The sequence below is a fragment of the Terrabacter terrae genome (assembly GCF_039529575.1).
GTDB lineage: Bacteria > Actinomycetota > Actinomycetes > Actinomycetales > Dermatophilaceae > Terrabacter > Terrabacter terrae.
The window spans coordinates 718,824-833,882 of record NZ_BAAANB010000001.1; the positions used below are offsets into that span (position 1 = coordinate 718,824).

The window sequence follows — 115,059 nt, forward strand, 5'->3', positions numbered from 1 at the left end:
CGCAGATCATGGCCAAGACCTGCTGACCACCGGCCGATTCGGGTTGTGAGCACTCTTGTGCCACAGTGGGATCCGTAACGCCTGACGAGGGTCTGGCCTCGGCATGACCCGTTTCTGCCGTTGCGCCACGAGACTTCCCACCTGCGGGGCATAGTGGACTGGCCAGGAGGTCTCGACCGATCTCGCCATGCAGTCACAGGGAAAGCACCGGGCCGGCATGTCATCAGCAAACGTCACAGGGCAGTGGGGATCTCGCGTTCGGGCGCGGGCGACGCGAGGACGTCACGCATCAACGGGGAAACCTGGGAAGTCGGTGCTCGGCGTCGCGCTCCAGGTGGCCCTCGTGGTCCTCGTGGCGGCAGGAGCGGTCGTCAGCGGCTTCAGCTTCGTCGACGGTGACAAGACGCTCGCAGTGCTTCCGGTGATCGCCATGGTGGCGGTCGGACTGGGTCTGCTGGCCCTGACCCCGTTCTCGGCCTTCGTCATCCTGCTCCTGGCGGTGCGGCCGGCCCTCGACCTGTTCAAGCTCAGCTCGAACGCGACAGGGACGACGGTCGGCAACACGGCTGCCCAGCGCGGCCTCGACCCCTCCAGCATCCTGGGAGTGCTCTTCCTGCTCGCGGCAGCGCTCTGGCTGGCAGGTCGGGCCCGGAGCGGACAGCTGGTCCCGGGCTCGCGGCTGCGCACGGCGATGTTCGCCTTCCTGGCGACCTGCGTCCTCAGCGTCTTCGGATCCGTCCAGCCCCAGGCGAGTGCGCTGGAGGTCCTGCGCATCGCCACCGTGGTGATGATGTTCGTCGTCCTGGAGCAGCTCATCACCTCCCGCACCATGATGGTCCGGGTCCTCGTCACCTGCTACGTCGCGCTGCTCGTCCCGTTGGGCTACACCGTGTTCGGCATGCTGACGGGATCGCCCAGCTCGGAGGTGAAGGGCAGCTTCACGCGGCTGACAGGGCCCTTCAACCAGTCGAACACCTTCGCCCGGTACCTCGCGTTCCTGCTGATCTTCGGCATCGCGGTGTATCCGTACGTCAAGCCCAGGCTTCGGCTGCTGTTCGCCGCCATGCTGGCACTCTCGTCGGTGTTCATGCTGCTCACGTTGACGCGTACGGCCATCCTCGGATCCGTCGCGGGGCTGGTGGTCGTCGCCGTGGTGCAGAAGCGCAAGGTCCTCATCGGAGGTCTCGTCGCGATGGCGCTGGCGGCTCTCATCGCCCTGCCCGGTGTCGCGGCCCGTTTCGGCACCCTGGACGCCGGGAGCACGCCGCAGGGGACCCCGACCGGCAACACCCTGGTGTGGCGTCTGCACTACTGGACCGAGGTGATCCCGCTGGCCAACTCCAACCCCGTCACCGGCATCGGCCTCGCCTCGACGCAGTACCAGACCGACGCGGCCAAGCAGCCGCACAACGACTTCATCCGCGCGTACGTCGAGACGGGCCTTCTCGGCCTGGCCTGCTACGTGAGCATGCTGGCCGCGCTCGTCGGCAGCGCCCGTCGTGCCGTCCAACGGGCGCCGAAGGGCAGCCTCGAGAGCGGGGTGGCCGCCGGCGCCCTGGGCTGTGCGGTGTGCTTCGTCCTCGGAAGCATGGCCGCCAACGTCATGTCCAACGTCGTGAGCCTGTGGTACCTCGTCGCCTTCGCCGCTGCGGCGGCCTACGTCTCGCGCACGTACGCCCCGGGACCTACGAACTCCCATGAGATGCAGCGCACGCCCGAGGCGGGCGTCGTGCCCGTGAAGAAGGCCTGACGCGCCTCTTCGTACCTGCGTCATGCGTATATCGGGGCGAAGAGGACGACTTCTGGCCAGATTCCCGGAATCGCGCGCCGCGGTCCTTTCGGCGGTCTTACGGTCGACCAATTCGAAGCGGTGCCCAGCGACGTCGGTCGAGGGGGATCGACGCACTGCTGCCGGGGGGTGGCACGTCGTGGGCGCCCGAACATGGGGGGAACGACATGGGGAGACGTATCCATCGCCGGGCGGTCGCCGCAGCGGGGGCAGGGCTCGTGGCCCTGGCACCGGCGGCCCACGCCGCGACGTCGGCGACCACGGCGACCGTCACCGCGACGGCCGAGACCATCGACCGGAAGCCGGCCGGCACGAACGACGCAGACGACCCGGCCTTCTGGGTGCATCCGAGCGACCCGTCGAAGAGCCTGGTCATCGGCACGGTCAAGGAGGCCGGTGTGGACGTGTACCGCACCGACGGCTCGCTGGTGCAGGCTGTGCCGATCCCGTCGGGCAGTCGCTACAACAACATCGAGGTCCTCTACGGGATCAGCCTCGGTGGGACGACTCGGGACCTCGCGGTGCTGAGTGACCGGGGGACCGACAAGCTGCACATCTTCGCCATCAACGGCGCCAGCGCGACGGCACCCCTGAGCGAGGTGACGGCGAGCTCGGCACCGCTCGTGTTCGGGGGTAGCAAGAAGATCAACTCCAAGACCACCTACGGCCTTGCCGGGTGGCGCAACCGCTCGACCGGCAAGGGCGAGGTCTTCGTCACCCAGGAGAACACGACCAACCTGGCCAAGCTCGTCCTGACCGATGCCGGTGGCGGGAAGGTGAGCTACCAGAAGGTGGCGTCCATGAGCCTTCCCGACCGCTTCACGCTGCCGAACGGTTCCACGTGGAAGCCCTGCTTCAACCCGAAGCACCCGGACTGGGTGGCGCACGCCGAGGGCATGGTCGTCGACCCGGACACGGGGACCCTCTGGGCCGACCAGGAGATCGTCGGCCTGTGGAAGATGACCACCGACCTGACCAACCCGGTGCTCGTGCACAAGCTCACCCGCTTCGGCCAGAAGTACTCCGTGGTCAGCGGCAAGTGCAAGATCGACACGAGCTCGCCCAGCTACGGGGAGTCCTACCTCCCGGGTGACCTCGAGGGCATCGGCCTCTACCGGGCCGGGACGACCTCGAACGGCTACCTGGTCATCTCGAACCAGCAGAAGTCGATCTTCACCGTCTTCAGCCGCAACGGCTCGAGCTACCTCGGAACCCTCACCATCGGCGGCGGCGCCTTCGACGCGGTGAACGCCACCGACGGCCTGGATGTCATCAACGTGGACATGGGCCCGAAGTACCCGCAGGGCATGCTCGTCACCCAGGACGGGAAGGACGCTCCGGAGGGCGGGACCAACTTCAAGTTCACGCCGTGGCCGAGCGTCGCCAAGGGCATGGGCCTGGTCGTCGACACGGCGGGCACACCGCGCAGCTGAGGACGCGGGCCCCGTGGCGAGCCGGGAGGTTCAGCCCCACGGGGCCCGGTGCAGTTCGGACCAGCCGCTCGGTCCTCGGGGGTCGGGAGCGGCACGCACGACAGTCATTCAATGGTGGCGCCGGGGCGGCTCCGCCCGATTCCTAGGAGACGGACATGCGCAGGGGAATGGCAAGAATGAGCATCGCGGCGGCAGCGGCGTCGGTCGCGTCACTCGCATCGGTCGTGGCAGTGGGGCCGGCGCTGCCGGCACAGGCGGCGACCGGCTACCGGGTCACGGTCACCTGTACCGTGCCGAAGTCGCAGCCGGAACGGCAGCTCGCACCGAACTCGTGCCTCAACTACGTCCCGGACGGGACGCAGACGTACACCGCGAAGGTGCGCAACAGCAGCGGCTCGCCGGTCGCGGGGGTGACGGTGTCCTGGAGCGACTCGGACGCCCAGGACGCCCTCTTCCGCATCAACCAGAACCCCTGCGTCACCGGCTCCTCCGGCTCGTGCTCTGCCGAGCTGGTCGACCGGCACCCCAAGGCGGGGGAGAAGATCACCGTCACCGCATCGGTGAAGGGCGCCTCCGGCACCGGTTACCTGACGTTCAAACGCTGACTGCGCGCGCGCGAGCGACACGGCTGCCGTATGCCGGGAGCCCGGCCTCGCGAACACGCCGGCCCGGACCGCCGGTCCCGCATCGCGGGGCCGGCGCTCCGGTGCGACGGGGTGGCGACAGCCGGTCCTGGTCATGTCACGGCAGGAGGACGGACGGACGTCCATCGCGAGCTCGGTTGGCGCAGAACAACGTTCGCCCCGGACGACTCGACGCTGGTCGAGAGGGTCCGGGGCGAACGGTTGTGTGGCTGACGTACGTGCCGGGTCGGGTCCTCCAGCCCCCTGCGGGACCGCAGGGCACCTCAGCGGGCGTTGAACCTCGCGAGGTGCGCCACCGCCTGTCCCGAGACGTGGGTGAAGTCGCCACCGACCCACAGGGCGTGGGTGCTCGGGTCGACGGTGGCCGCCAGGACGCCGAACGGGCTGTCCAGGACGGGCGCCCACGAGGTGACCGCCCCGCTCGACATCGAGACCTCGACCAGCTTGCGCCTCTGGAGGTTCTTGTCGCACTTGAACGGCGCGCCGGCGCCGGTGTTGCCGACGCAGTAGTTGGTGAAGTGGCCGCCCCCGAAGACCGAGTCGCCGTCGACGGCGACGGCCTGGACGTCACCGTCCAGCTGGTAGACCGACCGTTTCAGCGTGCCGTCCGTGTTGAAAAGGATCAGGTGGCCCCCTGAGCCGGCCTGGCCGACATACACACCGCGGGAGTCGGCGACCACGTCGAGGACCGGGAACAACGAGTGCGGGTTGAACCCGGCGTCGTTCTTTCCGGTGGCCGGGTCGACCGCGCCGAGGTAGGGGTAGGCGCTCTGGCCGTTGAGAGTGGTGAAGAGCCCACCGGCGTAGACCCTCCCACCGTCGGCGCTGAGCGCCAGCGTGTTCACCTTGCCGTTCGCCTTCGGCTGCCATCCGGAGCTCAGCGCACCGCCGGAGAGGGAGAAGGCCGCGAGCTTGGCGCGGCTCGCGCCACCGACCTTGGTGAAGTCGCCCCCGGCATACAAGGTGCTCGAGGACGCCGCGAGCGCACGCACCGGCTTGTTGATTCCCGGGTTGAAGGACTGCACCTGCGCCGAGGAGGCGCTCAGTGCGGCGATCGAGCTCCGGGCCGACCCGCCGACGGTCGTGAACGAGCCGCCCACGTAGACGGTGCCGCCGGAGACGGCCAGCGCCAGGACCTCGCCGTCGGCGGCCGCCGTCCACGACGTCAGGTCGCACGTGGCCACGTCGATCGCGGCCAGGCGAGTGCGTGCCCGGGCCTGCCCGGACCGGTCCTGCACCGAGGTGAAGGACCCCCCGATGAACAGGGTCCCTCCGCTGATCGCCATGGCGCTGACGCGCCCGTTCGGTTGGGCGCACGGCCGCGTCGCCGTCTGGTCGACGGCGGCCACGGCGGCCGATGCCCCCATGGCCACCAAGGCGGTTGTACAGAGCGCGGCAAGCGGAAGTCGAGTTCGCATTGTTTCCCCCATTGAGACTGTGGTCGGCGATGACCGCGAACGCGTGCGCAGCACGGCGCCGCGATCTCAGCAAACTAACAGGCTGGCTTATCGCATGTTCCCCTATCGCAAATCCGCAATTGTGCGCCGCTCCATTCTCGGGCAAGAATGTCGCGCGAAAAGCGCATAAGAGGCACTTGTCGGATTGGCGCCTTGTGCGCTTTCGCCCTTCTGTGACTTCGGCCAAAGCGCTTTTCGCCTTCTTCTGTGTTGCTAAGGTCCGTTTTATTGGTCCTGGGGGGGACCGGTGGGCACCAGTCGGTGCATCACCTGGGGGGAGGCGAGCCGGCGCTCGCTCGTTGCGTATGGAGCATTCATGAATGCATCTCGTGTGCGTGAATCCAGCCGACCGGCCCGAGGCCGTTGGGGAGCGCCCGGTCGGTCACGCAGGGGGTCGCACTGGGGCTCACACAGGGGCTCACACTGGGGCTCACAAAGAGGCTCACACAGAGGCCGGCTCGCCCTGGCGGGTGCAGCTGCGGCCACCCTGGTCGTGGCGGCGGCACTGGCCACCACGCCACCGACGGCGTCGGCCGCGGTGGTCCTGCCGCCCGGACCGGCGCTCTCGCCCAGTGCCGACAGCTCCTTCTGGGGCACCAACGGTCGGGTCGTCGACATCGTCTCGAACGGGACCAAGGCCTGGATCGCAGGCGGGTTCGACTACGTGGGTCCGAACACCGGTCGCGCGGTGACGGTCGACTCGAGCACGGGCACACGGATCCCGTCCTCCAACATCGTCGACGGAACCGTCAACGCCTCCGCGCCGGACGGCAAGGGCGGCTACTACCTGGCGGGCGACTTCTCCCGGGTCTCGGACCTGCGGCGGCAGGGACTGGCGCACATCAAGTCGGACGGGACCGTCGACCGGGGCTGGCCGGCCTCCGCGGTGACGACGACCGTGATCGTCGGGGGCGTCGCCAAGGCGCAGACGGGGTCGGTCAGGTCGATCGCCGTCGCAGGTGACCGCCTCATCATCGGAGGCGAGTTCGACGCGGTCAACGGCGTGCCGTCCGCACGCCTCGCCGCCATCGGGTTGGACGGCAACGTCATCTCGACGTGGCACGCATCGGCCAACGCCACGGTCAACGCCCTGGCCGTCGCCGGCGACAAGGTCTACGTGGGTGGCTCGTTCACGACCGTCAACGGCGCCGCCCGGACCTACCTGTCGCGTGTGCAGCTGCTCGACGGCGCGACCGACCCGACCTTCCCCGTGTCGACCAACGGTCCGGTCTACGCCCTGGACGTCCAGGGCGGCGCCACCAGCGCGCAGGACACGGTGAAGGTCGGTGGCGACTTCACGAGCGTGACGAGCTCCGGAGCCGTCACCACCCGAACCCGGCTCGCCGCAGTCGCGGGGAGCGGCGCGGTGCTGTCCTGGGCGCCCCCGGCGAACGGCACGGTGAGGGCGATCGCGAGCGACTCGGCCACGGGGACGACCTTCGTGGGCGGGACCTTCAGCCAGCTGGGCGGCCAGAACCGAACGCAGCTCGGTGCCCTGACTTCCAGCGGTGTCCCCACCGGCTTCGACGCCTCGCTGTCCGGGTGCCAGGCACCGCACACGCTCAAGTCGACGAACACGCTCCCGAGCTGCACCGTCGAGGTCCAGGCACTGCAGATCACGGCGGGCACCCTCTACGTCGGCGGTGTCTTCACCACCAGCCAGGGGAGCCTGCGTCACGACGCGGCCGCCTACTCCGTCGCCACCGGACGGCTGACGTCGTGGCTGCCGATGCCGGGTGCGCGGGTGCGCACCTTCACCAGCCTGGGTGCCACCACCGTGATGGGCGGTGACTTCGTCAGCACCGGGGGTCAGTACCGCCGCGGCGTTGCCAAGATCGACCTCGCCACCGGAACGCTGGACCCGACCTTCAGGGCCGACGCCGACAACATGGTGCTCGACCTCGAGCTGACTGCGGACCGGACCAGGCTCTACCTCGCCGGCACGTTCATGGCTGTCAACGGGGTGGTCCGCCAGCGCGTTGCTGCGGTCGATGCCACAACCGGGGCCCTGGTCACGAGCTTTGCACCGCAGGTGAACCAGGGCGTCTACACGATCGCGGTCCGGCAGAGCTACGTCTACCTCGGAGGTCAGTTCACTGCGATCGGCACCGTGGCTCGACAGCACGCCGCCCGCATCTCCGCCGTGAACGGCTCTGTCGACACCACGTGGACGGCCAACACGAACGGACCCAGCGGATCCCCCTACCAAGGGGGCATGGTGCTGTCCTTGGCCGTCGCTCCGGACAACTCGCGCGTCTTCCTCGCCGGGCCCTTCAAGACGGTCAACGGAGTCGCGCTGCCGGACGGCATCGCGGCCCTCAGCGGGACCAGCGGGGCGCTGCTGCCCAAGCAGCTCGGAGGGGTCCACAGCTGTTCGACGCAGCACTGGGTCGTCGCGCTCAAGATCAGTGACGACGGCAAGCGGCTCTACGGGGGCGACGTCTGCCCCGACTGGATCTACCAGTGGGACGCCGTGAACCTCTCGCAGACCAAGGCGTACGGGCTCAACTGGAGCACCGCCTGCAACGCCGGCATGCAGGGGACGCTCGAGGTGAACGGGACCTTCTACTACGGCAGCCACGGCGGCGACAAGGGCAGCGGTGGCTACTGCTGGCAGTCGCCCACCGTGCACACCAGGATCTCGCAGCAGCGGTTCTTCGCCTTCCGTGCCAGCGACGGGGCGCTCACCGCCTATGCGCCCCAGTTCGACTCGCCGATGGGCGTGTGGTCCTTCGCAGCGGTACCGCAGGGCCTGCTGGTCGGCGGAGACTTCACCATCGCCGGGAACCGGAACACCGTGGCCCAGGGCCTGACCCTGTTCCGCGGCACGCCCTGACCACCCGGGGGCGAAAAGGCCGGGACCGGCGGTGGCACCTGTGCCACCCGCCGGTCCCGGCCGGCACCCTGCTTCGTGCCTCAGCCGCGCAGGGAGTAGCCGAAGTGACGCAGGCCCGGCAGCGTGAACAGCGACACGACGACGCGGTGCAGCCTGGGCATGGCGCGACGCCACTCCTCGTCCGGTCGCAGCGTGACCAGGCCCCGATCGTGGCGGTTGGGGTTGCCGGCGACGGTGTGCGTCGGCTGCATGCTGACACTGCGCTCCCCGACGAACGGCGTGCGGCTCGCGTCGAGGTCGAGCAGCCGCGCGATGCGCTCGACCGCCTCGCGCGGACGGTCGACGAAGTCCTCGTAGCGGACCCGTACGGTGCGTCCTCGCTCGACGGGCCACCAGAACTCCACGAGGTAGTTCCACACGACCCACATCGCCGACGAACGCCACAGCTCCAGCCGTTCCATGGTGGCGTCGTCGTCGCGGTCGCCCGTCACCTTGACCCGACGCCACGAGAACGCGTTGGCCCGCGGGTCGCGGACGACGTGGACGACGTAGAGCTCGATGCCGGGCAGGCGCTCGAGGATCTTGCCGTACGGCGGCAGCTTGGAGGAGTCGACGATCACCGCGGGGTGCTCGAGCTCGGCCAGTGCCGTGTAGAGGGCAGCGATCCTCTCGTCGTGGGGGTGAGGCGGCACCACCGGCCGGCCCCTCAGCTGACGCAGCACCATCGAGGGGATCCGCAGGATCCGCAGCCGGGAGAGCAGGTCGCGGGAGACGGCGACCGGATCGGGCGGCCCTTCGCCTCGGTAGGCCCGGTCGACGACAGCCGTCCAGACGGGACACCGGCTGAACGGCATTCCGCACCCGCACCGGTGGTCCTCCAGGAAGCCGCGCTCCCAGACGTAGCGCAGCTCGCCGACGGCCATCGCGCCGGGGAGCTGCCCGAGGATCGTGCTGAGGATGGTCGTGCCGCTCCGACCGGTGCCGGCCACGAAGAGCACCTTGGCGGGCGCTGGTCCGGCAGTCACAACGAGCCCCGGGAGCCTTGCAGCACAGGGCGCTTCGCCGAGCGGGCGGCGGTGGTCCTCGCCTGCTCGTAGACGGCGCCCAATCGCGAGAGGTGGGTCGTCGCGGAGAAGTCCTGTTCCAGGCGGCGGCGGCCCGCCATTCCCATGGCCACCGCCTCGCCGGGGTCCGCCTCGAGGCGCGCAAGGGCTCGTGCGAGCAGCCTTTCGTCGTTCGCCCGCACGACGAGACCCTCCACTCCGGGGTCGACCAGCTCCGGCATGCCGCCCAGGTCGGTCACCACGACGGGCGTCGACGCCGCGAACGCCTCGAGGACGGTCATGGGCTGGTTCTCGTACCAGCGCGACGGCACGAGCAGTGCGCGGCTGTGGCGCACCAGGGCCGCGAGCTCGTCCGCGCCGATGCGGCCGTGGAACACCACTCGGCCCGGAGCCACCTGGTTCGCGAGATCCTCCAGGCCCGGTCGTTCCGGCCCGTCTCCCGCGACGTGGAGCACGCTGGCCCCGGAGAGCCGGCCGATCGCGCGGATGGCCGTGTCGACGCCCTTCTCGTGCGACAGCCGCCCGGCCACGACGAAACCCTCCCCGGCCTGCGCCCCGTCCGTGGCCTCGGGGATCCGGGTGAAGTTGTTGACCACGTGGATCCGGTCCCGCGCCATGCCTTGTCGGACCATCACCGAGGCCAGGAACCGGCTCGGGCTGATGAACGCGTCGACCGGGCCGTAGGCGTCCAGCGCGCGATGCACCCCCGACTCGACGGCGAGCAGGACGCTCCCCGGAAGGGACCCGTTCTTGCAGCGCTTCGCCGCCGCGTGCCAGGTGCCCCGGCCGACACAGGCGTCACACGGGCGCCCGTGGTCGAGCATCTGGTAGCTGGGGCACGCCAGCTTGTAGTCGTGCAGCGTCATGACGCACGGGATGCCGGCGCGGGCGACCGGCCGCAGCACCGACGGCGAGAGCTGGTGGTAGATGTTGTGGCAGTGCACCAGGTCGGGCCGGAACTCCCGGATCGCGCGCTCGATGCCCTTGGCGCTGGAGCCGGACCACACCATGCGCGCCGAGGCCCTGATCCCGGCGAGCCCGCTGGGGGCGGGCTCGAGCTCCACGAACGGCGGGAAGGTGTCGCGCAACGGCTGCGGCGCGTCGTTCTCCGGGTGGTCCATGCCGAACAGCCCGACCTCGTGGCCGGCGGCTCGCTGCAGGGCGGCGACGTCGAGCATGTATCCCTCTGCGCCCCCGCGCCGGTAGAGGAACTTGTTCACGTGGAGAATTCGCATCCTCGCCCCTTCCGAACCCGCACAGTTGACCACACGCCGACCCGAGATGTCCGCGAATCGTCCAGAACGCCGGGTCGTTTCGGCGCGCTTCGCACATTTCGCGGTTCGCCGGTGCGAGGTCCGGAGCCGATCAATAATGAGCCGGGACAGCATCGGCTCCCAAGGACTTCCAGAGAGTCCGTGGGAGCCCGGGGGACCGCGGGGGGCGCCCGGCTGTCGACGTCGGCGAGGGGGAGTGGCAGCGTGGCGCGATCCGTGGTGGCGACCGCACGACGAACCGTGCGTCGTGCAGCGACGTGGCGGCCGAAGCTCGACGGGACCGAGAGCCTCGACGTGGGTCGGCTCATCAGCCCGTTCCGCTACGACGTGGTGGTGCGCGCGCAGCTGTTCGACGCCGTGGCGGCGCGTCCGCCGGGGCAGCCGGTCGACGACTTCGTGGCGTCGGTGGCGCACCACCCTTACGCAGTCTGGTTCCGCGAGGTGGAGCTGCGCCGCTTCTTCCCATGGGTGCTCGAGAACCCGCGCGAGGTGGCGGAGGCGTACGCGGCCCGGGTGCGGCGCGCGATCGGCACCTTCGAGTCCTTCCGCGACCGTGGCTTCGACGCCGGTCAGCCCGTCATGCTGCGGCGCCTGACCCGGCCCGTGGCAAGTGACTCGGGCGTCCTCCTCCCGCGAGTGCTGCACCTCGGCGACGGCGGGCACCGTCTCGCCCTCCTCCATCGCACCGGGGGGCGCCTGGAACCGTGGATGCACCGGGTGGACCCTCGACCGAACAGGGTCATCGACAACACCGCCATCCTGGTGCCTGCGCTCGGACTGAGCGAGCAGGAGTACGCGTCGTTCCTCGCGTTGTCCTTCCTCGACGAGCCGGTCGACTCACTGGACGCGCTCGGGGCCCGCGTCGCACGCACCTGCCCGCAGCGACTGGCAGAGCTGGAGGCGCTGGTCAGCGCCCAGTGGCGGGACGCGGCGCAGCCATGAGCGCGTGGTGGGACAGGTACGTGAACCCGCCGGACGGTCCTCAGACCTCCAGGCAGCACCTGACCCGCAAGGTGGTCCGCCGCATCCACTGGGCCAGGACCGAGGGCCTGGGCCGGGTCATCGAGGAGGACCGGCTCGACCCGCGACCTCGGTTGCGTGCAGCCGTCCGGAAGCGTCGGTGGCGTCGCAGCCACCCGCTGGCGCCCGGAACGGCCGTGCCCGTCTACGTCGTCGGCCTCCAGCGTTCCGGGACCAACATGCTCATGCGCGGTCTCGACGAGGCCCCGGAGACCGAGGTGCGCAACGAGAACGACCGCGTGCTGTTCCACCGCTTCCGGGTCAGGTCCACCGACGTGCTGCGCCGCACCGTGCTGGCCAGCAAGCAGCAGTTCGTCTTCGTCAAGCCCATCTGTGACTCCCAGCACCTGGACACCTTCCTCGACCTCGACGGGCTGGCCCCCGGGCGCGGGGTGTGGGTGTACCGCGACCCGGACTCCCGAGCGCGTTCGGAGGTCTCCAAGTTCGGGCCGGCCAACCTGCTGGCCCTTCGTGACATCGCCGCGGGCAGGGGTGCGGCGCGATGGCAGGGGGAGCGGCTGCCGCAGGCGAGCGTCGACCTCATCGCCTCGTTCGACCTCGAGACGATGACCCCCTTGACGGCGGCCGTGCTGTTCTGGGCCGTGCGCAACCAGCTCCTCTTCGATCTGGGCCTCGACCAGCGCGACGACGTGCTTCTGGTGTCCTACGACGCGTTCGCCGCGCACCCGTCAACCGAGATGCAGCGGCTCTGCCGATTCGTCGGCGTGAGCTACCGACCCGAGCTGGACGAGCACGTCGACCGCCGGGTCTCGCACGGGACGCAGCCACTGGAGATCGACCCCCGCGTGCGCCTGCTCGCCACCGAGGTGCACCGGCGCCTCGAGGCCGCACGCGCGGCCCAGGACCGCCGGCTGGCGCAGGCCGGCTCGTCCGCCCCGGAGAGGAGCGCCTCATGAGGACAGGGAGCACGCGCGTACGCGCCGCCGTCACGGTCGCCGTCGTCGTCGTGGCTCTGCTGCTCGGGGCCTGCAACGGAGCCGCGAAGGGCAACCGCACCCGGCCCGGGCCCGGGTCGGCGTCGCAGCCGGTGGGCAGCACCGACGGGCCGAGCACACCCGGCAGCAGCACCCCCTCGGGGGCGGGCTCCGGCGTCCTCGACCCGTTGGGGGCGAAGTACGACTGGTCGCGGTTCGATCTCGTCTCGCCGTACCTGAAGAACCTGTCCGGGAGCGCCACGTTCTACGAGCTCGTCTGGTGCGACGTCGAACCCACCCAGGGCAACCAGAGCTGGAAGACCATGGACGCCGTCGCGCGGAAGGCGCAGGAGGTCGGTGCTCGGCTGATGATCAAGATCCGGGTCGGCTCCTGCTGGGCCACCACCCGGAGCGACCCGCAGCACGTGCGCGGCACGAAGAACAAGAGCGAGTCGTTCATGCCCAAGGACCTGGACGCGTACAAGGCGTTCGTCACCTCGGTGGTGAAGCGGTACTCCCCCCAGGGGGTGCACACCTACGCGGTCGAGAACGAGATCAACTCCGAGTCGTTCTGGGGCGGGACCACGGCGGAGCTCGCGACGCTGGTCAAGGCTGCCGCCGACTCGATCCGCGCTGCGGATCCCTCTGCGAAGGTGGCCGACCCCGGCATCAGCAGCACGGCATACGGGGCGGGGATCGCCAGGCGACTGCTCGACGAGGGCAGGGGCGACGACGCCGTCACGGCGTGGAACACCTACTACGCGCGCCGCATCGGGACGAGGGGCGACCAGATCGCCGCGGTCCACGACGTCGCCGGCCTTCGGGCTGCACTCGCCTCGCCCCAGGCCGCCCGGAACCTGCAGTACCTCGCGCTGGCCGAAAGCCTCCAGAAGGACAAGGTCGTCGACGTGAGGCAGGTGCACTTCTACGAGGGCTGGGATGCCGCGCCCGCCCTCGTCGACTACCTCCGGGCCACCACTCCTGCCGGGATGCCGATCGAGGCGTGGGAGGTGGGCCAGTTCCTCAAGGACTCGACGGTGAGCGACGAGGTCCGCGCGCAGGAGCTGGTCAAGACGGTCTCGATCCTGCTCGCCGGCGGCATCCGTCGGGTGCTGTGGCTCCCGCTCGTCATGAACCCCAAGGGGCGCAACAGTGACGAGCCCCGCTACGGCCTGCTCAACCCGGACGGTTCCGCACGACTGACGGGGACGGCATACGAGACGATGGCTCGGGCATCGGCCGGCGCGACCGCGAGCCCGATCTCGGGCAAGGGCCTGACCGGGGTGGCTCTCGAGAAGAACGGCCGGACCACGGCCTTCGTCTGGAGCACGGGGGGCGACGTGAGCATCAGCCTGCAGCAGGGAGAGTCCGTGAAACACGTTGCGGGGCAAGGGGCTGCAGCCCCCACCGGGTCGGCCGTCATCGGCTCTGCTCCGACGCAGATCGACTCGAACCGTCCCGCCTCCGAGCTGGTGGGTGCACTGTGAGCACGCTGAGCAGGGTGGGCCTCGACCCGGACCCGAAGCGACTCGTCTTCGTCGGTGGCCTGCACCGCAGCGGCACGACGCCCTTCGCGAAGGTCCTCGACGGCCACCCGCAGGTCAGTGGACTGGTGGGCACCGGCGTGCGCGAGGACGAGGGCCAGCACCTGCAGACCGTCTACCCCAAGGCCAAGGTCCACGGTGGCTCGGGCCGGTTCGCACACCGGCCGGAAGCGCACCTGACGGAGGCGTCGCCGCTGACGTCGCCGGCCAACGCCCAGTCGATGCTCGACGCCTGGGTTCCCTTCTGGGACACCAGCAGGAGGCTCCTCGTCGAGAAGTCGCCTCCGAACATCATCATGGGCCGCTTCCTGCAGGCGCAGTTCCCGGGGTCGGGACTCATCGTCGTGGTCCGGCACCCCGTCGCGGTGGCGCTGTCCAACAAGAAGTGGCGACGGCTCACCTCCACCAACCCGCGCAAGTTCCAGTCCCTGGCGCAGATGGTGGAGCACTGGCTGGCGGCCCACCGGGTCCTGGCGGCCGATGCGCGGCACCTCGACCGGTTGCTGGTCGTGCACTACGAACGGCTCATCGGCAGCCCCGAGGAAGAGCTGCGACGCGTCCAGGAGTTCCTGGGTCTGGAGCAGCCCATCGAGGCCTCGAGGCTGAGCGCCAGCCACGGTGACCCGTATGCCGATCGGTGGGCCTCCTACGAGAGCTGGTGGCGCCCGGGCGGTTGGCAGCGTCGGCTCATCGGCTCCCGCCACGCCGACGAGATCGCCGGCTTCGGTTACGACTGGGCCGACCTGGCTGGGTTCAGCCGACCGGCGGGTCCGCTCGGCCTGACGGCGACCGTCTGAGTGCTCCCTTCCCGCTCGATGCCCTGAACCTCCATGGCTGCACGGGATTTCCCGATCGCGCCCTCTGTGCCGTGACGCCGTGTCAGTCTGTTCCGGACAGCGACGACCGCTCGGCCAGGGGGAGGGCCGCCGGCCGTACCGGTGGATCGAAGGAGGCGTGCATGACCACGACGAGCCAGGTCCGACGTCCGACGCGTGGCGGCCACGAGATCGCCATGACCCAGCCGTGGTTCGACGAACGTGAGGTCGTCGCCGCCGCAGCCGCAGTCCAGTCCGGCTGGGTCAGCCAGGGCGCCCGGGTCATCGAGTTCGAGGCCGCCGTCGCGGCGCTCGTGCAGGTGCCGTATGCCGTCGCCGTCTCGAGCTGCACGGCCGCCCTCCACCTCGGGATGGTCGCCTACGGCATCGGCCCGGGTGACGACGTCGTCGTGCCGTCCCTGTCCTTCGTCGCGACGGCCAACGCCGTGCGCTACGCCGGGGCGCGGCCCGTCTTCGCAGACGTGGACCCCCGTCACCACAACATCACCGCCGCCACGATCGAACAGGCGCTCACGCCGGCCACGAAGGCCGTCATCGCGGTCGACCAGTACGGCACACCGGCGGACATGGAGCCGATTCGCGCACTGGCCCGTGAGCGCGGGCTGTCCGTGGTCGAGGACGCGGCGTGCGCCATCGGCAGCACCTACCGCGGCCGACCGGTGGGCACGGGCAGCGACTTCGCCGCCTTCTCCTTCCACCCGCGCAAGATCCTCGTCACCGGCGAGGGTGGCATGGTGACCACGAGCGACCCGGGCCTGGCCGAACGGGTGCGTCGGCTCCGGCAGCACGGCATGAGCGTGAGTACGTTCGACCGCCACCACGAGCAACGCCCCGTCCACGAGCAGTATCTCGAGACGGGCTACAACTACCGGCTCACCGACATCCAGGCGGCGATCGGCGTCGTCCAGGCCGGGAAGCTGCACAGCATGGTCAGCCGGCGTCGCGAGCTCGCCGCGGTCTACCAGGAGCTGCTCTCCGGTGTCCCCGGCCTGCGGACGGTGACCGACCCGGAGCACGGAGAGAGCAACTACCAGACGTTCTGGGTGATGCTGCCGGACGACTACCCGGTCTCGAGCGACGAGCTGCTGGCCATCCTCAAGCGCCACCGGATCAACGCGCGGCACGGCATCCCGTGCGCCCACCAGGAGCCGGCCTTCAGCGACCTCGACCCCGTGACGCTGCCGGTCTCCGAGCACATCGCCCGACAGTCCGTCCTCCTGCCGATGTTCCACACGATGACCCGCGAGGACCAGCAACGGGTGGCCGACGTCGTGTGCGGCACGTGGGCGGACCCGGACCACTTCCGCGAGTGAATCCCACTGGGCCTGAGTGAGTTCGAGTGAGCACGGTGCAGTCGTCCACGTCCACGAGGGTGTCGGGCTCGGCCTTCGTCGGGCCTGGTGTCGAGCTGGGTGTCGGCGTCTCGGTGGCGCCGTTCGCCGTGCTCGTCGGCCCCACACGCATCGGCGACCACGTCCGCATCGGGGCGGGGACGCACGTCGGTGGCGCCCCGGAGATCGCGACGGAGCGCCAGAACGACGCCTGGGACGGCGACCTCGACCACCATGAAGTGGTGATCGGTGACCACACCGTGCTTCGCGACCACGTCGTCATCCACCACGGCAGCGTCCGGCCGACCGTCGTCGGCGAGGGCTGCCACCTCTTCAGCCACGTCTACGTCGCCCACGACGTCCAGGTCGGGAACGGCGTCACGCTCTCCGCGGGGGTCAGCCTGGGCGGGCACGTCACCGTCCGCAGGGGCGCCAACCTCGGTCTCAACGTGTGCGTCCACCAGCGGCGGTACGTCGGTGCCCTGGCGATGGTCGGCATGGGCACCCCCGTCACGCGCGACGTGCCACCGTTCGCCACGGCATACGGCGTGCCCCCGAGGGTCCACGGCGCCAACCGCTTCGGCATGTCGCGCGCCGGCCTCGGTCCCGACGTGATCGAAGCCGTGACGGTGCTGCTCGCGTCTGGAAGGCTCCCGGCATCGCAGGCGGGGCTTCCTGCTGCGGTTCGCGACGAGCTCGACTGGTGGTCGGCCCTTCCCGACCGCGTCGCCATGGCGGCCACGCCATGAGCGCCGCAGACGGGCACGACCCCGCCACCGTCCTCCTCGTCGCGGCTGGTGGCCTGGCACGTGAGGCTGCGACCGCGGCGCAGGCAGCGGGCGTGCGGGTCCTCGGGTGCCTCGACGACGCGCCGGGCACCTGGGGACGTGAGGTGGCGACCGGACTGCCGGTGCTCGGGGGACTGGAGCTCGCCGCGGAGTACACCGCCGCCAGCCTCCTCGTGTGCGCCGGCAAGGGCTCGACACGCGAGCGCATCGTCGCGCGGTTGGGGGCGCTCGGCGTCAGCTCCGACCGCTACGCCACGCTGGTCCATCCGCGAGCATCGTTGGCCCCCGACACGGTGGTGCGACCTGGGACATTGGTCCTCGCCGGCGTCGTCGCCACCGCGAACGTGGTCATCGAGTCACACGTCGTCCTGATGCCGAACGTCGTCCTGACCCACGACGACCACCTCGAGTCGTACGTGACCCTCTGCGCCGGAGTAGTGCTCGGTGGCGGCGTGCGGGTGGGGCGGGCGGCATACGTCGGCATGGCTGCCTCTGTCCGGGAGGGACGAACCCTGGGCGCTCGGTCGCTCCTCGGCATGGGGGCCGTGTTGCTCCGCGACATCGGGGAGGGCGAGACGTGGGTCGGCGTACCCGCGGCCTCGCTGCAGCGTCCGGCACGCGTCCTCGGTTGAGATGTTCTCGAGCCGCGGAGGCAACGGTCGCGCGATATTGCCCGATTGAGCCGAAAAGAACGTTTCGCCTTCACGGAAAACACGGGAATACCTTGGCAAGGCCTGGCTGCAGTTTGATCGAAACGCACTGCCAAGCGCTTTCCCCGCGCTTAGCCTTCTTGCCATGACCGCACCCATAGGAATGGCGGTCGTGGGGGCTGGGTATTGGGGGCCGAACCTTGTTCGGAATTCGATGGCGACGCCATCGATACATCTTCGCTGGCTCTGCGACCTTGACGAAGAGCGCGCGCGGCGCGTCTTGGGACCCTATTCGACCGTCGCCACCACGGACTCCTACGACAGGATCCTGAGCGACCCAGAGGTGAAGGCCGTCGCCATCGCGACGCCGGCGGCCTCGCACTTCACGCTCGCGATGGCGGCTCTCGACGCCGGCAAGCACGTGCTGGTCGAGAAGCCGCTGACCTCGGCCCTGTCCGACGGTGAGAAGCTCGTCCACGCCGCGGAGGAACGCGGCCTGGTCCTCATGTGCGACCACACCTACTGCTACACACCGGCGGTGCAGGAGCTCAAGCGCATGGTCTGCGGCGGTGAGCTGGGGGAGGTCCAGTTCATCGACTCCGTGCGGATCAACCTCGGTCTGGTGCAGCCTGACGTCGACGTGCTGTGGGACCTCGCGCCGCACGACATCTCGATCCTCGACTACCTGCTGCCACCCGGTGTGTCGGTGACCGCGGTGGCCTGTCACGGGGCCGACCCCATCGGGCACGGGATGGCGTGCGTCGCCTACCTCACCCTGAAGCTCTCCTCGGGGGGGATGGCCCACGTCCACGTCAACTGGCTGAGCCCCGTGAAGATCCGCACCATGGTCGTCGGCGGAGCCCACCGGACCGTCGTCTGGGACGACCTGAACCCCAGCCAGCGGCTGTCGGTCTACGACCGGGGCGTCGAGCGCCAGGCGTCCGAGCGGCTCGCGGCCGGCGACCGCAAGCAGATCACCATCTCCTACCGCACCGGCGACATGGTCGCCCCCGCTCTTCGCGAGCAGGAGGCCTTGCGCTCCATGGTGGAAGAGTTCGCCTCCAGCATCAGCGAAGGCCGCTCCCCGGTCACCGACGGCTGGTCCGGGCTGCGCGTCATGCACGTGCTGGAGGCGGCAGCCCAGAGTCTCCGGCTCGACGGTGCCTTCGTGCCCGTGGGACAGACGGTGGCAGCGACGGTAGGAGACGACAGGTGATCGAAGGCAGCGTCTGTCTGGTGACCGGCGGCGCCGGCACCATCGGGTCGACGATCGTCGACCAGCTCGTGGCGGCGGAGGCTGCCGAGGTGCGGGTCCTGGACAACTTCGTCCGGGGTCGCAAGGAGAACCTCTCCGAGGCGATGGCTTCCGGGGTGGTGGGGATCATCGAAGGTGACATTCGCGACGTCGGGCTGGTGCACGATGCCACCGAGGGCGTCGACGTCGTCTTCCACCAGGCGGCCATCCGGATCACCCAGTGTGCCCAGGAGCCGCGCCTGGCCCTGGAGGTCCTCGCGGACGGCACCTTCAACGTGCTGGAGGCCGCGGCCGCCGCGGGGGTGCGCAAGGTGGTCGCGGCGTCGTCGGCGTCGGTCTACGGGCTGGCGACCGAGTTCCCGACCACCGAGGCGGCGGCGCCGTGGGCCAACGACACCTTCTACGGCTCGGCCAAGGTCTTCAACGAGGGGATGCTCCGCAGCTTTCACGCCATGTACGGGCTCGACTACGTGGCCCTGCGCTACTTCAACGTCTACGGGCCGAGGATGGACGTCCACGGGCTCTACACCGAGGTGCTGATCCGGTGGATGGAGCGCATCGAGGCGGGCGAGCCGCCGCTGATCCTCGGGGACGGCCGGCAGACCATGGACTTCGTCTTCACGACCGACATCGCACGGGCCAACCTGCTGGCCGCCGAGGCAGACGTCACCGACGCCGCGTTCAACATCGGCTGCAACGTCGAGACGAGCCTGCTCGGGCTGGCCGAGGCGCTGCTCGAGACCATGGGCTCCGACCTCTCGGTGGAGTTCGGTCCCGAGCGGGCGGTCAACGGGGTCACGCGCCGGCTCGCCTCCATCGAGGCGGCCCGGCGACAGCTCGGCTGGAGCCCCGAGGTCGCCCTGCCTGAGGGCCTGGCCCGACTCGTCGACTGGTGGCGCGCCGAGCGAGGGCGCTCATGATCCCGCTGGTCGACCTGGCCGTGCAGCACGCACGGATCGCCGAGGAGGTCGAGGAGGGCTTCGCCGACGTCCTCTCCACCGGTGACTTCGTCGGCGGCAAGGCGGTCGCGGTCTTCGAGCAGGAGTATGCCCAGTTCGTCGGCACGCGCTCGTGCATCGGCGTCGGCAACGGCACCGATGCCCTCGAGCTCGCCCTACGCGCGGTCGGCGTCACCGCGGGCGACGAGGTCGTCCTGCCTGCAAACACCTTCATCGCCACGGCGGAGGCGGTCGTCCGGGCCGGCGCGCGGCCGGTCTTCGTCGACGTCGACGACGAGGCGCTGCTCATCGACCCGACCGGCGTCGAGAGTGCCCTGACCGAGCGGACCCGGGCGGTCATCCCGGTCGACCTCTACGGCCAGGTGGCCCCGTTCGAGCAGCTCTCCTCCCCGCTGGCAGGTCGGGGGGTCGCCGTGATCGAGGACGCCGCCCAGTCCCAGGGGGCGACCCGGCACGGGCGGTGTGCCGGGTCGTTCGGTGCCGCAGCCGGCACGAGCTTCTACCCCGGCAAGAATCTCGGCGCCTACGGCGACGCGGGCGCCGTGACCACGGACGACGACGAGGTGGCCCGACGCGTACGCCTGCTCGGCGCACACGGCAGCTCCGTGAAGTACGAGCACACGCACGTCGGGTTCAACTCGCGGCTCGACACGCTGCAGGCGGTGGTGCTGCGCGCCAAGCTGCGCCATCTGCGCCGGTGGAACGACGAGCGCCGCGAGGCGGCAGCGTTGTACGGCGCGATGCTGGACGGCATACCCGGTCTGCGGCTGCCGGTGCTGCTCCCGGGCAACGAGCACGCCTGGCACCTCTACGTCGTGCGGGTCGAGGGGCGGGACGCCGTGCTCGACCGCCTGCGCGCGCACGGCGTCGGGGCCGGCGTGCACTACCCCGTTCCCGTCCACCTCACGCCCGCGATGGCGGAGTACGGGCACGGGCCCGGCAGCCTGCCCGTCTGCGAGCGGGCCGCAGGCCGGCTGCTCTCGCTGCCGATCTTCCCCGGCATCACCCAGGCGCAGCAGAGCCAGGTCGCCGATAGCCTGCGTGCCGCGCTCGGCGCCGGTGCCGGCTGAGCGCCGCAGTGGAACCAGCCGGACACCCTGACGCCGGGAGCGGGGTCGAGGCCCCCGAGCCCGAGCCCGAGGACGGCCTCGGCAGACGAGCCGTCTCCGGCGTCCTCTGGCTGGCGGCGAACAAGTGGGTGGTGCGGGCCAGCGGCTTCGCCACCCTGATGGTCCTCACCCGCCAGCTCTCACCGCGGGAGTTCGGGGTGGTCGCGGCGGCGATGACGGTGATCCCCTTCGTCTACCTCCTCTCGGACCTCGGTTTCTCGACGTACCTGCTCCAGGCGGACGACGTCGACCAGGAGAGCCTCAGCACCGCCTTCTGGACGTCGGTGGGGGCGGCGGTGCTCCTCTCCGCGGGTCTGGTCATGCTTGCACCGGTGCTGGCAGCCGGCTTCCAGAGTCCCGAGCTGGCGCAGATCCTGCGCGTGCTGGTCCTGGCGGCGGTGCCCACCGTGCTGGCCGGGGTGCCCCTGTCGCTGCTCCGGCGGAAGCTCGCCTTCCGCGCCGTGGCCCTCCAGAGCCTCGCGGCGGCGCTGCTCGGCCAGGTGGTCGCAGTCGTGGTGGCGCTGCGCGGCGGCGGTGTCTGGGCCCTGGTGGACCAGGTCATCGTCACGCAGGCCGTGATCGCGGTGCTGGCCTGGCGCTGCGCCGCGTGGCGTCCGTCCCTGCAGGTGTCGACGGTGCGGCTGCGGCGCATGGTGGTGTTCGGGGCATGGGTCTCCGGTGTCGACATCGTGGCGACGGTCCGGCAGGTGGCCGAGAGCTGGATCATCAGCGCGGCCCTGGGACCCTCGGCCCTCGGGCTGCTGAACGTCGCGCAGCGGCTGGTCCTCGTGGCCCAGGAGCTGGTCGCGGCCTCGATGGTGCCGGTGTCGACGATCGTGTTCTCCCGGGTGCGCGAGTCCGCCGACCGGCTGCGCGGCGCCTACCTCAAGGCACTGGGCCTCGTGTACGGCGTCGTGTCCCCGGTCATGATCGTCATCGTCGTCACCGCCCCCGGGCTCGTGCCGCTGCTCTTCGGGCCGGAGTGGGGTGCGAGCGTCGGGCCGACGCAGGCGCTCGCCGTGGCCGGCATCATCACCCTGGGCGCCATGCTCGACCACGGCCTCCTCTACGGCCTGGGCCGCCCGGGTACGTGGCTCGCCTACGCCGTCGTCGTCGACGCCGCGACGGTCGGCACCACGGCGATCTGCGTTCGGTGGGGCCTGGCCGGCGTCACGGTGGGCTTCGTCGTCGTCGCGCTCCTTGCGACCCTGGCACGCTGGGTGCTCATCTCGAGGCTGCACGGTTGGGGCCTGCGGGTGTCCGCGCGCCCCTTCCTCGGCATCGCGCCCATCACGGCCGTGTCCACCCTCGTGGGGCTCGCCGCCTCCAAGCTCCCACCGGACGGGTCGCTGCTCGGCGTGGTGCTCGCTGCGACCGTCGCGCTGGTCGTCTATGCGGCGCTTCTGCGCCTGCTGGCGAGCCACGTCATCACCGCTGCCCTCGGCGTGCTCCCGGTCCCGGAGAGGTACGCGTCTCGGCTGGGGCGGCTGTTCGGGCTCGGCCGAGCCCCTGCGGTACGGACCTGGTGAGCCTCGTGCTGCTCGCCGTCGCCGTGGACCGGAATGGATTCGGGCCGCCGGCGCCCACTGGTGCCCGATGTGCTCCTTTCGGCGGAAATGCCCGTTCAGTCATTCTGTCGGAGAAAAGGCGTATTCGTTTGTTTGTTTGTCTGAACGCTTCATCATGCCGGCTGCGACATTGACGATTCCACCACCTCGAAGGCTGGTCTCGTAAACACTGGGCAATGTCGCTTGGGGGAGGGGCAGGTTCCGCAAGGAGAGAGGGTTGGGGGCCAATGCGAATTGTTGTGCTCGGGCTTGGATACGTCGGTACTATCACTGCCGCCGGACTCGCTTCAAAGGGCCACGACGTCGTGGGAATTGACGTGGACGAGACGAAGGTGGAAGGCCTGCGGCGGGGTTTGAGCCCCGTCGTCGAGCCCGGGATCGCTGATCTTGTCGCGGCTGGTGTGTCGAGCGGCCGGCTCACGGCGACCACCGACATCGGCGCGGCGTTGGAAGGCGCGGACCTGTCGCTGATCTGTGTCGGGACGCCCTCGACCCCACGCGGCAGCACCGACCTGACCTTCCTGGCCCGGGCGCTGACCGACCTGCGTGAGGCGATGGCGTGGGCTCGACCGCCGGCCTCGGGACACCACGGCGTCGTGGTCCGCTCGACGGTCCCTCCCGGCACCGGGGAGACGGCTGTGGCCCCCTTGTTCGCGCCGGACCGGCTGCCGCCCGGGTGGTCGGTCGGCACGGCGATGTGCCCCGAGTTCCTGAGGGAGGGCTCGGCCGTCGCTGACTTCTACGACCCGCCGTTCGTCGTCGTCGGCACCGAGGACGAGCACACCCGCAGTGCGGTCACCCAGCTGTTCGCGGGCCTCGGCGCTGACATCCGCCACGTGGACGTGCACACCGCCGAGGCACTCAAGTACGCCTGCAACGCCTTCCACGCCGTCAAGATCACCTTCGCGAACGAGATGGGCAGGCTGCTTGCGCAGTTCGGTGTCGACGCCCGTCGGGTGATGGACATCTTCTGCGAGGACGAGAAGCTCAACATCTCGCGGGCGTACCTGCGCCCGGGTTTCGCCTTCGGCGGCTCCTGCCTGCCCAAGGACCTCCGGGCGTTGCAGGACCTGGCCCGCATGGCTGCAGTGGACGTTCCGCTGCTCAGCGCGACCACGGCGAGCAACGAGCTCGTGGTGCGACACGTCGTCGACCGGGTCCTTGCGACGGGCCTCACGCGGGTGTGCCTCCTCGGGCTCAGCTTCAAGATGAACACCGACGACGTGCGCGAGAGCCCCAGCGTCGAGCTCGCGGAGCGCCTCCTCGGCAAGGGCCTCGATGTCCGCATCTTCGACCCGATCGTCAACCCCGAGAAGCTCGTCGGCGCCAACCGCCGACACCTCGAGAGCCGCCTGACCCACGTCAACCGGCTGCTGGCCGCCTCTGCCGAGGAGGCCCTCGCCGACGCGGACATCGCCCTCGTGACCTGCGCGGAGCCAGGGGTGCTCGCCACCCTGCTCGCCCACCCGCCACAGGTCGTGCTCGACATGGACGGGCGCCTTGGCGAGCGGCTGGAGCAGCTTCCCGGCTACGAAGGGGTCGCCTGGTGACGACTCCACGACGCCCGCACGGCGGCCGCCCGCGCGTGCTGGTCATCGTCCAGAACCTCTCTGTTCCCTTCGACCGCCGAGTCTGGCTCGAGTGCCAGACCCTGTGCGCCAGCGGCTACGACGTCACGGTGGTGTGCCCCACCGGGGAAGGCACCGAGGCGGAGCAGACCGTCGACGGCGTGCGGATCGTGGCCTATCGGGCCTTCGCCCCGGGCGGGTCTGCCCTGAGCTACGCCGCGGAGTACGGCTGGTCCTTCCTCGCCACCTCGTGGCTCGCCCTGAGGGAGCGGCGGGCCGGGCGGTTCGACGTGGTCCAGGCGTGCAACCCACCCGACATCTTCTGGGCACTCGCCCGGTGGCTCCGATTCCGGGACGGCACACGCTTCGTCTTCGACCACCACGACCTCTGCCCGGAGCTGTTCAGGTCCAGGTTCGGCGCGGGCAAGCGGCCGCTGCTCCGCGGGCTGCTCTTCCTCGAGCGACAGACGTTCTCGGCAGCCGACCGGGTCATCTCCACGAACGAGTCGTATGCCGAGGTAGCGCTCACCCGCGGCGGCAAGGCGGCCGAGCACGTGACCGTCGTGCGCACGGGTCCCGACGTCGATCGACTGAAGCGGCGTGCGCCCAGTCCGGAGCTGCGCCATGGTCGCCCCCACCTCGTGGCCTACCTGGGCGTCATGGGCCCGCAGGACGGCGTCGAGCTGATCGTCGAGGCGGCCGATGTCATCGTCAACCGGATGGGTCGGCGTGACGTCTCCTTCTGCCTGATGGGCTCCGGCGACGCGCGCCCGCAGCTGCTCGCCGAACGGGACCGGCGGGGCCTGCGAGACTACGTGGACCTGCCCGGACGGGTGTCCGACGAGGTCGTCACGGAAGTCCTGTCCACCGCGGACCTGGGGCTCTGCCCGGACCCCCTCAACCCGCTCAACGACGTCTCCACCATGAACAAGACCATGGAATACATGGCCTTCGAGCTCCCGGTCGTCGCCTTCGACCTCCGGGAGACGAGGATCTCGGCGCAGGACGCCGCCCGCTACGTCACCCCGAACGTCGTCGAGGAGTACGCCCGCGCCATCATCGAGCTGCTCGACGACCCCGACGCGCGCGCGGAGATGGGGCGGTTGGGCCGGCAGCGTGTCGAGGAGCAGCTCGGGTGGTCACACCAGCAGGGCGCGTACCAGGCCGTGTTCGACGAGCTCACGGGCGTGCACTCGGCCCCTGTCCGGCCCGTGCCGGCGCCAGCAGCCGAGGCGGCTCGGGCGAGCCAGCCGGCGACGTCGGAGGCCTGAACCGTGTGCGGCATCGCGGGTGCCTTCCAGCAGCCGGACGGCAAGCTCGTCGTCACCACGATGACGAACCGGCTGGGACACCGAGGGCCGGATGCCGGCGCCGTCATGGAGCTCGTGACACCCGACGCTGCAGTCGTGCTCGGGCACCGGCGGCTCTCGATCATCGACCTGTCGTCGGCGGCGGACCAGCCCTTTCGCAAGGACGGGCTCGCCCTGAGCTACAACGGCGAGATCTACAACCACGATGAGCTGCGGCGCGACCTCGAGAGGCGGGGAGTGCGCTTTCGCACCCGGTCCGACACCGAGGTCGTCCTCGAGGCCTGGCGGGCGTGGGGCAGGTCGTCGTTGCGGCGCCTGCGCGGGATGTTCGCCTTCGCCATCCACGACGAGCGCACCGGTTCCCTGACGCTGGCGCGGGATCCGTTGGGGATCAAGCCGCTCTACGTCATGGCCAGGGGAGAGGGCATCGTCTTCGCGTCCGAGCTGAAGGCCCTCCTGAGGGCCGTGGGTTCCGAGCTCACGATCGACCCCGCAGCCATGGTGGCGTCGGCGCTCTACTACTGGGTGCCCCCGGAGTACGACGTGCTGGAACAGGTGCGCAAGCTCCCGTCCGGCAGCTGGGCCGAGTACCGGCAGGACGGCACGGTCACCTCGGGCGCCTACTGGCGGGCGGCCGACGAGGCGGCGCTCGCGGCAGCGGGACCCCGCGCAGACCTCGGGCAGACGCTCATCGACTCCGTGGAGGCACACCTGGTCTCCGACGTACCGGTCGCCTGCTTCCTCAGCGGGGGTCTGGACTCGAGTCTCATCGCGGCCCTCGCCCAGCGGCGGGACCCGTCGCTCGAGGCGTACACGATCGCCTTCCGGCCCGAGGACCAACGCCTCGAGGCCATGCCCGACGACGCGCCCTACGCGAGGCTGCTGGCCCGGCGCCTCGGCATGCGGCTGCACGAGATCGAGCTGCGCCCCGACGTGGTGCAGCTGCTGCCTCAGATGGTGGACGTGCTGGACGAGCCGATCGGTGACCCGGCAGCCATCAACACCCTCCTGATGTGCGAAGCGGCGCGCGAGGCCGGGACCAAGGTGCTGCTCTCCGGCATGGGTGCCGACGAGCTGTTCGGGGGCTACCGCAAGCACTACGCGATGCTCCTCGGCGCCCGCTACCGCAGGCTTCCTTCCGTGATCCGCTCGCGTCTCGTCGAGCCTCTCGTGCGGGCGTTGCCGGTCACCGTCGGTGGCAAGGGCCTGCGCACGGTGCGATGGGCGCAGCGCTTCGTCTCCTTCGCCGGGATGCCGGAGGAGGAGGCCTTCCGGCGCAGCTACACCCTCTACGACAGGGACGAGCTCGTCGAGCTGCTCGACCCCGATCTCGCCAGTGCGGTCGACGGCGTCATCGACCGCCACCGAGTGACGTACGAGGACAACGACCTTCGCGACGAGGTCGCGCGGATGTGCCTGGCCGACTCCCGGTTGTTCATGGCCGGCCTCAACCTCACCTACACGGACCGGGCGAGCATGGCGGCCTCCACCGAGGTGCGTGTCCCGTTCGTCGATCCGGCGGTCTTCTCGGCAGCCTTCTCGCTCCCCGCCTCGGACCGGATCCGTGGGCGGGTGCAGAAGGCCGCTCTCCGGGACGTCGCCCGCGAGTGGCTCCCGGCCGAGATCGTCGACCGTCCGAAGGCCAGCTTCGGGGCGCCGCTGCGCGCCTGGGTGTCGAACGACCTGCGCGGCCTCGTGGACGACGTCCTCCTGGGCGGGGAGCTGGTGCAGTCGGGCTTCCTGCGAGCCACGCCGCTGCAGCGGCTGGTGGACGACCAGCGCGCCGGGCGCCGCGACGAGTCCAAGCAGGTGTGGCAGCTGCTCACCCTCGAGCTGTGGTACCGCAACGCACGGGCGGCAGGGGTGGGCGTGGCGTGACCCAACCACATGACGACTCCATCGAGGACGGGGACATGACATGAAGCAGGTGGCCCAGAACTACCGCTCCGGTGAGCTCGTGGTGCTCGAGGTGCCCACGCCCGCGTGCAAGCCCGGGGGAGTGCTCGTCCGCTCCCTGTACTCCCTGATCTCGACGGGGACCGAGCTGATGAAGGTGACCGAGGCGCGGCTGTCGATGGTCGGCAAGGCGCGTGCACGACCCGACCAGGTGCGCAAGGTGCTCGACTCGGTGGCGCAGCAGGGCCCGGTGGCGACCTACAAGAAGGTCACCGCCACCCTCGACAGCTACACGCCGCTCGGGTACTCGCTGTGCGGCGTCGTGGTGGAGGTCGGCGCCGGCGCAGAGGAGTTCGCCGTCGGTGACCTGGTGGCGGCCGCCGGCAACGAGTTCGCCCTGCATGCGGAGCTCAACTGGGTGCCGACGAACCTGTGTGTGCCTGTCCCAGAGGGCGTTTCGCCGAAGCACGCCGCCTTCGCGACGGTCGGTGCCATCGCCATGCACGGTGTCCGCCGTGCGGAGCCGCAGCTCGGGGAGACCGCCTGCGTCATCGGGCTGGGCCTCGTCGGTCAGCTGGTCGTGCGCCTCCTCGTCGCCGCCGGGGTCCAGGTGGTCGGCGTCGACACGGTGCCCGAGCGCTGCCGACTGGCGGAGCTGGCGGGCGCCTTGGCGTGCGCCGGCCCCGATCCCGAGGGGACGGCATACGTCGAGCAGGTGCTGCACGCTACGACGAACGGGCTGGGTGCCGACCACGTCTACCTCGCCGCGGGTGGCGACACGAACGGCCCCGTGGAGCTCGCGGTCCGGCTCGGCAGGGACCGGGCACGCGTGGTCGACATCGGCAAGACGCGGCTCGACCTGCCTTGGAACGCCTTCTACGAGAAGGAGATCGACTTCAGGTTCTCGCGGTCCTACGGTCCGGGACGCTATGACGACAGCTACGAGCTGGAGGGGCGTGACTACCCGGCGGCCTACGTGCGGTGGACCGAACGGCGCAACCTCGGGTGCTTCCTCGACCTGCTGGCGAGTCGCTCCGTCGACGTCGAGCCGCTCGTGTCGGGAGTCCACGCGATCGAGGACGCGGCGGACGTCTACTCGGCGCTGCGCGACGGGGGCCTGCGGGGCGTCGGCTTCCTCTTCGAGTACCCGCAGCAGGAGCCACCGGCGCACGGGGCGTCCGACGGCAGCCGACCGAGGACGTATGCCGCAGCGCCGACGAACGTCGTGACGCTTCCCTCCCAACCGCGTGCGTCCACGGGCTCCACGGTGCACTCCGCGGTGAGGGTCGGCTTCATCGGTGCCGGCAGCTACGCCACCTCGATGCTGCTGCCGCACCTGGCCAAGGAGCCCACCGCGACGCTGGTGGCCGTCGCGACGACGCGCTCGCTCTCGGCCGTCAACGCGCAGCGCAAGTTCGGCTTCGAGCGCGCCACCACGGATGTGGAGGCGCTCCTGCACGACGACGACGTCGACGCGGTGTTCGTCGTCACGCGTCACCACTCCCACGCCTCCTTCGTCTGCCGGGCCCTGGAGGCCGGCAAGGCCGTGTTCGTCGAGAAGCCGCTGGCCCTGACGGACGCCGACGTGGACCGCGTGCTCGAGGTCGTCGCGAGGACGGGCAATGACCGGCTGATGGTCGGCTTCAACCGCCGCTTCGCGCCGCTCTTCGTCGAGCTGCGCCGACGCTTCGGACCTCCCGCCGGCCCGGTGAGCGCCCGCTACCTCGTCAACGCCGGCCGACTCGACCCCTCGAGCTGGTACCTCGACCAGCAGCTGGAGGGTTCGCGCTTCCTGGGCGAAGGTGGCCACTTCCTCGACACGCTGAGCGCGTTCGTCGGGCACCCTCCGAGCGAAGTCATGGCCCACCAGACGTCGAACGAGCTCAACCTCCAGGTGACCCTGCGCTACGGCGACGGGTCGCTGGCGACCATCGACTACGTCACCGACGGCGACAACCGTTTCCCCAAGGAGACTCTGGACGTGGCCGGCAGCGGCCGCAACGCACGCCTCGACAACTTTCGGCGGGCGACGGTGTGGACGCCGTCCGGGAGGGCGGCCAAGCGCTCGTTCGCCGGCCAGGACAAGGGCCAGCGGGCCGAGCTCACCGCGTTCCTCGGCGCCGTGCGATCGGGCGGGCAGATGCCCATCCCCCTCGAGTCCCTCGTCTCGACGACGCGGTCGACGATCGCCGTGCACCGCAGCCTCACGACCGGTGGGCCGGTGGCCCTGTGAGCCGGTCCGCAAGCTGGTACGTCCGACGTCTGCGTCGCATGCCGCCGCACGAGATCGTCGCGCGCGTCCGTGACCGAGGGCGCCAGCTCGCCTGGCGGCGTCGCCGGGCCACACCGGGGTGGGCGGTGTCAGCACCCGGACCGGTCGAGGGACTGCTCCCGAGGAGGAGCTTCACCTCCACCGTCCCGGAGGTCGCGAGGGCAGGCGTTCCGGCGGCCGCACGCGAGGCGCTGCTGGCCGCCGCGAACCGTCTCCTCGCGGGCGACTGGCTCGTGCTCGGCTGGCCCCGCCCGGACATCGCCGACCCCGACTGGTTCCTCGACCCGGTGACCGGGCGACGGGCGCCGCAGTGGGACTACGCCTTCGACATCGACCATCGCGACGAACCGACCACGGGCAACGTCAAGGCCGTCTGGGAGCTCTCGCGTCACCACCACCTCACCGTCCTGGCCGCCGCCTGGTGGCTGACGGGCGAGGAGCGGTATGCCGCGGCCTCCGCCGCGCAGCTGCGCTCCTGGTGGACGGCCAACCCCTTCCTGTCGGGGGTGCACTGGACGAGCGGCATCGAGCTCGGCATCCGGCTGCTCAGCTGGGTGTGGGTCCGGCGCCTGCTCGACGGCTGGTCGGGTGCCCCCGCCCTGTTCGAGGAGAACGAGGCCGCCCTCCGCCAGATCCGTTGGCACCAGGAGTATCTGGCGGCCTTCCGCAGCTCGGGCTCCTCGGCCAACAACCACCTCGTGGCCGAGGCGTGCGGGCGGCTGGCAGCCGCGTGTGCCTTCCCCTGGTATGCGGAGAGCACCCGCTGGCGCACCGAGGCCGCGGGGCAGCTGGAGGAGTCGCTGTCGGCGAACACGTTCCCCAGCGGGGTCAACCGCGAGCTCGCGACCGACTACCACCGGTTCGTGACGGAGCTGGGCCTGCTCGCCCTCGCCGAGGCCGAGCGAGCCGGTCACCCGTTGGGCCGATCGACGCAGCGGCTCGTCGCGGCGTCGGTCGACGCCGCGGCGGCGCTGCTCGACCCGACCGGTCGTCCGGCCCGGCAGGGCGACGGTGACGAGGGGCGAGGACTCGTCCTCGACAGCCCGCAGGCCGATCCGTGGCGAACGCTGCTCGCCACGGGCGCGGCCGTCTTCGGGAGCAGGCCGTGGTGGCCACCGGTGCATGCCGGGGTGACCAGCGTGGTGGTCGGCGCGCTGGCACGGCGACACGACCTCCCGGGGCGCCCCGACGAAGCGCCGCGCGGCTTCACCGATGCCGGCATCCAGCTCATGGGTGGGAGTTCGCCGGACGGTCGGCCGGCGCTCTGGTGCCGGTGCGACGGTGGGCCTCAGGGGTTCCTCTCCATCGCGGCGCACAGCCATGCCGACGCCCTCTCTGTGGAGGTGCGGCACGGAGGCGTCGACGTCCTCGCCGATCCGGGAACGTACTGCTACCACGGGGAGCCCGAGTGGCGCAGCTACTTCCGCTCCACCCGCGCCCACAACACGGTGGAGGTGGACGGCGCCGACCAGTCGGTGGAGGGTGGCCCCTTCCTCTGGAGCACGCACACCGACGCCGTGGTCGAGCTGGCGGGCGGGACGCCTGACGGACCAGGCGGTGGTCGGCAGGTCTGGGTCGCCCACCACACGGGCTATGCCCGGCTGGATTCGGCACTGCGGCACACGCGGCGAGTGACGTTGGACCCGCCCACGGGCGAGCTCGTCGTCGACGACACGCTCACCGGCTCGAGGCCGCACACGGCTCGTCTCCACTGGCACCTGGGTCCTGAGGTACGAGCCACCCTGCGGCAGAACGAGGCTCACCTGTCGTGGCCTTCGTCGGACGGGGAGCAGGAGGCCTGGCTGCACCTGCCGGCACAGCTGCGCTGGACGGCGCGCCGCGGCGAGACGGGGCCGGTGGCCGGCTGGTACTCCCCGCGGTTCGGCGTGCGGGTGCCCACGACGACGCTCGTCGGAACCGGCTCGTGGAGCGGCACGCTCACTTTGCGCACGCAACTGCTCCTGGCCACCTCGGAGCCTGTCGCCTCATCCGGGGAAACCGCCGTGGCGGCCCCGACCGCGGACCTGGCGTCGGGCGGCTACGTCCCCCCGGGCAGTGGGGAGACGCAGTGAGCGAACAGATCGTCGACCTCCGGTCGATATGGGCCATCCTCCGCAGGCACACGCGCACCCTCGCCGTCGCGGCCGTCGCCGGTGGGCTGGCAGGGGCAGCCCTCCTCGAGACGATGCCGCCGGAGTACACCAGCAGCACCATGGTGCTGTTCGCCCCCGTGCCGGCAGGAACAACGGCTCCTGTCACCGCGCACGCCATCGACACGCAGGTGCAGCTCGCTCGCAGCGACACGGTCCTCGGGCGAGCCGGCCGGACCCTCGACCCACCGCTCGACGCGGACGAGGTGGCCGACCGCATCGCGGTGCTGAGTCCCACCGAGCAGGTGTTGACGATCACCGCACGAGGTGCCACCGCAGGGGAGGCGGAGCGGCTCGCGACCGCAGTCGCACGAGCCGACATCGACTACCTGCAGGAGGCCGCCAGCGGTCTGAGCAGCGACGAGCGCGCCGCGATGGCCAAGCGCAAGGCGACACTCACCGACACCCTCGACGCGGTCAAGAGCGAGCTGGCGACCACCAGCGACCGGTTGCGCAGCGAGGTGCCGTCGTCTCCGGCCGCCAAGGCGGACGCGGCGACGCTGTCCCAGCTCACCGCGCGCCAGGCGGACATCGTCCTGGAGGTCGACGCCCTCAACAAGCAGCTGGTCAGCCAGTCCGCCAGCAGCCAGCCCGGGGTCGGCCCGAGCCTCGTGGGACCGGCCTCCCGGGCGCACACCCTGCCCGCCGTCGTGCGCGGTGGGATGTTCGTCGGCCTCGGGGCGGCATCCGGCTTGGGGATCGCTGCCGGCTTCGTGGTCCTGCGCGGGCGCCGCGAGAAGGCACTGCGCTCGCGCGACCAGATTGCCGACAGCATCGGCATCCCGGTCGTGAGCTCGGTGCAGAGCCGGGTCCCGCGGTCGGTGGCCGGGTGGGTGACCCTGCTGCGCAGCTACGCGCCGAGCAGCACGGATGCCTGGGCCCTGCACCAGCTGCTGCAACGGTTCACGCCCGACGGCGGAACCGGCGTGCAGTCCACCACCGGCCGCAGGGGGCGGACCCAGCAGGAGAGCAGCCGTCGGTCGTCACAGCTGCTGGTGCTCACCCTCGACGGTGACCAGGCCGGGTTGTGCATCGGTCCCCAGCTCGCCTCCTTCGCCGCGGCCAGCGGGAGGCGGACGCGACTCGTCACGACCTCGCAGCGTCAGGAGTCCACGAACTTCCTGCTGGCGGCCTGCTCCCGCATCGGTAGCCATCAGCAGCCACGACCGGGGCTCGTGGTCGACGCCAGAGCGGAGGCGGCCGGTGAGGGCGACCTCGTGGTGCACTGCGTGACGGTGAGCCGCCAGCAGCCGGGTAGCCACCTGGTTCGACCCGACGACGCCGTCACGCTCCTCGCCGTCTCTGCCGGAGGCGCCACGGCCGAGGAGCTGGCCAGGGTGGCGCTGGCTGCGGACGAGGCCGGCGTGCCGCTCCAGGGCATCGTCGTGGCCAACCCTGACGCGCTGGACCGCACCACCGGGCGCCTGCCGGCGGAGCGAGCGGTCCTGGCGCCCCTGCCATCGCTGATGACGGGCGCCGAGCCCGGCGAGCCGGGTGTCGGCAACGCGTTCGGGAGGAAGCGCTGATGGACCTGTCCTGGACCGTCGAGCGCGAGCGCGAGGACGACCTCCTCGAGCCACCTCGTCCGTTGCTGAGCACGTGGCACTACCTACGCAGCTCCCTGCGCCGGCGATGGAGGACCATCGTCGGGCTCTGTGCGCTGGGCCTGCTGCTGGGCCTGGGCCTGGTGCTGGTGGCGCCGCCGGCGACCACCGCCACAGTGACGTTGCTGATGGCTCACCCCGCGACCGAGGACGCACCGGCCGCCAGCGCGACAGACGTCGGCTTGCTCAACACGCGCGTTGTGTCGGACCGCACGGTGTCGGCACTCGGGCTCCAGATGACACCGGAGGCCTTCCGCTCGACGGTCACTGTCGAGCAGATCACCTCCGAGATCATGGCCTTGAAGATCTCGGCTCCTGATCCCGGCTCCGCCGTCGCCAGGGGTGAGGAGCTGGTAAGCCAGTACCTCTCCTTCCGAGCGCAGCAGATGACAGCGACGTCGAGCGGTCTACGCTCTCAGTACGCGACGCGCATCGCCGACGCGCAGCAGCAGGTCGCCGAGCTGACCAGTCAGTTCGACGAGCTGAGCGGGCAGGGCGCCCAGGGGGCCAGCCAGGCGTTCGACGTGCTCGCACGACGCACCGAGCTCAACAGGAAGATCGCCGCCTGGCAGGAGGCGTCGGACGACGCCACCCTCCGGATCAGCGCAGCCATCCAGTCGACCCACGTCATCGACCCCGTGCACGCCGACCCCGTCTCGGCCAAGCGCGCGGCCGTCCTGGCGGGCGCGTCCGGCCTGCTGGTCGGCGGTGCCCTCGGCGTCGGCCTGGTGGTCTTCCGTGCGCTGGTCACCGAGCGGCTGCGCCGTCGCAGGGACATCGGCCTCGCCCTGGGCGCTTCGGTGCGCTTCAGCGTCCGCTCGCCGCGGTCGAGTCGCCGGCCGGCAGGCTTGCGTCGGCTCCTGCGCGGCCGGGCGGGGTGGAAGGGCGACGATCTCGCCACGCTGGCTCTCGGCCTCGAGTCGGCGCTGCGCGACGGCCTCGGGTCTGCCGAGCCCGAGACGCCGCTGGCTCCAGCCGGCATGAACGGTCGGGTGCGCGAGCGCATGGAGGTGACAGCGTCGGCCAGGCCGGCGGTGGCCCTGAACGGCAGCGGCGCAGAGCCCCTCGAGGGTCCGGGCCGATCCCACGGCGTCCTGACGGCGGAGCCGAGACCGGCAGCGAGCCGAGAGCCTGTCAGCACCGTCGCACTCGCCGCCGTCGGCAACGAAGAGGCGGCCGCTGACGTGCTGGCGGCGACGGCCGAGCGGCTGCGTGAGCAGGGTAGGCAGGTGTTCCTCGTGGACCTCACCCAGCAGGGGAGCCTTGCCTGCAGGTCGGAGGTGCGCGGCCTGCCGGTGCACCGGCCGGACGGCATACCGCAGCTCGCTCGCGGGCCTCTCGACGCGGTCCCGGGCAGCCCCGTGGACCTGCCCGGCGACTCGTGGCGGGCCGACTGGGAGTCCGCCGACGTCGCACTGGCGCTGGTGGAGGTCGACCCGGGCATCGAGGTGCAGCACCTGGCCACGTGGGTCGAGCAGGTGGTTCCCCTCGTCGCGGCCGGGGCGGCCGGCGCCGAGCAGCTGAGCACCACGGGCGAGCTCGTGCGCGAGGCAGGGCTCGAGCTGCCGTTCGCCATGATGGTCGGCTGCGACGCCGGCGACCGGAGCCTCGGCGTCCTCGAGCCCCGGAACGACAAGGCGGGGCCGGACGAGGTGAGGGGATGACCCTCACCGCCGCGGTCACCCGGCGCGGCCGTGAGGCGCCGGGCGGTCCTCGCCCCCTGCGGTTCCGGCCCGGGCGCGTTCCCCGAGTGGTCCTGATCGCCTGGGCGGCGTTGATGTTCAACGTCCTCACCCGCGCCGGCGACGGGACCATCATCCCCATCCCGCCTCTCGTGTCCTCGGCAATCGCGCAGTCCTCACTGGTGGTCGCCTTCCTCTTCGCGCTGCTGGCGAACCCCCGGGTGGTGGTCCGGCCCACGCTGTTCCTCGTCCTGCTGACCGTGATGGCGGTCGCGGCACTCGCCGTGAGCCTCCACAGCGAGTTCCTGGTGGGCTCCACCTACCGCGGCGTGCGCCTTGTCGTGTTCGTCGCCTGCCTCTGGCTGCTGACGCCGTGGTGGGGGCGCGACGACCTGGTGCTCCTGCGGTGCCACTGGATCTGCCTCTGGGCCATCCTCGCCTCGGTGGTCGTGGGCGCGGCGCTGGGCCCGGGCAAGGCCTTCGCCAACGACGGACGACTGGGCGGCACGCTGTGGCCGATCTGGCCGACCCAGGTCGCGCACTACAGCGCGCTCCTGCTCGGCGCCACGGCCATCCTCTGGATGTGCCGCATCATCACGGGCCGCCACGCCCTCCTGGCCGCGGTGGTGACGTCGGTGATCCTCCTCGCCACCCACACGCGCACCGCCCTGCTGGGACTCGTGATCGGGCTCGCGCTGGCAAGCGCAAGCCTCTTCATCGGGCACGCCAGGGTGCGCCGGGCCTCGGTCACCGCGCTGCTCGTGGGCGTCGGCACGGGTGTGCTGGTGGCCCCTCAGGTGGCCGCCTGGCTGATGAGGGGCCAGTCCTCCCAGGACGCCGCCATGCTCACCGGTCGCGCGAGCGTGTGGACCTCGGTCTCCCAGCTGGCGAGGCCGATGTCCGCCGAGATCTTCGGGGACGGCCTCTCGAACAAGTCCTTCGCGGGGCAGTCGATCGACAGCAGCTGGGTGTCCACCTTCGTCGACCTCGGCTGGTTGGGCATCGCCCTCGAGATCAGCTTCCTGCTCGTGCTGGTCGTCATGGTGGTCACGCATGTGCGCGGGCCACGTCGTGCCGTGGCCCTCTTCCTCATCGCGTACTGCATCGTCTCCTCGTTCACCGAGACCGGCCTCGGCGACGCGTCCGCCTACCTCCTCGACCTCGTCGTGGCCGCGTCGTTGCTGGTCACGCCCCCACGGCCGGCACCATGAGGCCGGGGCACGGGCCGGGCCTCCGAGAAGGGGGCCCCCTCGGGGAGAGCGGTCGTGCGCCCGTTGTCATCGCGACCATCGCCCGTGAGCAGGGAACCACCGGGGTGCACACCCACGTCCGGGAGCTGCGGCGATTCCTCGAGCGCTCCGGCCATCCGGCCGAGCTGGTGACGCCCCACGGCTGGGCGCATGGTCGGGGAGCCGCGCTGCGCCGACTTGTGCTCCTGGCGCTCTTCGGCACCGGCGCCGTGCTCGAACGGGTGTCGGGGCCGGCCCACGTCTGGTGGTACCGGACGTCCCACGAGGTCTTCCTGCGAAGGACGCTGGCGCGTCGGCTGGGCGATGCGGGCCCGTGCACCGTCTACGCCCAGTGCCCGCTGGCGGCCCGGGCCGCCCTGTCTGCCCGCTCTGGACCGCACCAGCGAGTCGTCCTGGCCGTGCACTTCCGCATCTCCCAGGCCGACGAGTGGGCCGACAAAGGCATGGTCGGGCGCGGGGGAGCCGTGTACCGGTGGATCCGCTCCACGGAGCGCGCGGTCGTGCCGCGCGTCGACGGCCTCGTGTTCGTCTCCGAGTGGGCCCGGGCGGCGCTCCGGGCGTGGTTGCCGCAGGCCGGCCGCGTCCCGAGCACCGTCGTCCACAACTTCGTGGCCAACCCGCAGGCAGGTGCGGGCACGCAACCCGGGTATGCCGTCCCCGACGTCCCTGCGCCCCGTCCGCCGACCGCCGGAGACCTTGTCTCCGTGGGCAGCCTGGAGGCGGTGAAGAACCACCGCTACCTGCTCCGCATCCTGGCAGCGGCACGCCGCAGCGGCCACCCCTACACGTTGGACGTCTTCGGTGAGGGGGTCGAGCGAGGACGCCTGCTCGCCCTGGCCGAGGAGCTCGGGATCTCGGACCTCGTGCGGCTGCAGGGCTTCTGCCGGGACGTTCCCGACCGGCTGCCGGGCTACCGCGCCTACGTCCACGCCTCGTACTCCGAGTCCTCGTCGTTTGCGATCATGGAGGCCATGGCGGCCGGGCTCCCCGTCCTCTCGAGCAGCGAGGGAGCCCTGCACGAGCTGTTCGACGACGGCGTCGAGGGCCGGTTCTGGCCGATCGACGACCCGGAGGCGGCCGCGCGCATCCTCGCCGAGCTGCTCGAGGACGGTGCCGGAGTCACGGCGGCCGGACGGGCGGCCCGGCGGAGGTTCCTCAGGGACTACGACGCCGGCGCCGTGGCCCCACGGCTGCTGCGCTTCCTGCAGGGGGGTGGGCGCGGTACCGCAGCCGGGAGCGGCAGCTTCCCAGCACGACGGCCAGCGCCAGCAGGATCCCGCCGAGCACGTCGCTGAACCAGTGCGCCCCGGAGACGAGCAGGGCCGTCGTCAGCAGGCCCGCGGGGACCGCCAGGGGCACCCACAGCCACCAGCGCACCCGTGGCCGCACGACGAGGAGGCAGCCGCTCAGGCACACGACCAGGGCGACGGTGTGGCCCGACGGGTAGGACCCGCCGCTCTCCGTGACGAAGCCGCCGGAGTCCGGTCGGTGCGTCGCGACCTTCACCACGAGCGTCACGGCACCGGAGACCCCGGCGAGCACGAGCGAGAAGGCCAGCGGCCACCACGACCGCCGCCACAGTGACACCGTGATCGAGGTGGCGCCGAGCAGGAGGACCATGTGGAGCGGGCGCAGGCGAGTCATCCACGGGGTGTAGCGCAGCTGCGTCTCACCCCAGACGCCGTCTGGGCGCAGCCGTTGCAGCACCTCCGCGTCGACGGACTGCGTGACCCCGCGCACGACGAGCAGCGTCAACGAGATGAAGACCAGGGAGAGGCCGAAGGCGCACCACACCGACGCGCGTCTGGCGACGGGCACGGCCGTCAGGTCGGCGGCTGGGCGGCCGGGCACGGGCCCTCACGCCCCGGCCCACGTCGCGGTCGCCCCCATCCACCCATGCTGCAACGACGGCGACCTCCCGAGGAGGGCTTTGGCGCATCACGCCCCGACTCGGCATCGCGCGGGTGCGTGCAGGGGTGCTGCCCGGGATCGACGTGTCGCCGCGGCCGCCTAGACTGACACCCTGATGTCGCACCCTCTTCTCAGCGCCTTCCGGGCGCTTCCTGATGTCCGCCACGTCCTCGACCAGGTGGGTCGTGCCCGCCTCGTCGACATCTCCGCCAGCGACGGCACGCGCCCCTTCCTCGTCGCGGCGCTCGCGCGCCGGGCCGACGGTGCGCCTGTCGACGAGGCGGCCCCGGGCCCGGCGTCCGGTGCTGCGCCCCTCCTCGTCGTCACGGCGACCACCCGCGAGGCCGACGACCTCGCCACCGCGCTGGGTGCCTTCCTGACGCCCGACCACGTCGCCGTCTTCCCGTCCTGGGAGACGCTGCCCCACGAGCGGCTCTCGCCCCGCAGCGACACGGTCGGCCGGCGGCTGGCCGTTCTGCGACGGCTGGTGCACCCCGACCCCGACGACCCGGCATACGGCCCCCTCTCGGTGGTCGTGGCGCCCGTCCGCGCCGTCCTGCAGCCCCTGACCAAGGGCCTCGGTGACCTCGCCCCCGTCGCACTCCGCCCGGGCGACGAGCGACCGCTCGAGGAGGTCGTCGACGCCCTCGTCGCTGCCGCCTACACCCGCACCGACCTGGTCGAACGGCGTGGCGAGTTCGCGGTGCGCGGCGGCATCCTCGACGTGTTCCCGCCCACCGAGGAGCACCCGGTCCGCATCGAGTTCTGGGGCGACACGGTCGAGGAGGTGCGCTGGTTCAAGGTCGCCGACCAGCGCTCCCTCGAGGTCGCCGACCACGGCCTGTGGGCGCCGCCGTGCCGTGAGCTGCTGCTCACCGACGACGTACGCGCCCGTGCCCGCGCGCTCGCCGACCAGCTCCCCGGCGTGGCCGAGATGCTGTCCAAGGTCGCCGAGGGCATCGCCGTCGAGGGCATGGAGTCCCTGGCGCCGGCCCTCGTCGACGGCATGGAGTCGGTGCTGGACGTGCTGCCGGAGCGGTCCATCGTCCTGCTCGCCGACCCCGAGCGCATCCGCCGTCGCGCGCACGACCTCGTCGCCACGAGCGAGGAGTTCCTCGAGGCCAGCTGGGCCAACGCCGCAGCCGGCAACCAGGTGCCCGTCGACCTGCAGTCCCTCCTCGGCAGCGCGTCCTACTGGTCGCTGGCCGACGTCCGCGCCCTGGCGGGACGCATCGGCCTGCCGTGGTGGACCCTGACGCCCTTCGTCGCCGACGCCGACCTCGTCATCGAGGACGACGACGTCGACGAGCGCATCGCCGTGCGCACCGTCGACGCCGACGCCTTCCGCGGCGACACCGACCGTGCCGTCGAGCACCTGCGCGAGCGGGTCCGGAACGGCTGGGCCGTCGCCGTCGTCACCGAGGGCCCCGGCCTCGCCAAGCGCGTGGGCGAGGTGCTGCGCGAGCGCGAGGTCGCGGTGCGCCCCCTCGACACCTCCCGCGACGACTCGCTCGAGCCGGGCTGGGTCCACGTGGCCTGCGCGCCGCTCGGGCGCGGCTTCGTCCACGAGGGCGGCCGCATCGAGGTCCTCACCGAGACCGACCTCACCGGCCAGCCGGGCAGCGGCACGTCCACCAAGGACATGCGCCGTATGCCGTCGCGCCGCCGCAACCAGGTCGACCCCCTCCAGCTGCGCCCGGGCGACCACGTCGTCCACGAGCAGCACGGCGTCGGCCGCTTCGTCGAGATGATGCAGCGCACCGTCGCCGGCGCCACGCGGGAGTACCTCGTCATCGAGTACGCCGCGAGCAAGCGCGGCCAGCCCGGCGACCGCCTCTTCGTCCCCACCGACCAGCTCGACCAGGTCACCAAGTACGTCGGCGGGGAGGAGCCCACCCTCAACAAGATGGGCGGCTCCGACTGGACCAAGACCAAGTCGCGGGCCAAGCGCTACGTCAAGCAGATCGCGGCCGACCTCATCCGCCTCTACAGCGCGCGGCAGGCCACCAAGGGCCACGCCTTCGGACCCGACACCCCGTGGCAGCGCGAGCTCGAGGACGCCTTCGGCTACGTCGAGACGCCCGACCAGCTCGTCAGCATCGACGAGGTCAAGGCCGACATGGAGAAGCAGGTCCCGATGGACCGGCTCATCTGCGGCGACGTCGGCTACGGCAAGACCGAGATCGCCGTGCGGGCCGCCTTCAAGGCCATCCAGGACGGCAAGCAGGCGGCGGTCCTCGTCCCGACGACGCTGCTCGTCAGCCAGCACCAGCAGACCTTCGCCGAGCGCTACTCGCAGTTCCCGGTCAAGGTCGCCTCCCTGTCGCGCTTCCAGGGCGACAAGGAGGCCAAGGAGGTGATGGCCGGCCTGGCCGACGGCACCATCGACCTGGTCATCGGGACCCACCGACTGCTCGCCAAGGACGTGAAGTTCAAGGACCTCGGCCTCGTCATCATCGACGAGGAGCAGCGCTTCGGCGTCGAGCACAAGGAGCTGCTCAAGACGATGCGCACGGCCGTCGACGTGCTGTCGATGTCGGCGACCCCGATCCCGCGCACGCTCGAGATGGCGGTCACCGGCATCCGCGAGATGTCCACTCTCGCAACGCCGCCCGAGGAGCGTCATCCGGTCCTCACCTTCGTCGGCGCCTACGACGAGAAGCAGATCACGGCGGCGGTCCGCCGCGAGCTGCTGCGCGAGGGCCAGGTCTTCTTCGTGCACAACAAGGTGAGCAGCATCGAGAAGGCGGCCGCCCGGCTGCGTGAGCTCGTGCCCGAGGCGCGCATCGCGACGGCCCACGGCCAGATGGGCGAGCACAAGCTCGAGCAGGTCGTCGAGGACTTCTGGGAGAAGCGCTTCGACGTGCTCGTGTGCACGACCATCGTCGAGACCGGCCTCGACATCTCGAACGCCAACACCCTCATCGTCGAGCGCTCCGACGTGCTCGGCCTCAGCCAGCTGCACCAGCTGCGCGGACGTGTCGGTCGAGGGCGCGAGCGGGCCTACGCCTACTTCCTCTACCCGCCCGAGAAGCCGATGACCGAGACCGCGCACGACCGCCTGCGCACCATCGCGAGCAACACCGACCTCGGCTCGGGCATGGCCGTGGCCATGAAGGACCTCGAGATCCGTGGCGCCGGCAACCTTCTCGGCGGCGAGCAGTCCGGGCACATCCAGGGCGTCGGCTTCGACCTCTACGTCCGCCTCATCGGCGAGGCCGTCGCCGACTTCCGTGGTGACGCCGTCGACCTGCCGGCCGAGATCAAGATCGAGCTGCCCGTCGACGCGCACCTGCCCCACGACTACGTGCCGGGGGAGCGGTTGCGGCTCGAGGCGTACAAGAAGCTCGCGACCGTCGAGACGTTCGAGGCCGTCGACGAGATCGAGGCCGAGCTGCGAGACCGCTACGGTGCGCCGCCCAAGCCGGTGCAGAACCTCCTCGAGGTCGCCCGGCTGCGGGTCGTGGCCCGGGCCGCCCGCATCGGCGACATCGGCCTGCAGGGCAAGGTCGTGCGCTTCGGCCCGGTCAAGGAGCTGCGCGAGAGCCAGCAGCTGCGGCTCATGCGGCTCTACCCCGGGACGCTGGTCAAGGAGGCGCTCGGCACGATTCTCGTGCCCGCCCCGATGACCGCCCGCGTCGGCGGCAAGCCGCTGCGCGACGTGGAGGTCCTGACCTGGGCCCGCCAGCTGATCACCGCCGTGCTGCTCGACGACATCGCTGCGGCGGCCGCCACGGCGGGAGCGTCGTCCGGCGCCGCGTCGGGTGCGGCGAGGTCTGCTGTCGGCGCCCCGTAGGATGTGCATCGCATCCGCCAGAGGAGGAAGTTCGTGAAGGCTTGGTCTGCCCATCCCGCTAAGCGCGTGGCCGTTCTCGGCATCGCCGCCATCGGCGCCGTGTCGCTGCTCGGCGGCTGCGGCTTCGAGGAGCGCCAGCAGGCCGCGGCCATCGTCAACGGCCAGGTGATCCACGAGTCCGACGTCCAGCAGACGTACGACCAGCTCAAGGCCGCCAAGATGAACTTCGCCGAGAACATCGTCGTCACCGCCCTCGTCGCCGCACCACTGCTCAAGGACGCCGTCTCCAAGTCGGGCAGCTGGCAGCCCGACGAGACGTACGCGTCGGTCATCGCCTCCATCCCCGGTGCCACCGACACCACGAAGCAGTTCGTGGAGGCCGTCGCCCTCATCCAGTCGCAGCGCATGACGCCTGCCGACGTCTCCGCCTACCGCGCCGACCTCAAGAAGGCCGACATCAGCGTCAACCCGAAGTACGGCTCGGTCGTGCAGTCCGACGAGGGCCCCGTCTACTTCACGATCGGCCAGAAGACGCCCAACTGGGTCAAGCCAGGGGCCAACCCGGCGCCGGCCACCGCCCAGTAGCCTCGAGCCCCTTCCCGCCGCTCGTGAGTGCCCGCGTCGTCCTGCTCGTCACCACCCCACGCATCGCGCCGGGGCTGCTGACCCGCGAGGCCTGGCGCACGCTCGAGCAGGCGTATGCCGTGTGGGGCCGCCCCGACGAGCCGCAGGTCGCCGCCGTGGCCGAGGCGGGCATCGACGTGCTCGCCCCCGCCGCCGACCAACCGGCCCAGCTGGCGCGCGACCTCGTGGCAGCGTCCGGAGCCGGTGACGTCGTGTGGGTAGGCTCGTCCGACGGTGACCCGGGGCTCAGCGACGCCATCGCGGTCGAGGTCTCGCGCCTGCCCGAGCCACCCGACGTCGAGCTGCTCATCGGCTCCTTCGACGTGCCGGGCGCGCGCCTGCTCGACGTCGTCGCCGTGATGGATCGCCTGCGGTCGCCGGGCGGCTGTCCCTGGGACGCCGAGCAGACCCACACCTCCCTCGTGCCCTACCTGCTCGAGGAGGCCCACGAGGCCGTCGAGGCCATCGAGAGCGGCGACCCGGCCCACATGCAGGAGGAGCTCGGTGACCTGCTGCTGCAGGTGGCCTTCCAGGCCCGCGTGGCGCAGGAGCACCCGAGCCGGCCGTTCGGTATCGACGACGTCGCAGGCGGCCTCGTCGACAAGCTCGTGCGCCGGCACCCCCACGTGTTCGCCGACGTCGACGCCGAGACCGCCGAGCAGGTGGCCGCCAACTGGGACGCCATCAAGTCGGGGGAGAAGCCGCACCGCACCCACCCGCTCGACGGCGTGCCGGCCGCCCTGCCGGCGCTCGCCCGTGCCGACAAGGTCGTGTCCCGGCTGGAGAAGGCCGGCCGAGGAGACGTGGTCGCCGCCGCCGCGACAGGTGACGACCCGGGCGCCCGGCTGCTCGCGCTGGTCCTCGCCGCCCGCGCCGAGGGCGTGGACGCAGAGGCCGCGTTGCGTGCAACCCTGCGGCGGCTGCACGGCGACGTCGCGTCGCCCGGCGACACGGACTGACGCGCCGCACCACCCGGCACACGGCACCGTCACGCGAGGGGCGCGGCACGCGACCGTGCAGGCGGTGCGCTCCGACCTGCCTGCGCCCAGCGGGAGGCCGGTGTGGGCACGGAGGTGGGGTCCGTGCCCACAGCGGCCGGCCCGGGGGTGGGCACCCGGGCGTCAGTAGGCCCCGCGCGAGGCGAACACGGCTCGAACCGTGCGAGCCAGGATGGTGAGGTCCTGGACGATCGACCAGTTGTCGACGTAGTAGAGGTCGAGGCGGACGGTGTCCTCCCAGGACAGGTCGCTGCGTCCGGAGACCTGCCACAGGCCGGTGAGGCCCGGGCGCACGTGCAGGCGGCGCTGGACGTCGGTCTCGTAGCGGCGGACCTCCGACGGCAGCGCCGGCCGCGGTCCGACCAGGCTCATCTCCCCGTTGATGACGTTGATCAGCTGCGGCAGCTCGTCGATCGAGAACCGGCGCATGACTGCACCGATCCGCGTGATCCGCGGGTCGTCCGCCGCCTTGAAGAGCACGCCGCCGGCGTTCTTGTTGAGGTGGCTGACGCTCGAGAGCCGGGCCTCGGCGTCGACCACCATGCTGCGGAACTTCAGGCACTCGAAGAGCTGGCCGTCGCGACCGACGCGGATCTGGCGGAAGAGCACCGGCCCGCCGTCCTGCAGCTTGGTCAGCAGCGCGAAGACGATCATGACCGGTGAGGCGAGCAACAACGCGATGCTGGCGCCGAGCAGGTCGAAGGTGCGCTTGAGGCCACGCGACGCCGCGAGGCTCTGCGGCGGTTCGACGTGCACGAGCGGCAGCCCGCCGACCGGACGCATGGCCATCCGGCCCGAGGAGATGTCGCTGAGGCTGGGAACCACCGCCATCTGGACGTTGTGGCCCTCGAGGTCCCAGGCGATCCGCCGGAAGTCGACGGGCGCCGGGAAGGCCCCCTCGGCGAACAGGACGAGGTCGGCCTCGGACGCGAGGGCGTTCTGCGCGGTCTCGTGCGTGAAGCCGATGACCGGCACCCCCGCTGGCGTCGTGTCCACGAACCCGGACGCCGGCACCAGGGCGCCGATGACCTGGAAGCCCAGCCACTTCTCGCGGCGCAGCACGGTGGCCACCTCGTCGACGCGTTCCTGCGACCCCGACAGGAGCACCTTGGTCAGCAGGTGTCCGCGCTCGCGCAGCCTCTGCACGATACGACGGGCCGACCACCTCCACCCGAGCAGAAGCGGTACGCCGACCACGAACAGCAGCACGAAGAACGCCCTGGACAGCTCGAACTTCGTCAGGTAGCTGCTGATGCCGAGGAAGCCGGCCGTGAAGCCCGACGCCCCCAGCACCCGGGTGTACTCGATGGTGCCCACCCCGACGTGGGCCCGGGCGTAGGTGCCCCGCACGACGTTGGCCAGCATCCACGCGACCACGACCCACAGCCCCAGCGAGGTGGCGATCGTGTTGATGTCGTTGGTGACCGGAAGCACCGGCACCCGGATGTTGCCCCGCGCAGCGAGGAAGGTCGCCGCCCCGACGAGGATGACGTCACCGGCAGCGATACCGAGCTGCAGCAGGCGCTCCCCCCGAGCCCTGCGTGTTGCCCTTCGTGCATCCACCCTTGCGTTGAGATCCAGGAGAATCGTTCCTGGTTGACCGACAGCTTGACCCATGAGCGCAACCCCCCGCTGGCCCCGAGACTTCCCCTATGAACGCCACCCCCCGGCGACTACTTCGGAGTATGTCGGCTGGGCCGAAGGCAAAAGTCAAGAAACTGTAAAGTGCCTGTCTGGTTGACGCGCTTTGCGCGCCGGTGGGCCCAATGTCTGGCAGCATCTCCCAACCTTTCGGCGAAGGAGCCCACGATCCGGGCGGGTGCCGCGTGGCTGTGAGCTCGTGGAGGACCCAGCGACTAGGCTGCGGACGGTATCGGGACGTGTCGTGCGCCGCTGGGGTCGCGACGGTCTCCACGTGTGCGTGCGTCCCGGTCGACGCATCTGCGCGAACCGCTGCGGATGCCCGAGCGCGACTGCACAGGAGAGCCAAGTGGCCAGCATTGAGGAGATTGGCGCCCGCGAGATCCTGGACTCGCGCGGCAACCCCACCGTCGAGGTCGAGATCCGCCTCGACGACGGCACGTTCGCCCGTGCCGCCGTCCCGTCCGGTGCCTCGACGGGCGCCTTCGAGGCATCCGAGCGCCGTGACGGCGACAAGGGCCGCTACCTCGGCAAGGGCGTGGAGCAGGCCGTCGACGCGGTCATCGAGGAGATCAACCCGCGGCTCGTCGGCTTCGACGCCAGCGAGCAGCGCCTCGTCGACGCGGAGATGACCGCCCTGGACGGCTCGTCCAACAAGGAGAACCTCGGCGCCAACGCCATCCTCGGCGTCTCGCTCGCCGTGGCCCACGCCGCGGCCGAGTCGGCGGGCCTGCCGCTCTTCCGCTACGTCGGCGGTCCCAACGCCCACGTGCTGCCGGTCCCGATGATGAACATCCTCAACGGTGGGTCGCACGCGGACTCCAACGTCGACATCCAGGAGTTCATGATCGCGCCGATCGGTGCGCCCACCTTCCGCGAGGCCCTGCGCTGGGGCACCGAGGTCTACCACTCGCTCAAGAAGGTGCTGCACGACCGCGGCCTGGCCACCGGCCTCGGTGACGAGGGCGGTTTCGCGCCCAACCTCGAGTCCAACCGGGCGGCCCTCGACCTCATCCTCGAGGCGATCCGCGCGGCCGGCTACGAGCCCGGGCGCGACATCGCCCTGGCCCTCGACGTGGCCGCCTCCGAGTTCTTCGAGGACGGCTCGTACGCCTTCGAGGGCGCCAGCAAGTCGGCTGACGAGATGGTTGCCTACTACGCCGAGCTCGTGGCCGCCTACCCGCTCGTCTCCATCGAGGACCCCCTCAACGAGGAGGACTGGGACGGCTGGAAGTCCATGACCGAGCTGCTCGGCGGCAAGGTCCAGATCGTCGGCGACGACCTCTTCGTCACCAACCCCGAGCGCCTGGCCCGCGGCATCTCCACCGGCACGGCCAACGCGCTGCTCGTCAAGGTCAACCAGATCGGCACGCTGACCGAGACCCTCGACGCCGTCACCCTCGCCCAGACCAACGGCTACCGCTGCATGATGAGCCACCGGTCGGGCGAGACCGAGGACGTGACCATCGCCGACCTGGCCGTCGCCACCAACTGCGGCCAGATCAAGACGGGCGCGCCGGCCCGGTCCGAGCGCGTCGCCAAGTACAACCAGCTGCTGCGCATCGAGGAGGAGCTCGACGACGCCGCCGTCTACGCCGGTGCCGGCGCGTTCCCCCGCTTCGACGCCGGGCGCTTCGGCGCCGAGGGCTGATCGCCGTGGCCGACCGCACTCCCTCCCGTCCGGGTCGCCCGTCCTCGACGGGTCGGCCGGGTGGGAGCGCGCGGTCGGCCGGCGCCCGACCGGCAGCGCGCAGCTCGTCGGCCGCGAGCTCGACGCCCTCCGCCCGACGTTCCTCGGCGACGCGACCGGGCCAGGCGCGGCCCGGTGCCGTCCGGGCCAGCCGTCCCGGCGCCGGCAAGGAGCGCCCGGCGCTCGCGGCCCGACCCCGCACGCCGCAGGCGACGCCGCCGTCCGCCTCCACGGCCTGGGTGCGCGGCGCCATACTCCTCGGCATCCTCGTCATGCTGGCCGTGACGATCGTGCCGACCCTGCGCTCGCTCGTGCAGCAGCGTGGCGACGCGGCGGCCATGGCTGACAAGGTGGCTGCCCAGCGCCAGACCGTCCAGCAGCTGCAGCACGAGGCAGCGCTGTGGAAGGACCCCGCCTACATCGAGGTGCAGGCGCGCGAGCGCCTCAAGTTCGTCCGGGTCGGCGACCGCGCCTACACGGTCATCGACGGCGACTCCGGGGCCACGAGCGCACCGGCCGCCCCCCGTCCGGTCGTGGCCGCACCCATGGCCAACGCCGCCTCTCCCTGGTATGGCAAGGTGTGGCAGTCGATCCAGATCGCCGACCGTCCGACTGCGGGTGTCACACGCACGAAGTGACTGTCGGTCTCCTTCGAGCCACCGACTCCGAGCCCTGAGTGAGCTGCCCAAGTGAGCACCGCGTGAACGACCCCGTCCCGCCCAGCCCCGCGCCCGTCGACGAGGCAGACCTCGACGCCGTCGAGCGCCAGCTGGGTCGACGCCCCCGCGGCGTGACCGAGGTGGCGCACCGCTGCCCCTGCGGGGAGCCGGACGTGCTGCGCACCGAGCCGCGGCTGCCCGACGGCACGCCCTTCCCGACGACCTACTACGCCACGTGCCCGCGGCTCACCGGTGCCGTGAGCACGCTCGAGACGGCGGGCGTGATGCGGGAGATGACCGAGCGGCTCGGCCACGACGAGGCGCTCGCCGCCGCCCACGCCAGGGCGCACGAGCACTACCTCGCGCGGCGTGCCGAGCTCGGGGAGGTCCCCGAGATCGCGGGCGTCTCCGCAGGGGGCATGCCGACGCGCGTGAAGTGCCTGCACGTCCTGGTGGGCCACTCCCTGGCGGCCGGACCCGGCGTGAACCCCCTCGGTGACGAGGCCCTCGCCATGCTCGACGACTGGTGGCAGCCCACCTCGTGCGCCGCGCTGCACGCCGCCGAGGACGCCGCCGAGGACGCCGCCGAGGACGCCGCGGCCGGTGCTGGCACCGACCCCGTCTCCGACGGCGGCCCGGAAGGGGCGCACCATGGGTGACGCGAACGTCCGCGTCGGCGCGATCGACTGCGGCACCAACTCGATCCGTCTGCTGGTGGCCGACGTCGACCCGGCCACAGGCGCGCTCACGGACGTGCGGCGCCGCATGGAGATCGTCCGTCTCGGCCACGGGGTCGACCGCACCGGGGTGATCGCGCCGGAGTCCATGGAGCGCACGCTCGCGGTCACCGAGGAGTATGCGGCCGCGTGCCGTGAGCTCGGCGCCGCCGAGGCCCGCTTCGTGGCCACGTCCGCCTCGCGGGACGCCCGCAACGCGGACGAGTTCATCGAGGGCGTACGCGGTGCCTTCCTCGAGCACTACGGCAAGGAGGTCTCGCCCGAGGTCGTCTCGGGCGACGAGGAGGCGGCCCTCTCCTTCGACGGTGCCACCGGGGGTCTTGCTGCTCAGGGCGTCGGTGGCCCGTACCTCGTCGTCGACCTGGGCGGCGGCTCCACCGAGCTGGTGCGCGGCACCGACCACGTCGAGGCGGCCCGGTCGGTCGACATCGGCTGCGTGCGCATGACCGAGCGCCACCTCGTGAGCGACCCGCCGACCGACGAGGAGATCGGCAAGGCCACGCGCGACATCGACGAGGCGCTCGACCTCGCCGAGTCCGCCGTGCCGCTCGACGGGGTCGCCACGCTCGTCGGCCTGGCCGGCAGCGTCACGACGATCACGGCGCACCTGCTGCGCCTGACGGCATACGACCCGGATCGCATCCACCTGGCGCGCTCCGCGCCCGCCGACATGGTGGTCGCCTGCGACGACCTGCTGGCCATGACGCGGGCCTGCCGCGCCGAGCTGCCCTACATGCACCCCGGCCGGGTCGACGTCATCGGCGCCGGCGCCCTCGTGTGGCGTCGTGTCGTCGAGCGCCTCGTCGACCGTGCGGGCATCACCGAGGTCATCACCTCCGAGCACGACATCCTCGACGGCATCGCCCTGCGCGTGGCCAGGCGCCCACGCTGAGGCGCGCCCCGGAGCCGGCCCCGCGGTCCCGGCCCTCAGGCCGCCGAAGAAGCAGCGGCGAGCACCGGCTCGTCCGCCTGCTCCTGGGCCCGGCGGCGGTTGGCGCGCAGGCGCGCGGCCATCCACAGCGCCGCCGAGACCCCGAGCGCCCACGTGCCGTTGACGACGGTCGCGTCCACCACGCCGTAGGTGACGAAGAAGAGGGTCACGAAGACGATCGCCCGCACGTGCCGGGCCGAGAGGCGCACGGCGGCGAGCAGCAGCCCGCCCCACAGGAGGTACCACGGGTGCAGGACGGGGCCCGAGGCGCAGAGCACGAGCATCGCCCCCGCCGTCGCGAGCACCGGGTTGCGCGGCGCCACCCTCCAGGCCACCCAGACGATGCCGGCCAGGCCGGCGAGCAGACCGATCGTCTGCGCGATCGGCACCGGGGCGGAGTAGAGGCTCTCGGGCATGCCGCCGACCCGCATCAGCCACTCGACCGCGCTGCCCACGAAGGTCGGCGGCGACAGCAGCGACCGGAGCGTGACCGGCACCGAGAGGTTGGGGATCCAGCCCCAGCCGAGGCCGGTGACCGCGGTGACGGCCGTGAACGTGCCCAGCACGATCGCGCCGTGGACGAGGCCGTGGCGCAGCATCGCCCGCAACCGTGCCGCCGCACCCGGCGCCAGGTCGCTCTGGGCCTGCAGGGCCATGCCGACGACCCCGATCAGTGCGAGCACGGCCGTCTGCTTGTACGAGGCGGCCACGGCGACGGTCATCGACGCGACGACGAGCTGGCCGCGGCTGGCGAGGAGCAGGGCCAGCGTCACGAGGGCCACCATGACGGCGTCGCCGTGCGCGCCACCGATGAAGTGCATCACCACGAGCGGGTTGAGCACGCCCAGCCACAGCGCGTGCCGGCCGCTCACGCCGTAGCGCTCGGCCAGGCGGGGGAGCGCGTAGGCGAGGAGTCCCACCGCGAGCAGCGCGGGCAGTCGCATCGCGACGGCCGAGACGTACGCGTTGTCGGGGAAGAGGCTCACGACGCCGTGCTGGACCTGCAGGGCCAGCGGACCGTAGGGCGCCGGGGTGTCCCTCCACATGGGGTCGACCTGGTCGGCGAAGGGCCCGGGCACCCAGAAGGGGCCGACGGCATACGGGTCCATCGCCCGGGAGATGATCTTGCCCTGTGCCGCGTAGCTGTAGGCGTCGCGGCTGAACAGCGGCGGTGCGAGCATGACCGGCAGGCTCCACAGCAGCCACGCGAGCGAGGGGGCCTTGCGGCCGTGCACCGGCCGCATCCGCAGCCAGGCGTCGACGAGCAGCGCCATGCCGACGGCGAGCAGGACGGTGGTCAGCACCCGCCCGAGACCGCTGCCGAGCCACTCGAGGTGGAAGCGCTCGATGAGGGGGGAGGCGGGCAGGTCGAAGGTGTTCTCGGGCAGAAAGGCGGGGCTGATCGACCCGGCGGCCACGAGCGACATGCCCAGCATGCCGCGGCGGACCATCCGGTCGCTCCAGGTGCGTGCCAGGGAGGCGACGAGGCGGTCCCGCAGCTCGAGGGCACGGGAGTCGAGCGCGCCGGGCACGAGCGGACGAGCCGTCGTCGTCGCCCCGGCGACACGCTGCTCCAGCACCCGCTGCTCCTTCGTTCTGGTGTGCGTCCGCGCCAGGCGGCGCGGCGCGATCCGCCGGAGGGCGCGTCGGACTCCCCTGGGACCACGTTCGTGCAGGTCATTCTAGGTGCAGCGGCTGACGGAGGGTCGAGCCACGCCCGAGGCGCGGGCACGACCCGGGCCAGACCGGTGCAAGCCGCCACGAGCTGGAACGGCGCACCACGGCTGTGATGTACCCCCGGAGGGACTCGAACCCTCACCGTTGGCGATTTTAAGTCGCCTGCCTCTGCCGGTTGGGCCACGGGGGCGGGGTCCCCAGTATGCCGGTCCAATCGCCTTCGCCGCGTATGCCGTCGCCCGCGCCACGCTCGGCGGGGAACCTTCCGGTGGGGTGCGTTCGCTTAGTCTTGGGGACAGTCGCCACGCCCATGAGCGGGTCGTGGCACCCAGTGCTTTTAGGAGCGCACTCACATGGCAGGTGGAAACCCGGTCTTCGACCGGCTGAACAAGCAGATCGAGAAGGAGCGCTACGCCGGCTTCGGCTCGCCGCGAGGCGGCCCGCAGCAGCCGGCCGCCGGCTACGCGACCCAGGAGACCCTGACGGCCGGGCAGCTCAACGACATGTACGACCGGGCGCCCGCGGGCCCCGTCGACACCGGTCGGGTCACGGTCGACGACGTCGTCGTCAAGAGCCTCACGCTCTTCGTCGTCACGGTCGCGGTCGCCGGCGTCTCGTGGTTCTGGACCGAGGCCAACTCCGACATGACGCTGCCGTTCTGGCTCGGCGGCATGTTCGGCACGCTGATCCTCGGTTTTGTCATCGCCTTCATGAAGAAGGTGTCGGTGCCGCTGCTCATGGTGTACGCCGTGCTGCAGGGTGCCTTCCTCGGCGCCTTCAGCCAGTACATCGCCTCGATCCCGAAGTACGACGGCGTCGTGCAGATGGCGGTGCTCGCGACGCTGTGCGTCTTCGTCGCGATGTACGTCGGCTATGCGACCGGTTTCGTCAAGGTCAACGACAAGACCCGCCGCATGTTCTTCTTCGCGATCGTCGGCTACGGCCTCTTCTCGCTGCTGCAGGTCGTGCTGCTCATGACCGGCGTCATCAGCGGCTGGGGCTTCGGCGGCAGCGGTGGCCTGGGCCTGATCCTGTCGATCCTCGGCGTCGGCCTCGCGTCGTACTCCCTAGCCATCGACTTCGACACGATCGACAACGCCGTCCGGGTGGGCGCCCCGAGGAAGTACTCGTGGCTGCTCGCCCACGGCCTGATCGTCTCGATCGTGTGGCTCTACATCGAGTTCGTCCGACTGTTCGCGCGGATGCGCGACTGAGCCCGGTCGAGCTGTCCTCGTGAGACCTCCGCGCGCGGGTTCGCCGACCCCGCAGGTCGTCTCGGACGAGCTTCGGCGCGTGGTCGAGCGGTGGCACCAGCTGCCGCTCGACCACGCGCTTTCTCGTATGCCGTCCGTCCGGGCCCTCGTCCAGTCGTTGGCCGACCGGGTGGCGGGGCTGCGCCAGGTGCCGCGCCGGCCCGTGCCCGACCTGGGGCCGGCCGTGGTCATGGACCAGCTGGCTGTCATGGTGTTCGACCTGTTCCGGGCCGCACCCGCCACCGACCCGGCCGTGGTCGCGGACGAGCTGGCCGGCATACGCCGCTCCCTCTGACCGGCGAGCCCACCGCGTCACGGCGCCACCTGGCGGCTCGTCGCGGTGGAATCGTCCCTCGGACTGCAGCAACCGGCCACCTGGCGTGCTCTTGTGGCCGGCGCCCTCACGCGACGAGTGGGCACCCTCCCGGGAAGGAAGGTGCCCACTCGTCGGGGTTCCGGTGTGTCCGAGCGTCAGCTGAGGCGCTCGAAGATGACGGCCATGCCCTGGCCGCCGCCGACGCACATCGTCTCGAGGCCGAACTGGCCGTCGCGGTCGCGCAGCGCGTTGATGAGGGTGCCGGTGATGCGGGCACCCGTGGCGCCGAAGGGGTGGCCGATCGCGATGGCGCCGCCGTTGACGTTGAGCTTGTCGTAGTCCATGCCGATCTGGTCGGCCGAGCCGATGACCTGGGCGGCGAAGGCCTCGTTGATCTCGTAGAGGTCGATGTCGCCGATCGAGAGGCCGGCCCGCTTCAGGGCGAGGTTGCTCGCCTCGACGGGGCCGAGGCCCATGATCTCGGGGGAGAGGCCGGTGGCGGCGGTCGAGACGACGCGGGCGAGGGGCTCGAGGCCGAGCTCCTTCGCCTTGGTGTCGCTCATGATGACGAGGGCCGCAGCGCCGTCGTTGAGCGGGCAGCAGTTGCCGGCCGTGACGGTGCCCTGCTGGCGGAACACCGGGCCCAGGCCCTGCACGGCCTCGAGCGTCACGCCGGCGCGCGGGCCGTCGTCCTTGGAGACGACCGTGCCGTCGGGGGTCGTGACCGGCGTGATCTCCCAGTCGAAGAAGCCGCGCCCGATGGCGGCCTCGGCGCGGTTCTGCGAGGTCACGCCCCACTCGTCCTGGCGCTCGCGGGAGATGCCGCATGCGGTCGCGACGTTCTCGGCCGTCTGGCCCATCGCGATGTAGATGTCGGGGAGCAGGCCCTCGTCGCGTGGGTCGGTCCACGTCTCGTTGGTCTCGGCGATGCGCTTGGTGCGGGCCTGGGCCTCGGCGAAGCGGCCGTTCTGCTGGTCCTCCTTGGCGCCGCCGGCACCGGCCCAGTCGGTGTACTGCGAGACGCACTCGACGCCGGCGGAGACGAAGATGTCGCCCTCGCCGGCCTTGATGGCGTGGTAGGCCATCCGGGTGGTCTGGGCCGAGGAGGCGCAGAAGCGGTTGATGGTGGCGGCGGGCGTCGAGTCCATGTCGAGGAGCGTGGCGACGACCTTGGCCATGTTGGAGCCGTGCCGGCCGGACGGCTCGGCGCACCCGAGGTAGATGTCCTCCACGAGGCTCTTGTCGAGGGCGGGCACCTTGTCGAGCGCGGCCTGGATGACGGTGGCGGCGAGGTCGTCGGGGCGCACCTCCTTGAGCGAGCCCTTGAAGGCCCGGCCGAACGGCGAGCGGGCGGTCGAGACGATGACGGCTTCGGTCACGGGAGATCTCCTGGTGCGGCGTTCGGCCCGGGCGGCGGAGCGACGGGCCACTAAGCGCTTGCTCAGTCCCCACGATGGTAGGACGTCCTCGCACCCGTTGGACAGGGCGCGGGGCATGACGTGCGTCTCTGGTCCACGCCCGCACGGTTAGTCTGGACGCGTCGTCGTCGCCGCCCGGTGTCGACACGGGTGTGCGGCTCGCACGGGACGAGCCCGGCCGGACCGATCACCAGGGGAGCAGCATCACATGAAGACACTCACGACGCGCCTCGTCGCCGTCACCGGCGCGTTCGCGATCACGCTCGGCGCGGCCGCGTGCTCCACGTCCGACACGCCCTCGACCAGTGGCTCCACCACCACGGCCAGCTCTTCGGCGAGCGCGGGTCCGTCGGCCTCGACACCCGCCACGTCGGACACCGCATCCGCGCCCGCCGCTAACGGCGCACCCAAGGCGGCCGACATCCTCGAGAAGTCCAAGACGAACGCGCTCGCCGCGACATCCGGTGCCTTCGCCGGCCAGGTCGACCAGGCCGGCAAGAAGATCAACATTGACTTCAAGGGCACGAGCGACGGCAAGACCGCCGACATCGCCATCGAGATGGAAGGTGACGGCAAGGCTCGCGTCATCTCGGTCGACGACGCCGTCTACATCCAGGGCGACTCGACCTTCTGGAAGAAGCAGGGCGCTCCCGCGAAGGTGCAGAGTGCCGGCCAGAAGTTCATCAAGGCCCCGTCCTCCGCGAGCGCGATGACGCAGAGCCTGAGCCTCAAGTCCTTCCTCGAGAAGGCCTTCGGTGCGGTGACCCCGCAGCAGCTGTCCAGCACGGTCGGGAGCGAGAACGTCGGCGGTGTGGACTGCTGGGTCGTCACCGACAAGAAGGGCAAGGGGGAGGGCGCGCTCTACGTGTCCAAGGACAAGCTCCAGGTGGTGCGCTTCACCGGTTCGGCGTCGAGCCCCGGCCAGCTCGACTTCTCCAAGTGGAACGAGGACCTCGGCATCAAGGCGCCCGCCGCGAGCCAGGTCATGTCGATCGGCTGACCTCGGCGCGCCCGCCCGGCGCCGGCTCACCCGCGGCGCCCGGCTGGGGCAGCGCCAGCCGGATGCGGTGCCGCAGCAGCGCCCAGCGGCCGCGAGCCCCCCGCGCCCCGCCAGCGACCTCCGCGGGGGCGACCTCGGTGCCAGGACGCGTGACCGCGCGCGTGGCGGCGACCGCCAGCGGTCGCACGCCCTCGCCCCGCCAGGCGTTGGGCTCGGTGGGCCGGCTCCGCTCGCCGAAGAGGTCCAGGGCCGCGCTGACGGTCGGCAGCAGGGCGGCGGCGACCCGTGCGTAGCCGACCGGGCTCGGGTGGAAACGGTCCTTGCTGAACATCACGTGCGGCTCTGTCGAGAAGGCCTCGCTCAGCAGGTCGCCCACCGACACGGCTCGGCCACCTGCCTCGACGACCGCCACGGTCTGGGCCGCGGCGAGGTCGCGCGACCAGCGCCGGGCGAGCCAGCGCAGCGGCTGCGGCACCGGCTGGATGGCGCCGAGGTCGGGGCAGGTGCCGACGACGACCTCGGCGCCGGCCTCGCGCAGCCGGCGCACCGCCGCGCCGAGGTGGCGCACGGCCACGGCCTTGTCGATGCGGTGCGTCACGTCGTTGGCGCCGATCGAGATGACGGCGACGCGCGGGGAGGGGACCACGGCGAGGGCACGCTCGACCTGCTCGTCGAGTCCCGTGGACTCCGCCCCGATGACAGCGACGTTCGTCAGCTCGACGGGGCGACCGGTGAAGCCGGCGAGAGCGGTCGCGACGGTCGCCCCGATCGTCTCGTGGGCGTGGTCGGCCCCCATCCCGACACCGGTGGAGTCGCCGAGAACGACGAAGCGCAGCGGCTCACCCGCGCCGGACCCGTAGGTCCCGCTGTCCGACGGCGCGCCCTCGAAGGGCTGGCCGACGATCCGGCGCGCCATCACCGCCTCGGCGCGCAGGAGCCCGTAGCCGAGGACGCCGAGCGCGCCGACGCCCGCCACTCCCATGCCGCCGCCGTATGCGGCTGCCTGGGCGATCCTGCGTGCGCGCCGTGCCCGCCCCATGCCGGGGCCTCCCTTCTCACTGCTGAACCGGGGTCCACCACGGTATCCCGCCGGTGGAGGGTCCCGTACCCGGTCCCGCAGGTCCCATCGGACGCGCGGGGTCGGGACCGCTGGGAGCGCCTCCTAGGATGAGCGGATGAAGTACGCAGAGAACGTCGCCGACCTCGTCGGCAACACGCCCCTGGTCAAGCTCGGCTCCGTCGTCGCCGACGCGGGGGTGAGGTGCACGGTGCTGGCCAAGGTCGAGTACTTCAACCCCGGCGGCTCCGTCAAGGACCGCATCGCCCTGCGCATGGTCGAGGCGGCCGAGCGCGACGGGCTGCTCACGCCCGGTGGCACCATCGTCGAGCCGACGAGCGGCAACACCGGGGTGGGTCTGGCGCTCGTGGCCCAGCGCCGCGGCTACAAGTGCGTCTTCGTCTGCCCGGACAAGGTGAGCCAGGACAAGCGCGACGTGCTCAGGGCGTACGGCGCCGAGGTGGTCGTGTGCCCGACCGCCGTGGAGCCGGACCACCCGGACTCCTACTACTCCGTCTCCGACCGCCTCGTGCGCGAGATCGACGGCGCCTGGAAGCCGAACCAGTACTACAACCCCGAGGGCCCCAACAGCCACTACCTGACGACGGGCCCCGAGATCTGGCGCGACACCGACGGCCGCGTCACCCACTTCGTCACCGGGGCCGGCACCGGCGGCACCATCAGCGGCACGGGCCGCTACCTCAAGGAGGTCAGCGACGGCGCGGTCCGCATCGTCGCGGCCGACCCGGAGGGCTCCGTCTACTCCGGCGGGACCGGTCGCCCGTACCTCGTCGAGGGCGTCGGTGAGGACTTCTGGCCCGGCGCCTACGACCCGTCGGTCGTCGACGACGTGATCGCCGTCAGCGACGCCGACTCCTTCGCGATGACGCGCCGCCTGGCCCGGGAAGAGGGCCTGCTCGTCGGCGGCTCGTGCGGCATGGCGGTCGTGGCGGCCCTGCGCGTGGCCAGGGACCTGCCCGAGGACGCCGTCGTCGTCGTGCTGCTGCCCGACTCGGGCCGCGGCTACATGAGCAAGATCTTCAACGACGAGTGGATGCACTCCTACGGCTTCCTCGACGACCACACCGAGACGACCGTCGGCGCGGTCCTGCGCAACAAGTCGGGCGACATGCCGGCGCTCGTGCACACGCACCCCAACGAGACCATCCGCGACGCCGTGCAGATCCTGCGCGAGTACGGCGTCTCCCAGATGCCGGTCGTCAAGGCCGAGCCGCCGGTCATGTCCGGCGAGGTGGCCGGTTCGGTGAGCGAGCGCGCACTGCTCGAGGCCCTCTTCACCGGCAAGGCGCACCTCGCCGACTCGGTGGACAAGCACATGGAGGCCGGCCTGCCGCTCGTCGGCGCCGGCTCGCCGGTGTCAGCGGCACGCAAGGAGCTCGAGGACTCCGACGCCGTGCTCGTCGTCGAGGACGGCAAGCCGATCGGCGTCCTCACCCGCGCCGACCTGCTCGGTTTCCTCGCCGAGTGAGGTTCCTGTGACGTCCGCGTGACGTCGGGCGCCGCCTGAGACGACGTATGCCGCTGGGCCCGCTTCTCGTGGAAGCGGGCCCAGCGGCATACGCACGGAAGAGCGTGCGGCTCAGGCCTGCTGCTCGGCTTTCGCCTCGGCCTTCTTGGCCTGCTTGAACTCTCGCACCTTGATCAGCGAGTCGGCGTCGACGACGTCGGCCACGGAGCGGTAGCCGTCCAGCGCGTAGTCCCCGGCCGCCGCCTCCCAGCCCTCGGGCCGCACGCCGAGCTGCTTGGCGAGCAGTGCCACGAAGATCTGCGCCTTCTGCTTGCCGAAGCCCGGTAGCTCCTGGACGCGCCGGAGGAGCTCCTTGCCGGTGGTGGCCTCGGTCCAGAGACGCGTGACGTCACCGTCGTAGCGGCTCTCGACGAGGGCGGCCAGCTCCTGCAGCCGGGCGGCCATCGACCCGGGGAAGCGGTGGATCGCCGGCGGAGTGCTGCACACCGCCTTGAACTCGTCCGGGTCGGCCGCCGCGATGGCGCCCGGGTCCAGCGTGCCGAACCGGCTCAGCACCTTGTAGCCGCCGCGGAAGGCGTGCTCCATGCCGTACTGCTGGTCGAGCATCATGCCGACGACGACCGCGAAGGGGTGCTCGTCGAGGACCTGGTCGGCGGCCGGCTCGTTGGCGATCTGGAAGCCCATGCAGGCATGCTCTCACGCAGGCTCGGACGGGGCGTCGACCCAGGACGACCGGCCCGGACTGAGTCGCCCGCCACCAGAGGTGAGGGCCGCGACCGTCCGCTCGACGTCCGGCAGCGCGTCCGGCGCAGCGGCGACGTGGAGCCGGACTCCGCGGGGGAGGTAGTCGACGTCGGTCACCTCGACGTGGGCGAGGCCGCGCAGCGCGTGCTCGACCCGTGGCCCGGAGCCGTGGTCGAGGTCGACGACGACGCCCTCGCGCAGCTCGCGCGCCAGCAGCCGCGCGGCCTCGAGGGCGAGCGAGACCGCGTCGCCGTAGGCGCGGATCAGGCCTCCCGTGCCGAGCAGCGTGCCGCCGAACCACCGCGTGACCACGGCGACGACGTCGGTCAGATCGTGACCGCGGAGCACGTCGAGCATCGGGGCTCCCGCGGTGCCGGACGGCTCACCGTCGTCGTTGCTGCGCAGGGTGCCTGCATCCGGTCCCAGCACGAACGCCGTGCAGTGGTGCCGGGCGTCCCGGCTGCCGGACCGCACGTGCTCGACGAACGCGCGGGCGGCCTCCTCCGAGGCTGCCGGCGCGACGTCGCAGACGAACCGCGAGCGCTTCACCTCGAGCTCCGCCGAGGCGGGTGCCGCGAGGGTCAGGTAGCGCATCGGCCGCGAGGGCACGGGCGGGCTCACGCCGCGCCGGTCGTCGTCAGGGCGAGGTGGGCGACGGCCAGCCCCACGGTGGCGGCTGCCAGCGACCCCACCAGGGTTGCTGCGGCGTACCTCACTCCGGTGCCTCGTCCTTCGGCCAGCCACAGCCGTACCGTCTCGACGGAGGCGGTGCTGAAGGTCGTGTAGCCGCCGCAGAACCCGGTGCCGAGGACCGCGCGCACGGTCGCGTCCGTGGACTCCGCAGTCCCTGCGGTGAGCAGCCCCGTCACGACCCCGAGGACCAGTGATCCGGTGACGTTGACGAGCATCGTCCCCAGGGGCACTCGGAACCGGTTGCGGCGGGCGACGGCGGCGTCGACGACGAAGCGCATGACGGCGCCGAGGCCGCCACCGAGCGCGAGCAGCAGCATCATCGCCCAGCCTCCGAGCCCCGGCGTGGGGACCGGTGAGCGATGAGCCGGCGAGCGCCCGTGAGGCCGAGGGCGGCCGCGGCGACCCCCAGCACGATGCTGCCGAACGCGTAGGCGAGGCCGATGACGAAGGCGTCCGGGGTCATCCGCTGCACCGTCTCGACCGCGAACGTGCTGTAGGTGGTGAACCCGCCGAGCACGCCGGTTCCGAGCGTCAGGCGCGCGCCACGCCGCCAGCCGGTGTCGGGACCGGTGCGGGCCAGGAGCTCGAGCAGCACGCCGAGCAGCAGCGATCCGACGACGTTGATGGCCAACGTGACCCACGGGATGCCGGCCGGGGCGGCGTGCGAGGCGGTCTCGAGCGCCGCCCTCGCGGCCGTGCCCAGCGCCCCGCCCACGAAGATCAGGGCGAGCAGCCCGGGGTGGCGGTGCGGCGCCCGGCGCCTCGGTGGGTGGTCGGTGCGGGTCGGGGTCCGGTCGGGCTCGCCGGTCACTCCCACGGCGCCCGGCCCTCCCAGTCGACGACGCTGACGGGAACCACGACGACGGGCCGGTGCTGGCGGTGCGAGAGCTGCATCGACACGGAGCCGTTGACGAAGTCGGTGAGCCGGCGGTGACGCCGCACGTGCGAGCCGACGACGAACGCCGCGGCGTCCACGGCGCGCGCCAGGTGGGTCAGCGCCCGGTCGGGCCGTCCGGCGAGGTACCGGAAGTGCCAGGGCACGTCCTGCTCGGCCATCCACCGGCGCACGAGGTCGGTGAGAGCCGCCTCGCGCTCGGGCCACTCCTCGTCGTCGAGGTCCGGGTCGATGGACAGGTGCGTGACCGACCCGTCCGGGTGCTCGACGTCGGCGTAGCGGGAGGTGTCGACGTGGGCGAAGTAGAGCGCCGGCGCGCCGGTCGCGCGAGCCAGCGACACCGCCGTCAGCGCCACGAGCGGCGACTGGTCGGGCGCCACGCCGACGACGAGCGGGTGCCCGGCGAAGTCGGTCATCCGGGATCGATCCGGTTGGGGTGGCACGTGCTCCGCCATCGGTGAGCCTCCAGACACTCAGTGACGGGCTCGGCGCGCAGGCCTGCCCATCGTCGCGGCGGGTGCCGCGGATGAACAGGAACCATCAGCAGGTGGGCGGTTCGGGCACCGAGCAGGTGCCCCGGCGGGATCCATCGCCGAGCACACCATAGCGTGGGGCAGCTTCGGCGGCGGGCTCACGGCGCGGGCGCTCATGAGCCGAGATAGCGCTCGAGGACGATGTCCACGAGCTCTTCGGGCGGCGGCTCCCCGGCGACGAGCAGCGGAGGCGCCACGACGTCGGCCCCCGAGCGTGCCGCGAGGTCGGCGAAGAAGCCGGGCGCGAGCAGGTAGGTCGCCACGACGACGCGTCCTTGCGAGATCCGTTGGTCTGCAACGGCGTCGGGCAGCCTGGGCTCGGCTGCGGACAGGAACGCGGCGGTGACCGGCCGGCCCAGTCTCCGCGACAGCGTGGCGGCGACGGCTCGGCAGTCGTCGACGGCGGACGCCTGCGAGGAGCCGGCGGCAGCGAGCACGACGACGTCGTCGTCGTGCAGGCCGGCCGCCACGAGCCGTCGGTGCAGCAGCCGGGCGAGCCGGTCGTCCGGGCCGAGCGCCGGCGCGACGGTGGTGCCGGGCACGGACTCCGCGGCCCGGGTGAGGTCGACGAAGACGTGGTAGCCGGCAGAGAGGAGCAGCGGCACCAGCCGGGCGGGCGGCGGTCCCGAGAGCGAAGCGAGCACCGCTGCGGGGTCCGGAGGCTGCACGTCGACGAACGCAGCCCGCACCGTCAGGTCGGGGCGGCGCGCCGCCACCGCAGCGACGAGCCCGCCGATCGCGGAGCGCCCGGCGGGTGACGACGTGCCGTGCGCAGCCGCCACCAGCACGGGTCCGGGGCAAGACATGTCGCCACTCTCTCAGGTGTGCGCCAGGGCGGCAGGCGCGACCATGACCTGACCCCGGGGCGGGTCCGTCTCGACAGCACCGGTGAACCCGCCTCCGGTGAGCCGGACGTTACCGCCGCATCGCGGGACGGAAACGCGGGGGAAACACACCTTTCCTACCGTGGGACCACGTGAACGCGAGCTGCGACGGGAGGCCGCGGTGCTGATCGAGACTGACCTGACCGGGCTGCCGGTGCTCCTCATCGGGCCCGCGGGCGCCATCGGTGCCGCCGAGCGGCGCTATCGCCGCGCCGGCGCCGTGGTGGACGTGGTCGACGCTCCGGACGCCGTGACGCCCGAGGTGTGCGCGAGGGCGGCCCTGGCCGTGCTCGTCGGGCCGGCCTCGACGTGGCACGAGGCGCGCACCGCGCTCACGGGGCGCTGCCCGGTCGTGACGGAGCCGTCAGGGGAGCCGCGGCGGGGGCGGGTGGTCCTCGTGGGTGCGGGACCTGGCGGCCTCGAGCTGCTGACAGTGGCGGCGGTCCGGGCCCTGGCCGAGGCCGATGTCGTGCTCACCGACCGTCTGGCCGCGGTCGGCGACCTCGCCGCCCTCGCGCCCGGTGCGGAGGTCGTGGACGTGGGCAAGCGGCCGGGTCACCACGCCGTGCCGCAGCCGCAGATCCAGCGGCTGCTGGTCGAGCGGGCACTCGCCGGCCTCACGGTCGTACGTCTCAAGGGCGGCGACCCGTACGTCTTCGGACGCGGGGGCGAGGAGGTGGCCGCCGCCGTGGAGGCGGGCCTGCCGGTGACGGTGGTTCCCGGGATCTCGTCGGCGGTCGCCGTGCCCGGGAGCGCCGGCATACCCGTGACCCACCGCGACGTCAGCCACGTCTTCACCGTGGTCTCGGGGCACGTGCCGCTCGACGCCCGGCAGGCGGCTGCGCTCGTCGCCCTCGAGGGGACCCTCGTGGTGCTGATGGGCATGCACAACCTCGTCCCGATCACGACGGAGCTCGTACGCGCAGGGCTGCCGGGCGACACCGCAGCGGCCGTCGTGGAGCGGGGCTTCACCCCCGACCAGCGCAGCATCGTCGGCACCGTCTCCACGCTGCCCGACCTCGTGTCCCGCGCCGGTGCGGCATCGCCCTCCGTCATCGTCGTCGGCGACGTCGTGGAGCAGTCGGCCGTGTGGACGCGGCGGGTCGACGGCGTGGCCGGGCGCACGGAGCGGATGGTCGTCGCGTGACGGAGCCCACCACGGCGCTTGGTGACGGAGCCCGGCGCAACCACCCGCGCACGGCGTGGTCGTCCGAGCTGACCGGCCCGGACCCCGACGCGCGTGCCGAGCCGTCCGGGCCGGTCCTCGAGGGGTTCCGGATCGCCGTGACCTCCGACCGCCGGTCCGGCGATCTCATCGACGCGTTCGTGCGCCGAGGCGCCGAGGTGCTGCACGCGCCCGCCGTGCGCATCGCACCCGTCGAGGAGGACGAGGTGCTCATCGCCGACACCCGGGCCGTGATCGAGTGCCGTCCGGACATCGTGGTCGTGACCACGGCCTACGGCTTCCGGAGGTGGGTCGAGGCGGCCGACGCCGCCGGCCTGGGTGAGCAGCTGGGTCACGCCCTCGACCACGCGCGGATCATCGTGCGCGGTCCCAAGGCGCGTGGGGCGGTGCGGGCCGCGGGGCACGACGACGCGGGCGTCGCCGACGACGAGAGGACCTCCTCCACGGTCGGGCTCGCCATCGACGGCGGGGTGCAGGGCAGGCTCGTCGCGGTGCAGCTGCACGGCCACGAGGACGTCGAGCAGCTCGATCGCCTCAGGGCGGCCGGCGCCGCGGTGCTGACCGTTGCCCCCTACCGCTGGGTGCGCCCCACCGACGAGAGCCAGCTGGGACGCCTCGTCGCCGCGGTGGCGGCCCGGGAGGTGGACGTCGTGACGTTCACCTCGGCGCCCGCGGTGGATGGGCTCGTCTCTGCCGCAGGCCAGCTCGGCATGGACGGCGTCCTCGTCGACGCGCTGCGTCACGGGGTGGTGGCTGCCGCGGTCGGGCCCGTCACGGCGGCGCCGCTGCTCGACCTCGGAGTGACGCCGCTCGTGCCCGAGCGCTTCCGGATGGGTGCCCTCATCCGCACCGTCGTCGAGCACCTGGTGCTGCACGGCGTGCAGGAGGTCCGGACCGCGCGCGGCCCGCTCGTCGTCAGGGGGCGACTCGTGACGTTCGCAGGGGAGACGGTGGCGCTCGCGCGCGGCCCTCGCGCCATGCTCGCGGCCCTCTTGGCAGAACCGGGTGCGGTGTGCACGCGCGAGCGCCTGCTCGACGAGCTGCCGGACGCTGGGAACGAGCACGCCCTCGACATGGCCGTGAGCCGGCTGCGGTCCGCGCTGCCCGACCGCGACCTTGTGCAGACCGTCGTGCGCCGGGGCTACCGCCTCAACGTGTAGCGGCCGTCTGCGCGTCACCGAGGATCGCCGGGGCGTGGTCGGCGATCCAGTCCATGAGGGGGACCATCCGCTCGGCGAGCTCGGCGCCGCGGGCGGTGAGGGAGTACTCGACGTGCGGCGGCACGACCGGGCGGGCGTGGCGGTGCACCAAGCCGTCGGCCTCGAGCATCTTCAGCGTCTGGGCGAGCATCTTCTCGCTGACCCCCTCGGCCCGGCGGCGCAGCTCGCTCCAGCGCAGGGCGTCGCCCTCGGCCAGCGCGAGGATGACGAGGGTGCCCCACTTGCTGGTCACGTGGTCGAGCACGACCCGGCTGGGGCAGTCGGAGGAGAAGACCCCGTCGGGGAAGTGCCGGCGGAGGGGAGGACTAACCGTCATGTCAGTACCTTACTTCAAAGTGGGTACTAACTCACGGGAAGTATGCGGTGAGGGCCGTCGTTCTGCAGGGTGTCCGTCCCACCCGAAAGGAACGTCATGACCCTTCTCGTCACCGGTGCCAGTGGCCACCTCGGCCGTCTCGTGGTCGAAGCCCTCCTCGAGCGCGGCACCCCTGCTGCCGACGTCCTCGCCACTGCTCGCACGCGCGAGTCGGTGTCCGACCTCGCCGCCCGCGGAGTCGAGGTGCGCCGCGCCGACTACGACGACCCGGCGTCCCTGGACGGCGCCTTCGCCGGTGTCGACCGGCTCCTGCTGGTCTCCGGCAGCGAGGTCGGCCGGCGAACGACCCAGCACGCCAACGTGATCGAGGCGGCGAAGCGAGCCGGCGTGGGCTTCGTGGCCTACACGAGCATCACGCGCGCCGACACCTCCGACCTCGTGCTCGCCGAGGAGCACCGTGCCACCGAGGAGCTGCTCGCCGCATCCGGCCTGCCGCACGCCCTCCTGCGCAACTCCTGGTACCTCGAGAACTACACCGGCCAGCTCCCCGTCTTCCTCGAACACGGCGTCGTCCTCGGTGCCGCCGGCGCCGGCCGCGTCAGCGCCGCCACCCGGGCGGACTACGCCGAGGCGGCGGCAGTCGTCCTGGCGGGCGAGGGGCACGACGGCGCCGTCTACGAGCTGGGCGGCGACACCGCCTTCACGATGGCCGAGCTGGCCTCGACCGTGGGCCGCGTGGCCCGCCGCGAGGTGGCCTACGCAGATCTCTCCGTCGCGGACTACACCGCCGCCCTGGTGGGGGCAGGCCTTCCCGAGGGGTATGCCGCCGTGCTCGCCGACGGTGACCGCGGGCTCGCCGAGGGACAGCTGTTCACCGACAGCGGGGACCTCTCGCGGCTCATCGGCCGCCCGACGACCACGCTGGAGGACGCCCTTCGGGCCGCTCTGGTCCCGACAGCCTGACCCCGGGCTCCCCCGTCGAGAGGCCGATGCGGACGTGGGCCTCTCGACGGGTCAGGGGAGGGGGACGCCGACGCGGACGAGGCCGTCCTGGATGCGGACGGCATACGTCGGCAGGAGCACGTCGGTATCGTCGAGCGCGGCGCCGGTGCGCAGTGAGAACACCTGCTTGAGCAGGGGCGACGCGACGGTCGGCTCGCCGTGCCGGTCTCCCGTGAGGCCGCGCGAGATGACGGCCGCTCCCGCATACGGGTCGAGGTTGTCGACGGCGTAGATCATCCCGTTGGGCAGCAGGAAGAGGGCCGCCTGCGCGCCGCCCGGCAGCAGGACGGCGACGCCCCGCCCGGGCACCAGCCGGTGCACGGGGCAGGCGGACACCCACTCCCTCGACCCCGGCTGGGGCAGGACCCCCGGCCGGACGACGGTGCGGGACCCGGTGAGCCGGGTGCCCGCGCTGGGGCTCACGGTGGTAACGGCGGTGATGGTCGTCATGACGGCTTCCCTCGTGTCTCAGTCGTTGGTGCGGGTCGTGGGCAGTCCGAGCAGGACCGGGACCTTGCGGGGCCCGGACTCGTCGAACACCACGGTCGGGTCCGCCTCCTCGGGGGCGTTGACGAAGGACACGAAGCGCGCCACCTTCTCGGGGTCGTCGAGCACCGCCTGCCACTCGTCCCGGTAGCCGTCGACGTGACGGCCCATCGCCGCCTCGAGGTCGTCGGCGATGCCGAGCGAGTCGTCGCACACGACGGCCTTGAGGTGGTCCAGGCCGCCCTCGAGCGAGTCGAGCCAGGGAGCCGTGCGCTGCAGCCGGTCGGCCGTGCGCACGTAGAACATCAGGAAGCGGTCGGCGTAGCGCACCAGGGTCTCGTCGTCGAGGTCGCTCGCCAGCAGCTGGGCGTGCGCCGGGGTCTGGCCGCCGTTGCCGCACACGTAGAGGTTCCAGCCCTTGTCGGTGGCGATCACGCCGACGTCCTTGCCGCGGGCCTCCGCGCACTCGCGCGCACAGCCCGAGACGCCGAGCTTGAGCTTGTGCGGCGACCGCAGCCCGCGGTAGCGGTGCTCGAGCTCCACCGCCATCCCGACGGAGTCCTGCACGCCGTACCGGCACCACGACGACCCGACGCACGACTTCACGGTGCGCAGCGACTTGCCGTACGCCTGACCGGACTCCATGCCCGCGTCGACGAGGCGCCGCCAGATCGCGGGCAGCTGCTCGACGCGGGCGCCGAAGAGGTCGATGCGCTGGCCGCCGGTCACCTTGAGGTAGAGCCCGAAGTCCTTGGCGACCTCGCCGATGACGATGAGCTGTTCGGCGGTGACCTCGCCACCCGGCATGCGCGGCACCACCGAGTACGTGCCGTTCTTCTGGATGTTGGCCAGGAAGTGGTCGTTGCTGTCCTGCAGGGCCGCCTGTTCGCCGTCGAGCACGTGGTCGCTGCTCGTCGACGCGAGGATCGAGGCGACCGTCGGCTTGCACACCTCGCACCCCATGCCCCAGCCGTAGCGCGCCAGCAGCCCCGAGAAGGTCCGGATCCCGGTCGAGGCCACGATCTCGAAGAGCTCCGCCCGGCTCTGCTCGAAGTGCTCGCACAAGGCCTTGGAGAGCTCGACGCCGGAGTCCACGAGGAGCCTCTTGACGGTGGGCAGGCAACCGCCGCAGGTGGTTCCGGCGTTGGTGCATCCCTTGAGAGCCGCGACGTCGCAGGCGCCGTCGGCGATGGCGCCGCAGATCGAGCCCTTGGTGACGTGATTGCACGAGCAGATGACGGCCTCGTCGGGCAGCGCGCCGGCCCCGAGCTCCACGCCGGCCGGCGAGACCAGCGCGCCCGGGTCGCCCGGCACCTCACGGCCCACGTAGGCCTTGAGGGTGGTGTACGCCGAGGCGTCCCCGACGAGGATGCCGCCGAGCAGGGTGCGCGCGTCGTCGCTGACGACGACCTTGGCATAGGTGCCCTTGACGGCATCGGTGTGCAGGATCTCGAGCGCTCCGGGCGTGGTGGCCATCGCGTCGCCGAAGGACGCGACGTCGACACCGAGGAGCTTGAGCTTCGTCGACAGGTCCGCGCCGGGGAAGGTGGCCTCCCCGCCGAGCAGGCGGTCGGCGACGACCTCGGCCATGGTGTAGCCGGGTGCCACGAGCCCGTAGCAGCGGCCCTCGACCGCGGCGACCTCGCCCACGGCCCAGATGTTCTCGTCGCTCGTGCGGCAGGCCGTGTCGGTCGTGACGCCGCCACGCTCGCCGACGGCGAGGCCTGCGTCGCGGGCCAGAGCATCCGACGGCCGCACGCCGGCGGAGAACACGACGAGGTCGGTGAGCAGCGCCGTGCCGTCGGACAGCTCGACGGCGAGCCGCCCGTCCGGCTCCGCCTCGATCGAGCTCGTGCCGGCTCCCGTGTGGACCTGCACGCCGAGGCCGCCGATGAGTCTCTGGAGCACGGCCCCGCCACCGTCGTCCACCTGCAGGGGCATCAGGCGTGGGGCGAACTCGACGACGTGCGGTGTCAGGCCCAGCAGGCGTAGCGCGTTCGCCGCCTCCAGCCCGAGCAGCCCTCCACCGACGACGAGCCCGTTCGCCGTGCGTCCCTCGGCCCGGGCCCGCTCGGCCGCGGACTCCGCCGCCGCCCGGATGCCGTCGAGGTCGTCGAGCGTGCGGTAGACGAAGCAGCCCTGCGAGTCGTGCCCCGGCACCGGGGGGACGAACGAGTGGGAGCCGGTCGCGAGGACGAGGGCGTCGTACGCGATGGCGTCCCCGCCGCTCGTCGTCACGGTGCGGGCTGCGCGGTCGATGCGCTCGGCCCGGGTCCCGAGCCGCAGCTCGACGAGGTCGTCACCGGCATACGTGTTGCCCGGCAGGGCGAGCGCGGAGCGGTTCCAGGCACCGACGTAGGACGAGAGCCCCACGCGGTCGTATGCCGCCTCCGCCTCCTCGGCGAGCACGACGACCTTCCACGTGCTCTCGGTGTCACGCGACCGGAGGGCCTCGACGAAGCGGTGCCCGACCATGCCGTGCCCGACGACGACGGCAGTGCGGGTGGTGGTGCCGGCGGGGTGGGGCGTGCTCGTGGACATCAGGCGGCTCCTTCGGTCAGGGCGGCGGGAAGGGTCAGTGGCTCGGGAGGGTCGGCGGCCGGCTCGCTCGCCGGCGACCGGTCGGGCGTGTCTGTCGCAGAGGCGGGCTCGGCCGTGCGCAACCAGGTGCAGAGTCCCTCGACGGCGCTGGTGCACGAGCCGCAGCCGGTGGTCGCGCGGGTGGCTTCGGTGACCGCGGCCCTCGTGTCGGCGCCGGCACGGAAGGCGCCGACGATCGCCGACTTCGTCACGGTGTTGCACCGGCAGATCACGGCGGTGCCGGGCATCTCGGCGAGGTTGGCCGTCTCGCCGTTGCCGGCGCGCGTGACGGCACGGCCGAGCATGAGCGACAAGCGGTCGCGGGGGACGGCGCCGCCGGTGTCGTAGAGCTGCGTGAGGGCTCCGGCGGCGTCTCCGACCCCGAGCAGGATCGCGCCGACCACCCGGTCCTGGCGCAGCACCAGCTTGGCGTAGCGGCCGCGGCTGGGGTCGGTGAAGGCGAGCACCTCGTGACCGGGGTCGTGCACGTCGACGTCGACGGACCCCATGCTGGCGAGGTCGATGTCGGGCGCCTTGAGCCGGGTCAGGACGCTGGTCCCCTCGTACGTCGCGCTCGGGTCGATACCCGTGAGCACGTCGGCCAGGACGCGGGCCTGGTCCCAGCCGGGCTGGACGAGGCCCGGCACGACGCCCCGGTGCTCGGCGCAGTCGCCGATGGCGTGGACGTGGGGCAGCGAGGTCGAGAGGCGGTCGTCGACGACGATGCCCTGTGCGACGTCCAGCCCCATCGCGACGGCGAGGTCGGTGCGGGCCCGGACCCCGGCCGCGACGACGACGAGGTCCGCGTCGAGGGCCGTGCCGTCGTCGAGGACGACGTGCGCCGGAGCCCCGTCGCGCGCCGGGTGCCGCGCCACGACCAGGCGCCCGAGGACGAGTCGCGCGCCGATGCCGCGGACGACCCGGGAGAGCACCGCGCCCCCGTCGGCGTCGAGCTGCCGGTCCATCGGGAAGTCCTGGGGGTGGACGACGGTGACGTCGACGCCCCGGGCGAGCAACCCGCGCGCCGCCTCGAGGCCGAGCAGGCCGCCACCGAGCACGACTGCGCTGCAGGCCGACTGCGCTGCCGCGATGATGCGGTCGCAGTCGTCGACCGTTCGGAAGGCCACCACTCCGTCGGCGAGCGCCGCGGGACCGGGCATGCCGGCATACAACCCGTCGGTGGGCGGGACGAAGCTCGTGCTGCCGGTGGCGAGGACGAGCTCGTCCCAGTGCAGCCGGCTCTCGGCGCCGTCGACGTCGAGCGTCGCCGTGCGCGCCTCGACGTCCACGAAGGTGACGCGGGCGCCGGAGACGACGTCGATGTGGCGCGTGGCCCACCAGCCGTCGGGCTTCAGGCGCGTGTCGCGGGCGGTGATGCCCCCGGCGACGACGGTCGACAGGAGCACCCTGTTGTAGGCGGCGTGCGGCTCCTCGCCGACGACGGTGACGGCGAAGCGCTGGGCCTCGGGGTCACGGTGGCGGATCTCCTCGGCCAGGCGGGCGCCGGCCATGCCGTTGCCGACGACGAGGACGTGGGTTCGAGCGGTCACTGGGCGGCCTCCAGACGGACGGCGCACGCCTTGAACTCGGGCATGCGGCTGGTCGGGTCGAGCGCGGCGTGGGTCAGCGAGTTGGCACGGCCGTCGTCGCCCCAGTGGAAGGGCAGGAAGACGACGTCGGGGCGCAGGTCCTCGTCGACCCGGACGGTGGCGCGGGTGCGCCCACGCCGGCTCACGACGTCGGCGAGCGCGCCCTCGTCGAGCCCGGCGGCGCTCGCGGTGTCGGGGTGCACCTGGACGAACATCTCGCCGGCCGCCGCCGACAGCTCCTCCACGAGGCGCGTCTGGGCGCCGGACTGGTAGTGCTGCAGCACCCGTCCCGTCGTGGCGACGAGGGGGTATGCCGTGTCGTCCGGCTCCGCGGGACCGACGTGGTCGACGGGCACGAAGCGGGCGCGGCCGTCCGGCGTCGCGAACCGGTCGAGGAAGAGCCTCGGGGTCCCCTGTGGCCGCTGCGGGCTGCACGGCCAGTGCAGGCTCTCGCCCGCGTCGAGCCGTTCCCACGTGACGGCGGAGTAGTCGGCCGGCCCACCGGCCGATGCGCGGCGGAGCTCGTCGAAGACCAGGCGCGGCTCGGTGGGAAAGCCTGTGCTGCAACCGAGCCGGCTCGCGAGCTCGTTCCAGATGCGGAGCTCGCTGCGACACCCAGCCGGGGCCGCGAGCGCCCGGCGTCGCCGCAGGACCCGCCCCTCGAGGTTGGTCATGGTGCCCTCCTCCTCGGCCCACTGGAGCACGGGCAGCACCACGTCGGCCACCGCGGCCGTCTCGGACAGGACGAAGTCGGAGACGACGAGCAGGTCGAGCGCGGCGAGGCGGTCCGACACCCGCCGCGCGTCGGGCGCGGAGACGACGGGGTTGCTGCCGTGGACGAGGAGGACGCGCGGGCCGGACTCGGTGCCGAGCGCGTCGAGCAGCTCGAACGCGCTGCGCCCCGGGCCCGGCAGGTCGGCGGGGTCGACGCCCCACACCGCGGCGACGTGCGCGCGAGCGGCCGGGTCGTCGATCCTCCGGTAGCCGGGGAGCTGGTCGGCCTTCTGCCCGTGCTCGCGGCCGCCCTGGCCGTTGCCCTGTCCGGTGATGGTGCCGAACCCGGTGCCCGAGTTGCCGGGGAGGCCGAGCGCGAGGGCCAGGGCGATGAACGCGGTCACGGTGTCGGTGCCGCTCGCGTGCTGCTCGCTGCCGCGGGCCGACAGGACGTAGGCGCCGCGCTCGGTGTCCCGGGCCCGGGCCAGCGTCGCCACCGCCGTGCGCAGCGTGGTCACGGCGACACCCGTCACGCGCTCGACGCGCTCGGGCAGCCACTGCGCCGCCACGGGCCACAGGTCGTCGAAGCCGGTGGTGCGCTCGGCGATGAAACGACGGTCGGCATACCCCTCGGTGACGGCCACGTGCAGCATCCCGAGGGCGAGCGCGGCGTCGGTGCCGGGCCGCAGCTGCAGGTGCAGCCCGCCGCCGTCGAGCGCCTTGGCGGCGGTCGGGGTCAGCCGCGGGTCGGCGACCATGAGCCCACCGGCGTCGGCCGCGCGCACCAGGTGCGTGAGGAAGGGCGGCATCGTCTCGGCGGGGTTGGCGCCGAGGAGCAGCACCGCGTGCGCCGACCCGATGTCCGTGACGGGGAAGGGCAGGCCCCGGTCGAGGCCGAAGCAGCGGATCCCCGCTGCCGCAGCCGAGCTCATGCACCACCGGCCGTTGTAGTCGACCTGGCTGGTCCGCAGTGCCACGCGGGCGAACTTGCCCAGCTGGTAGGCCTTCTCGTTGGTGAGGCCACCGCCACCGAACACGGCCACGGCATCCCTGCCGTATGCCGCCTGCGTCCTCACGATGGCGTCGGCCACGACGTCGAGGGCCTCGTCCCACGACGCGGGCGCGAGCTCACCGTCGCGGCGCAGGAGCGGCGTCGTGAGCCGGGCCGGTGTGCGCAGCAGCTCGGCGCTCGTCCATCCCTTCTGGCACAGGCCGCCCCGGTTCGTCGGGAAGCGCCGGGGCGCCACCGCGAGGTCGGCGGCGGACGACCCGGTCAGTGTCATCGCGCACTGGAGACCGCAGTAGGCGCAGTGCGTCGCGACACCCGCCGGATCGGAGCCGGCCGTGGCCGGGAGCGGCAGCCGGGGCGTCCCCGGCGTGACGGTGGTGACGGTGGCGCTGGTGGTGGTCGTCATCGGCGGTAGCGCACCTTCGTCAGGACGGCGGCGCCGACATAGAAGCTCGTGAAGACGACGAAGGCGGCCGTCGCCGAGTGGCCGGCGCCCTGGTACGAAGTCCGCAGGCCGAGGTTGATGAGGACGCCGCCGAGGCCGCCGATCGCTCCGGCGATGCCGATGAGCGCGCCGGACATCGCGCGCGACCACGACGTGCGCTCGACAGCCGCGCCGGGCAGGGCGGCGGACTTCGCCTCGAAGAGCGCCGGGATCATCGTGTAGACCGAGCCGTTGCCGATGCCGGAGAGCAGGAAGAGCAGGACGAACCCGCCGACGAGGCCGGCGAGCTGCAGCCCGGTGGCCGCACCGGCCGTGACGTCGTCGGAGTGCGCGGCCACGGTGACGAGGACGCCGGCGAGGGCCATCCCGACGAAGGTCCACACGGTGACGACCGCGCCACCGCGCCGGTCGGCCAGCCGCCCGCCCCACACTCTGCTCACGGAGCCCAGGAGCGGTCCGACGAAGGCGATCTGGGCGGCGTGCAGGCTGGCGGCGGCCGCTTGCGCAGGTGTGGGCGCGGCACCACCGGTCAGCCCGGCGAGGAAGGTCTGGTCGAGCACCTGCCCGAAGGCGAAGCCGAAGCCGATGAACGAGCCGAAGGTGCCGACGTAGAGCAGCGAGATCGCCCAGGAGTCGGCGTGCCGGAGGACCTCGAGCATGGCCTTGGGGTCGGCTGTCCGGTGGTCGAGGTTGTCCATGGAGACCGCGGCGCCGACGCTCGCGACCGCCAGCAGCACGAGGTAGGTCGCGCAGACGACCTCTGGACGCCGGTTGCCCAGCGTCGCTATGACGAGCAGGCCGACGAGCTGCACGACGGGCACACCGATGTTGCCGCCGCCCGCGTTGAGACCCAGGGCCCAGCCCTTCATGCGCTGTGGGAAGAAGGCGTTGATGTTCGTCATCGACGAGGCGAAGTTGCCGCCGCCGAGGCCGGCCAGGCCGGCGACGACGAGGAAGGCTGCCAGCGAGTGGCCCGGGTTGGCCATGAGCCACCACGTGAGGACCGTCGGCACGAGGAGCGCGAAGCCGCTGACGATGGCCCAGTTGCGTCCCCCGAACCAGGCGGTCGCCATCGTGTAGGGCACCCGCAGGACTGCACCGACGAGCGTCGGCAGTGCGACGAGGACGAACTTGTCGGCGGCCGTGAAGCCGTAGACCGCCGGCGGCATGAACAGCACCATGACCGACCAGACCGACCAGATGGAGAAGCCGACGTGCTCGGTGGCGACCGACCAGAGCAGGTTGCGGCGGGCCACCTGCTTGTTGCCCGCCTCCCAGGCCGCAGTGTCCTCCGGGTCCCAGTCTCGGATGACGCGCCTGCTCGGCGCGCAGAGCCGCCGGAGCCGGCTCGGCAGCGCAGGGCTGCTCAGGGTGTCGGTCGCGGTGGTGGTGCTCACGGGTTCCTCCTCGGAAGGCGGGCGAAGACGCTGCGAGAGCGTGGCGCCCACGCTAGGAAGCCGGTGTTGCACCTCCGCCGACCCGCGATGACACCGCGGTTACATCGGTCTCACGCGCGGCCGGGCGGCTCGTGAGGTTCCGCACGACGGGTCACCGCCGGCCCCTCACGGGCGGCCGCGGGTGACGTGAGGTAGGCCGCGTAGGCTCCCGACCATGACCTCGGCTCCCGACCAGGCCCTGCTCAACACCATGTCCGTGGGCACAGCCGGACCCCGCATCGCCTTCCTCCACGGGCTCTTCGGGCAGGGCCGCAACTGGAACCAGATTGCCAAGGCCGTCAGCGGTCCCGACGGCAGCGACGCACGCTGCCTCCTCGTCGACCTGCCCGACCACGGCCGGTCACCGTGGTCGCAGGAGTTCTCGCTCGACGCGTACGCCGACGCCGTGGCCGCGACGCTGCGCGCGGCCGGGGAGGGCAGGCCGTATGCCGTGGTCGGGCACTCCCTCGGGGGCAAGGTGGCCATGGTGCTGGCCCTGCGCCACCCCGAGCTCGTCGAACGGCTCGTCGTCGTCGACATCGCGCCCAAGGGCTACGGGAACCTCGAGCGCTTCGAGGGCTACATCCGCGAGATGCAGGCCCTGCCGCTCGAGGAGCTGAGGAGCCGCGGGGATGCCGAGGCGCGCTTCTCCGAACCCGACCCGGGTGTCAAGGCCTTCCTGCTGCAGAACCTGCGCCGGGATGGCCGGGTCTGGCGCTGGCAGGTCAACCTCGACCTCGTCGCCCGTGACGCGGCTCGGGGCGCGGGCTCACGCATCGCGGACTGGCCGGAGGCGCTCGACGAGCTCCCGGCATACGACGGCCCCGTGCTCTGGATCGCCGGCGGCGACTCGCGCTACGTCAAGCGCGAGGACGGCGAGCGCATGCGGCGGCACTTCCCGCGCACGCGCCTGTTCACCATCAAGGGCGCCGGGCACTGGGTGCACACCGACGCCCCCGTCATCATCGTGACGGCGCTGCGCCGCTTCCTGCACTCACCCGCCTGACCACGGGACGGAGGAGCCGGTCCGTCAGAGCAGGCGGCGGCCCATGGCCCAGGCGGTCAGCTCGTGGCGGGAGCTGAGCTGCAGCTTGCGCAGCACCGAGCTCACGTGGGTCTCGACGGTCTTGACGGAGATGAACAGCTCCTTCGCGACCTCCTTGTACTGGTAGCCGCGGGCGATGAGGCGCATGACCTCGCGCTCGCGGGCCGAGAGCCGGTCGAGCTCCTCGTCGATCTCGGCGACCTCGCCGGCGGCCGCGCCGAACGCGTCCAGCACGAACCCGGCGAGGCGGGGGCTGAAGACGGCGTCGCCATCGGCGACGCGGCCGATGGCGGTGAGCAGCTCCTCGGCGTTGATCGTCTTGGTGACGTAGCCGCGGGCGCCGGCTCGGATGACGGCGATGACGTCCTCGGCGGCGTCGGACACCGACAGGGCCAGGAAGCGCACGGGGGCGCCGGCCGCGGTCTGGGTGCCGTTGCAGAAGCGGATGACGTCGGCGCCGCCGTGCCCGTCGCCGCCCGGGAGGTGCACGTCGAGCAGGACGACGTCGGGCTGCTGCTCCTTGATGACCTGCACGGCCGACTCGACCGACCCTGCCTCGCCGGCGATCTCGAGGGCGAAGGCGCCGGCACGCGGGGTGGCCGCCAGCGAGCTCAGCTCGGCTCGCACGCCGGTGCGGAACATGTGGTGGTCGTCCACGATGACGATGCGGATCGGCCGGGGGTCGGTCATGAGGGCTGCTCCTGGCTCTCGGTGGCGCTCTTGGTGGCGCTGGGGGTGGCGCTGGGGGACGTGCTCTGGGTGGTCGGCGTCGGGCTGCCGGCCGTGGCCTCCGTGGCCGCCGTGGCGGTCCTGGTGCCGGTGGACCCGGTGGAACCGGTGGACCCCGTGGGGGAGGGCTGCTCGGGCTCCCCGGCCTGCCCGACGGGTAGGCGCAGCTCGACCTCGGTGCCGTCGGCCCGTCGCCGGATGCGTGCCGTGCCGCCGTGGCGCTCCATGCGCCCGATGATCGACTCCCGCACGCCGGCGCGGTCGTCGGGGACGGTGTCGGGGTCGAAGCCGGCGCCGTGGTCGCGGACGAAGGCCTCGACCGCGTCGGGGCCGACCTCGACATAGGTGCTGACCGGCGGGCTGGCGTGGCGCACGGCGTTCCAGGCGGCCTCGCGGACGGCCTTGACGAGCGCGTCGAGGTGCTCGTCCATGGGGCGGTCACCGGTGACGACGAGCTGCACGGGCACGCCGTGGAGGTCCTCGACCTCACCCATGGCGGCCGTGAGTGCCGCGCCGAGGGTGCCGGCGCGGGCGTCCTCGTCGTAGAGGTAGCTGCGCAGCTGGCGCTCCTGGGCCCGGGCGAGCCGCGCCACGGCGGCGGCGTCACCCGCCTGGCGCTGGATGAGGGCCAGGGTCTGCAGCACGGAGTCGTGCAGGTGCGCGGCGATGTCCGCGCGCTCGGTGGCGCGGATCCGGGCGGCCTGCTCGAGGCGCAGGGTGCTCCACAGGCGCAGGATCCACGGCGCGGAGAGGACCGCGACGCCGACGAGGGCGGCCAGCACGGCGCCGGCCACCTGCCACAGCTCGGTCAGGTCGGTGCCCCGCACGAGCAGGCCGACCAGGCCGAGGGTGGTCAGGCCCAGCCCGACCACCAGCCAGACCCACCGGACCGGCCGGCGGGCGCCGAGGGTGTCGGTGTCGTCGAGCTGCGACCAGAAGAAGATGGCACCGATGACGATGGCGACCACCGGCAGGACCACTTCGACGTGGACGCCGATGCCGGCGCTGCCCAGCCACAGCGCGCCCGCGACCGCCAGTGCCGCCACCCCCAGCAGGGTGATGACGACGGCCTGGTTGCCGCTGCGCAGCCACGTGCGGAAGCCCGCCAGGTCGACGTGCGGGCGGGACGCGGCCTTGGGTGCGGCGGGCGTCACCGCGGGGTCGACGTCGCCGATCTCGCGCATCGTCGCCCAGAGGAAGACGTAGACCGCCAGGCCCGCACCGAAGGGGATGCTGGTCAGGACGAGCGCCGCGCGTACGGCGACGACGGGCAGCCCGAGGTGGTCGGCCAGGCCCGCGGCGACGCCGGCGATGACTCGGCCCTGCCGGTGTCGCACGAGCGGCGGCCGGGGCGTCGTCCGCCACGTGGGGCGCGCGGGGCCCGTTCCGTTCTCGTATGCCGTCTGCACGCTCCCATCCTCGCCCACCCGGGTGCGTGGCGGCGACCACCGGCGCCCCTTTGGGGGTCGCGTCAGGGTGCGTTCAGGGTCGACCCTCATGGCCCGGGGTCGTCGCCCGCGCCAGTGTTGGTGTCATGACGAACAGCAGCAGTGGTGGCCCGCAGCACGTGGGTCAGGGGCACGGTGGAGACGACGCACACGGGCAGCACGGGCAGCACGGGCAGCACGGGCAGCACGGGCAGCACGGGCAGCACGGGCACGGGTCCCACGGCCTAGACGGCTTCTACAGCGCGCTGCGGCGGCCCGGCATCGTCCGGCAGTCGCAGGGGCGCTGGTTCGCGGGTGTCGCGACCGGACTGGCGCGGTGGCTCGGCGTCGACCCGCTCGTCGTGCGCGCCGGTTTCATCCTCTTCTCGATCTTCTTCGGCATGGGCCTGGCCCTCTACCTCGTGCTGTGGCTGCTCATGCCCGACGAGCGCGGCGAGATCCACGTCGAGCGCGCGCTGAAGTACGGCGAGGGCAGCTCCATCTTCCTTCTCGTCGTCACCGCCATCTCGGTCCTCGGCGGCGGCCCCTGGTGGGGCGGCGACTCCCGCGGCTTCCGCTTCTTCGGCTTCCTGCTCCTCGTGGGCGGGACGTGGTGGTTCCTCACCCGCACTGCCGCGGGTCGCGACCTGAGGGCCCAGGCCCCGTGGCGGAACCACGGCGGCAGCCCGACCGGCACCACGACCGGAACGGCGGGAACGACGGGTACGGCCGGCACGGCCGAGCCGACGGGTGCGAGCACCTCCGGCACAGGCGGCGGTGACCCGGGCGCCCCGGTCGGCCAGGCTCCCTCGGCGACCGGCGCGGCCACGACGGTGTCGGGCGCGGCGGCACCTGCGCCCGTGACGGCATACGGCTCGACGGGCAACGCGGCCGCCAACGCGGGCGCGAGCCTCGCCGCCCCTCGCCCTGTGGCCCCGATGCCGGTGCGCGAGCGCACGCCGGTGGTCGGCTTCGCCGGTGGACTGCTCCTGCTCGGACTCGCCATCGTCACCGGCGTCGTCCTGGGATCCGTGTCGCAGGCGGCCGGGTGGTCCGGCAACCACGTGGCCGTCGGCCTGGCCTCCGGCGTGGGCGTGCTCGGGCTCGGAATCCTCGTGGCCGGCCTGGCTGGGCGACGTGCCGGCGGGCTCGCCTTCTTCGCGGTCGTCGGCATGATCGCAGCGGCCGCCTCGACCGCGGCCCCCGTGGGGGTCTCGCAGCCGTGGCAGGTGGGGCAGCGGGCCTACCAGGTCACCTCCCTGACGCCGGCCCCGAGCTTCGAGCTCGGGATGGGGCAGATGCGGGTCGACCTGACCCGGGCGGACTACCGGGCGACGCCGGGCACCGACCACGTGTCGGCCACGGCCGCGATGGGGCAGATCGACCTCGTCGTGCCGCAGGGGGTGCGGGTCACCGTCAACGCCAGGGGCCACGCCGGGGCGCTGCACGCCGTCGGCACCACCGAGGGAACCGTCGACGTGCAGTCGGGCGAGTCCGGCATGGGTGGCATGCACGGCGGCGGGATGAGCTGGGAGCGCACGGTCCAGTACGGCCCGCAGACCGGCAAGCCCGAGATCGTCGTCGACGCCGAGGTCGGCGTCGGCGAGATCCAGGTCTCGGCGGGGAGCGGGTCATGAGCGCCCACCCGGAGGACCCGACCAACGAGCGCCCGCGCGAGCGCACCACGAACCCAGCGGAAGAGAACGCCATGACCAGCAGCCAGAACACCAGCGGCAACGAGCCGGAGCGGGGGTTCACCGACCCCACCGCCGACCCCGTCAGCGACCCGACGTCCGACCCGACGTCCGGTTCCACAGCCGCCACGACGGAGATCCCCTCGGCGTCCACGCAGTCCCTGCCGGCCCAGGCGCCCTTCCGTGTCGAACCGGCCCGCCCGGTGCCTGACGACGCCGTCCGTGCGGGCTCCGAGCTCCCGCACCTGCCGCCGCCGGCAGCACCCCCGTCGGGCCCGACTGGCGCCCCCTCCTGGTCGGCCCCCGAGCCCGCGCCCCGGCCGGCGCTCGTGACGGTCCACAAGGGTCCGCGTCCGGCAACGGTGATGTTGGGTCTGCTCACGGTGCTCGTGGCGGCCTACCTGCTGCTGGCCAACCTCACGCGCGTCGACCTCGGCTTCTCCTTCACGGGGCCGGCCGTCATCGGCGCCTTCGGCGGGATGCTGCTCCTCGTGGGCATCGCCGGGGTCCTGGCCGGACGGCTGCGGCGCTGACCGGGACGACTGGGCCGCTGAGCGGCACGCCCCGCCACCCCTGTCGGGCACCCGGGTCGGAGGTCTCCGACCCGGGTGTCCGACGCCGTGACTAGGCTCCCTCCCAGGCGTGCTGGGCTGGTCCGGCACTCGCAGTGGGGAGACGACGTGGTCAGAAAGTCCGGCATCAACCTCGAGGCGCTCGACCGGTCCACCCGGCCGCAGGACGACCTGTTCCGGTTCGTCAACGGCACGTGGCTCGACACCACCGAGATCCCGGGCGACCGGGCTCGGTTCGGCACCTTCGACATCCTCCGCGAGGTGTCCACCGCCCGCGTCCGCGACCTCATCGAGGGGGCGGCACGTGCTGCCGAGGACGAGGCGCCGGGCACGCCGAAGCGCCAGGTCGGCGACCTCTACGCCAGCTTCACCGACACCGACCGCATCGAGGAGCTCGGGCTCGCGCCGCTGCAGGCCCTGCTCTCGCAGGTCGCCGGCATCGACGGCGTCGACAGCCTGGCCCGTGCACTCGGGCAGCTGGCCCGGGACGGCGTCCCCGGAGCGGTCCAGCACTTCGTGTCGCCCGACGAGCGGTCGCCGGAGCACTACGTCGTCTACCTCGAGCAGGGAGGCCTCGGCCTGCCCGACGAGTCGTACTACCGCGAGGACAAGTACGCCGACGTCCGCACCGCCTACGTCGCGCACATCGGGCGCCTGCTCGGCCTCGCCGGCATCCCGGAGGCCGACGAGAAGGCCGCGCGGATCTTGGCGCTCGAGACGCTGCTGGCGCGCTCGCACTGGGACACCGTGAGCAACCGCGACGCCGTCAAGACCTACAACGCCCACAGCTTCGACGAGCTGAAGGCCCTTGCGCCCCAGTTTCCTTGGGAGACGTGGCTGTCGGGCCTGCGCGCCCCGTCCGGCGCCTTCGACAAGGTGGTCGTGCGCCAGCCCAGCTTCGTGTCCGGGCTGGGCGAGGCGCTCGAGTCGGCCGACATCTCCGACTGGCGTTCCTGGCTCACGTGGCACGTGATGTCCGAGTTCGCCTCCCTGCTGCCGGAGTCGTTCGTCGACGAGGACTTCGACTTCTACGGCCGCACCCTGTCGGGGCAGCCCGAGAACAAGGAGCGCTGGAAGCGCGGCGTCTCGGTCGTCGAGTCGTGCGTCGGCGAGGCCGTCGGCCAGCTCTACGCCGAGCGCTGGTTCCCGCCGGCAGCCAAGGCACGCATGCAGGAGCTGGTGGGCAACCTCGTGGAAGCCTTCCGACGCTCCTTCTCCTCCCTGGAGTGGATGAGCCCCGAGACCCGGACCGAGGCGATCGCCAAGCTCGACGCGTTCACCCCGAAGATCGGCTACCCCGACGTCTGGCGCGACTACTCCGCCATCGAGATCGACGCGTCCGACCTCGCGGGCAACGTCCGGCGCAGCACGGCGTTCGAGATCGACCGCAACCTCGCCAAGCTGGGGCAGCCGATCGACCGCACCGAGTGGTTCATGCTGCCCCAGACGGTCAACGCCTACTACATGCCGTCGATGAACGAGATCGTCTTCCCCGCCGCGATCCTCCAGCCGCCGTTCTTCGACCTCGAGGCCGACGACGCGGTCAACTACGGCGGCATCGGCGCGGTCATCGGCCACGAGCTCGGCCACGGCTTCGACGACCAGGGCTCGCGCTACGACGGGACGGGCGCCCTGCGCGACTGGTGGACCGAGGCCGATCGTGAGCGCTTCGACGCGCTGTCGCAGCGCCTCATCGAACAGTTCAGCCGCTACACGCCCGCGGGGCTGTCCGAGGACCACAAGGTCAACGGCGCCCTGACCGTCGGCGAGAACATCGGCGACCTGGGCGGCCTGCAGATCGGCTACTCCGCCTACTGCATCGCCACCGAGCACGGCGGCATGCCGGAGGTCGACGGTTTCACCGGACCCCAGCGCTTCTTCATGGGATGGGCGCAGGTGTGGAAGGGCAAGGCCCGCGAGGCCGAGGCAGTCCGGCTGCTCGCGGTCGACCCGCACTCGCCCCAGGACCTGCGCGGCAACGCGGTGCGCAACGTGACGGAGTTCCACGAGGCGTTCGGCGTCAAGCCGGGCGACGACATGTGGCTCGACGAGGACGAGCGCGTCCGGATCTTGTGACAGCCGAGGCCGCCTCGCCCCGCCGACCGCAGAGGTCGGCGGGGTCAGTCCCCTAGCTGGAGCTTGAAGCCGACGTGCGACGCGACGAAGCCGAGGCGCTCGTAGAAGCGTCGCGCGTCGGTGCGGCTCGCATCGCTCGTCAGCTGCACGAGCGAGCAGCCGAGCCGGCGTGACTCCTCGACGGCCCACGTGACCAGCTCGGTGCCGAGGCCCGTGCCCCGCTCACCGCGCGCCACGCGTACGCCCTCGATGACCGAGCGGGTCGCGCCCCGCCGCGACAGCCCCGGGATGACGCTCAGCTGCAGCGTGCCGACCACCGTCCCGTCGCGGTCGGCGACGACGAGGTGCTGGGCGGGGTCGCCGTCGACCCGGTCGTAGGCCGCGTCGTACGCCTGCACGTCGGTGACGTCCTCGCGCGCCGCGCCGAGCGGGTCGTCGGCGAGCATGGCCACGATCGCGGGCACGTCGTCGCGGGTGGCGGGCCGGATCACGAGGCGGGTCATGCCTTCTCCGCCGCGCCCTTGAGCTGGGCGAGCCCCTTCTCCATGTCGGGGCCGACGAGCTTCTCCATCGACCAGAAGGTGCTCATCAGGCGCATGACGACGTTCTGCGGCCCGGTCATGGACCACTCGACGGTGGTCCGGTCGTCGGCAGGTGTGAGGGTGAAGTCGACCCGGTTGTGGGCCTTCATCGGCGCCGAGAAGAGCAGGTCGACGGCGACGTGCCGCGCCTCCGACTCGACGATCTCCATCCGGCCCGCACCGGCCCGACGGTTGCCGCGCCACGCATAGACCGCACCGACGCCGGATGCCGCCCCGGCGTAGGACCGCTCCATGGCCGGGTCGAGCCCCTCCCACGGTGACCAGGCCCGCCACTCGTGGAAGTCGTCCAGCAGCGCGTGGATGCGCTCGGGGGAAGCGTTGATCGTGGTCGCTCGGGTGATGCGGAAGCTCTTGTCGGCCATGGCCGGATCCTCCCACGCCGTTCGACGGGCATGGTTACGGCGCAGCGAGATCGCTCTCGCTGCGCCGCGGTGGAGGTGCAGGATCAGGCCGGCGGGGCGATGTCCTGCTGGGCGGGCAGCTGATCCTGGCGGACGATGCCGACCGGGCAGGTCATGCCGTTGGGGCCGTGGTTGCAGTAACCGCCGGGGTTCTTGTGGAGGTAGCCCTGGTGGTAGTCCTCGGCGAGGTAGAACGGCCCGGCCTCCTCGGCGGAGCGGATCTCGGTCGTGATCTGCCCGTAGCCGTTGTCGTCGAGCACCTTCTGGAACGCCTCCCGGGTGGCCTCGGCCGCGAGCCGCTGACCCTCGGTGGTCCAGAAGATCGCCGAGCGGTAGGCCGTGCCGATGTCGTTGCCCTGGCGGTTGGAGGTCGTGGGGTCGTGGTTCTCCCAGAACGCCTTGAGCAGCAGCTCGGGCGAGGTCCTTGCCGGGTCGTAGACGACGCGGACCGTCTCGGCGTGCCCGGTCATCCCGGTGCACGTCTCCTCGTAGGTGGGGTTGGGCGTGTAGCCGCCCATGTAGCCGGCGGCGGTGGCGATGACGCCGTCCTGGCGCCAGAAGATCCGCTCGACGCCCCAGAAGCACCCCATCGCGACGTAGAGCACCTCGGACCCCTCGGGCCACGGGCCCTCGAGCGGGGTGCCGAGCACGACGTGCGTGGGGCTCACGGCATACGGGCGTTCCGCGCGGCCGGACAGGGCCTCCTCGCGGGTGGGCATCTGCGATTTCCTACCGAATCCGAACACCATGCCAGTGTCACATCCTTCGTGCTGGGCGGGTCTTACGCCTGTCCAACGCCGAGCACCCCTCGCGTATGCCGTGGCGCGCCGTCGCGGACAAATCGCTGGCTCCCGCGGCGGCGGGCTCGACAGACTCTGCCCCGTGACCGACGACTTCACCATCCGGCCGATCGATGTGCTCGACCCCGAGCAGGACGACGCCGCCCGGCAGTGGATCGAGGTCCACGCCTCGGTGCAGCGCGAGCTCTTCGCCGAGCGGGGGAGCGCGTGGTCGCTGGAGGAGCTGCAGGCGCTGCACCGGACGGGCACGAAGAAGCGGGTCGACCTCGCCGCGTGGACGGGTGGCCGGGTCGTGGGCGCGCTCGAGGTCCAGCTGCCCCTGGTCGACAACCCCGACGCGGCCATGCTGTGGCTCTCGGTGCGCGCCGGGGCGCGAGGCCGCGGCATCGGATCGGCGCTGCTCGCGGAGGCCGAGCGCATCGGCGCCGACCACGACCGATCGCTCTTCTTCGCCGAGACGGAGTGGGCCGAGGGTGGCAACGACGCATCGGAGTCATTCGCGACCGAGCGCGGTTTCGTCGTCGGGATGACGGTGCTGCGCAGCGAGATGGTGCTTCCCGCAGACCGCGCCGCCCTCGAAGGCCTGGTTCAGGCGCCCGGCGCGGAGGACTACGTGCTCGAGGGCTACGTCGACGACATGCCCGAGGCCTGGCTGGGGGACCGCGCGGTCCTCCAGCAGCGGATGAGCACCGATGCGCCCAGCGACGACCTCGCCCTCGAGGAGGAGGCGTGGGACGCCGAGCGGCTCCTCCAGCAGCAGCAGCGCCTGCGGTCGGCCGGCCGGCGGATCCTCGAGTCGGTGGCTCGGCGCGTGCCCAGCGGCCGGATCGTCGGCTTCACCCAGGTGTCGGTCTCGGCGAGCGAGCCGACGCTCGCCTACCAGCAGGACACCCTGGTGCTGGCCGAGCATCGTGGCCACGGGCTCGGGCTGCGGCTCAAGGCGGCGACCGCCCTGCGCGTCATGGACGAGCTGCCGGAGGTCACCGCCGTCCGCACGTGGAACGCCGCCTCCAACGAGCACATGCTCGCCGTCAACCGTCGCCTCGGCTACGTCGTCGACGGCTACAGCCGCGAGTGGCAGAAACGCCTCGAGGAGGGCTAGGCGGAACGAGGAGCGCCCGACGCGCGTCTGGACCTGGCCGCACCGACCGTCGTGGCGCGAGAAGGAGATCCCATGATGAAGACGGCCCTCGCGTCCGCGGCTCTGCGTGTGGCCCTCGGTGTGCTGGCGCTCACCGGGTGCACCGGAGCCGCGGCGGACGACCCGTCCACGGCTGCGTCTGCGACGGGAGGGCCCGACGCGCGCACGGAGGCGCTGTGGGCCGGCCGGACGGCATACGTCGGCGACAACTCCAAGGTGATCGCGCTCGTCGACCAGGCCGGCTTCGGGCCGCTGGGGACGTACACCCTGAGTCTCTGGACCACGCGCCCGCCGTATGCCGTCACCATCGACCTGCCCCACCCGGCCAAGCCCTTCGAGCAGACCGACTTCAGCGAGGCGGCCACGATCCTGCTCGGGACGGTGAGCAACCTCGACGCGGTGCACGTCACCTCGCAGGGCAAGACGTACTCGCTCACGGCCCGGGAGGCGACGGCGACACTCGGCCGTGACGTCAAGACGCTCGGCACGGACCGGCAGGCCCTGGCGGACTACCTGCGTTCGCACGAGGACTGACCACGACGACTGAGGCTGTCCTGCGACACGCTGCGACACGCCGGGGGAATGACCCGGGGTGCGTGGCGGTTGGCATCCGGTGGAACCGTCGCCCGTTTGATTATGACCAACCAAACGTCGCGTTATACGGTCCGCTGAGCCGATCCCCAACCCCAGGAAGTCCCGCCATGCGTTCGAGGTCCGTCCTCACCGTCCTGATCGCCACCGTCCTCACCGCCCTCCTGGCTGCCTGCAGCAGCTCGAGCGGTGCATCGAGCGGTGGTTCGGACCTGCAGGCCGTCAAGAGCGCCGGCATCCTGCGGGTCGGCACCGAGGGCACGTACTCGCCGTTCTCCTTCCACGACCCCAGGACGAACCAGCTGACCGGCTACGACGTCGAGGTGGCCAAGGCCGTCGCCGACAAGCTCGGCGTCAAGGTCCAGTACGTCGAGACCCCGTGGGACGCCATCTTCGCCGGCCTCACGAGCAACCGCTTCGACGCCGTGGTCAACCAGGTGACGAAGAACCCAGAGCGCTCCGGCCTCTACGGTCTCAGCTCCACCTACACCTGGTCAGAGGGCGTCATCGCGACCCGCGCTGACGACTCCTCGATCACCTCGCTCGGGGCCCTCAAGGGCAGGAAGTCGGCCCAGAGCCTGACGAGCAACTGGGCCGAGGTCGCCAAGGACGCCGGCGCCCAGGTCGAGTCGGTCGAGGGGTTCACGCAGGCCATCACCCTGCTCAAGCAGTCCCGCGTCGACGCCACGGTCAACGACAGCCTCGCCGTCCTCGACTACCAGAAGTCGACCGGCGACCAGGGCGTCAAGATCGCCGGCAAGACCGGGGACGTGTCCGAGCAGGTCGTCGCGACCCGCAAGGGCTCCGACCTCGTCGCAGCGATCGACAAGGCGCTCGCCCAGCTCAAGTCCGACGGGACGCTGAAGAAGCTGTCTGAGAAGTACTTCGGCAGCGACGTCACCGTCAAGCCGACCGCGTGACCGGCGTGACGCACCGAAGCCGGCGGGCGTCGTGAACGAGCAGACGACCCAGCTGATCCTCGACTCGCTCGGCCCCCTGCTCCGGGCCACGGTGACCTCGACGATCCCGTTGACGATCATCAGCTTCGTCCTCGGGCTCGTCGTGGCCCTCGGAGTGGCCTTGATGCGGCTGTCGAAGGTGCGGGTCGTGTCGGGGATCGCGCGGGTCTACATCTCCGTCATCCGTGGCACGCCGCTGCTGCTGCAGCTCTTCATCATCTTCTACGGGCTGCCGGCCCTCGGCGTGCAGTTCGACCCCTTCCCCGCGGCGGTCATCGCCTTCACGCTCAACGTCGGCGGGTACGCCGCCGAGGTCATCCGCTCAGCGATCCTCTCGGTCCCCAAGGGCCAGTGGGAGGCCGCCTCGACCGTCGGGATGGGCTATGCCACGACGCTGCGGCGGGTGGTCCTGCCGCAGGCCGCGCGCACGGCCATCCCGCCGCTGTCCAACACCCTCATCTCGCTCGTCAAGGACACCTCGCTCGCGTCGACCATCCAGGTCACCGAGCTGCTCCGCGTCGCCCAGGAGGCCGCGGCCCCGACGTACCAGTTCTTCGCCCTCTACGGCGTCGCTGCCGTCTACTACTGGGTCGTCTGCCTCGCCCTCTCCTTCGGGCAGTCCGGCCTCGAGCGCCGACAGAACAGGTACGTCGCCGCATGAGCCAGCTCTCGATGTCACCCACGCCGGCACGGGACTCCCTCGTCTCCGTCTCCGGCCTCGCCAAGTCCTTCGGGGACCACACGGTGCTGCGCTCGATCGACTTCGAGGTCGCCCCGGGCAGCGTCACGGTCCTCATCGGGCCCTCCGGGTCGGGCAAGACGACCGTGCTGCGCTCGCTCAACGCGCTCGACGTGGCCGATGCGGGAAGGATCCGCATCGGTGACGTGGAGGTCGACTTCGCGGACCGCCCGGTGACGAAGAAGCAGGTCGCCGCGCTGCGCGCCCAGAGCGGGATGGTCTTCCAGGCGCACCATCTGTTCCCGCACCTGAGCGTCCTCGAGAACCTCACCGCGGGCCCGGTGCTGGCGCAGCGGCGCGACCGGGACGAGGCCGAGACCGAGGCGCGGCAGCTGCTCCGGCTCGTCGGCCTCGCCGAGAAGGCCGACGCCTACCCGTTCCAGCTCTCCGGCGGCCAGCAGCAGCGCGTGGGCATCGCCCGGGCCCTGGCCGTCCGGCCGAAGCTCATGCTCTTCGACGAGCCGACCTCCGCGCTCGACCCCGAGCTCGTGGGGGAGGTCCTCAAGGTGATGAAGGACCTTGCGGCACAGGGCTGGACGATGGTCGTCGTCACCCACGAGATCCGCTTCGCCCAGCAGGTCGCCGACCAGGTGCTCTTCCTCGACGGCGGCGTCATCGTCGAGCGCGGCACGCCGGCAGAGGTGCTGACGCACCCCGGCACCGAGCGGGCCCGCCAGTTCCTCCACCGCATCCTCGACCCGCTGGACTGAGCGGGTTCACCCATCCCAGGGGCGTATGCCGTCGGGCCGGCCACGCTGCCGGCCTGCTCGACCGACGGGGTCGCCCCGCTCCTAGGAATAAGGTCGTTGTCATGTCTGAAGACCACGGATTCTCCACGCGCGCCATCCACGCCGGCCAGGAGGCGGACGAGTCGACCGGTGCGGTCGTCACGCCGATCTACCAGGTGTCGACCTACAAGCAGGACGGCATCGGCGGATTCCGCAAGGGCTACGAGTACAGCCGCTCGGCCAACCCCACGCGTACGGCCCTCGAGGAGTGCATCGCCTCCCTCGAGGGGGGCAGCCGGGGCTTCGCCTTCGCCTCGGGCCTCGCCGGCCAGGACACCGTGGCGCGGGCGCTGCTCGTCCCCGGCGACCACGTGGTGGTGCCCAACGACGCCTACGGCGGCACCTACCGCTACTTCAACAAGGTCGCCGAGCCGCAGGGCATCGAGCACTCCATCGCCGACATGGGCGACGTCGAGGCCGTCCGGGCCGCCATCCGCCCCGGGCAGACGAAGATGGTCTGGGTCGAGACGCCGACCAACCCGCTGCTCGGCATCGCCGACATCGAGGCGATCGCCGTCATCGCCCACGAGGCGGGCGCCCTGCTCGTCGTCGACAACACCTTCGCGACCGCCTACCTGCAGAGCCCGCTCGCGCTCGGCGCCGACATCGTGACGCAGTCGACGACGAAGTACTCCGGCGGCCACAGCGACGTCGTGGGCGGCGCGGTCGTCACCGCACGCGAGATCCGGGTGCCGGGCTACGAGGACGCCGAGGACCGGATCGCCTTCTCCCAGAACAGCATCGGCGGCGTCGCCGGGCCGTTCGACTCGTGGCTGACGCTCCGCGGCCTCAAGACGCTCGCCATCCGCATGGAGCGGCACTGCGACAACGCCGAGAAGGTCGTCGAGTTCCTGCAGGGCCACGACGCCGTCTCGCACGTGCTCTACCCCGGCCTGGACAGCCACCACAACCACGAGGTCGCGGCGCGGCAGATGAAGCGGTTCGGCGGCATGGTCAGCTTCCGGATGCGCCGCGGCGAGGACGCTGCCGTCAAGGCGTGCGCGGCGGTCAGCCTCTGGACGCTCGGCGAGTCGCTCGGGGGCGTCGAGTCCCTCATCGAGCACCCGGGCCGCATGACGCACGCGAGCGTCGCGGGCACCGAGCTCGAGGTCCCCTCCGACCTCATCCGCCTCTCCGTCGGCATCGAGGACGCCGACGACCTCATCGCCGACCTGCGCGAGGCGCTCGACATCCACGGCTGAGCCCACCTGAGCCCCCTGAGTCCCCGCCACCGAGGCCACCGCCGCGCATGACGATCCTCGCCGTCGACTTCGGGTCGACCTTCACCAAGGGTGCCCTGCTCGCCGACGACGGCACCGTGCTGGCCACGGGCTCCACGCCGACGACGGGCACCCAGGGTGGGGGCGACATCCTCGACGGCTACCAAACCCTTCGTGCCGAGCTGAGGGTCCCGGACGACGCGACGGTGCGGGCCTGCTCGAGCGCAGGAGGGGGTCTGCGGCTGGCCGTCGTCGGCTACGAGCGGACGGTGACGGCCGAGGCGGGCCACCGGGTCGGGCTCTCGGCGGGCGCCAAGGTCGTGCACGTCGCGGCCGGCGAGCTGACGACGGTCGACGTGGCTGCCGTGCGAGCCGCCCGCCCGGACCTCGTCCTGCTCGTCGGGGGCACGGACGGCGGCAACCGCGACGTCCTGCTGCACAACGCGGGGCGCCTGGCGAAGGGGCAGATCGGCGGCCGCGGTGCGCACGCCGTCCCCGTCGTCGTGGCCGGCAACGTGGAGGCGCGTAACGAGGCCGCCGCCGTCCTGGCGACGACCGGCCGACCCACGGTGCTGGCCGACAACGTGCTGCCGCAGATCGGGGTCATCGCCCCCGAGTCCGCCCGCGCCGCGATCCGCGAGGCGTTCCTGCGGCACGTCATCGGCGGCAAGGGGCTCTCCCGCGACCCGGCCTTCGCCGCGATGGTCGAGGCCGCGACCCCCGACGTGGTGCTGCGCGGGGTCGAGGTCCTCGCCTCGGTCTGCGGTGGCGGGGACGTCCTGGTCGTCGACGTCGGCGGCGCAACCACCGACGTCTACTCGTGCCTCACCCCCAGGGGCGAGGACGCCTCGCTGCGCAAGGACGTCGTCGCTCCGCTCTGGCACGCCCGCACGGTCGAGGGTGACCTGGGGATGCGGTGGAACGCCGAGCACGTGGTCGAGGCGGCCGCCGCCGAGCACCTGCTCGACACCGTGGCGAAGCCGGCAGCCCTCACCGCGTATGCGGCCCGCGTCCACGAGCAGCCCGGCTCGCTCCCTGAGGACGACGTCGAGCGACGCCTCGACCTCGAGCTCGCCCGCCTCGCCGCCCTCGTCGCGGTGCGCCGCCACGCCCGGCCGTCCCAGCCGACGGAGTCGCCACGCCCGCTGGCCGACGTGACGAGGTTGGTGGGGTCCGGGGGAGCGCTGCGCCACGCCGATGCCGCCGGGCGGGAGCAGGTGCTCGGGGCGGTCCTGGCCGACCATGCCGGCGGCTGGAAGGTGCCGCGGGCGGCGCGCGCAAGCGTCGACACGGCATACCTGCTCTTCGCCGTCGGCCTGCTCGCCGGCCACCCCGCGACCCAGGGCCTCGCCCGCACCCTCGCGCAGCAGGTCCTCCCCCTCTAACCGTCGAAAGGCCACAAACCGGGTTCCCTCCGCCCCGGATCACCGTCGAAGGGCCACGAACCGGTTCGCCCACACCAACCCGAGGTAGCGGTGCGTTGTCCACAGGTTGCGGCCAGCGCTAGCCGATTGTGGTCCTCTGGGGCACCGTCGAGCCGTGGGACCGTTGCCGTTGCCGCCGTCGTTGCTGGCCAAGCCTTTCGCTGTTCGGGATGCAGTCCGGCTTGGCATTCCCGAGGACCGCCTCCGAGGTGCGGACCTGTGGCGTCCGACCCACGGTGTGCGGATGCTGGATCCACCCCTCGACCTGGTCGAGCGTGCCAGGGCATTCGCGGCCGCGTCCCGCAGCCCGTTCGCTTTCTCCCATGTCACTGCGGCCCAGCTGCTCGGCATCCTGGTGTCGGAGGAGATGGAGACGGACTGTCTGCTGCACATCGTGCGCGCGACCACGTCGAACCGGATGAGGAGGGACGAGGTGCGTGGTCATCGTGGGCTCGAGTGGCGACGAAGCATCCTCCTCGACGGTGTCCCGGTGGTCGAGCCGTGCGACACGTGGGTGGATCTCGGTGAGATGGTCGGGGGAGGAAAGCCCGCGGGCCTCGATGACCTGATCGCCGCCGGAGATGCGGTCGCGAACCTCGCCCGCGGGGTGAAGCCGCTGAAGCAAGCCATCGAGCGGCGAGTCAGGCCGCGAGGCAAAATCACCCTCACCTATGCCGTTCCTCGCATCCGAGTCGGGTCGGCGTCGGCGATGGAGTCACGCGCGCGGTTGATGATCGTGCGGGCGGGGCTGCCTGAGCCGTCCCTGAACCAACACGTCGTGTCCGACTTCGGTGAATGGCTGGGCTGCGCTGACCTGGTGTGGCGGGCAGAACGCGTCGTGGGTGAGTACCAAGGCGTGCGCTGGCACTCCTCACTTGAACAGCAAGCTGCAGACGAGGTGAGGTTCGCCCGCTTCCGCCGCAACGGCTGGGCCGTGGTGCCGATCGTGAGCGACGACGTGTTCGAGAAGAACCATCGGGACGCGAAGCTGATCGAGCTCGCGGAGGCCCTGGGCGCGGACCCACAGACCTTGGCGCTTGGCGAGGCCGCTCCGCAGTTCCTCGCGCCGCAGCAGTTCAGGCGGCCGCGCCGGCGGTGAGCGACGTGCAGGCACTCCCAGCCGATTCCCCCGTTTGTGGCCTCTCGACAGTGCGGCGACTGGCCGCCACCCGGTTTGTGGCCTCTCGACGGTTGAGGGGGCGGACATGGGACGGGCCGGCTCCACCCGCCGTCGCGGGGGAGCCGGCCCGTCCCTGAGGCCTCGGAGGGCGGGTCAGCCGGTGTAGGGCTTGGCGGCGAGGATCTTGACCTCGATCGTCTTGCCGTTGGGGGCCTCGTAGCTCGTGCTGTCGCCGACGCTCTTGCCGTTGATGGCAGCGCCCATGGCGGACTTCTCGGAGAAGACCTGCAGGTCGTCGCCGTCGGCGATCTCGCGGTTGCCGAGCAGGAAGGTCTCCTCGTCGCCGAACATCTCGACCGTCACGAGCATGCCGGGCTCGACGATCCCGTCGTCGGCGGGCGTCTCACCGATCGTCGCATTCTGGAGCAGCTCGGTCAGCTGGCGGATGCGGGCCTCCATCTTGCCCTGCTCCTCGCGGGCGGCGTGGTAGCCGCCGTTCTCCTTGAGGTCGCCCTCCTCGCGGGCCTCCTCGATCTTGCGGGCGATCTCGATGCGACCTTCGCCCGTCAGCTGGTCGAGTTCCGCCTTGAGGCGGTCATGGGCCTCCTGGGTCAGGAAGCCAGCGGCAGTCTCGGTCACGGTTGTCACTCCTTGGATGAACAGCGCCCACGCGGTGCTCCGCGTGGGCGCCTGCACAAAAAGAAGGGCCCGAACGGCGATGTCGACAACGCGAATGCCGGTCGGCGACGGGTCCGGACCCTGGATGAAGAACTCAGGATAACAAAGTGGGGGCCCGACGCGCAGGAGAAGACAGATTGTGTATGCGGTCCCGCAACGAAGTGCCCCGGGCCGGCCGCGCGGGTGGCGGGGTCACGAGCAGCGCTTGACCTGTCCCGTCACGGCGCGTGAGGTCGTGCGGACCGTCGCGGACTGGGTCGTCGTCTCCTGGGCGCTCGCCGGCAGGTGCACGGTCGTGGTCCCCACCGGCGAGAAGTCGATGGCGAGCGCCTCGACGGTGCAGGTCAGCGCCGTGCCGCCAGGCCGGTAGACCTGGAAGTCGACCCGCACCTGCTGGTCGCTGACGACCTTGTAGCCCATCGTCTGCCACGAGGGCTGGCCCAGGGTGGCCGACAGCCCGAACCAGACGGCGAGGGCGATGCCCCCGAGGATGCCCACCGTGCCGATGACCCACCACTTCAGCTGGCCGGGAGCGGGGCGGGGCAGGGTCGGTCGGGACGGCATACGGGGTCCTGGCGGTTCGAGCCCGCGCGGGAAAGGGCGCGGGGGAGTGAGAGGATGGCAGTCGGGTCCAGTCTCTCCCATGACAGTGCGGCGAGGGGCGGCGGCCCGGGCATCGGGCGGCCTCGGGAAGACGACGGGGCGCCGGCGCCCACCCACCGATCACTGCTGACGAACAGGGAGCCACGTGGCCGAGGGCATGCGTTTGATGGCGGTGCACGCGCACCCCGACGACGAGTCGAGCAAGGGCGCCGCGACGACGGCCAAGTACGTCGCCGAGGGCGCGTCCGTGATGGTCGTCTCGTGCACGGGCGGCGAGCGCGGCGACATCCTCAACGAGAAGCTCAAGGACGACCCACACATCCTGCGCGACATCGCCCAGGTGCGGCGTGACGAGATGAAGGCCGCCCAGGAGGTGCTCGGTTGCGAGCACACCTGGCTCGGCTTCGTGGACTCGGGGCTGCCCGAGGGCGACCCGCTGCCGCCGCTGCCCGACGGCTGCTTCGCTCTCGAGGACCTCGAGGTGACCACCGAGGCGCTCGTGCGGGTCATCCGCACGTGGCGCCCGCACGTCATGACGACCTACGACGAGAAGGGTGGCTACCCCCACCCCGACCACATCATGTGCCACACCGTCGCCATGTCGGCGTTCCAGGCGGCCGGTGACCCGACGCGCTTCCCGAACGCCGGCGAGCCGTGGCAGCCGCTCAAGATCTACTACAACGGCGGCTGGTCCAAGCCGCGCCTCGAGGCGATCCACGACGCCATGGTCGCGGAGGGTCTCGAGAGCCCGTATGCCGAGTGGCTGGCCAACTGGAAGCCGCGGCGCTCCGGGCGTCCGACCACGACGATCGCGTGCGCCGACCACTTCGAGACCCGTGACCGTGCGCTCATCGCACACGCGACGCAGGTCGACCCCGACGGCTTCTGGTTCCAGGTGCCGCTCGAGATCCAGAAGCGGGTCTGGGGTGTCGAGGAGTTCGAGGCCGCCCTGTCCTACGTGCCGATCGCCGAGGGTGAGGACGACCTCTTCGCCGGGCTCGGCAGCCCCGAGGAGGCCGACGCACTCGCGACCCGGCCCGGGCTCGAGGTCGTCCACGACGGCCGCGTCACGGAGGAGCCCGTCGAGGAGGAGGCCGAGGAGGCCGAGGAGACCGACGAGACCGAGCGCCGGGCCGGGCACCCGCACGGCGACAGCTCCGACACCCACCTCGACGAGCCGGAGGCGAAGGCAGGCACCGAGTCCGAGTCAGAGTCCGAGTCAGAGAAGGCGGAGCTCTGATGGGTGGCAGTGGCAACCTCCCGGTCGGCCCCGGCATCTGGGGCTTCATCGCCTTCTTCGTGCTGGCCGTGGCGCTGTGGTTCCTGGTGCGCAACATGAACGGCCGGCTGCGCCGGATGGCCTACCGCGACCGGGACGAGGCCGACCAGCTGCACACCGACGACGCCGACGGCACGCGGGTCATCGGCAGCGGCGACGCCGAGGCGCCGAGGGCCGGCCAGGGCGTCGACCCCGGCACCGACGACGGCACCCACAACGGCACCGAACAGGGCGGCGACCAGGTCGACGGCGGCCCCGCGCCCCGCTCCTGAGGGACCCGACGGGCCCGGCGACACGGCATACGCCCTCCGGTGCACAGCACACGACGAACGCCCCGGCGATGGCCGGGGCGTTCGGGCGTCGGAGGGGCAGGCCGTGCGGGCCGGCCGCTCTCAGGCGAGTGCGCGCGTGCCCACCACGGCGAGCGTGACGGCGGTGAAGTGCGTGACGAAGCCGCCCAGGGTGAAGGCGTGGAAGACCTCGTGGAATCCGAACCAGCGCGGCCACGGGTTGGGCCTCTTCGTGCCGTAGACGATGCCGCCGGCGGTGTAGAACAGGCCGCCGAGGCCGATGAGCGAGCCGATGAGCGGGCCGCCCTCGCGCCAGAAGGGCACGACGTAGAAGACGGCCGTCCACCCCAGCGCGAGGTAGAGCGCGGTGTAGAGCCAGCGCGGGGCGCCCACCCAGAAGATGCGGAACAGCACGCCCGCGACGGCGCCGCCCCAGATCAGCACGAGCAGCAGCCGAGCCTGGTCCGTGGGCAGCAGCGTCACCGCGAACGGCGTGTAGGTGCCGGCGATGATGAGGTAGATGTTCGAGTGGTCGAACCGCTTGAGCAGGCCCGACATTCTCGGCCCCCAGGTGCCGCGGTGGTAGACGGCCGAGACACCGAAGAGCAGGGCCGCGCTGGTCATGAAGACGAGGGAGGCGGTGCGCACGGCACCCGGCTCGGAGACGAGCACGAGGACCAGGCCGCCGAGCAGCGCGAGCGGGAACATGCCGAGGTGCAGCCAGCCGCGCAAACGTGGCTTGACGATCGCGACGAGCTCGGCGACGGGGGCGCTCGAGGGCTCCTCGACGGGAGACTCGGGAGGGTGGCTCATGCCCCGAGTGTAACCTACGGGACCGTAGGTTACGGATGCGTAGGTTGTCGGCTTTCTGCCTTCACCAGTCCTTCACGCAAGCCTCGCAAACGCCCCGCGCCGGCCTCGCCAGGTCCCTGAGGAGCGAGGGGTACGGTGGGACCGCGGCCCGCTCGGGGGCTGCTCGTGACCGGTGCGAACCGGTGGCGGCCGGTCGAGTCCACGAGGAGGCCCGGTGGGGTGGCGCGACGTGGTCTACGGCGCATACGAGCGTCGAGTCCTCAAGGACCTCCCCAAGGAGGCGCTCCCGCGTCACGTGGCCGTCATGCTCGACGGCAACCGGCGGTGGGCCCGCGCCCGCGGCGCCGGCACGGCGAGCGGGCACCAGGCCGGCGCCGACAAGATCGAGGAGCTGCTCGAGTGGTGCCGGGAGGCCGGCGTCGAGTACGTCACCCTCTGGCTGCTGTCCACCGACAACCTCCGCCGCGCCGAGGAGGAGCTCGCCCCGCTGCTGAAGATCATCGAGACGGCGGTGGCCGACCTCGCCGAGTCCGGACACTGGCACCTGAAGGTCGTCGGGGCGCGCGACCTGCTGCCGCCCGAGACGGTCGCGAGCCTCAGCGCGTCCGCCGAGCGCACCGAGGACGTCGAGGGCATGACGGTCAACGTCGCCGTCGGCTACGGCGGCCGCCGCGAGATCGCCGACGCCGTGCGCGACCTGCTGCTGTCGCGGGCCGCCAAGGGCGAGACGATCGACCACATCGCTGCCGAGCTGACCGTCGAGGACATCGCGGAGCACCTCTACACCAAGGGCCAGCCCGACCCCGACCTCGTCATCCGCACCTCGGGGGAGCAGCGGCTCAGCGGGTTCCTGCTCTGGCAGAGCGCGACGTCGGAGTTCTACTTCTGCGAGGCGTACTGGCCCGACTTCCGCCACGTCGACTTCCTCCGCGCACTGCGGGCGTATGCCGGCCGGCACCGCCGCTTCGGAGGCTGAGCGGGCGGTCCGCGGCGACCACGACCCGCGGTGGGGAGTGCTCCCCATTGTCCGGGTCGCGGGGGTTGCGTAGGTTTCGGTTTCGGGTGGGCCGCGGCGGCACCGCGCGTCCAGCGGGTGCAGGGCGCGGCCGGCCGTAGCGCGAGGCACGCGACGACCACGTCAGGGGAGCAGGCAGCATGGCGATCTACAAGAAGGGCGCCGATCCGGTAGCGCTGCGCGCGTCGGCGGAGCGGCTCACGGGGCATGCCCGCGAGTGCGACGGCGTGAAGTCGGAGGCCAGCCGGGCCGTGCACGCCCTCCGCGGGCAGTGGGGCGGGTCCGACCTCGACCACCTGATGGAGCGGTGGGCCCCGGTGGAGGCCCAGCTGACGCAGTTCGGGTCCGACCTCGGCAAGCTGGCGGAGGCGCTGCGCCGCAACGCCGGCGCCCAGGACACGACGAGTGGCGGTTCGGGCTCCGGCGGCGTAGGTGGCCCCGGTGGGTCGGGCGGACCGGGCGGCGGCATCCCCGGCTACGACCTCATCAAGTCGCTCTGGAGCCCCGTCAAGGGCCTCGGCACGGCCGTCGGCCTGCTGGGCACCGGGATGAAGGTGCGTAACTTCCTGTCCAACCTCTCCAGCTGGGACCAGGACCTCGGGCTCTTCAAGAACCTCTCGCAGGCGTGGAAGACGGGAGAGCTGGCCGAGTTCGGCAAGGCGCTGAGCCCCAAGAACTGGGGCGACCTGCCCACGTTCCTCCCGGCCCTGTCCGAGGGCGGCGCGCTCGCCCGCACGGTCGGCACGGTCGGCAGGGCGCTCGGCCCGCTCGGAGTGGCCTTCGGTGGTTTCACCGTCGCCAACGACATCTCGCAGGGCAACTACGGCAGGGCCGGCTACGACTCGGTGATGACCGGGCTCGGGGCCGCGGCCCTGATGACCCCGCCGCCCGTCGACGTCGTCTGTGGTCTCGCAGCCGGTGGCATGGCCGTCGGCCAGCTGGTCCACGACAACTGGGGCGCGATCTCCGACTTCACGTCCGACGCCGCGGACGCGGTCGGTGACGTCACCTCCGACGCCGTCGACGCCGTGGGTGACGTCGCCTCCGACGCCGGGCACGCGATCAGCGACGTCGCCGACAAGGTGTGGCCGTTCTGAGCGGAGCACCACCGATGATGAGAACCGCCCATGCCACCACGACACGACCCGACCCGACACGACCCCGGACCGACCCAGCAACGACCGAGGAGAACCCATGGCTGACCCGATGAAGGGCACCCCGCTCGAGGGCTTCGAGCTGCCGGCCGAGGTCTTCGGCCTCGGCGCGGCCGAGCTCGCCTACCTCATGTCCCGGCACGAGACCCCTGCCGGCGAGCGCTCGCGCCGCCTGCTCATGCTCGACCCGCGCTCGGCCGACGACGCCGCGCTGCTCGCCGGCGCCTCGAGCCTGGTCTCCCGTGGCTGGCTCCGCCTCCAGGACGACGGGAGGGCGGAGTCCCTCTCCAACGCCGCGCTGGTCGAGTACGCCGTCGGCGCGGCCGTGCGCTGGACCCGGATCGGCCTCGTCGGCGAGACGGTGAGCCAGCTCGACGTCGCCGTGCTGGTCGAGTCCGACACCGTCATCGCCCTGATGCAGCCCCGCCAGCTGGCGTCGTGGTTCATCCGCCTCGGTGATCGCGAGGGCAGCACGGGCTCGCTCGTCACGGACCTGGTGCGGGAGCGCTTCGTCGCTGATCCGCAGGCCGGAGTGCTCGTCGAGGTCCAGACCCTCGAGGGCAGTCGCAACCTCGCCATCCGCCGCTCGGGCTCCGGTTTCGAGGCGCTCGCCGACGTCGCGGGGCCCGGCACCGGAACCGGTGGCGTCGTCGACGCCGACGGCCTCGAGGACGCTGTGTCCGCGCTCTACCGCGAGGAGGTCAGCGCATGAGCAACCCGACGCCCCAGCCCTCGACCTCGGCCGGCGGGCAGCCGCCTCAGCAGCCGCCCAAGGAGCCGTTCGCGTACGTCAGCCAGGAGCGTGGACTGCTGACGCTCAAGATCCGAGAGCCGCTCGCCATGGGCCTGTTCTTCCTGGCGTTCACGGTCCTCGGGATCATCTTCTTCTTCATGGTCAAGAAGGGCGCCGACCAGGGTGCCGAGGGCGCCATGGGCGTTGCCTACCTGATCCTCGCCGTCTTCGGCGGGCTCGGTGTGATCGGGATGGCCATCGCGTCGGCGCGCTGGCGCTGGAAGCGCGAGTACGTCCGCGTCATGGGCCGATCGCCCTGGGCCTGACGTGTGCCTGAGGTGTGCCTGACGTGTGCCTGACGTGTGCCTGACGCGGTCCTGAGCATCGGTCGACCGCCCGGGTGCCCGGCACGCCGGAGCCCCGCCGTCCCCGGTGTCCTCGCCGCGATGCGCACCGGTCGATCCCGCTGCTGACCTCGTTCAGGCCCCAGCCGTTGCGCACCCCGTCAGCGGACGCGATGCGGCTGCGGCAGTCGCGGTGTCCCGCCACCCGGCCGGGTCCTCTCCTGGGCGGCTGGCCAGGGGAGGGGGACGGGGGGAGTCGTGGAACGCGGGAGACAGCGGGTGACGGCTCGGCGGCGCCCGGTCACGGCAGCGTGAACTCGTGGTGACACGTGATCAGCGCGCGCGTCGTTGCCTCGCACCGTCGGCGCGGGGTCGTACCGTCATCCCAACGGCCGACACCCGTCGGACGTCGCCAGGAGGCCCACCCATGGAGCTATCGCTCAGGACGGAGGGCCGGGCACCCTGCCACCCTCTCGTGGCCGCCCGGCACCTCGGGAGCGACTAGGCGCGCGAGGCGCGCCGCGTAGGGAGTGGCACATGGCACGTACGACCCGTCAGGTCACGTCGGACCCCGCCAACAGCACCACCGAGCCGGCCGCGGCCTCCACACGCGCCACCGCACACCGCACGTCACCCAGCACCCGCACGACGGCACGCGCCCGCGAGCCCGAGCGCAAGACGTACGTCCTCGACACGTCGGTGCTGCTGTCCGACCCGCGCGCCATGCTGCGCTTCGCGGAGCACGAGGTCGTGCTGCCGGTCGTCGTGGTCACCGAGCTCGAGGGCAAGCGCCACCATCCGGAGCTCGGCTACTTCGCCCGGCAGGCGCTGCGCCTGCTCGACGAGCTGCGGGTCAGCGAGGGGCGCCTCGACCGGCCCGTCTCGGTCGGCACCGACGGCGGGACGCTCCGGGTCGAGCTCAACCACACCGACCCCTCGTCGCTGCCTGCGGGTTTCCGGTTGGGCGACAACGACACCCGCATCCTCGCGGTGGCACGCAACCTCGCCAACGAGGGCGCCGACGTGACGGTCGTGTCCAAGGACCTCCCCATGCGGGTGAAGGCGTCGGCCTGCGGTCTGGAGGCGGAGGAGTACCGCCACGAGCAGGGCGTCGACTCCGGCTGGACCGGGCTGCAGGAGCTCGAAGTCACGACCGACGAGCTGGACCAGCTCTACGACCGTGGCCGCGTCGAGCACGCCGGCGCCGCCGAGCTGCCCTGCCACACCGGCCTCGTCCTGCTCTCGCCGCGGGGAAGCGGTCTGGGGCGGGTCGGCGCCGACAAGCAGATCCGGCTCGTGCGCGGGGACCGCGACGCGTTCGGTCTCCACGGTCGCAGCGCTGAGCAGCGCATCGCCCTCGACCTGCTCCTCGACCCCGACGTGGGCATCGTCAGCCTCGGTGGGCGGGCCGGCACCGGCAAGTCCGCCCTGGCCCTCTGCGCCGGCCTCGAGTCGGTCATGGAGCGACGGATCCAGCGCAAGGTCCTCGTCTTCCGCCCCCTCTTCGCCGTCGGTGGGCAGGAGCTCGGCTACCTGCCCGGCACAGAGGCCGAGAAGATGAACCCCTGGGGGCAGGCGGTCTTCGACACGCTCAGCGCGCTCGTGTCGACGGAGGTCGTCGAGGAGATCATGGACCGTGGCCTGCTCGAGGTGCTGCCCCTGACCCACATCCGCGGCCGGTCCCTGCACGACGCCTTCGTCATCGTCGACGAGGCGCAGTCGCTCGAGCGCAACGTCCTGCTGACCGTCCTGTCCCGCATCGGGCAGAACAGCAAGGTGGTGCTCACCCACGACGTCGCGCAGCGCGACAACCTCCGCGTCGGCCGGCACGACGGCGTGGCGGCCGTGATCGAGAAGCTCAAGGGCCACCCGCTCTTCGCGCACGTGACCCTCACGCGCAGCGAGCGCAGCCCGATCGCTGCCCTCGTCACCGACCTGCTCGAGGGCGTGGAGATGTGACTCAGACGGCTGGATCGTGACAGGCGGCGGTCCCCGGGCTCCGGCCCGGGGGCCGCCTTCCACCGTCGCGCGCCACGCCCGCCTGTGGACACCGATTTGCCCCTTGCGTCAATCGATGGCACCGTGGGGCGCTGGAGATCTCGGAACGGTAACGCTCGATCGGGGTGCGAGCGCTGCCGCCAGGGTCTCCTGCCACGTCTGGCGCAATCTCGGGCGGCCACCGCCTACGCGTCCTCGCGCCGGACTCCCTATACCCAGGAAGGCGTGAGTTCTGTCCATGGCACGGTATGAAGGCCGGCACCGCAGCGCACCGGCCCCCTCGACCGCTCCCCGCTCCGACCTCGCGACCCCCATGGCGCAGTCCGGCAGGAGCTCGGGTCACACCCACGAGCAGGCGTCGAGCGGCGGCCACCCCCTCGGCCATGCCCGCGGCGCCGGCTCCACGAGCAGCGCACGCCGCGGCAAGAACGCCCACCGCAAGCGGCACTTCGGCCGGCCCGTGCTGGCCGGTGCCCTCGCCCTCGGCCTCGGCGCCTCCGGGTTCGCCTACGCCAAGGCCAACGACCTGATGGGCGCCGACACCGCAGCCTTCGTCGTCGGCAACGGCGTCGTGGCGCAGACCGACGAGCTCGCCCGAGCCTCCACCGTCGACACGACCTATCGGGCGGCCGCGTCCGTGTCCCGCAACGAGCGCCGCACCGCCCTCGCCGCGACCGGGGCGCGCACCGCGAAGGAGCTCGAGGCCAAGCAGAAGCTCGCGGCCGCCAAGCAGGCCGAGCAGGCCCGCGCGGCCGCGGCCAAGGCGGCCCGCGACAAGGAGCGCCAGCGCGTCATCGACAACGCCCTGAAGGACCCGCAGTCCGCGGCCCGCATCCTGATGGTCGACCACGGGTGGTCGAGCGACGCCCAGTACAACTGCCTGGTCAACCTCTGGAACGGCGAGAGCGACTGGCGCTGGTCCGCCGAGAACGCGAGCTCCGGCGCCTACGGCATCCCGCAGTCGCTCCCGGCGAGCAAGATGTCCCAGTTCGGCGCGGACTACCGCACCAACCCGCTGACCCAGATCAAGTGGGGTCTCTGGTACATCGAGATGTCCTACGGCAACCCGTGCAACGCCTGGTCCACGTGGCAGGCGCGCTCGCCGCACTGGTACTGACCACACCCGAAGACGACGTATGCCGTGGGGCGGGCTCCGACCGGAGCCCGCCCCACGGCATACGTGCGTTCAGATCTTGCGCAGGCGGACGCGGCGGACCGCGTGGTTCTCGCCCTTGGACAGCACGAGCGTCGCGCGTGAGCGCGTCGGCAGGATGTTCTCGACGAGGTTGGGGCCGTTGATCTCGCGCCAGATGCGGTTGGCGGTCGCCTCGGCCTCGGCGTCGGAGAGCACCGCGTAACGGTGGAAGTAGGAGTCGGGGTCGGAGAAGGCCGTCTCCCGCAGCCGCAGGAAGCGCTCGACGTACCACTTGCGCACGTCGTCGACCCAGGCGTCGACGTAGACGGAGAAGTCGAAGAAGTCGCTGACGGCCAGGCCGGTGCCGCGGACCGGGTGGTTCTCGGGCGCCTGCAGCACGTTGAGGCCCTCGACGATGAGCACGTCGGGCTGGCGCACGGCGATGCGCTCACCGGGGACGATGTCGTAGGACAGGTGCGAGTAGACCGGCGCCGTCACCTCGGCCCGGCCCGACTTGATCTCGGCCACGAAGCGCAGCAGGGCCCGCCGGTCGTACGACTCCGGGAAGCCCTTGCGGTGCAGGATGCCGCGACGCTCGAGCTCGGCGTTAGGGAAGAGGAAGCCGTCGGTCGTCACCAGGGCGACGCGCGGCGTGTCGGGCCAGCGGGCCAGCATCTCGCGCAGGACGCGGGCCGTCGTGGACTTGCCCACCGCCACCGAGCCGGCCACGCCGATGACGAAGGGGGTCCGTGCCGGGCGCTCGCCGAGGAACCCGCTGGTCACCTGGTGCAGCTGGCGCGTCGCGCCGACGTAGAAGTTGAGCAGGCGCGAGAGCGGGAGGTAGACCTCCTCGACCTCCTGGAGGTCGACGGGGTCGCCGAGACCGCGCAGCCGCGCGAGGTCGGCGTCGTCGAGGTTCAGCGGATGGTTCTCGCGCAACCGGGACCAGGCTGCCCGGTCCAGCTCGATGTAGGGGGACGGGATGGCGGCGCCGTTGCTGCCGATGGTGACTTCGACGCCGCTCCCGCCGGTTCCGGTGGATGGCTCCGACACGTGCGCCATTGTTGCGGACGCGGCCCCCGTGCGTGGCGTTGCCCCCGCGCGCGTTCCCTTAGGCTGCTCTCCATGTGTGGAATCGTGGGATACGTCGGCCGCTCGAGCGACGCGACGGCGCTCGACGTCGTCATGGAGGGTCTGGCCCGTCTCGAGTACCGCGGCTACGACTCGGCCGGGGTGGCGCTGGTCGACGGCGACCACGTCGAGACCCGCAAGAAGTCCGGCAAGCTCGCCAACCTCGTCGCCGAGCTCGAGGCCGACCCGCTGCCCGCGTCGACGACCGGCATCGGCCACACCCGCTGGGCCACCCACGGCGGCCCCACCGACCAGAACGCGCACCCGCACCGCGGTGGTCGCGACGGCAAGCTGGCCCTGATCCACAACGGCATCATCGAGAACTTCCACGCCCTTAAGCAGGGCCTGCTGGCCGACGGTGTCGTCTTCACGAGCGAGACCGACACCGAGGTCGTCGCCCACCTGGTCGCCGCCGCCTACGAGCGCGAGCACGACCTGACCGCGGCCATGCGGGCCGTCGTCGCCCACCTCGAGGGCGCCTTCACGCTCCTCGCGATCCACGCCGACCAGCCGGGCGTCGTCGTCGGGGCGCGTCGCAACAGCCCGCTCGTCGTCGGCCTCGGTGACGACGCCAACTACCTCGGATCCGACGTCGCCGCCTTCATCGGGCACACGCGCCACGCGCTCGAGCTCGCCCAGGACCAGATCGTCACCATCACGCCCGACGGGGCCTCCGTCATCAACTTCGACGGCACGCCCGCGGAGGGCAAGGCGTACGAGGTCACGTGGGACGCCGCCGCCGCCGAGAAGGGCGGCTACGCGACCTTCATGGAGAAGGAGATCCACGACCAGCCGCACGCCGTGGCCGACACGCTGCTCGGCCGCACCGACGCCGACGGTCGTCTGGTGCTCGACGAGATGAGCATCTCCGAGGAGCAGCTCAAGGCCGTCGACCGCATCACCATCGTCGCGTGCGGCACCGCCGCCTATGCCGGCATGGTCGCCAAGTACGCCATCGAGCACTGGACGCGCATCCCCGTCGAGGTGGCCCTCGCGCACGAGTTCCGCTACTGCGACCCCATCGTGAACGAGCGCACGCTCGTCGTCTCGATCAGCCAGTCCGGCGAGACCATGGACACCCTCATGGCCGTCAAGCACGCCCGCGAGCTGGGCGCCATCACGGTGTCGGTGTGCAACACCCACGGCTCGACGATCCCGCGCGAGTCCGACGCCGTGCTCTACACGCACGCGGGCCCCGAGATCGCTGTCGCCTCGACGAAGGCGTTCCTCGCCCAGATCACCGCCTGCTACGTCCTCGGCCTCTACCTCGCGCAGCTACGGGGCGGCTCCTTCGCCGACGACGCGCAGTCGGTCATGAAGGAGCTCGCCCAGGTGCCGGGCAAGATCGAGACGCTGCTCGGACGGATGGACCGCGTCAAGGAGATCGCCGGCTTCATGGCCGACACCCGCTCGGTGCTCTTCCTCGGCCGGCACGTCGGCTACCCGGTCGCGATGGAGGGCGCGCTCAAGCTCAAGGAGCTCGCCTACATCCACGCCGAGGGCTTTGCCGCGGGTGAGCTCAAGCACGGGCCCATCGCGCTCATCGAGCCCGGCCAGCCGGTCTTCGTCGTCGTGCCGTCGCCGACGAGCGAGCACGGGCTGCACGGCAAGGTCGTCAGCAACATCCAGGAGATCCGCGCCCGCGGCGCCCGCACCCTCGTCATCGCCGAGGAGGGCGACGAGGCGGTCGAGCCGTTCGCCGACGAGGTGATCCGGGTGCCCGCGACCTCCCCGCTGCTCGCGCCGCTCCTCACGGTCGTGCCGCTCCAGGTCTTCGCGCTGTGGCTGTCCACGGCCAAGGGCCTCGACGTCGACCAGCCGCGCAACCTCGCCAAGTCGGTCACGGTCGAGTGACGTGATCGTCGGGGTCGGGATCGACGTCGTCGACATCGCGCGCTTCGAGTCGACGCTCGAGCGCACCCCGGCGCTGCGCGAGCGCCTCTTCACCGTCGAGGAGCGCCACCTCGGCATCGCCTCGCTCGCCGCACGCTTCGCCGCCAAGGAGGCGCTGGCCAAGTCGCTCGGCGCCCCCGTCGGCCTGCACTGGACAGACGCCCGCGTGGTGACCAACGACGACGGCCGCCCCTTCCTCGAGATCGGCGGCACGGTCCTGGCCCGCGCCGACGACCTGGGGGTGGACTCCTTCCACCTGTCCCTGTCCCACGACGCGGGTGTCGCGTCGGCAATCGTCATCGCGGAGGGCTGATGATCCGGGCACATTCCGTCGAGTCGGTGAGGACCGCCGAGGCTGCGGCCATGGCGAAGCTGCCGGAGGGCGAGCTGATGTCACGGGCCGCGCACGGCCTGGCCGAGGTGGCGGCCGCACGCCTCACCGACGTCGAGGGCACCACCGTCGTCGGCCTCGTCGGCGCCGGCAACAACGGCGGTGACACCCTGTATGCCATCGCGCAGCTCGCCGAGTCGGGCTTCGCCAGCGCGGTGGTGCTGGTCCCGTCCGCAGGCCGCTCGGGCGTGCACGCCGCGGGCCTGCAGGCGGCGGAGTCCGCGGGCGCCGTGGTGCACGTCGCCGCGGACGACGCGCAGGACGCGGTGGAGGCGACCGCGGAGGCCGACCTGGTGCTCGACGGCATCGTCGGCATCGGTGGTCAGCCGGGCCTGCGCCCCGAGGCGGCCCGCCTCGTCGACGCCATCGACGACGACGCGTGGGTCATCGCCGTGGACCTCGCGAGCGGCCTCGACCCCGCGGGCGAGGCGGGCGAGGACGACGCGGTGTGGGCCGACGAGACCGTCACCTTCGGCACTCCCAAGCCGGTGCACCTGCTGCCTGCGGGCGAGGCTGCGACCGGGCGGCTCACGGTGGTCGACATCGGCATCGAGGTCGACGACGTACCGGCCACCGTCGAGCGGTTGACGTGGGACGACGTCGCGAGGATGTGGCCCGTCCCCGACCGGGGCGACGACAAGTACTCGCGCGGGGTCCTCGGCGTGGTGGCCGGCAGCGAGGCCTACCCGGGGGCCGCGGTGCTGTGCTCGACCGCGGCTGCCGAGGCCGGCGTCGGCATGCTGCGCTACGTCGGCACACCGACGCCCGTCGCCCTGGTCCACCAGGCGGTGCCCGAGGCCGTCGTGGGGCAGGGCCGCGTGCAGGCGTGGGTCGTCGGCCCCGGGCTCGACACCGAGGCCGACACCGCCGAGGCGAGGGCCCAGCTCGCCGCGGCGCGCGAGGCGCTCGCGAGCGACCTGCCGGCGATCGTCGACGCGGGCGGCCTCGCCCTCGTCGAGGGCCGGCGCGCCGCTCCCACGGTCCTGACGCCGCACGCCGGTGAGCTGGCCCGGCTGCTCACCCGCCTCGAGAGCGCCCCCGCGGGGACCGATGACCGGACTCAGGGCGGTTCGGGGGCCGCAGCAGGCACGCCCGGGGCCGGAGGTCCCCTGAGTGGTCCCGCAGACGCTGGCACCGAGGTCACCGCCGCCGACGTGAAGGCCGACCCGCTGCGCCACGCCCGTCGGCTGGCCGCCCTGACCGGAGCCACCGTGCTGCTCAAGGGCGCCACGACGCTCGTCGTCACGGAGGGGGAGCCCGTCCGCTCCCAGGCCGATGCGCCGCCCTGGCTCGCGACGGCGGGCGCCGGCGACGTGCTCTCCGGCGTCATCGGCTCCCTGCTCGCCGCAGGCCTCTCGCCGCACGACGCCGCATCGCTCGGCGCCCTGGTCCACGGCGTCTCGGCCGACCGCGCCTCCGGTGGTGGCCCGCTGCGAGCGCTCGCGGTCGCCCACGGCATACGCCCCACGGTGCGCGACCTGCTGGCTCGTGGACGGTCCGCTCCGGCCTGAGCCGGCCGGCGGCTTCTCGGCCGCCGAGCCCCGTTCCCGGACCAGCCCGACGAACTGCGAGACTGCACGCATGAGCCAGATCGACGTCCCCGACGCCGGGCGGACGACCGTGCCCACGAGCGAGGGGGTCACGGTCCGCGACGAGCCGCAGACCCGCGGCCTGACCGTCTGGGCCGAGATCGACCTCGCCGCCCTCGAGCACAACGTGCGCACCCTCCGGGCGCTGGCGCCCTCGTCCGAGCTCATGGCGGTCGTCAAGGCCGACGCCTACGGCCACGGCCTGCTGCCCGTCGCCCACGCAGCCCTGCGCGGCGGGGCGACGTGGCTCGGCACCGCGCAGTTCGCCGAGGCCTTCGCGCTGCGCGACGCCGGCATCACGACTCGCGTGCTGACCTGGCTCAGCGTGCCGGGGTCCGACTTCGCCGGCGCCATCTCCCGCGACATCGACCTCTCCGCGTCCGCGCCGTGGGTGCTCGACGAGATCGCCGCGGCAGCCTCGGCCGTCGGCCGCACGGCACGCGTCCACCTCAAGGTCGACACCGGGCTCGGTCGCGGAGGCGCCTACGGCGCCGACTGGTCGGTCCTCGTCCAGCACGCCGGGGAGCTCGAGGCCGACGGGTCCGTCCGCGTGGTCGGGGCGTGGACCCACTTCGCCTTCGCCGACGCCCCCGAGCACCCCACCGTGCTCGCCCAGCAGGACCGCTTCTTCGAGGCGGTCGCCGAGGCCGAGCGCGCCGGCCTGCGCCTCGAGGTGCGACACCTCGCCAACTCCGCGGCCACCCTCGTGCACCCGTCGGCCCACGCAGACCTCGTGCGTCCCGGCATCGCCATCTACGGCCTGACTCCCGTCCCGCAGGTGGACGACGACTTCGGGCTGCGGCCCGTGATGACGCTCCGTGCACGCCTGGCCCTCGTCAAGGCCCTGCCGGCCGGCCAGGGCATCAGCTACGGACACGCCTACGCGCCCGAGGTCGACACGGTGGTCGGCCTCGTCCCCGCGGGGTATGCCGACGGCGTGCCCCGCAACGCCAGCAACGTCGGCCCCGTGCTCGCCGACGGCCGTCGCACGACCATTGCCGGTCGTGTCTGCATGGACCAATTCGTCCTCGACCTCGGTCCCGGCTCGCGAGCCCGCGCGGGAGACGTCGTGACCCTGTTCGGCGGCGCACCGGGGGAGCCGACGGCCCAGGACTGGGCCGACGCCACCGACACCATCAGCTACGAGATCGTCACCCGGCTCGGTGCCCGGGTCCCGAGGCTCTACGTGGGCGGCGCGGAGGCCGGCGAGTGAGCCCGCGCCGCAACCCCGTCCTCGGGATCGCGGCCGCCACGCTCGGCGTGGCCGCCGGTGTGGCGGCCGGCATCGCCGCTGACCGGGCCGGCAAGCACCGAGCCGCGATGGAGGCGCTCGAGACGCCGGAGCTGCTCGACATCACCCCCGACGAGGAGCACGTCGTGCTCACGGACGACGGCGTCACCCTGCACGCCGAGGTCGACCTGCCGGCTGCCGAGGCGGCGCGCGCGGCAGCCGAGGGCGCCACCCTCCACGGGCGCCCGGAGGAGCTGCCCACCGTGGTGCTCACGCACGGCTACTGCCTCAGCCTGCGCTGCTGGGTCTACCAGCGGCGCGCGCTCAAGGCCGCCGGCTACCGCGTCGTCAGCTGGGACCAGCGCGGCCACGGGCGTTCCGGCCGTGGTGAGAAGGACAGCTACACCATCGAGCGGCTCGGCGAGGACCTGCACCAGGTGCTCCAACAGCTCGTGCCGGAGGGTGACATCGTGCTCGTCGGCCACTCGATGGGCGGCATGACGATGCTCGCGCTGGGCGAGCAGCGAAGCGAGTTCGTCGTCGAGCGGGTCGTCGGCGCGGGGTTCATCGCCACGAGCGCCGGCGGGCTCATGCTCGCCAACGGCGGCCGGGTCGCGACGTTCGGCCGCCTGATGCTCGAGCGCCTGGGGCCCGGCTTCCTCGCGTCGCTGGCCGAGCGGCCGGAGCTGGTGAAGCGGGTGAGAAGGGTGGCCCGCGACTTCGAGGACTTCCTCGTCGAGCAGAACTCGTTCGCCTCCCCGGTACCGCGCTCGGTCGTGCGCTACACCGCCGACATGCTCCTCAGCACCCCGCTCGACGTCGTCAACGACTACCTCCAGACCTTCGACGGCTTCGACAAGCGGCCCGCGCTGCTGGAGTTCCAGCACGCCGTCGTCCTCGTCTTCAACGGTCGCGAGGACATCCTCACCCCGCCGGCGCACAGCGAGCTCATCGTCGAGGGCATCCCGGGCGCGGAGCACATCGTCGTCAACGACGCCGGCCACGTGATCATGCTCGAGCACCCCGACCTGCTCGACGCCCATCTCGTCCAGCTCGTCGACCAGTCGGCCCGCGCCCGGGTCGAGCAGCTCGACGTGGCGCGGCAGCCGCACGTACGCCGCGTCGTCACCGACGTCGCGAAGAACCGCCGCCTCAAGCGCCTGGAGAAGGAGGCAGCCGAGCTGGCACGCGCGCGCCGCGGCAGGTCGGGCCGCTCGAGGTCCGCGCGTCCCAGGGGGGCGTGACCCGTGCAGCGTGAGGTCCGGTGGGTCACCACCGACGACACCCAGGACTTCGGTCGGCGGCTCGGCGCCCTGCTGCGCGGCGGTGACGTCCTCGTGCTCACCGGCGACCTCGGCGCCGGAAAGACCACGTTGACGCAGGGCATCGCCGAGGGCCTCGGGGTGCGCGGCCCGATCACCTCGCCGACGTTCGTCATCGCGCGGGTGCACCCGTCGCTCGTCGGTGGCCCGGCGCTGGTGCACGTCGACGCCTACCGGCTCGGCTCGGCCCTCGAGCTCGACGACCTCGGCCTCGACGCGGACCTCGACGAGAGCGTCACGGTCGTCGAGTGGGGAGCCGGGCTCGCCGAGCAGCTCAGCGACGCGCGCCTCGAGCTGACGATCGTCGGCGACGACGTGCGCACGGCACGCCTCGTCGGGGTGGGCGCCCGCTGGGACGCCGTCCTCGAGGCCGTCGCGCCCGTCCACTGAGCAGCACCCGGCTCGGTCGTGGGGTGGAACCCGGCCGACCGACCACGCCCGCACTCCATCGCGGTGAAACGGGACGGCATACGACCCCACCCCTCGGGTTCCGGGCGCCGGCACGTGCTCGGATAGCCTGACCGTCGTGCTCCTGCTCGCGATCGACACCTCCACGACCGCCATCACCGTCGGCCTGCACGACGGCACCTCGGTCGTCGCGGAGGCCACCACCCTCGACGCGCGGGCGCACGCCGAGCACCTGGCGCCCGGGATCGGTCGCGCGCTGGCCGAGGTCGGCGCCGCACCCGGCGACGTCACCGACGTGGTCGTGGGCATCGGGCCCGGCCCGTTCACCGGCCTCCGGGTCGGCATCGTCACCGCGCGCACCTTCGCCTTCGCGACGGGCGTGCCGGTGCGCGGACTGACCAGCCTCGACGCCATCGCGCACGAGGCGTGGCTGGCCGGTCAGCGTGGCGACCTGCTCGTCGCGACCGACGCCCGCCGCAAGGAGGTGTATGCGGCCGCGTACGTCCTCGGCGACGAGCGGGCCCAGCGCGCGAGCGACCCCGTGGTCTCGCGAGCCGCGGAGCTTCCCGAGGAGCTGCGGGCACTGCCCACCGCCGGGCGCGGCCCGGCGCTCTACGCCGACGCCCTCCCGCACGCCCTCCCGCCGCTCGACGTGAGCGGCGGCGCGCTCGCCGACCTGGCCGTGCGCCGGCTGGGCGAGCGCCCGTGCGCGGGGGACGGCGAGCTGCAGCACGTCGACCCCGGCCACGGCTTCGACGGCCTGGAGCCGCTCTACCTGCGGCGCCCCGACGTCTCGCCCGCGCCGACGTCGGCGAAGTCGACCCTCGGATGAGAGCCTCCGAGACGCGGGCGCAGCCCGGCGCGCACGTCGTGCTGCGCGAGCTCGAGTGGACCGACCTGGCCCACCTCGCCGAGCTCGAGCTGCACCTCTTCGCCGACGACGCCTGGTCGGAGCGGACGTGGTGGGCCGAGCTGGCCGCCCGACCCCGGCGCGAGTACGTCGTCGCGACGGCGCCCGACGGGACCATCGCCGGGTATGCCGGTCTCGACGTCGCGGGCGACGTGGCCGACGTCATGACCATCGCCGTCGCACCCGCCCACCAGGGCCGCGGCCTCGGGCGGCTGCTGCTCGCCGAGCTCGTCCGCCGGGCGACCGAGAGGGCGGTCGACGCGGTGCTCCTCGAGGTGCGCGCCGACAACGACGCCGCCCGCCGCCTCTACGACCGGGCGGGCTTCGAGGTCATCTCGGTGCGCCGCCGCTACTACCAACCCGGGGACGTGGACGCGCTCGTCATGCGCCTGCTCCTCACGAAGGGAGACGCATGAGCGACGAGCCCCTCGTCCTCGGCATCGAGACCTCCTGCGACGAGACCGGTGTCGGCATCGTCCGCGGGCAGACGCTGCTCGTCGACACGGTCGCCAGCAGCGTCGACGAGCACGCGCGCTTCGGCGGCGTCGTGCCGGAGGTGGCCAGCCGCGCGCACCTCGAGGCGATGGTCCCGACGATCGAGCGCGCCTGCCGCGATGCGGGTGTGGCCCTGCGCGACCTCGACGCCATCTCCGTCACCTCCGGCCCCGGGCTCGCCGGCGCCCTCCTCGTCGGCGTCGCCTCCGCCAAGGCGCTGGCCCTGGCCCTCGGCAAGCCGCTCTACGGGGTCAACCACCTGGCCTCTCACGTGGCTGTGGACATCGTCGAGCATGGTCCGCTGCCCGAGCCGACCATGGCGATGCTCGTCTCCGGGGGACACTCCTCACTCCTGCTGGTCCCCGACGTCACCAACGACGTGCGCTCGCTCGGCTCCACGATGGACGACGCGGCCGGCGAGGCGTTCGACAAGGTGGCCCGGGTCCTCGGCCTGCCCTTCCCGGGCGGGCCGCACGTGGATCGCGCTGCGCGAGAGGGCAACCGGGTCGCCATCGACTTCCCCCGCGGCCTCACCACGGGACGTGACCTCGAACGCCACCGCTTCGACTTCTCCTTCTCGGGCCTCAAGACCGCCGTGTCACGGTGGGTCGAGACCCGCCAGCGCGCCGGTGAGAGCGTGCCGGTCGCTGACGTCGCCGCGAGCTTCCAGGAGGCCGTCGTCGACGTGCTCACCCGCAAGGCGCTGCTCGCCTGCAAGGAGCACGACGTCGACCACCTGCTCATCGGCGGAGGCGTTGCCGCCAACTCCCGGCTGCGCGCCCTCGCCCAGGAGCGGTGCGAGAAGGCCGGCGTGACGTTGCGTGTCCCGCGCCCCGGGCTGTGCACCGACAACGGGGCCATGGTCGCGACGCTGGGGGCGCAGATGGTGGCGAAGGGGCGCGAGCCGAGCGACCTCGGTCTGCCCACTGACTCCTCCATGCCGGTCACTCTCGTCCAGGCGTAGGGCCTTGGGCGTGTTCTCGTCGGGCACCTGACCGCCCGCGCGGCGTGGGTTCGTCGGGCACCCGACCGCCCGCGCGGCATGAGCGTCAGCGGCCGTATGCCGGCACGCCACCTCCCAGCATCACCCGGCCGCCGCCGATGCCGCGCAGCCGGACAGCTGCCCTCCTCTGTCCCGGCAACCCACCGAAGTGCGCCATGGCGCGGTTTCGGGTTCAGTGCCGTCTTTGTCGGTCAGGGGCAGTGGGCGAGGCCCATCCTGAGCTTCAGGTCGACGACTCGGGTGGTGGCGGCTGCGACCTGTCTGGCGAACGCGGGGTCGGTCCTGGCCTTGGTGGTGATGGCGTCGTGCATGGCGGGGACGGTGCTGGGACGGGCCGTGAGGGTGATGTCGCCGCCGGCCTCGATGAAGCGGGTGGCGCGCTCACCGACCGGCACGGCCGCCACGGCCCTGGCGGCTCCGACGTCGTCGGTGATCGCCACGCCGTCGTAGGAGAGCCGGTCGCGCAGGAGGTCGGTGACGATCGCCTTGGAGAAGACGGCGTTGGTGCCGGCGTCGATGCGGCTGTAGATGGCCGAGCCCACCATGACGAGCTCGACGCCGTCCTGGATGCCGGTGCGGAACGGCTCGAGGTAGGGGTCGTTCACCGTGGTCGTGCCGTCGGTGATGCCGCGGGCCGTGACGTCGGTGTTGCCGGTGATCCGGCCGATCCCGGGGAAGTGCTTGACGGTCGCGGCGACGCCGCCGGCGCGCATGCCGGCGATGAACGCGCTGACCATCCGGGAGACCCGATCCGGATTGCTGGAGTACTGCCGGTCGTACTGCCCGATCGGTCCGTTGGCGCGGCCGATCGAGGTGGGCACCGTGTCGGCGACGGGCGCGAGGTTGACGTTGATGCCGGCCGCGCGCAGCTGCGCGGCCCAGCGGGTCGCGTCGGCGGTGAGCCCGGCGGGGGAGCCCTGGTCCTGGACGCGGGCGGACGGCATACGGCTGAAGCCGTCTCCGCGCAGCTGCTGCACGGCGCCGCCCTCCTGGTCGGCAGCGAGGAGCAGCCCGAGGCCTGCCGTGTCGGCCGTCGAAGCGAGACCGGCGAGGTGGCGCGTCGTCGCGCGCACCGCGTCGAGGCCGGCGGTCCAGCCACCGAGGAGGATCACGCCGCCGAGGTGGCGGCGGGCCACGAGCGCGTCCAGGCTCGTGCGGCTCGTGCCACTTCCCAGACCCACCATGAGCAGCTGGCCGGCGCGCTCGTCGGCGCTCATGCGGGCGACGATGGCCGGGGCGCACGAGGTCGGGGTGGCGGGCGTGCTGGTCGTCGTGCGGCCCGTGACGGGTGTCGTGGCGGGCGTCGTGGCGGTGGGCGTGGAGCTCCGGGGGGTCGTGGGCGCCTGCGTCGTCGAAGGTCGGGCTGTCGCGCCCGACGAGGAGGCGCCGGGCGCAGGGGCCGAGGTGCACGCCGCAGCGAGCGACGTGGCGGCGGCAGCCAGGACCGCAGCCGTCAGCGTGGAGGGGCGACCGCGTCTGGTGGGGCTCTGGGGCATCGTTCGAGCCTATCCCGCTGGGGTCGACCAGCACTCTGCCCCTCAGAAAGCAGCCGCCCACCCGGTACGTTGCGGATGTGACGACCCAACCCACCCCGGTCGTGCTCGACGTCGACACCGGAGTCGACGACGCGTGCGCCCTGCTCCTCGCGGCCCTGCACCCTGCTCTCGACCTGCGCGCCGTCTCTTGCGTCGGTGGCAACGCCTGCGTCGACGACGTGGTGCGCAACACCCTGCTCGTCCTCGAGACGGCCGGGCGCCCCGACGTGCCGGTGGCGCGCGGGGCGGAGCGCCCGCTGCTCGAGGCGCCGGTGAACGCACGCCACGTCCACGGCGACGACGGCATGGCCGACCTCGGCTGGGGACCGGCCGCGACGACCGCCGACCGGCGCCACGCCGTCGAGCTGCTGCGGGACGTGTGCCGTGAGGCCGCCGAGTCCGAGCGCCCCGTCACGCTCGTGCCTCTCGCCCCGCTGACGAACATCGCGCTGTTGCTGCGCACGTATCCCGACGCCGCACAGGGCATCTCGGAGATCGTGTTCATGGGCGGCGCCGCGAACGTCGGCAACGCCACCGCCTCGGCCGAGTTCAACGTCTTCCACGACCCTGAGGCGGCCGCCGTCACCCTGGATGCGGCAGCCGACCTCGGCATCCCGGTGACGATGTACGGCCTCGACGTCTTCTACGGACCGGTCGTCGCGGCCGAGGTCGTCGACGAGCTGCTCGCAGTCGGTGGTCGGGGCCCGGCCGAGCTGGGTGGCCGCCTGATTGCGTTCCAGAGCAAGCGCTTCGGGCGGGACGCCTCGACGATCGGCGACGCCGGTGCCGTGTGCGCGGTCGTCGACCGGGCCGGGCTGAAGACCGAGACGCTGCCGTTGCGCGTCGAGCTCGCGGGCACGTGGTCGCGGGGGCGCACCATCGTCGACCGCCGCGGCTGGAGCGGCGACCTGGCGCACGACCCGCACGGCGAGGCGCCGGTGCGCATCGAGGTTGCCCTCGAGGTCGACGGCCCGCGCTATGCCGCGCTGTGGGCCGACACCCTGCTCGGCCGGCTGGGGGAGCGCTGATGGGCCGCGTGGTCGTGCTCGGCTCGCTCAACGTCGACGTCGTCACCCTGGTCGAGCGGCACCCGCTGCCCGGGGAGACCCTGCTCGGTGAGGCCGGGGGCATGTTCGCCGGGGGCAAGGGCGGCAACCAGGCCGCTGCCGCAGCCCGCGCGGGCGCCGATGTGGTGATGCTCGCGCGGGTGGGTGACGACGGACCCGGCCACGCCTACCTCGACCGCCTGGCCGCGCTCGGGGTCGACACGGGCGGGGTGGCGGTGAGTGGCGGGTCGCCGACGGGCACCGCCTACATCACCGTCGACGAGCACGGCGAGAACTCCATCATCGTCGTGGCCGGGGCCAACGGGGACCGCGACCCTGCCCTCGTGCAGCGGGCGCGTGGTCTCGGGCCCGGCGACGTGCTCCTGTGCTCGCTCGAGGTGCACCTGGACACCATGGCCGACGCCGCGCGGGCCGCCCACGCGGCCGGCGCCCGGGTCGTGCTCAACCTCGCGCCGTATGCGGCCCTGCCGCCCGACGTGATCGCCCTGGCCGACCCCGTCGTGGTCAACGAGTCCGAGATGCGGGCCCTCGCCGACTCGGCGCTCGTCCCGCAGTCGCTGCTCGTGACCTTCGGGGCGGCCGGCGCGCGGTGGGGGGTGGAGGGTGTCGACGGCATACCCGTCGCGAAGCGCGACCTCGGTGACACGGTCGGTGCCGGCGACGCGTTCTGCGGGGCGCTCGCCGCGGCACTGGCCGACGGGGCGGATCCCCGGGCCGCCCTCACAGCCGCCAACGCCGCCGGCGCCGACGCCGTGCGCTGGGTCGGCGCGCAGCCGGATGCGCGGTTCTGACCGAACGCGTACCTGGCGCGTTACGTAACCCAGACGTTACGATGGGATGGTGACCGGTACCTGGGAGGCGCTGTCCGACCCGACGCGGCGTGCCATCGTCGAGCACCTCGCGTGCGAGGAGCTGACGGCAGGCCAGGTGGCCGCCCTGTTCGACACGGCTCGCCCGGGCGTCTCGAGGCACCTGCGGGTTCTCCGCGAGGCCGGCGTCGTCGAGGCGCAGGCCCTGGGTCAACGTCGCGTCTACCGGCTGGCGCCCAGCGCCCTCGACGACGTCGAGCAGTGGTGCCGCGACGTGCGCACGTTCTGGGGGCAGCGCCTCGATGCCCTCGACACCGAGATCGCCCGCGGGCAGCGGGTCAGGCGAAGGAGCAGGGATGACTGAGCTGACGAACGTGCTGGGCCGCATCGAGCAGGCGGGAGACACGGTGACGGTGGTCTTCGACCGGCACTACGCGACGACGCCCGCCGACCTGTGGCAGGCCTGCACCGACCAGGAGCGGCTCGCCCGCTGGTTCGCCCCCGTCTCGGGCGACCTGTGCGAAGGCGGCGCCTTCACGATCCACTTCGACGACGCCGACACCCCGCAGTGCCGAGTGCTCTCCTGCGAGCCGCCGCGACGGCTCGCCTGGGAGTGGCCGGTCGGTGGCGTCGCCACCCTCGTGACCGCCGAGGTTTCGGCCGACGGCGACGGAGCCCGGCTCGTCCTGCGCCACGAACGCCTCAACCCCGCCCAGGCTCCCGGGTATGCCGCGGGCTGGGACACCTACGTC

The 115,059-nt window shown here is 72.1% G+C and carries 101 protein-coding genes, 1 tRNA gene, 1 pseudogene and 1 riboswitch (2 of these 104 running past the window's edge); of the genes and pseudogenes, 72 read left to right on the top strand and 31 right to left on the bottom strand.

Annotated features, from left to right (window positions below; genetic code table 11):
- The 4 genes from ABD194_RS03310 to ABD194_RS03325 form a co-directional block, all read left to right on the top strand.
- Positions 1 to 26: the 3' end of a hypothetical protein gene (locus tag ABD194_RS03310; protein ID WP_343987465.1), read on the top strand. The gene continues 718 nt to the left of window position 1, outside the view; the window shows 26 of its 744 coding nt (coding positions 719-744); the start codon falls outside the window, past its left edge; it ends in the stop codon at positions 24 to 26.
- A gap of 287 nt (positions 27 to 313) precedes the next feature.
- The gene (locus ABD194_RS03315; protein WP_343987467.1) at positions 314 to 1,750 is read left to right on the top strand and encodes an O-antigen ligase family protein; all 1,437 of its coding nucleotides are present in this window, start codon (positions 314 to 316) and stop codon (positions 1,748 to 1,750) included.
- A 206-nt stretch (positions 1,751 to 1,956) separates the two neighbouring features.
- Positions 1,957 to 3,222 carry a phytase gene (locus ABD194_RS03320; RefSeq protein WP_343987469.1) on the top strand — a complete coding sequence of 422 codons (1,266 nt, stop codon included), beginning with the start codon at positions 1,957 to 1,959 and terminating at the stop codon, positions 3,220 to 3,222.
- A gap of 155 nt (positions 3,223 to 3,377) precedes the next feature.
- Positions 3,378 to 3,827: an Ig-like domain-containing protein gene (locus tag ABD194_RS03325; protein WP_343987472.1), complete on the top strand. Its 450-nt coding sequence runs from the start codon at positions 3,378 to 3,380 to the stop codon at positions 3,825 to 3,827.
- A gap of 302 nt (positions 3,828 to 4,129) precedes the next feature.
- Here ABD194_RS03325 and ABD194_RS03330 read toward each other — a convergent pair whose 3' ends face one another.
- Positions 4,130 to 5,239: a hypothetical protein gene (locus ABD194_RS03330; protein WP_343987475.1), complete on the bottom strand. Its 1,110-nt coding sequence runs from the start codon at positions 5,237 to 5,239 to the stop codon at positions 4,130 to 4,132.
- Positions 5,240 to 5,816: 577 nt separating this feature from the next.
- Between ABD194_RS03330 and ABD194_RS03335 the strand changes: the two genes are divergently transcribed.
- The gene (locus ABD194_RS03335; RefSeq protein ID WP_343987478.1) at positions 5,817 to 8,159 is read left to right on the top strand and encodes a hypothetical protein; all 2,343 of its coding nucleotides are present in this window, start codon (positions 5,817 to 5,819) and stop codon (positions 8,157 to 8,159) included.
- An 80-nt stretch (positions 8,160 to 8,239) separates the two neighbouring features.
- Here ABD194_RS03335 and ABD194_RS03340 read toward each other — a convergent pair whose 3' ends face one another.
- Both ABD194_RS03340 and ABD194_RS03345 read right to left on the bottom strand, forming a co-directional pair.
- Positions 8,240 to 9,184, bottom strand: a complete 945-nt coding sequence (locus ABD194_RS03340; protein ID WP_343987481.1) for a sulfotransferase — start codon at positions 9,182 to 9,184, stop codon at positions 8,240 to 8,242.
- Positions 9,181 to 10,458 (bottom strand): glycosyltransferase, encoded by a 1,278-nt coding sequence (locus ABD194_RS03345; RefSeq protein ID WP_343987485.1) that lies wholly within the window; start codon positions 10,456 to 10,458, stop codon positions 9,181 to 9,183. The genes ABD194_RS03340 and ABD194_RS03345 overlap by 4 nt, the downstream gene beginning before the upstream one ends.
- 279 nt (positions 10,459 to 10,737) lie before the next feature.
- On the opposite strand from ABD194_RS03345, the gene ABD194_RS03350 reads away from it, so the two are divergent.
- The 20 genes and pseudogenes from ABD194_RS03350 to ABD194_RS03445 form a co-directional block, all read left to right on the top strand.
- Positions 10,738 to 11,439, top strand: coding sequence for a hypothetical protein (locus tag ABD194_RS03350; protein WP_343987488.1), 702 nt, complete (start codon positions 10,738 to 10,740; stop codon positions 11,437 to 11,439).
- A 20-nt stretch (positions 11,440 to 11,459) separates the two neighbouring features.
- Entirely contained in the window at positions 11,460 to 12,434 is a 975-nt protein-coding gene (locus tag ABD194_RS03355) for a hypothetical protein (RefSeq protein ID WP_343987491.1), read from the top strand.
- Positions 12,431 to 13,939: a hypothetical protein gene (locus ABD194_RS03360; protein WP_343987494.1), complete on the top strand. Its 1,509-nt coding sequence runs from the start codon at positions 12,431 to 12,433 to the stop codon at positions 13,937 to 13,939. The genes ABD194_RS03355 and ABD194_RS03360 overlap by 4 nt, the downstream gene beginning before the upstream one ends.
- Positions 13,936 to 14,793, top strand: coding sequence for a sulfotransferase family protein (locus tag ABD194_RS03365; RefSeq protein ID WP_343987498.1), 858 nt, complete (start codon positions 13,936 to 13,938; stop codon positions 14,791 to 14,793). The genes ABD194_RS03360 and ABD194_RS03365 overlap by 4 nt, the downstream gene beginning before the upstream one ends.
- A 161-nt stretch (positions 14,794 to 14,954) precedes the next feature.
- Entirely contained in the window at positions 14,955 to 16,145 is a 1,191-nt protein-coding gene (locus ABD194_RS03370; protein WP_343987501.1) for a DegT/DnrJ/EryC1/StrS family aminotransferase, read from the top strand.
- 35 nt (positions 16,146 to 16,180) lie between these two features.
- A complete protein-coding gene (locus ABD194_RS03375; RefSeq protein WP_343987505.1) occupies positions 16,181 to 16,912 on the top strand; it encodes an acyl-ACP--UDP-N- acetylglucosamine O-acyltransferase in 732 nt (243 codons plus the stop codon).
- Positions 16,909 to 17,583 carry a NeuD/PglB/VioB family sugar acetyltransferase gene (locus ABD194_RS03380; RefSeq protein WP_343987508.1) on the top strand — a complete coding sequence of 225 codons (675 nt, stop codon included), beginning with the start codon at positions 16,909 to 16,911 and terminating at the stop codon, positions 17,581 to 17,583. The genes ABD194_RS03375 and ABD194_RS03380 overlap by 4 nt, the downstream gene beginning before the upstream one ends.
- A 181-nt stretch (positions 17,584 to 17,764) precedes the next feature.
- Positions 17,765 to 18,817: a Gfo/Idh/MocA family protein gene (locus ABD194_RS03385; RefSeq protein WP_343988211.1), complete on the top strand. Its 1,053-nt coding sequence runs from the start codon at positions 17,765 to 17,767 to the stop codon at positions 18,815 to 18,817.
- Positions 18,814 to 19,776, top strand: a complete 963-nt coding sequence (locus ABD194_RS03390; RefSeq protein WP_343987511.1) for an NAD-dependent epimerase/dehydratase family protein — start codon at positions 18,814 to 18,816, stop codon at positions 19,774 to 19,776. The genes ABD194_RS03385 and ABD194_RS03390 overlap by 4 nt, the downstream gene beginning before the upstream one ends.
- Positions 19,773 to 20,885, top strand: coding sequence for a DegT/DnrJ/EryC1/StrS family aminotransferase (locus tag ABD194_RS03395; RefSeq protein ID WP_343987514.1), 1,113 nt, complete (start codon positions 19,773 to 19,775; stop codon positions 20,883 to 20,885). Before ABD194_RS03390 ends, ABD194_RS03395 begins: the two co-directional genes overlap by 4 nt.
- 8 nt (positions 20,886 to 20,893) lie before the next feature.
- On the top strand, positions 20,894 to 22,453 hold the full coding sequence (locus ABD194_RS03400) for a lipopolysaccharide biosynthesis protein (protein WP_343987517.1): 1,560 nt from the start codon (positions 20,894 to 20,896) through the stop codon (positions 22,451 to 22,453).
- Positions 22,454 to 22,719: 266 nt separating this feature from the next.
- Complete coding sequence (locus ABD194_RS03405; protein WP_343987521.1) at positions 22,720 to 24,042, top strand: nucleotide sugar dehydrogenase; 1,323 nt, start codon at positions 22,720 to 22,722, stop codon at positions 24,040 to 24,042.
- Positions 24,039 to 25,331: a glycosyltransferase family 4 protein gene (locus ABD194_RS03410; protein WP_343987525.1), complete on the top strand. Its 1,293-nt coding sequence runs from the start codon at positions 24,039 to 24,041 to the stop codon at positions 25,329 to 25,331. Before ABD194_RS03405 ends, ABD194_RS03410 begins: the two co-directional genes overlap by 4 nt.
- A 3-nt stretch (positions 25,332 to 25,334) precedes the next feature.
- A complete protein-coding gene (gene asnB, locus ABD194_RS03415; protein ID WP_343987528.1) occupies positions 25,335 to 27,248 on the top strand; it encodes an asparagine synthase (glutamine-hydrolyzing) in 1,914 nt (637 codons plus the stop codon).
- A 40-nt stretch (positions 27,249 to 27,288) separates the two neighbouring features.
- The gene (locus ABD194_RS03420; RefSeq protein ID WP_343987532.1) at positions 27,289 to 29,499 is read left to right on the top strand and encodes a bi-domain-containing oxidoreductase; all 2,211 of its coding nucleotides are present in this window, start codon (positions 27,289 to 27,291) and stop codon (positions 29,497 to 29,499) included.
- Positions 29,500 to 29,624: 125 nt separating this feature from the next.
- On the top strand, positions 29,625 to 31,610 hold the full coding sequence (locus ABD194_RS03425; RefSeq protein WP_343987535.1) for an alginate lyase family protein: 1,986 nt from the start codon (positions 29,625 to 29,627) through the stop codon (positions 31,608 to 31,610).
- Complete coding sequence (locus tag ABD194_RS03430; protein ID WP_343987539.1) at positions 31,607 to 33,214, top strand: Wzz/FepE/Etk N-terminal domain-containing protein; 1,608 nt, start codon at positions 31,607 to 31,609, stop codon at positions 33,212 to 33,214. Before ABD194_RS03425 ends, ABD194_RS03430 begins: the two co-directional genes overlap by 4 nt.
- Complete coding sequence (locus ABD194_RS03435) at positions 33,214 to 34,956, top strand: GumC domain-containing protein (RefSeq protein WP_343987544.1); 1,743 nt, start codon at positions 33,214 to 33,216, stop codon at positions 34,954 to 34,956. The genes ABD194_RS03430 and ABD194_RS03435 overlap by 1 nt, the downstream gene beginning before the upstream one ends.
- Positions 34,953 to 36,185, top strand: a complete 1,233-nt coding sequence (locus tag ABD194_RS03440) for a hypothetical protein (RefSeq protein ID WP_343987548.1) — start codon at positions 34,953 to 34,955, stop codon at positions 36,183 to 36,185. The genes ABD194_RS03435 and ABD194_RS03440 overlap by 4 nt, the downstream gene beginning before the upstream one ends.
- Positions 36,182 to 37,360 (top strand): annotated as a pseudogene (locus ABD194_RS03445) (glycosyltransferase); the annotation flags it as partial. The gene ABD194_RS03440 and the pseudogene ABD194_RS03445, both read left to right, overlap by 4 nt.
- 19 nt (positions 37,361 to 37,379) lie before the next feature.
- On the opposite strand, the gene ABD194_RS03450 reads toward ABD194_RS03445, so the two are convergent.
- Entirely contained in the window at positions 37,380 to 38,075 is a 696-nt protein-coding gene (locus ABD194_RS03450) for a phosphatase PAP2 family protein (RefSeq protein ID WP_343987551.1), read from the bottom strand.
- Between the two features lie 175 nt (positions 38,076 to 38,250).
- Here ABD194_RS03450 and mfd point away from each other — a divergent pair, with 175 nt between their 5' ends.
- Genes mfd through ABD194_RS03465 form a run of 3 tightly spaced genes read left to right on the top strand, consistent with a single transcriptional unit; the run spans position 38,251 to position 43,514 of the window.
- Complete coding sequence (gene mfd / locus ABD194_RS03455; RefSeq protein ID WP_343987554.1) at positions 38,251 to 41,931, top strand: transcription-repair coupling factor; 3,681 nt, start codon at positions 38,251 to 38,253, stop codon at positions 41,929 to 41,931.
- A 33-nt stretch (positions 41,932 to 41,964) separates the two neighbouring features.
- The gene (locus ABD194_RS03460; RefSeq protein WP_343987557.1) at positions 41,965 to 42,516 is read left to right on the top strand and encodes a SurA N-terminal domain-containing protein; all 552 of its coding nucleotides are present in this window, start codon (positions 41,965 to 41,967) and stop codon (positions 42,514 to 42,516) included.
- 23 nt (positions 42,517 to 42,539) lie between these two features.
- Positions 42,540 to 43,514, top strand: coding sequence for a nucleoside triphosphate pyrophosphohydrolase (locus ABD194_RS03465; protein WP_343987560.1), 975 nt, complete (start codon positions 42,540 to 42,542; stop codon positions 43,512 to 43,514).
- Positions 43,515 to 43,676: 162 nt separating this feature from the next.
- Here ABD194_RS03465 and ABD194_RS03470 read toward each other — a convergent pair whose 3' ends face one another.
- A complete protein-coding gene (locus ABD194_RS03470) occupies positions 43,677 to 45,116 on the bottom strand; it encodes a sugar transferase (RefSeq protein WP_343987563.1) in 1,440 nt (479 codons plus the stop codon).
- A 427-nt stretch (positions 45,117 to 45,543) separates the two neighbouring features.
- Between ABD194_RS03470 and eno the strand changes: the two genes are divergently transcribed.
- From eno to ABD194_RS03490, 4 genes are all read left to right on the top strand, one after another.
- On the top strand, positions 45,544 to 46,845 hold the full coding sequence (gene eno, locus ABD194_RS03475) for a phosphopyruvate hydratase (protein ID WP_343987566.1): 1,302 nt from the start codon (positions 45,544 to 45,546) through the stop codon (positions 46,843 to 46,845).
- Between the two features lie 5 nt (positions 46,846 to 46,850).
- A complete protein-coding gene (locus ABD194_RS03480) occupies positions 46,851 to 47,522 on the top strand; it encodes an FtsB family cell division protein (protein ID WP_343987569.1) in 672 nt (223 codons plus the stop codon).
- 62 nt (positions 47,523 to 47,584) lie between these two features.
- Entirely contained in the window at positions 47,585 to 48,202 is a 618-nt protein-coding gene (locus tag ABD194_RS03485) for a DUF501 domain-containing protein (protein WP_343987572.1), read from the top strand.
- Positions 48,195 to 49,172 (top strand): Ppx/GppA phosphatase family protein, encoded by a 978-nt coding sequence (locus ABD194_RS03490; RefSeq protein ID WP_343987575.1) that lies wholly within the window; start codon positions 48,195 to 48,197, stop codon positions 49,170 to 49,172. Before ABD194_RS03485 ends, ABD194_RS03490 begins: the two co-directional genes overlap by 8 nt.
- 35 nt (positions 49,173 to 49,207) lie before the next feature.
- Here the strand turns inward: ABD194_RS03490 and mptB are convergent, their stop codons facing one another.
- Entirely contained in the window at positions 49,208 to 50,791 is a 1,584-nt protein-coding gene (mptB, locus tag ABD194_RS03495; RefSeq protein WP_343987578.1) for a polyprenol phosphomannose-dependent alpha 1,6 mannosyltransferase MptB, read from the bottom strand.
- Positions 50,792 to 51,003: 212 nt separating this feature from the next.
- A tRNA-Leu gene (locus ABD194_RS03500) sits at positions 51,004 to 51,078 on the bottom strand.
- 163 nt (positions 51,079 to 51,241) lie between these two features.
- Between ABD194_RS03500 and ABD194_RS03505 the strand changes: the two genes are divergently transcribed.
- Together ABD194_RS03505 and ABD194_RS03510 are read left to right on the top strand one after the other, a co-directional pair.
- Entirely contained in the window at positions 51,242 to 52,102 is an 861-nt protein-coding gene (locus ABD194_RS03505; RefSeq protein ID WP_343987581.1) for a Bax inhibitor-1/YccA family protein, read from the top strand.
- A gap of 19 nt (positions 52,103 to 52,121) precedes the next feature.
- Complete coding sequence (locus ABD194_RS03510) at positions 52,122 to 52,436, top strand: hypothetical protein (RefSeq protein ID WP_343987584.1); 315 nt, start codon at positions 52,122 to 52,124, stop codon at positions 52,434 to 52,436.
- A 176-nt stretch (positions 52,437 to 52,612) separates the two neighbouring features.
- On the opposite strand, the gene ABD194_RS03515 is transcribed toward ABD194_RS03510, so the two are convergent.
- Positions 52,613 to 53,836, bottom strand: a complete 1,224-nt coding sequence (locus ABD194_RS03515) for an acetyl-CoA C-acetyltransferase (protein WP_343987587.1) — start codon at positions 53,834 to 53,836, stop codon at positions 52,613 to 52,615.
- Between the two features lie 247 nt (positions 53,837 to 54,083).
- On the opposite strand from ABD194_RS03515, the gene ABD194_RS03520 reads away from it, so the two are divergent.
- Complete coding sequence (locus tag ABD194_RS03520) at positions 54,084 to 54,875, top strand: hypothetical protein (protein ID WP_343987590.1); 792 nt, start codon at positions 54,084 to 54,086, stop codon at positions 54,873 to 54,875.
- On the opposite strand, the gene ABD194_RS03525 is transcribed toward ABD194_RS03520, so the two are convergent.
- Positions 54,859 to 55,914, bottom strand: coding sequence for an SGNH/GDSL hydrolase family protein (locus tag ABD194_RS03525; protein WP_343987593.1), 1,056 nt, complete (start codon positions 55,912 to 55,914; stop codon positions 54,859 to 54,861). The genes ABD194_RS03520 and ABD194_RS03525 overlap by 17 nt on opposite strands.
- A gap of 136 nt (positions 55,915 to 56,050) precedes the next feature.
- Here ABD194_RS03525 and ABD194_RS03530 point away from each other — a divergent pair, with 136 nt between their 5' ends.
- The gene (locus tag ABD194_RS03530; protein ID WP_343987595.1) at positions 56,051 to 57,421 is read left to right on the top strand and encodes a cystathionine beta-synthase; all 1,371 of its coding nucleotides are present in this window, start codon (positions 56,051 to 56,053) and stop codon (positions 57,419 to 57,421) included.
- Positions 57,422 to 57,532: 111 nt separating this feature from the next.
- Here ABD194_RS03530 and ABD194_RS03535 read toward each other — a convergent pair whose 3' ends face one another.
- The 6 genes from ABD194_RS03535 to ABD194_RS03560 all read right to left on the bottom strand — a co-directional run bounded on the left by ABD194_RS03535 (position 57,533) and on the right by ABD194_RS03560 (position 61,092).
- Positions 57,533 to 58,105 (bottom strand): HhH-GPD-type base excision DNA repair protein, encoded by a 573-nt coding sequence (locus ABD194_RS03535; protein ID WP_343987598.1) that lies wholly within the window; start codon positions 58,103 to 58,105, stop codon positions 57,533 to 57,535.
- Positions 58,106 to 58,117: 12 nt separating this feature from the next.
- Positions 58,118 to 58,786 (bottom strand): IMPACT family protein, encoded by a 669-nt coding sequence (locus ABD194_RS03540; RefSeq protein ID WP_343987601.1) that lies wholly within the window; start codon positions 58,784 to 58,786, stop codon positions 58,118 to 58,120.
- The gene (crcB, locus tag ABD194_RS03545; RefSeq protein WP_343987604.1) at positions 58,783 to 59,178 is read right to left on the bottom strand and encodes a fluoride efflux transporter CrcB; all 396 of its coding nucleotides are present in this window, start codon (positions 59,176 to 59,178) and stop codon (positions 58,783 to 58,785) included. The genes ABD194_RS03540 and crcB overlap by 4 nt, the downstream gene beginning before the upstream one ends.
- On the bottom strand, positions 59,175 to 59,675 hold the full coding sequence (locus ABD194_RS03550) for a fluoride efflux transporter FluC (RefSeq protein ID WP_343987607.1): 501 nt from the start codon (positions 59,673 to 59,675) through the stop codon (positions 59,175 to 59,177). The genes crcB and ABD194_RS03550 overlap by 4 nt, the downstream gene beginning before the upstream one ends.
- Complete coding sequence (locus ABD194_RS03555) at positions 59,666 to 60,169, bottom strand: universal stress protein (RefSeq protein WP_343987610.1); 504 nt, start codon at positions 60,167 to 60,169, stop codon at positions 59,666 to 59,668. The genes ABD194_RS03550 and ABD194_RS03555 overlap by 10 nt, the downstream gene beginning before the upstream one ends.
- A gap of 108 nt (positions 60,170 to 60,277) precedes the next feature.
- Positions 60,278 to 60,356, bottom strand: a riboswitch (Fluoride riboswitch).
- Between the two features lie 43 nt (positions 60,357 to 60,399).
- Complete coding sequence (locus ABD194_RS03560) at positions 60,400 to 61,092, bottom strand: sirohydrochlorin chelatase (RefSeq protein ID WP_343987613.1); 693 nt, start codon at positions 61,090 to 61,092, stop codon at positions 60,400 to 60,402.
- A 160-nt stretch (positions 61,093 to 61,252) separates the two neighbouring features.
- Between ABD194_RS03560 and cobA the strand changes: the two genes are divergently transcribed.
- Entirely contained in the window at positions 61,253 to 62,317 is a 1,065-nt protein-coding gene (gene cobA, locus ABD194_RS03565; protein WP_343987616.1) for a uroporphyrinogen-III C-methyltransferase, read from the top strand.
- Positions 62,318 to 62,385: 68 nt separating this feature from the next.
- Complete coding sequence (locus ABD194_RS03570; RefSeq protein WP_425579944.1) at positions 62,386 to 63,516, top strand: uroporphyrinogen-III synthase; 1,131 nt, start codon at positions 62,386 to 62,388, stop codon at positions 63,514 to 63,516.
- Here the strand turns inward: ABD194_RS03570 and ABD194_RS03575 are convergent.
- Positions 63,506 to 63,892: a winged helix-turn-helix transcriptional regulator gene (locus ABD194_RS03575; protein ID WP_343987622.1), complete on the bottom strand. Its 387-nt coding sequence runs from the start codon at positions 63,890 to 63,892 to the stop codon at positions 63,506 to 63,508. The two genes, ABD194_RS03570 and ABD194_RS03575, sit on opposite strands and share 11 nt — an antisense overlap.
- A gap of 96 nt (positions 63,893 to 63,988) precedes the next feature.
- Here ABD194_RS03575 and ABD194_RS03580 point away from each other — a divergent pair, with 96 nt between their 5' ends.
- A complete protein-coding gene (locus tag ABD194_RS03580) occupies positions 63,989 to 64,855 on the top strand; it encodes an SDR family oxidoreductase (RefSeq protein WP_343987625.1) in 867 nt (288 codons plus the stop codon).
- 51 nt (positions 64,856 to 64,906) lie between these two features.
- On the opposite strand, the gene nirD is transcribed toward ABD194_RS03580, so the two are convergent.
- Genes nirD through ABD194_RS03605 form a run of 5 tightly spaced genes read right to left on the bottom strand, consistent with a single transcriptional unit; the run spans position 64,907 to position 73,114 of the window.
- On the bottom strand, positions 64,907 to 65,344 hold the full coding sequence (gene nirD, locus ABD194_RS03585) for a nitrite reductase small subunit NirD (RefSeq protein WP_343987628.1): 438 nt from the start codon (positions 65,342 to 65,344) through the stop codon (positions 64,907 to 64,909).
- An 18-nt stretch (positions 65,345 to 65,362) separates the two neighbouring features.
- Positions 65,363 to 67,921 (bottom strand): nitrite reductase large subunit NirB, encoded by a 2,559-nt coding sequence (gene nirB / locus ABD194_RS03590; RefSeq protein WP_343987631.1) that lies wholly within the window; start codon positions 67,919 to 67,921, stop codon positions 65,363 to 65,365.
- Positions 67,921 to 69,510, bottom strand: a complete 1,590-nt coding sequence (locus ABD194_RS03595) for an FAD-dependent oxidoreductase (protein WP_343987634.1) — start codon at positions 69,508 to 69,510, stop codon at positions 67,921 to 67,923. The genes nirB and ABD194_RS03595 overlap by 1 nt, the downstream gene beginning before the upstream one ends.
- Positions 69,507 to 71,678, bottom strand: a complete 2,172-nt coding sequence (locus tag ABD194_RS03600; RefSeq protein WP_343987637.1) for a molybdopterin oxidoreductase family protein — start codon at positions 71,676 to 71,678, stop codon at positions 69,507 to 69,509. Before ABD194_RS03600 ends, ABD194_RS03595 begins: the two co-directional genes overlap by 4 nt.
- Positions 71,675 to 73,114 (bottom strand): MFS transporter, encoded by a 1,440-nt coding sequence (locus ABD194_RS03605; RefSeq protein WP_343987640.1) that lies wholly within the window; start codon positions 73,112 to 73,114, stop codon positions 71,675 to 71,677. The genes ABD194_RS03600 and ABD194_RS03605 overlap by 4 nt, the downstream gene beginning before the upstream one ends.
- A gap of 214 nt (positions 73,115 to 73,328) precedes the next feature.
- Here ABD194_RS03605 and ABD194_RS03610 point away from each other — a divergent pair, with 214 nt between their 5' ends.
- The gene (locus ABD194_RS03610) at positions 73,329 to 74,159 is read left to right on the top strand and encodes an alpha/beta fold hydrolase (protein ID WP_343987643.1); all 831 of its coding nucleotides are present in this window, start codon (positions 73,329 to 73,331) and stop codon (positions 74,157 to 74,159) included.
- A 24-nt stretch (positions 74,160 to 74,183) separates the two neighbouring features.
- On the opposite strand, the gene ABD194_RS03615 is transcribed toward ABD194_RS03610, so the two are convergent.
- A complete protein-coding gene (locus ABD194_RS03615) occupies positions 74,184 to 74,888 on the bottom strand; it encodes a LuxR C-terminal-related transcriptional regulator (RefSeq protein WP_343987646.1) in 705 nt (234 codons plus the stop codon).
- The gene (locus ABD194_RS03620; protein WP_343987649.1) at positions 74,885 to 76,336 is read right to left on the bottom strand and encodes an ATP-binding protein; all 1,452 of its coding nucleotides are present in this window, start codon (positions 76,334 to 76,336) and stop codon (positions 74,885 to 74,887) included. The genes ABD194_RS03615 and ABD194_RS03620 overlap by 4 nt, the downstream gene beginning before the upstream one ends.
- 125 nt (positions 76,337 to 76,461) lie before the next feature.
- Between ABD194_RS03620 and ABD194_RS03625 the strand changes: the two genes are divergently transcribed.
- The 3 genes from ABD194_RS03625 (at position 76,462) to ABD194_RS03635 (ending at position 80,696) form a co-directional block, all read left to right on the top strand.
- On the top strand, positions 76,462 to 77,991 hold the full coding sequence (locus tag ABD194_RS03625; RefSeq protein WP_343987653.1) for a PspC domain-containing protein: 1,530 nt from the start codon (positions 76,462 to 76,464) through the stop codon (positions 77,989 to 77,991).
- On the top strand, positions 77,988 to 78,581 hold the full coding sequence (locus ABD194_RS03630; RefSeq protein ID WP_343987656.1) for a hypothetical protein: 594 nt from the start codon (positions 77,988 to 77,990) through the stop codon (positions 78,579 to 78,581). The genes ABD194_RS03625 and ABD194_RS03630 overlap by 4 nt, the downstream gene beginning before the upstream one ends.
- A gap of 147 nt (positions 78,582 to 78,728) precedes the next feature.
- On the top strand, positions 78,729 to 80,696 hold the full coding sequence (locus tag ABD194_RS03635) for a M13 family metallopeptidase (protein ID WP_343987659.1): 1,968 nt from the start codon (positions 78,729 to 78,731) through the stop codon (positions 80,694 to 80,696).
- A 44-nt stretch (positions 80,697 to 80,740) separates the two neighbouring features.
- Here ABD194_RS03635 and ABD194_RS03640 read toward each other — a convergent pair whose 3' ends face one another.
- From ABD194_RS03640 to msrA, 3 genes are all read right to left on the bottom strand, one after another.
- Positions 80,741 to 81,199 (bottom strand): GNAT family N-acetyltransferase, encoded by a 459-nt coding sequence (locus ABD194_RS03640; RefSeq protein WP_343987662.1) that lies wholly within the window; start codon positions 81,197 to 81,199, stop codon positions 80,741 to 80,743.
- Positions 81,196 to 81,660, bottom strand: coding sequence for an SRPBCC family protein (locus ABD194_RS03645; RefSeq protein ID WP_343987665.1), 465 nt, complete (start codon positions 81,658 to 81,660; stop codon positions 81,196 to 81,198). Before ABD194_RS03645 ends, ABD194_RS03640 begins: the two co-directional genes overlap by 4 nt.
- Positions 81,661 to 81,743: 83 nt before the next feature.
- Positions 81,744 to 82,418, bottom strand: coding sequence for a peptide-methionine (S)-S-oxide reductase MsrA (gene msrA, locus ABD194_RS03650; RefSeq protein WP_343987668.1), 675 nt, complete (start codon positions 82,416 to 82,418; stop codon positions 81,744 to 81,746).
- A gap of 163 nt (positions 82,419 to 82,581) precedes the next feature.
- Between msrA and ABD194_RS03655 the strand changes: the two genes are divergently transcribed.
- From ABD194_RS03655 to ABD194_RS03690, 8 genes are all read left to right on the top strand, one after another.
- Positions 82,582 to 83,601, top strand: a complete 1,020-nt coding sequence (locus tag ABD194_RS03655; RefSeq protein WP_343987671.1) for a GNAT family N-acetyltransferase — start codon at positions 82,582 to 82,584, stop codon at positions 83,599 to 83,601.
- Positions 83,602 to 83,673: 72 nt separating this feature from the next.
- Positions 83,674 to 84,174, top strand: a complete 501-nt coding sequence (locus ABD194_RS03660) for a DUF4825 domain-containing protein (protein ID WP_343987674.1) — start codon at positions 83,674 to 83,676, stop codon at positions 84,172 to 84,174.
- A gap of 167 nt (positions 84,175 to 84,341) precedes the next feature.
- A complete protein-coding gene (locus ABD194_RS03665; protein ID WP_343987677.1) occupies positions 84,342 to 85,151 on the top strand; it encodes an amino acid ABC transporter substrate-binding protein in 810 nt (269 codons plus the stop codon).
- Between the two features lie 31 nt (positions 85,152 to 85,182).
- Positions 85,183 to 85,851 carry an amino acid ABC transporter permease gene (locus ABD194_RS03670; protein ID WP_343987679.1) on the top strand — a complete coding sequence of 223 codons (669 nt, stop codon included), beginning with the start codon at positions 85,183 to 85,185 and terminating at the stop codon, positions 85,849 to 85,851.
- Positions 85,848 to 86,639, top strand: a complete 792-nt coding sequence (locus tag ABD194_RS03675; protein WP_343987681.1) for an amino acid ABC transporter ATP-binding protein — start codon at positions 85,848 to 85,850, stop codon at positions 86,637 to 86,639. The genes ABD194_RS03670 and ABD194_RS03675 overlap by 4 nt, the downstream gene beginning before the upstream one ends.
- Positions 86,640 to 86,740: 101 nt before the next feature.
- Complete coding sequence (locus ABD194_RS03680) at positions 86,741 to 87,919, top strand: cystathionine gamma-synthase (RefSeq protein ID WP_343987684.1); 1,179 nt, start codon at positions 86,741 to 86,743, stop codon at positions 87,917 to 87,919.
- Positions 87,920 to 87,966: 47 nt separating this feature from the next.
- Positions 87,967 to 89,322 (top strand): glutamate mutase L, encoded by a 1,356-nt coding sequence (locus ABD194_RS03685; protein ID WP_343987687.1) that lies wholly within the window; start codon positions 87,967 to 87,969, stop codon positions 89,320 to 89,322.
- A 154-nt stretch (positions 89,323 to 89,476) separates the two neighbouring features.
- Positions 89,477 to 90,460: a hypothetical protein gene (locus ABD194_RS03690; RefSeq protein ID WP_343987690.1), complete on the top strand. Its 984-nt coding sequence runs from the start codon at positions 89,477 to 89,479 to the stop codon at positions 90,458 to 90,460.
- 174 nt (positions 90,461 to 90,634) lie between these two features.
- Here the strand turns inward: ABD194_RS03690 and greA are convergent, their stop codons facing one another.
- Entirely contained in the window at positions 90,635 to 91,120 is a 486-nt protein-coding gene (gene greA, locus ABD194_RS03695; protein WP_343987694.1) for a transcription elongation factor GreA, read from the bottom strand.
- Between the two features lie 231 nt (positions 91,121 to 91,351).
- Positions 91,352 to 91,723 (bottom strand): DUF4307 domain-containing protein, encoded by a 372-nt coding sequence (locus tag ABD194_RS03700; RefSeq protein WP_343987697.1) that lies wholly within the window; start codon positions 91,721 to 91,723, stop codon positions 91,352 to 91,354.
- 184 nt (positions 91,724 to 91,907) lie between these two features.
- Between ABD194_RS03700 and mca the strand changes: the two genes are divergently transcribed.
- The gene (gene mca / locus ABD194_RS03705) at positions 91,908 to 93,002 is read left to right on the top strand and encodes a mycothiol conjugate amidase Mca (RefSeq protein WP_343987701.1); all 1,095 of its coding nucleotides are present in this window, start codon (positions 91,908 to 91,910) and stop codon (positions 93,000 to 93,002) included.
- Entirely contained in the window at positions 93,002 to 93,313 is a 312-nt protein-coding gene (locus tag ABD194_RS03710; protein WP_343987704.1) for a hypothetical protein, read from the top strand. Before mca ends, ABD194_RS03710 begins: the two co-directional genes overlap by 1 nt.
- A 120-nt stretch (positions 93,314 to 93,433) precedes the next feature.
- Here the strand turns inward: ABD194_RS03710 and trhA are convergent, their stop codons facing one another.
- A complete protein-coding gene (gene trhA / locus ABD194_RS03715) occupies positions 93,434 to 94,144 on the bottom strand; it encodes a PAQR family membrane homeostasis protein TrhA (protein ID WP_343987707.1) in 711 nt (236 codons plus the stop codon).
- 214 nt (positions 94,145 to 94,358) lie between these two features.
- Between trhA and ABD194_RS03720 the strand changes: the two genes are divergently transcribed.
- The 6 genes from ABD194_RS03720 (at position 94,359) to ABD194_RS03745 (ending at position 100,505) form a co-directional block, all read left to right on the top strand.
- Positions 94,359 to 95,120 (top strand): isoprenyl transferase, encoded by a 762-nt coding sequence (locus tag ABD194_RS03720; protein ID WP_343987711.1) that lies wholly within the window; start codon positions 94,359 to 94,361, stop codon positions 95,118 to 95,120.
- Positions 95,121 to 95,299: 179 nt separating this feature from the next.
- Positions 95,300 to 96,256, top strand: coding sequence for a WXG100 family type VII secretion target (locus tag ABD194_RS03725; protein ID WP_343987714.1), 957 nt, complete (start codon positions 95,300 to 95,302; stop codon positions 96,254 to 96,256).
- 97 nt (positions 96,257 to 96,353) lie between these two features.
- On the top strand, positions 96,354 to 97,025 hold the full coding sequence (locus tag ABD194_RS03730; protein WP_343987717.1) for a hypothetical protein: 672 nt from the start codon (positions 96,354 to 96,356) through the stop codon (positions 97,023 to 97,025).
- Positions 97,022 to 97,372 (top strand): hypothetical protein, encoded by a 351-nt coding sequence (locus ABD194_RS03735; RefSeq protein WP_343987720.1) that lies wholly within the window; start codon positions 97,022 to 97,024, stop codon positions 97,370 to 97,372. The genes ABD194_RS03730 and ABD194_RS03735 overlap by 4 nt, the downstream gene beginning before the upstream one ends.
- Positions 97,373 to 98,113: 741 nt before the next feature.
- Positions 98,114 to 99,349, top strand: coding sequence for an RNA 5'-3' helicase PhoH2 (phoH2, locus tag ABD194_RS03740; protein ID WP_425579945.1), 1,236 nt, complete (start codon positions 98,114 to 98,116; stop codon positions 99,347 to 99,349).
- A gap of 277 nt (positions 99,350 to 99,626) precedes the next feature.
- Positions 99,627 to 100,505: an aggregation-promoting factor C-terminal-like domain-containing protein gene (locus ABD194_RS03745; RefSeq protein WP_343987726.1), complete on the top strand. Its 879-nt coding sequence runs from the start codon at positions 99,627 to 99,629 to the stop codon at positions 100,503 to 100,505.
- A gap of 69 nt (positions 100,506 to 100,574) precedes the next feature.
- On the opposite strand, the gene coaA is transcribed toward ABD194_RS03745, so the two are convergent.
- Positions 100,575 to 101,585 (bottom strand): type I pantothenate kinase, encoded by a 1,011-nt coding sequence (gene coaA, locus ABD194_RS03750; protein WP_343987729.1) that lies wholly within the window; start codon positions 101,583 to 101,585, stop codon positions 100,575 to 100,577.
- Positions 101,586 to 101,648: 63 nt separating this feature from the next.
- Between coaA and glmS the strand changes: the two genes are divergently transcribed.
- From glmS to tsaD, 9 genes are all read left to right on the top strand, one after another.
- Positions 101,649 to 103,508, top strand: a complete 1,860-nt coding sequence (glmS, locus tag ABD194_RS03755; protein WP_343987732.1) for a glutamine--fructose-6-phosphate transaminase (isomerizing) — start codon at positions 101,649 to 101,651, stop codon at positions 103,506 to 103,508.
- 1 nt (position 103,509) lies between these two features.
- Positions 103,510 to 103,860: a holo-ACP synthase gene (locus ABD194_RS03760; protein ID WP_343987735.1), complete on the top strand. Its 351-nt coding sequence runs from the start codon at positions 103,510 to 103,512 to the stop codon at positions 103,858 to 103,860.
- Positions 103,860 to 105,449, top strand: a complete 1,590-nt coding sequence (locus ABD194_RS03765; protein ID WP_425579936.1) for a bifunctional ADP-dependent NAD(P)H-hydrate dehydratase/NAD(P)H-hydrate epimerase — start codon at positions 103,860 to 103,862, stop codon at positions 105,447 to 105,449. The genes ABD194_RS03760 and ABD194_RS03765 overlap by 1 nt, the downstream gene beginning before the upstream one ends.
- 70 nt (positions 105,450 to 105,519) lie before the next feature.
- Positions 105,520 to 106,740 (top strand): alanine racemase, encoded by a 1,221-nt coding sequence (gene alr / locus ABD194_RS03770; protein ID WP_343987742.1) that lies wholly within the window; start codon positions 105,520 to 105,522, stop codon positions 106,738 to 106,740.
- Positions 106,737 to 108,002: an alpha/beta fold hydrolase gene (locus tag ABD194_RS03775; RefSeq protein ID WP_343987746.1), complete on the top strand. Its 1,266-nt coding sequence runs from the start codon at positions 106,737 to 106,739 to the stop codon at positions 108,000 to 108,002. Before alr ends, ABD194_RS03775 begins: the two co-directional genes overlap by 4 nt.
- 3 nt (positions 108,003 to 108,005) lie before the next feature.
- Positions 108,006 to 108,470, top strand: a complete 465-nt coding sequence (gene tsaE, locus ABD194_RS03780; protein WP_343987749.1) for a tRNA (adenosine(37)-N6)-threonylcarbamoyltransferase complex ATPase subunit type 1 TsaE — start codon at positions 108,006 to 108,008, stop codon at positions 108,468 to 108,470.
- 136 nt (positions 108,471 to 108,606) lie between these two features.
- Positions 108,607 to 109,320 (top strand): tRNA (adenosine(37)-N6)-threonylcarbamoyltransferase complex dimerization subunit type 1 TsaB, encoded by a 714-nt coding sequence (gene tsaB, locus ABD194_RS03785; protein WP_343987752.1) that lies wholly within the window; start codon positions 108,607 to 108,609, stop codon positions 109,318 to 109,320.
- Entirely contained in the window at positions 109,317 to 109,814 is a 498-nt protein-coding gene (gene rimI / locus ABD194_RS03790) for a ribosomal protein S18-alanine N-acetyltransferase (RefSeq protein WP_343987756.1), read from the top strand. The genes tsaB and rimI overlap by 4 nt, the downstream gene beginning before the upstream one ends.
- The gene (gene tsaD / locus ABD194_RS03795) at positions 109,811 to 110,857 is read left to right on the top strand and encodes a tRNA (adenosine(37)-N6)-threonylcarbamoyltransferase complex transferase subunit TsaD (protein ID WP_343987759.1); all 1,047 of its coding nucleotides are present in this window, start codon (positions 109,811 to 109,813) and stop codon (positions 110,855 to 110,857) included. Before rimI ends, tsaD begins: the two co-directional genes overlap by 4 nt.
- Positions 110,858 to 111,087: 230 nt before the next feature.
- Here the strand turns inward: tsaD and ABD194_RS03800 are convergent, their stop codons facing one another.
- Positions 111,088 to 112,392, bottom strand: coding sequence for a glycoside hydrolase family 3 N-terminal domain-containing protein (locus ABD194_RS03800; protein WP_343987762.1), 1,305 nt, complete (start codon positions 112,390 to 112,392; stop codon positions 111,088 to 111,090).
- 77 nt (positions 112,393 to 112,469) lie between these two features.
- Between ABD194_RS03800 and ABD194_RS03805 the strand changes: the two genes are divergently transcribed.
- The 4 genes in view from ABD194_RS03805 to ABD194_RS03820 are tightly spaced (at most 49 nt apart) and all read left to right on the top strand, a layout consistent with a single transcriptional unit that may run on beyond the window.
- Positions 112,470 to 113,459, top strand: a complete 990-nt coding sequence (locus ABD194_RS03805; RefSeq protein WP_343987765.1) for a nucleoside hydrolase — start codon at positions 112,470 to 112,472, stop codon at positions 113,457 to 113,459.
- The gene (locus ABD194_RS03810) at positions 113,459 to 114,289 is read left to right on the top strand and encodes a PfkB family carbohydrate kinase (RefSeq protein ID WP_343987768.1); all 831 of its coding nucleotides are present in this window, start codon (positions 113,459 to 113,461) and stop codon (positions 114,287 to 114,289) included. The genes ABD194_RS03805 and ABD194_RS03810 overlap by 1 nt, the downstream gene beginning before the upstream one ends.
- Positions 114,290 to 114,338: 49 nt before the next feature.
- The gene (locus ABD194_RS03815; RefSeq protein ID WP_343987771.1) at positions 114,339 to 114,671 is read left to right on the top strand and encodes a metalloregulator ArsR/SmtB family transcription factor; all 333 of its coding nucleotides are present in this window, start codon (positions 114,339 to 114,341) and stop codon (positions 114,669 to 114,671) included.
- Positions 114,664 to 115,059: the 5' portion of an SRPBCC family protein gene (locus tag ABD194_RS03820; protein WP_343987774.1), read on the top strand. Its footprint extends 93 nt past the window's final position; 396 of the gene's 489 nt are visible here — the first part of the coding sequence; its start codon is at positions 114,664 to 114,666; its stop codon lies off the right edge, out of view. Before ABD194_RS03815 ends, ABD194_RS03820 begins: the two co-directional genes overlap by 8 nt.

What these genes read in the sequence shown, in the direction of transcription:
- ABD194_RS03320 (WP_343987469.1), top strand. Translation starts at nt 1,957, where the DNA reads ATGGGGAGACGTATCCATCGCCGGGCGGTCGCCGCAGCGGGGGCAGGG.
- ABD194_RS03325 (WP_343987472.1), top strand. Translation starts at nt 3,378, where the DNA reads ATGCGCAGGGGAATGGCAAGAATGAGCATCGCGGCGGCAGCGGCGTCG.
- ABD194_RS03345 (WP_343987485.1), bottom strand. Translation starts at nt 10,458, where the DNA reads ATGCGAATTCTCCACGTGAACAAGTTCCTCTACCGGCGCGGGGGCGCA.
- ABD194_RS03360 (WP_343987494.1), top strand. Translation starts at nt 12,431, where the DNA reads ATGAGGACAGGGAGCACGCGCGTACGCGCCGCCGTCACGGTCGCCGTC.
- ABD194_RS03370 (WP_343987501.1), top strand. Translation starts at nt 14,955, where the DNA reads ATGACCACGACGAGCCAGGTCCGACGTCCGACGCGTGGCGGCCACGAG.
- ABD194_RS03380 (WP_343987508.1), top strand. Translation starts at nt 16,909, where the DNA reads ATGAGCGCCGCAGACGGGCACGACCCCGCCACCGTCCTCCTCGTCGCG.
- ABD194_RS03385 (WP_343988211.1), top strand. Translation starts at nt 17,765, where the DNA reads ATGGCGGTCGTGGGGGCTGGGTATTGGGGGCCGAACCTTGTTCGGAAT.
- ABD194_RS03395 (WP_343987514.1), top strand. Translation starts at nt 19,773, where the DNA reads ATGATCCCGCTGGTCGACCTGGCCGTGCAGCACGCACGGATCGCCGAG.
- ABD194_RS03405 (WP_343987521.1), top strand. Translation starts at nt 22,720, where the DNA reads ATGCGAATTGTTGTGCTCGGGCTTGGATACGTCGGTACTATCACTGCC.
- ABD194_RS03420 (WP_343987532.1), top strand. Translation starts at nt 27,289, where the DNA reads ATGAAGCAGGTGGCCCAGAACTACCGCTCCGGTGAGCTCGTGGTGCTC.
- ABD194_RS03435 (WP_343987544.1), top strand. Translation starts at nt 33,214, where the DNA reads ATGGACCTGTCCTGGACCGTCGAGCGCGAGCGCGAGGACGACCTCCTC.
- ABD194_RS03440 (WP_343987548.1), top strand. Translation starts at nt 34,953, where the DNA reads ATGACCCTCACCGCCGCGGTCACCCGGCGCGGCCGTGAGGCGCCGGGC.
- mfd (WP_343987554.1), top strand. Translation starts at nt 38,251, where the DNA reads ATGTCGCACCCTCTTCTCAGCGCCTTCCGGGCGCTTCCTGATGTCCGC.
- ABD194_RS03490 (WP_343987575.1), top strand. Translation starts at nt 48,195, where the DNA reads ATGGGTGACGCGAACGTCCGCGTCGGCGCGATCGACTGCGGCACCAAC.
- ABD194_RS03505 (WP_343987581.1), top strand. Translation starts at nt 51,242, where the DNA reads ATGGCAGGTGGAAACCCGGTCTTCGACCGGCTGAACAAGCAGATCGAG.
- ABD194_RS03520 (WP_343987590.1), top strand. Translation starts at nt 54,084, where the DNA reads ATGAAGACACTCACGACGCGCCTCGTCGCCGTCACCGGCGCGTTCGCG.
- ABD194_RS03525 (WP_343987593.1), bottom strand. Translation starts at nt 55,914, where the DNA reads ATGGGGCGGGCACGGCGCGCACGCAGGATCGCCCAGGCAGCCGCATAC.
- ABD194_RS03530 (WP_343987595.1), top strand. Translation starts at nt 56,051, where the DNA reads ATGAAGTACGCAGAGAACGTCGCCGACCTCGTCGGCAACACGCCCCTG.
- ABD194_RS03535 (WP_343987598.1), bottom strand. Translation starts at nt 58,105, where the DNA reads ATGGGCTTCCAGATCGCCAACGAGCCGGCCGCCGACCAGGTCCTCGAC.
- crcB (WP_343987604.1), bottom strand. Translation starts at nt 59,178, where the DNA reads ATGATGCTGCTGCTCGCGCTCGGTGGCGGCCTCGGCGCCGTCATGCGC.
- ABD194_RS03555 (WP_343987610.1), bottom strand. Translation starts at nt 60,169, where the DNA reads ATGACCGACTTCGCCGGGCACCCGCTCGTCGTCGGCGTGGCGCCCGAC.
- ABD194_RS03560 (WP_343987613.1), bottom strand. Translation starts at nt 61,092, where the DNA reads ATGTCTTGCCCCGGACCCGTGCTGGTGGCGGCTGCGCACGGCACGTCG.
- ABD194_RS03575 (WP_343987622.1), bottom strand. Translation starts at nt 63,892, where the DNA reads ATGACGGTTAGTCCTCCCCTCCGCCGGCACTTCCCCGACGGGGTCTTC.
- ABD194_RS03580 (WP_343987625.1), top strand. Translation starts at nt 63,989, where the DNA reads ATGACCCTTCTCGTCACCGGTGCCAGTGGCCACCTCGGCCGTCTCGTG.
- nirD (WP_343987628.1), bottom strand. Translation starts at nt 65,344, where the DNA reads ATGACGACCATCACCGCCGTTACCACCGTGAGCCCCAGCGCGGGCACC.
- nirB (WP_343987631.1), bottom strand. Translation starts at nt 67,921, where the DNA reads ATGTCCACGAGCACGCCCCACCCCGCCGGCACCACCACCCGCACTGCC.
- ABD194_RS03600 (WP_343987637.1), bottom strand. Translation starts at nt 71,678, where the DNA reads ATGACGACCACCACCAGCGCCACCGTCACCACCGTCACGCCGGGGACG.
- ABD194_RS03610 (WP_343987643.1), top strand. Translation starts at nt 73,329, where the DNA reads ATGACCTCGGCTCCCGACCAGGCCCTGCTCAACACCATGTCCGTGGGC.
- ABD194_RS03615 (WP_343987646.1), bottom strand. Translation starts at nt 74,888, where the DNA reads ATGACCGACCCCCGGCCGATCCGCATCGTCATCGTGGACGACCACCAC.
- ABD194_RS03625 (WP_343987653.1), top strand. Translation starts at nt 76,462, where the DNA reads ATGACGAACAGCAGCAGTGGTGGCCCGCAGCACGTGGGTCAGGGGCAC.
- ABD194_RS03630 (WP_343987656.1), top strand. Translation starts at nt 77,988, where the DNA reads ATGAGCGCCCACCCGGAGGACCCGACCAACGAGCGCCCGCGCGAGCGC.
- ABD194_RS03640 (WP_343987662.1), bottom strand. Translation starts at nt 81,199, where the DNA reads ATGACCCGCCTCGTGATCCGGCCCGCCACCCGCGACGACGTGCCCGCG.
- ABD194_RS03645 (WP_343987665.1), bottom strand. Translation starts at nt 81,660, where the DNA reads ATGGCCGACAAGAGCTTCCGCATCACCCGAGCGACCACGATCAACGCT.
- msrA (WP_343987668.1), bottom strand. Translation starts at nt 82,418, where the DNA reads ATGCCCACCCGCGAGGAGGCCCTGTCCGGCCGCGCGGAACGCCCGTAT.
- ABD194_RS03660 (WP_343987674.1), top strand. Translation starts at nt 83,674, where the DNA reads ATGATGAAGACGGCCCTCGCGTCCGCGGCTCTGCGTGTGGCCCTCGGT.
- ABD194_RS03665 (WP_343987677.1), top strand. Translation starts at nt 84,342, where the DNA reads ATGCGTTCGAGGTCCGTCCTCACCGTCCTGATCGCCACCGTCCTCACC.
- ABD194_RS03675 (WP_343987681.1), top strand. Translation starts at nt 85,848, where the DNA reads ATGAGCCAGCTCTCGATGTCACCCACGCCGGCACGGGACTCCCTCGTC.
- ABD194_RS03680 (WP_343987684.1), top strand. Translation starts at nt 86,741, where the DNA reads ATGTCTGAAGACCACGGATTCTCCACGCGCGCCATCCACGCCGGCCAG.
- ABD194_RS03685 (WP_343987687.1), top strand. Translation starts at nt 87,967, where the DNA reads ATGACGATCCTCGCCGTCGACTTCGGGTCGACCTTCACCAAGGGTGCC.
- ABD194_RS03700 (WP_343987697.1), bottom strand. Translation starts at nt 91,723, where the DNA reads ATGCCGTCCCGACCGACCCTGCCCCGCCCCGCTCCCGGCCAGCTGAAG.
- ABD194_RS03710 (WP_343987704.1), top strand. Translation starts at nt 93,002, where the DNA reads ATGGGTGGCAGTGGCAACCTCCCGGTCGGCCCCGGCATCTGGGGCTTC.
- trhA (WP_343987707.1), bottom strand. Translation starts at nt 94,144, where the DNA reads ATGAGCCACCCTCCCGAGTCTCCCGTCGAGGAGCCCTCGAGCGCCCCC.
- ABD194_RS03725 (WP_343987714.1), top strand. Translation starts at nt 95,300, where the DNA reads ATGGCGATCTACAAGAAGGGCGCCGATCCGGTAGCGCTGCGCGCGTCG.
- ABD194_RS03730 (WP_343987717.1), top strand. Translation starts at nt 96,354, where the DNA reads ATGGCTGACCCGATGAAGGGCACCCCGCTCGAGGGCTTCGAGCTGCCG.
- ABD194_RS03735 (WP_343987720.1), top strand. Translation starts at nt 97,022, where the DNA reads ATGAGCAACCCGACGCCCCAGCCCTCGACCTCGGCCGGCGGGCAGCCG.
- phoH2 (WP_425579945.1), top strand. Translation starts at nt 98,114, where the DNA reads ATGCTGCGCTTCGCGGAGCACGAGGTCGTGCTGCCGGTCGTCGTGGTC.
- ABD194_RS03745 (WP_343987726.1), top strand. Translation starts at nt 99,627, where the DNA reads ATGGCACGGTATGAAGGCCGGCACCGCAGCGCACCGGCCCCCTCGACC.
- coaA (WP_343987729.1), bottom strand. Translation starts at nt 101,585, where the DNA reads ATGGCGCACGTGTCGGAGCCATCCACCGGAACCGGCGGGAGCGGCGTC.
- glmS (WP_343987732.1), top strand. Translation starts at nt 101,649, where the DNA reads ATGTGTGGAATCGTGGGATACGTCGGCCGCTCGAGCGACGCGACGGCG.
- ABD194_RS03765 (WP_425579936.1), top strand. Translation starts at nt 103,860, where the DNA reads ATGATCCGGGCACATTCCGTCGAGTCGGTGAGGACCGCCGAGGCTGCG.
- alr (WP_343987742.1), top strand. Translation starts at nt 105,520, where the DNA reads ATGAGCCAGATCGACGTCCCCGACGCCGGGCGGACGACCGTGCCCACG.
- rimI (WP_343987756.1), top strand. Translation starts at nt 109,317, where the DNA reads ATGAGAGCCTCCGAGACGCGGGCGCAGCCCGGCGCGCACGTCGTGCTG.
- tsaD (WP_343987759.1), top strand. Translation starts at nt 109,811, where the DNA reads ATGAGCGACGAGCCCCTCGTCCTCGGCATCGAGACCTCCTGCGACGAG.
- ABD194_RS03800 (WP_343987762.1), bottom strand. Translation starts at nt 112,392, where the DNA reads ATGCCCCAGAGCCCCACCAGACGCGGTCGCCCCTCCACGCTGACGGCT.
- ABD194_RS03810 (WP_343987768.1), top strand. Translation starts at nt 113,459, where the DNA reads ATGGGCCGCGTGGTCGTGCTCGGCTCGCTCAACGTCGACGTCGTCACC.